General features: G+C 67.6%; 108 protein-coding genes (1 of these 108 cut by a window edge). 48 read left to right on the top strand and 60 right to left on the bottom strand.

The annotated features are described in order from the left end of the window. Nucleotides 1-8 precede the first annotated feature (8 nt). Entirely contained in the window at nucleotides 9-1373 is a 1365-nt protein-coding gene (locus tag VDQ18_RS00810) for a short-chain fatty acid transporter (RefSeq protein WP_323019138.1), read from the bottom strand. Between the two features lie 364 nt (nucleotides 1374-1737). Between VDQ18_RS00810 and VDQ18_RS00805 the strand changes: the two genes are divergently transcribed. The 5 genes from VDQ18_RS00805 to VDQ18_RS00785 are packed head-to-tail and all read left to right on the top strand — an operon-like array spanning nucleotide 1738 to nucleotide 6916. Further along, a complete protein-coding gene (locus VDQ18_RS00805; protein WP_323019137.1) occupies nucleotides 1738-3681 on the top strand; it encodes an acetoacetate--CoA ligase in 1944 nt (647 codons plus the stop codon). Beyond that, a complete protein-coding gene (locus VDQ18_RS00800; RefSeq protein WP_323019136.1) occupies nucleotides 3678-4823 on the top strand; it encodes a thiolase family protein in 1146 nt (381 codons plus the stop codon). The genes VDQ18_RS00805 and VDQ18_RS00800 overlap by 4 nt, the downstream gene beginning before the upstream one ends. Next, nucleotides 4820-5224 (top strand): Zn-ribbon domain-containing OB-fold protein, encoded by a 405-nt coding sequence (locus VDQ18_RS00795; protein WP_323019135.1) that lies wholly within the window; start codon nucleotides 4820-4822, stop codon nucleotides 5222-5224. The genes VDQ18_RS00800 and VDQ18_RS00795 overlap by 4 nt, the downstream gene beginning before the upstream one ends. Before the next feature lie 23 nt (nucleotides 5225-5247). Next, nucleotides 5248-5694, top strand: a complete 447-nt coding sequence (locus tag VDQ18_RS00790; RefSeq protein WP_323019134.1) for a MaoC family dehydratase — start codon at nucleotides 5248-5250, stop codon at nucleotides 5692-5694. A gap of 1 nt (nucleotide 5695) precedes the next feature. Beyond that, the gene (locus VDQ18_RS00785; RefSeq protein WP_323019133.1) at nucleotides 5696-6916 is read left to right on the top strand and encodes an MFS transporter; all 1221 of its coding nucleotides are present in this window, start codon (nucleotides 5696-5698) and stop codon (nucleotides 6914-6916) included. A gap of 21 nt (nucleotides 6917-6937) precedes the next feature. On the opposite strand, the gene VDQ18_RS00780 is transcribed toward VDQ18_RS00785, so the two are convergent. Next, nucleotides 6938-7684: a hypothetical protein gene (locus VDQ18_RS00780; RefSeq protein ID WP_323019132.1), complete on the bottom strand. Its 747-nt coding sequence runs from the start codon at nucleotides 7682-7684 to the stop codon at nucleotides 6938-6940. 121 nt (nucleotides 7685-7805) lie between these two features. Beyond that, the gene (locus VDQ18_RS00775; RefSeq protein WP_323019131.1) at nucleotides 7806-8297 is read right to left on the bottom strand and encodes a hypothetical protein; all 492 of its coding nucleotides are present in this window, start codon (nucleotides 8295-8297) and stop codon (nucleotides 7806-7808) included. Between the two features lie 274 nt (nucleotides 8298-8571). On the opposite strand from VDQ18_RS00775, the gene VDQ18_RS00770 reads away from it, so the two are divergent. Further along, nucleotides 8572-10794 (top strand): sensor histidine kinase, encoded by a 2223-nt coding sequence (locus VDQ18_RS00770; protein ID WP_323019130.1) that lies wholly within the window; start codon nucleotides 8572-8574, stop codon nucleotides 10792-10794. Next, nucleotides 10794-11447 carry a response regulator transcription factor gene (locus VDQ18_RS00765; protein WP_323019129.1) on the top strand — a complete coding sequence of 218 codons (654 nt, stop codon included), beginning with the start codon at nucleotides 10794-10796 and terminating at the stop codon, nucleotides 11445-11447. The genes VDQ18_RS00770 and VDQ18_RS00765 overlap by 1 nt, the downstream gene beginning before the upstream one ends. A gap of 223 nt (nucleotides 11448-11670) precedes the next feature. Here VDQ18_RS00765 and VDQ18_RS00760 read toward each other — a convergent pair whose 3' ends face one another. Next, nucleotides 11671-12528, bottom strand: coding sequence for a sugar phosphate isomerase/epimerase family protein (locus VDQ18_RS00760; RefSeq protein ID WP_323019128.1), 858 nt, complete (start codon nucleotides 12526-12528; stop codon nucleotides 11671-11673). A gap of 120 nt (nucleotides 12529-12648) precedes the next feature. On the opposite strand from VDQ18_RS00760, the gene VDQ18_RS00755 reads away from it, so the two are divergent. After that, entirely contained in the window at nucleotides 12649-13320 is a 672-nt protein-coding gene (locus tag VDQ18_RS00755; RefSeq protein ID WP_323019127.1) for a TetR family transcriptional regulator, read from the top strand. A gap of 5 nt (nucleotides 13321-13325) precedes the next feature. Here VDQ18_RS00755 and VDQ18_RS00750 read toward each other — a convergent pair whose 3' ends face one another. From VDQ18_RS00750 to dctP, 4 genes are all read right to left on the bottom strand, one after another. Continuing rightward, on the bottom strand, nucleotides 13326-14117 hold the full coding sequence (locus VDQ18_RS00750; RefSeq protein ID WP_323019126.1) for a shikimate dehydrogenase family protein: 792 nt from the start codon (nucleotides 14115-14117) through the stop codon (nucleotides 13326-13328). After that, entirely contained in the window at nucleotides 14114-15421 is a 1308-nt protein-coding gene (locus tag VDQ18_RS00745) for a TRAP transporter large permease (RefSeq protein ID WP_323019125.1), read from the bottom strand. Before VDQ18_RS00745 ends, VDQ18_RS00750 begins: the two co-directional genes overlap by 4 nt. Next, nucleotides 15418-15924, bottom strand: a complete 507-nt coding sequence (locus tag VDQ18_RS00740; RefSeq protein ID WP_323019124.1) for a TRAP transporter small permease — start codon at nucleotides 15922-15924, stop codon at nucleotides 15418-15420. The genes VDQ18_RS00745 and VDQ18_RS00740 overlap by 4 nt, the downstream gene beginning before the upstream one ends. Nucleotides 15925-15987: 63 nt before the next feature. Beyond that, nucleotides 15988-17007 (bottom strand): TRAP transporter substrate-binding protein DctP, encoded by a 1020-nt coding sequence (gene dctP, locus VDQ18_RS00735; RefSeq protein WP_323019123.1) that lies wholly within the window; start codon nucleotides 17005-17007, stop codon nucleotides 15988-15990. A gap of 314 nt (nucleotides 17008-17321) precedes the next feature. On the opposite strand from dctP, the gene VDQ18_RS00730 reads away from it, so the two are divergent. The 5 genes from VDQ18_RS00730 to VDQ18_RS00710 all read left to right on the top strand — a co-directional run bounded on the left by VDQ18_RS00730 (nucleotide 17322) and on the right by VDQ18_RS00710 (nucleotide 23247). Beyond that, nucleotides 17322-17498 carry a hypothetical protein gene (locus VDQ18_RS00730; protein ID WP_323019122.1) on the top strand — a complete coding sequence of 59 codons (177 nt, stop codon included), beginning with the start codon at nucleotides 17322-17324 and terminating at the stop codon, nucleotides 17496-17498. Next, nucleotides 17485-17988: a hypothetical protein gene (locus VDQ18_RS00725; RefSeq protein WP_323019121.1), complete on the top strand. Its 504-nt coding sequence runs from the start codon at nucleotides 17485-17487 to the stop codon at nucleotides 17986-17988. The genes VDQ18_RS00730 and VDQ18_RS00725 overlap by 14 nt, the downstream gene beginning before the upstream one ends. Nucleotides 17989-18384: 396 nt before the next feature. Further along, nucleotides 18385-20721 (top strand): TonB-dependent hemoglobin/transferrin/lactoferrin family receptor, encoded by a 2337-nt coding sequence (locus VDQ18_RS00720; protein WP_323019120.1) that lies wholly within the window; start codon nucleotides 18385-18387, stop codon nucleotides 20719-20721. After that, nucleotides 20705-22435: an ABC transporter ATP-binding protein/permease gene (locus VDQ18_RS00715; RefSeq protein ID WP_323019119.1), complete on the top strand. Its 1731-nt coding sequence runs from the start codon at nucleotides 20705-20707 to the stop codon at nucleotides 22433-22435. The genes VDQ18_RS00720 and VDQ18_RS00715 overlap by 17 nt, the downstream gene beginning before the upstream one ends. Next, nucleotides 22432-23247, top strand: coding sequence for a ChaN family lipoprotein (locus VDQ18_RS00710; RefSeq protein ID WP_323019118.1), 816 nt, complete (start codon nucleotides 22432-22434; stop codon nucleotides 23245-23247). Before VDQ18_RS00715 ends, VDQ18_RS00710 begins: the two co-directional genes overlap by 4 nt. A 34-nt stretch (nucleotides 23248-23281) precedes the next feature. Here VDQ18_RS00710 and VDQ18_RS00705 read toward each other — a convergent pair whose 3' ends face one another. Beyond that, nucleotides 23282-23866: a TetR/AcrR family transcriptional regulator gene (locus tag VDQ18_RS00705; protein ID WP_323019117.1), complete on the bottom strand. Its 585-nt coding sequence runs from the start codon at nucleotides 23864-23866 to the stop codon at nucleotides 23282-23284. Nucleotides 23867-24002: 136 nt separating this feature from the next. On the opposite strand from VDQ18_RS00705, the gene VDQ18_RS00700 reads away from it, so the two are divergent. Genes VDQ18_RS00700 through VDQ18_RS00685 form a run of 4 tightly spaced genes read left to right on the top strand, consistent with a single transcriptional unit; the run spans nucleotide 24003 to nucleotide 27905 of the window. Beyond that, nucleotides 24003-25316 carry a flavin-containing monooxygenase gene (locus tag VDQ18_RS00700; RefSeq protein ID WP_323019116.1) on the top strand — a complete coding sequence of 438 codons (1314 nt, stop codon included), beginning with the start codon at nucleotides 24003-24005 and terminating at the stop codon, nucleotides 25314-25316. Continuing rightward, nucleotides 25316-26212 (top strand): bile acid:sodium symporter family protein, encoded by an 897-nt coding sequence (locus VDQ18_RS00695; RefSeq protein WP_323019115.1) that lies wholly within the window; start codon nucleotides 25316-25318, stop codon nucleotides 26210-26212. The genes VDQ18_RS00700 and VDQ18_RS00695 overlap by 1 nt, the downstream gene beginning before the upstream one ends. Continuing rightward, nucleotides 26209-27138 (top strand): SDR family oxidoreductase, encoded by a 930-nt coding sequence (locus tag VDQ18_RS00690; RefSeq protein ID WP_323019114.1) that lies wholly within the window; start codon nucleotides 26209-26211, stop codon nucleotides 27136-27138. Before VDQ18_RS00695 ends, VDQ18_RS00690 begins: the two co-directional genes overlap by 4 nt. Beyond that, entirely contained in the window at nucleotides 27135-27905 is a 771-nt protein-coding gene (locus VDQ18_RS00685; protein WP_323019113.1) for an SDR family NAD(P)-dependent oxidoreductase, read from the top strand. The genes VDQ18_RS00690 and VDQ18_RS00685 overlap by 4 nt, the downstream gene beginning before the upstream one ends. Before the next feature lie 39 nt (nucleotides 27906-27944). Here VDQ18_RS00685 and VDQ18_RS00680 read toward each other — a convergent pair whose 3' ends face one another. From VDQ18_RS00680 to VDQ18_RS00650, 7 genes are read right to left on the bottom strand one after another with little or no spacing between them, the layout of a single operon-like run. Further along, on the bottom strand, nucleotides 27945-28688 hold the full coding sequence (locus VDQ18_RS00680; protein ID WP_323019112.1) for an enoyl-CoA hydratase/isomerase family protein: 744 nt from the start codon (nucleotides 28686-28688) through the stop codon (nucleotides 27945-27947). Next, a complete protein-coding gene (locus VDQ18_RS00675) occupies nucleotides 28685-29866 on the bottom strand; it encodes a MalY/PatB family protein (protein ID WP_323019111.1) in 1182 nt (393 codons plus the stop codon). The genes VDQ18_RS00680 and VDQ18_RS00675 overlap by 4 nt, the downstream gene beginning before the upstream one ends. Further along, the gene (locus tag VDQ18_RS00670; RefSeq protein WP_323019110.1) at nucleotides 29863-31293 is read right to left on the bottom strand and encodes a CoA transferase; all 1431 of its coding nucleotides are present in this window, start codon (nucleotides 31291-31293) and stop codon (nucleotides 29863-29865) included. Before VDQ18_RS00670 ends, VDQ18_RS00675 begins: the two co-directional genes overlap by 4 nt. Nucleotides 31294-31304: 11 nt before the next feature. Continuing rightward, entirely contained in the window at nucleotides 31305-32033 is a 729-nt protein-coding gene (locus VDQ18_RS00665) for an amino acid ABC transporter ATP-binding protein (RefSeq protein ID WP_323019109.1), read from the bottom strand. Next, on the bottom strand, nucleotides 32030-32734 hold the full coding sequence (locus tag VDQ18_RS00660; protein WP_323019108.1) for an amino acid ABC transporter permease: 705 nt from the start codon (nucleotides 32732-32734) through the stop codon (nucleotides 32030-32032). The genes VDQ18_RS00665 and VDQ18_RS00660 overlap by 4 nt, the downstream gene beginning before the upstream one ends. Continuing rightward, a complete protein-coding gene (locus VDQ18_RS00655) occupies nucleotides 32731-33426 on the bottom strand; it encodes an amino acid ABC transporter permease (RefSeq protein ID WP_323019107.1) in 696 nt (231 codons plus the stop codon). Before VDQ18_RS00655 ends, VDQ18_RS00660 begins: the two co-directional genes overlap by 4 nt. 12 nt (nucleotides 33427-33438) lie before the next feature. Continuing rightward, complete coding sequence (locus tag VDQ18_RS00650; protein WP_323019106.1) at nucleotides 33439-34257, bottom strand: transporter substrate-binding domain-containing protein; 819 nt, start codon at nucleotides 34255-34257, stop codon at nucleotides 33439-33441. Nucleotides 34258-34451: 194 nt separating this feature from the next. Here VDQ18_RS00650 and VDQ18_RS00645 point away from each other — a divergent pair, with 194 nt between their 5' ends. Then, on the top strand, nucleotides 34452-35342 hold the full coding sequence (locus tag VDQ18_RS00645; protein ID WP_323019105.1) for a LysR family transcriptional regulator: 891 nt from the start codon (nucleotides 34452-34454) through the stop codon (nucleotides 35340-35342). Nucleotides 35343-35384: 42 nt separating this feature from the next. Here the strand turns inward: VDQ18_RS00645 and VDQ18_RS00640 are convergent, their stop codons facing one another. From VDQ18_RS00640 to VDQ18_RS00620, 5 genes are read right to left on the bottom strand one after another with little or no spacing between them, the layout of a single operon-like run. Continuing rightward, the gene (locus tag VDQ18_RS00640; RefSeq protein WP_323019104.1) at nucleotides 35385-37157 is read right to left on the bottom strand and encodes an ABC transporter ATP-binding protein; all 1773 of its coding nucleotides are present in this window, start codon (nucleotides 37155-37157) and stop codon (nucleotides 35385-35387) included. Continuing rightward, nucleotides 37150-38229 (bottom strand): ATP-binding protein, encoded by a 1080-nt coding sequence (locus VDQ18_RS00635; RefSeq protein WP_323019103.1) that lies wholly within the window; start codon nucleotides 38227-38229, stop codon nucleotides 37150-37152. The genes VDQ18_RS00640 and VDQ18_RS00635 overlap by 8 nt, the downstream gene beginning before the upstream one ends. Then, entirely contained in the window at nucleotides 38219-38917 is a 699-nt protein-coding gene (locus VDQ18_RS00630) for a response regulator (RefSeq protein ID WP_323019102.1), read from the bottom strand. Before VDQ18_RS00630 ends, VDQ18_RS00635 begins: the two co-directional genes overlap by 11 nt. Further along, nucleotides 38914-42024 (bottom strand): multidrug efflux RND transporter permease subunit, encoded by a 3111-nt coding sequence (locus tag VDQ18_RS00625; RefSeq protein WP_323019101.1) that lies wholly within the window; start codon nucleotides 42022-42024, stop codon nucleotides 38914-38916. Before VDQ18_RS00625 ends, VDQ18_RS00630 begins: the two co-directional genes overlap by 4 nt. Nucleotides 42025-42036: 12 nt before the next feature. After that, nucleotides 42037-43197 (bottom strand): efflux RND transporter periplasmic adaptor subunit, encoded by a 1161-nt coding sequence (locus tag VDQ18_RS00620; RefSeq protein ID WP_323019100.1) that lies wholly within the window; start codon nucleotides 43195-43197, stop codon nucleotides 42037-42039. A gap of 201 nt (nucleotides 43198-43398) precedes the next feature. Between VDQ18_RS00620 and VDQ18_RS00615 the strand changes: the two genes are divergently transcribed. Next, complete coding sequence (locus VDQ18_RS00615; RefSeq protein ID WP_323019099.1) at nucleotides 43399-43794, top strand: VOC family protein; 396 nt, start codon at nucleotides 43399-43401, stop codon at nucleotides 43792-43794. Nucleotide 43795: 1 nt separating this feature from the next. Beyond that, nucleotides 43796-44116: a DUF1801 domain-containing protein gene (locus tag VDQ18_RS00610; RefSeq protein ID WP_323019098.1), complete on the top strand. Its 321-nt coding sequence runs from the start codon at nucleotides 43796-43798 to the stop codon at nucleotides 44114-44116. Here VDQ18_RS00610 and VDQ18_RS00605 read toward each other — a convergent pair. The 6 genes from VDQ18_RS00605 to VDQ18_RS00580 form a co-directional block, all read right to left on the bottom strand. Beyond that, entirely contained in the window at nucleotides 44111-44755 is a 645-nt protein-coding gene (locus tag VDQ18_RS00605) for a helix-turn-helix domain-containing protein (protein WP_323019097.1), read from the bottom strand. The two genes, VDQ18_RS00610 and VDQ18_RS00605, sit on opposite strands and share 6 nt — an antisense overlap. A gap of 86 nt (nucleotides 44756-44841) precedes the next feature. Next, on the bottom strand, nucleotides 44842-46104 hold the full coding sequence (locus tag VDQ18_RS00600) for a TRAP transporter large permease (RefSeq protein WP_323019096.1): 1263 nt from the start codon (nucleotides 46102-46104) through the stop codon (nucleotides 44842-44844). Then, nucleotides 46105-46677, bottom strand: coding sequence for a TRAP transporter small permease (locus tag VDQ18_RS00595; RefSeq protein ID WP_323019095.1), 573 nt, complete (start codon nucleotides 46675-46677; stop codon nucleotides 46105-46107). Nucleotides 46678-46784: 107 nt separating this feature from the next. After that, the gene (locus VDQ18_RS00590; RefSeq protein WP_323019094.1) at nucleotides 46785-47780 is read right to left on the bottom strand and encodes a TRAP transporter substrate-binding protein; all 996 of its coding nucleotides are present in this window, start codon (nucleotides 47778-47780) and stop codon (nucleotides 46785-46787) included. Nucleotides 47781-47836: 56 nt separating this feature from the next. After that, entirely contained in the window at nucleotides 47837-48808 is a 972-nt protein-coding gene (locus tag VDQ18_RS00585) for a PDR/VanB family oxidoreductase (protein ID WP_323019093.1), read from the bottom strand. A gap of 16 nt (nucleotides 48809-48824) precedes the next feature. Beyond that, nucleotides 48825-49880, bottom strand: a complete 1056-nt coding sequence (locus VDQ18_RS00580; RefSeq protein WP_323019092.1) for an aromatic ring-hydroxylating dioxygenase subunit alpha — start codon at nucleotides 49878-49880, stop codon at nucleotides 48825-48827. 187 nt (nucleotides 49881-50067) lie between these two features. Here VDQ18_RS00580 and VDQ18_RS00575 point away from each other — a divergent pair, with 187 nt between their 5' ends. The 7 genes from VDQ18_RS00575 to VDQ18_RS00545 all read left to right on the top strand — a co-directional run bounded on the left by VDQ18_RS00575 (nucleotide 50068) and on the right by VDQ18_RS00545 (nucleotide 57197). Next, nucleotides 50068-50526: a MarR family winged helix-turn-helix transcriptional regulator gene (locus VDQ18_RS00575; RefSeq protein ID WP_323019091.1), complete on the top strand. Its 459-nt coding sequence runs from the start codon at nucleotides 50068-50070 to the stop codon at nucleotides 50524-50526. A gap of 167 nt (nucleotides 50527-50693) precedes the next feature. Next, the gene (locus VDQ18_RS00570) at nucleotides 50694-51422 is read left to right on the top strand and encodes a TetR/AcrR family transcriptional regulator C-terminal domain-containing protein (protein ID WP_323019090.1); all 729 of its coding nucleotides are present in this window, start codon (nucleotides 50694-50696) and stop codon (nucleotides 51420-51422) included. A 194-nt stretch (nucleotides 51423-51616) separates the two neighbouring features. Beyond that, nucleotides 51617-52987 (top strand): aspartate aminotransferase family protein, encoded by a 1371-nt coding sequence (locus VDQ18_RS00565; RefSeq protein ID WP_323019089.1) that lies wholly within the window; start codon nucleotides 51617-51619, stop codon nucleotides 52985-52987. Nucleotides 52988-53069: 82 nt separating this feature from the next. Beyond that, nucleotides 53070-54077 carry a TRAP transporter substrate-binding protein gene (locus VDQ18_RS00560; RefSeq protein ID WP_323019088.1) on the top strand — a complete coding sequence of 336 codons (1008 nt, stop codon included), beginning with the start codon at nucleotides 53070-53072 and terminating at the stop codon, nucleotides 54075-54077. Next, nucleotides 54077-54541 carry a TRAP transporter small permease gene (locus VDQ18_RS00555; RefSeq protein WP_323019087.1) on the top strand — a complete coding sequence of 155 codons (465 nt, stop codon included), beginning with the start codon at nucleotides 54077-54079 and terminating at the stop codon, nucleotides 54539-54541. Before VDQ18_RS00560 ends, VDQ18_RS00555 begins: the two co-directional genes overlap by 1 nt. A gap of 54 nt (nucleotides 54542-54595) precedes the next feature. Beyond that, complete coding sequence (locus tag VDQ18_RS00550) at nucleotides 54596-55888, top strand: TRAP transporter large permease subunit (protein WP_323019086.1); 1293 nt, start codon at nucleotides 54596-54598, stop codon at nucleotides 55886-55888. 16 nt (nucleotides 55889-55904) lie between these two features. After that, nucleotides 55905-57197: an amidohydrolase gene (locus VDQ18_RS00545; RefSeq protein ID WP_323019085.1), complete on the top strand. Its 1293-nt coding sequence runs from the start codon at nucleotides 55905-55907 to the stop codon at nucleotides 57195-57197. Nucleotides 57198-57210: 13 nt separating this feature from the next. On the opposite strand, the gene VDQ18_RS00540 is transcribed toward VDQ18_RS00545, so the two are convergent. From VDQ18_RS00540 to VDQ18_RS00510, 7 genes are read right to left on the bottom strand one after another with little or no spacing between them, the layout of a single operon-like run. Further along, nucleotides 57211-58257: a hypothetical protein gene (locus VDQ18_RS00540; RefSeq protein WP_323019084.1), complete on the bottom strand. Its 1047-nt coding sequence runs from the start codon at nucleotides 58255-58257 to the stop codon at nucleotides 57211-57213. Further along, a complete protein-coding gene (locus VDQ18_RS00535) occupies nucleotides 58254-59171 on the bottom strand; it encodes a CobW family GTP-binding protein (protein WP_323019083.1) in 918 nt (305 codons plus the stop codon). The genes VDQ18_RS00540 and VDQ18_RS00535 overlap by 4 nt, the downstream gene beginning before the upstream one ends. Continuing rightward, nucleotides 59168-60679: an amidohydrolase family protein gene (locus VDQ18_RS00530; RefSeq protein ID WP_323019082.1), complete on the bottom strand. Its 1512-nt coding sequence runs from the start codon at nucleotides 60677-60679 to the stop codon at nucleotides 59168-59170. The genes VDQ18_RS00535 and VDQ18_RS00530 overlap by 4 nt, the downstream gene beginning before the upstream one ends. Next, entirely contained in the window at nucleotides 60676-61977 is a 1302-nt protein-coding gene (locus VDQ18_RS00525) for an aspartate aminotransferase family protein (RefSeq protein WP_323019081.1), read from the bottom strand. Before VDQ18_RS00525 ends, VDQ18_RS00530 begins: the two co-directional genes overlap by 4 nt. A 17-nt stretch (nucleotides 61978-61994) precedes the next feature. Next, nucleotides 61995-63230, bottom strand: a complete 1236-nt coding sequence (locus VDQ18_RS00520) for an FAD-dependent oxidoreductase (protein ID WP_323019080.1) — start codon at nucleotides 63228-63230, stop codon at nucleotides 61995-61997. Nucleotides 63231-63274: 44 nt separating this feature from the next. Continuing rightward, complete coding sequence (locus VDQ18_RS00515) at nucleotides 63275-63619, bottom strand: RidA family protein (RefSeq protein ID WP_323019079.1); 345 nt, start codon at nucleotides 63617-63619, stop codon at nucleotides 63275-63277. A 31-nt stretch (nucleotides 63620-63650) separates the two neighbouring features. Continuing rightward, nucleotides 63651-64397, bottom strand: a complete 747-nt coding sequence (locus tag VDQ18_RS00510) for a TetR/AcrR family transcriptional regulator (RefSeq protein ID WP_107751238.1) — start codon at nucleotides 64395-64397, stop codon at nucleotides 63651-63653. A gap of 167 nt (nucleotides 64398-64564) precedes the next feature. Here VDQ18_RS00510 and VDQ18_RS00505 point away from each other — a divergent pair, with 167 nt between their 5' ends. Genes VDQ18_RS00505 through VDQ18_RS00495 form a run of 3 tightly spaced genes read left to right on the top strand, consistent with a single transcriptional unit; the run spans nucleotide 64565 to nucleotide 67427 of the window. Beyond that, complete coding sequence (locus tag VDQ18_RS00505; RefSeq protein WP_323019078.1) at nucleotides 64565-65851, top strand: TRAP transporter large permease; 1287 nt, start codon at nucleotides 64565-64567, stop codon at nucleotides 65849-65851. Nucleotides 65852-65861: 10 nt separating this feature from the next. Next, nucleotides 65862-66428 carry a TRAP transporter small permease gene (locus VDQ18_RS00500; protein WP_323019077.1) on the top strand — a complete coding sequence of 189 codons (567 nt, stop codon included), beginning with the start codon at nucleotides 65862-65864 and terminating at the stop codon, nucleotides 66426-66428. A 3-nt stretch (nucleotides 66429-66431) separates the two neighbouring features. Continuing rightward, nucleotides 66432-67427: a TRAP transporter substrate-binding protein gene (locus VDQ18_RS00495; RefSeq protein WP_323019076.1), complete on the top strand. Its 996-nt coding sequence runs from the start codon at nucleotides 66432-66434 to the stop codon at nucleotides 67425-67427. 76 nt (nucleotides 67428-67503) lie between these two features. On the opposite strand, the gene VDQ18_RS00490 is transcribed toward VDQ18_RS00495, so the two are convergent. Further along, nucleotides 67504-69009, bottom strand: a complete 1506-nt coding sequence (locus tag VDQ18_RS00490; protein WP_323019075.1) for an amidase — start codon at nucleotides 69007-69009, stop codon at nucleotides 67504-67506. Nucleotides 69010-69246: 237 nt separating this feature from the next. Here VDQ18_RS00490 and VDQ18_RS00485 point away from each other — a divergent pair, with 237 nt between their 5' ends. Further along, a complete protein-coding gene (locus VDQ18_RS00485) occupies nucleotides 69247-69918 on the top strand; it encodes a GntR family transcriptional regulator (RefSeq protein ID WP_323019074.1) in 672 nt (223 codons plus the stop codon). Nucleotides 69919-69950: 32 nt separating this feature from the next. On the opposite strand, the gene VDQ18_RS00480 is transcribed toward VDQ18_RS00485, so the two are convergent. The 3 genes from VDQ18_RS00480 to VDQ18_RS00470 all read right to left on the bottom strand — a co-directional run bounded on the left by VDQ18_RS00480 (nucleotide 69951) and on the right by VDQ18_RS00470 (nucleotide 73930). After that, the gene (locus VDQ18_RS00480) at nucleotides 69951-71846 is read right to left on the bottom strand and encodes a TRAP transporter fused permease subunit (protein WP_323019073.1); all 1896 of its coding nucleotides are present in this window, start codon (nucleotides 71844-71846) and stop codon (nucleotides 69951-69953) included. A gap of 83 nt (nucleotides 71847-71929) precedes the next feature. Continuing rightward, nucleotides 71930-72931, bottom strand: coding sequence for a TAXI family TRAP transporter solute-binding subunit (locus VDQ18_RS00475; protein WP_323019072.1), 1002 nt, complete (start codon nucleotides 72929-72931; stop codon nucleotides 71930-71932). Nucleotides 72932-72988: 57 nt separating this feature from the next. Further along, complete coding sequence (locus VDQ18_RS00470) at nucleotides 72989-73930, bottom strand: dihydrodipicolinate synthase family protein (RefSeq protein WP_323019071.1); 942 nt, start codon at nucleotides 73928-73930, stop codon at nucleotides 72989-72991. A 195-nt stretch (nucleotides 73931-74125) separates the two neighbouring features. Between VDQ18_RS00470 and VDQ18_RS00465 the strand changes: the two genes are divergently transcribed. The 8 genes from VDQ18_RS00465 to VDQ18_RS00430 all read left to right on the top strand — a co-directional run bounded on the left by VDQ18_RS00465 (nucleotide 74126) and on the right by VDQ18_RS00430 (nucleotide 83264). Then, nucleotides 74126-75148 carry a LacI family DNA-binding transcriptional regulator gene (locus VDQ18_RS00465; protein ID WP_323019070.1) on the top strand — a complete coding sequence of 341 codons (1023 nt, stop codon included), beginning with the start codon at nucleotides 74126-74128 and terminating at the stop codon, nucleotides 75146-75148. A 332-nt stretch (nucleotides 75149-75480) separates the two neighbouring features. Further along, complete coding sequence (locus VDQ18_RS00460; RefSeq protein WP_323019069.1) at nucleotides 75481-76161, top strand: GntR family transcriptional regulator; 681 nt, start codon at nucleotides 75481-75483, stop codon at nucleotides 76159-76161. A gap of 50 nt (nucleotides 76162-76211) precedes the next feature. Then, a complete protein-coding gene (locus tag VDQ18_RS00455) occupies nucleotides 76212-77750 on the top strand; it encodes a gamma-glutamyltransferase family protein (RefSeq protein ID WP_323019243.1) in 1539 nt (512 codons plus the stop codon). A 1-nt stretch (nucleotide 77751) separates the two neighbouring features. Further along, a complete protein-coding gene (locus VDQ18_RS00450; RefSeq protein ID WP_323019068.1) occupies nucleotides 77752-78264 on the top strand; it encodes a TRAP transporter small permease subunit in 513 nt (170 codons plus the stop codon). Beyond that, nucleotides 78261-79817, top strand: coding sequence for a TRAP transporter large permease (locus tag VDQ18_RS00445; RefSeq protein WP_323019067.1), 1557 nt, complete (start codon nucleotides 78261-78263; stop codon nucleotides 79815-79817). The genes VDQ18_RS00450 and VDQ18_RS00445 overlap by 4 nt, the downstream gene beginning before the upstream one ends. Nucleotides 79818-79846: 29 nt before the next feature. Then, nucleotides 79847-80926, top strand: coding sequence for a TRAP transporter substrate-binding protein (locus VDQ18_RS00440; RefSeq protein ID WP_323019066.1), 1080 nt, complete (start codon nucleotides 79847-79849; stop codon nucleotides 80924-80926). A gap of 54 nt (nucleotides 80927-80980) precedes the next feature. After that, complete coding sequence (locus tag VDQ18_RS00435) at nucleotides 80981-81802, top strand: sulfite exporter TauE/SafE family protein (protein WP_323019065.1); 822 nt, start codon at nucleotides 80981-80983, stop codon at nucleotides 81800-81802. Nucleotides 81803-81821: 19 nt separating this feature from the next. Further along, entirely contained in the window at nucleotides 81822-83264 is a 1443-nt protein-coding gene (locus VDQ18_RS00430) for an amidase (RefSeq protein WP_323019064.1), read from the top strand. A 182-nt stretch (nucleotides 83265-83446) separates the two neighbouring features. On the opposite strand, the gene VDQ18_RS00425 is transcribed toward VDQ18_RS00430, so the two are convergent. From VDQ18_RS00425 to VDQ18_RS00370, 12 genes are all read right to left on the bottom strand, one after another. Next, nucleotides 83447-84379 (bottom strand): 3-keto-5-aminohexanoate cleavage protein, encoded by a 933-nt coding sequence (locus VDQ18_RS00425; RefSeq protein ID WP_323019063.1) that lies wholly within the window; start codon nucleotides 84377-84379, stop codon nucleotides 83447-83449. 1 nt (nucleotide 84380) lies between these two features. Beyond that, complete coding sequence (locus tag VDQ18_RS00420) at nucleotides 84381-85409, bottom strand: branched-chain amino acid ABC transporter permease (protein ID WP_323019062.1); 1029 nt, start codon at nucleotides 85407-85409, stop codon at nucleotides 84381-84383. Beyond that, complete coding sequence (locus tag VDQ18_RS00415; RefSeq protein ID WP_323019061.1) at nucleotides 85406-86269, bottom strand: branched-chain amino acid ABC transporter permease; 864 nt, start codon at nucleotides 86267-86269, stop codon at nucleotides 85406-85408. The genes VDQ18_RS00420 and VDQ18_RS00415 overlap by 4 nt, the downstream gene beginning before the upstream one ends. Nucleotides 86270-86272: 3 nt before the next feature. Next, a complete protein-coding gene (locus tag VDQ18_RS00410) occupies nucleotides 86273-86977 on the bottom strand; it encodes an ABC transporter ATP-binding protein (protein WP_323019060.1) in 705 nt (234 codons plus the stop codon). Then, on the bottom strand, nucleotides 86970-87698 hold the full coding sequence (locus VDQ18_RS00405) for an ABC transporter ATP-binding protein (protein ID WP_323019059.1): 729 nt from the start codon (nucleotides 87696-87698) through the stop codon (nucleotides 86970-86972). Before VDQ18_RS00405 ends, VDQ18_RS00410 begins: the two co-directional genes overlap by 8 nt. Nucleotides 87699-87749: 51 nt before the next feature. Next, nucleotides 87750-89018: an ABC transporter substrate-binding protein gene (locus VDQ18_RS00400; protein ID WP_323019058.1), complete on the bottom strand. Its 1269-nt coding sequence runs from the start codon at nucleotides 89016-89018 to the stop codon at nucleotides 87750-87752. 28 nt (nucleotides 89019-89046) lie between these two features. Continuing rightward, the gene (locus VDQ18_RS00395) at nucleotides 89047-89709 is read right to left on the bottom strand and encodes a DAPG hydrolase family protein (RefSeq protein WP_323019057.1); all 663 of its coding nucleotides are present in this window, start codon (nucleotides 89707-89709) and stop codon (nucleotides 89047-89049) included. A 12-nt stretch (nucleotides 89710-89721) separates the two neighbouring features. Further along, nucleotides 89722-90972, bottom strand: coding sequence for an ABC transporter substrate-binding protein (locus VDQ18_RS00390; protein ID WP_323019056.1), 1251 nt, complete (start codon nucleotides 90970-90972; stop codon nucleotides 89722-89724). 35 nt (nucleotides 90973-91007) lie between these two features. Next, the gene (locus tag VDQ18_RS00385) at nucleotides 91008-91934 is read right to left on the bottom strand and encodes a 3-hydroxyacyl-CoA dehydrogenase family protein (RefSeq protein ID WP_323019055.1); all 927 of its coding nucleotides are present in this window, start codon (nucleotides 91932-91934) and stop codon (nucleotides 91008-91010) included. 3 nt (nucleotides 91935-91937) lie between these two features. Further along, on the bottom strand, nucleotides 91938-92732 hold the full coding sequence (locus tag VDQ18_RS00380) for an SDR family NAD(P)-dependent oxidoreductase (RefSeq protein WP_323019054.1): 795 nt from the start codon (nucleotides 92730-92732) through the stop codon (nucleotides 91938-91940). Nucleotides 92733-92736: 4 nt separating this feature from the next. Next, a complete protein-coding gene (locus VDQ18_RS00375; RefSeq protein WP_323019053.1) occupies nucleotides 92737-93090 on the bottom strand; it encodes a cupin domain-containing protein in 354 nt (117 codons plus the stop codon). Nucleotides 93091-93155: 65 nt separating this feature from the next. Then, entirely contained in the window at nucleotides 93156-93992 is an 837-nt protein-coding gene (locus VDQ18_RS00370) for a cyclase family protein (protein WP_323019052.1), read from the bottom strand. A 180-nt stretch (nucleotides 93993-94172) separates the two neighbouring features. On the opposite strand from VDQ18_RS00370, the gene VDQ18_RS00365 reads away from it, so the two are divergent. The 9 genes from VDQ18_RS00365 to VDQ18_RS00325 all read left to right on the top strand — a co-directional run bounded on the left by VDQ18_RS00365 (nucleotide 94173) and on the right by VDQ18_RS00325 (nucleotide 102643). Then, the gene (locus VDQ18_RS00365; RefSeq protein ID WP_323019051.1) at nucleotides 94173-94928 is read left to right on the top strand and encodes an IclR family transcriptional regulator; all 756 of its coding nucleotides are present in this window, start codon (nucleotides 94173-94175) and stop codon (nucleotides 94926-94928) included. A gap of 151 nt (nucleotides 94929-95079) precedes the next feature. After that, entirely contained in the window at nucleotides 95080-95547 is a 468-nt protein-coding gene (locus tag VDQ18_RS00360; RefSeq protein ID WP_323019050.1) for an Rrf2 family transcriptional regulator, read from the top strand. Between the two features lie 432 nt (nucleotides 95548-95979). After that, entirely contained in the window at nucleotides 95980-97035 is a 1056-nt protein-coding gene (locus tag VDQ18_RS00355; protein WP_323019049.1) for a sulfate ABC transporter substrate-binding protein, read from the top strand. A 3-nt stretch (nucleotides 97036-97038) separates the two neighbouring features. Beyond that, complete coding sequence (cysT, locus tag VDQ18_RS00350; RefSeq protein ID WP_323019048.1) at nucleotides 97039-97890, top strand: sulfate ABC transporter permease subunit CysT; 852 nt, start codon at nucleotides 97039-97041, stop codon at nucleotides 97888-97890. A gap of 11 nt (nucleotides 97891-97901) precedes the next feature. Beyond that, nucleotides 97902-98780 (top strand): sulfate ABC transporter permease subunit CysW, encoded by an 879-nt coding sequence (gene cysW, locus VDQ18_RS00345; RefSeq protein ID WP_323019047.1) that lies wholly within the window; start codon nucleotides 97902-97904, stop codon nucleotides 98778-98780. Between the two features lie 11 nt (nucleotides 98781-98791). Continuing rightward, on the top strand, nucleotides 98792-99511 hold the full coding sequence (locus tag VDQ18_RS00340; RefSeq protein ID WP_323019046.1) for a sulfate/molybdate ABC transporter ATP-binding protein: 720 nt from the start codon (nucleotides 98792-98794) through the stop codon (nucleotides 99509-99511). A gap of 244 nt (nucleotides 99512-99755) precedes the next feature. Further along, on the top strand, nucleotides 99756-100259 hold the full coding sequence (locus VDQ18_RS00335) for an Lrp/AsnC family transcriptional regulator (protein WP_323019045.1): 504 nt from the start codon (nucleotides 99756-99758) through the stop codon (nucleotides 100257-100259). A 182-nt stretch (nucleotides 100260-100441) separates the two neighbouring features. Then, the gene (locus tag VDQ18_RS00330; protein ID WP_323019044.1) at nucleotides 100442-101020 is read left to right on the top strand and encodes an alpha/beta hydrolase; all 579 of its coding nucleotides are present in this window, start codon (nucleotides 100442-100444) and stop codon (nucleotides 101018-101020) included. Nucleotides 101021-101926: 906 nt separating this feature from the next. Next, nucleotides 101927-102643 (top strand): hypothetical protein, encoded by a 717-nt coding sequence (locus VDQ18_RS00325; protein ID WP_323019043.1) that lies wholly within the window; start codon nucleotides 101927-101929, stop codon nucleotides 102641-102643. 120 nt (nucleotides 102644-102763) lie between these two features. On the opposite strand, the gene VDQ18_RS00320 is transcribed toward VDQ18_RS00325, so the two are convergent. The 10 genes in view from VDQ18_RS00320 to VDQ18_RS00275 are tightly spaced (at most 10 nt apart) and all read right to left on the bottom strand, a layout consistent with a single transcriptional unit that may run on beyond the window. Then, a complete protein-coding gene (locus tag VDQ18_RS00320; RefSeq protein WP_323019042.1) occupies nucleotides 102764-103360 on the bottom strand; it encodes a pentapeptide repeat-containing protein in 597 nt (198 codons plus the stop codon). Beyond that, complete coding sequence (locus VDQ18_RS00315; RefSeq protein ID WP_323019041.1) at nucleotides 103357-103803, bottom strand: flavodoxin domain-containing protein; 447 nt, start codon at nucleotides 103801-103803, stop codon at nucleotides 103357-103359. The genes VDQ18_RS00320 and VDQ18_RS00315 overlap by 4 nt, the downstream gene beginning before the upstream one ends. Beyond that, complete coding sequence (locus VDQ18_RS00310) at nucleotides 103803-104987, bottom strand: FAD-dependent oxidoreductase (protein WP_323019040.1); 1185 nt, start codon at nucleotides 104985-104987, stop codon at nucleotides 103803-103805. The genes VDQ18_RS00315 and VDQ18_RS00310 overlap by 1 nt, the downstream gene beginning before the upstream one ends. 1 nt (nucleotide 104988) lies before the next feature. Further along, nucleotides 104989-106479 (bottom strand): aldehyde dehydrogenase, encoded by a 1491-nt coding sequence (locus VDQ18_RS00305; RefSeq protein ID WP_323019039.1) that lies wholly within the window; start codon nucleotides 106477-106479, stop codon nucleotides 104989-104991. Further along, nucleotides 106476-107267: an aspartate dehydrogenase gene (locus VDQ18_RS00300; protein ID WP_323019038.1), complete on the bottom strand. Its 792-nt coding sequence runs from the start codon at nucleotides 107265-107267 to the stop codon at nucleotides 106476-106478. The genes VDQ18_RS00305 and VDQ18_RS00300 overlap by 4 nt, the downstream gene beginning before the upstream one ends. A gap of 4 nt (nucleotides 107268-107271) precedes the next feature. Continuing rightward, nucleotides 107272-108945: a thiamine pyrophosphate-binding protein gene (locus tag VDQ18_RS00295; RefSeq protein WP_323019037.1), complete on the bottom strand. Its 1674-nt coding sequence runs from the start codon at nucleotides 108943-108945 to the stop codon at nucleotides 107272-107274. 10 nt (nucleotides 108946-108955) lie between these two features. Further along, nucleotides 108956-109744, bottom strand: coding sequence for an SDR family oxidoreductase (locus VDQ18_RS00290; RefSeq protein ID WP_323019036.1), 789 nt, complete (start codon nucleotides 109742-109744; stop codon nucleotides 108956-108958). A 1-nt stretch (nucleotide 109745) separates the two neighbouring features. Further along, entirely contained in the window at nucleotides 109746-110660 is a 915-nt protein-coding gene (locus VDQ18_RS00285; RefSeq protein ID WP_323019035.1) for a VOC family protein, read from the bottom strand. Next, nucleotides 110657-111466, bottom strand: coding sequence for an alpha/beta hydrolase (locus tag VDQ18_RS00280; RefSeq protein WP_323019034.1), 810 nt, complete (start codon nucleotides 111464-111466; stop codon nucleotides 110657-110659). Before VDQ18_RS00280 ends, VDQ18_RS00285 begins: the two co-directional genes overlap by 4 nt. Then, nucleotides 111463-111504: the end of an SDR family oxidoreductase gene (locus VDQ18_RS00275; RefSeq protein ID WP_323019033.1), read on the bottom strand. It continues 711 nt past the right edge of the window; 42 of the gene's 753 nt are visible here — the last part of the coding sequence; its start codon lies off the right edge, out of view — the gene reads right to left on this strand; it ends in the stop codon at nucleotides 111463-111465. The genes VDQ18_RS00280 and VDQ18_RS00275 overlap by 4 nt, the downstream gene beginning before the upstream one ends.

Below are 111504 nucleotides of genomic sequence, written 5' to 3'. Positions count from 1 at the left end.
CGCAGGGCCTAGAGAATGAGCGGCAGAAGCGTCACGCCCGCGCCGAAGATGACGAGACCGAAGATCATCATCACGGCGGTATAGCCCAGGATGTCGCCGGCGCGCAGCTTGGTCACGCCCAGCAGCGGCAGCATCCACATCGGCTGCAAGCCGTTGGTCAGCTGGTCGCCATAGCCGAAGGCGATGATGGTCTGGCCCATGTCGGCGCCGATGTTGCGCGCGGCCTCGATCAGGACCGGCCCCTGCACCGCCCATTGGCCGCCGGCCGAGGGCACGAAGAGGTTAACGATGGCCGAGCTGAGCATGGCGAAGAAGGGGAAGGTGAACTCGGTCGAAATCGACACCAGCCCGGCGGCGAAGATGGTAATCAGGCCCGAGCCCGACATGATCCCCATGATCCCGGCGTAGAACGGGAATTGCAGCGCCACCTGACCGCAGGCGCCGATCGCCTTGTCCACCGCCTGCACATAGGCAATCGGCGTGCCATGCGCGGCCATCCCGGCCAGCAGCAGGATGAAGTTCACCATGTTGAGGTTGAGGTCGAAGCCGTTGGTCATGAAATGCCAGACGACATAGCCCAGGCCCACCACGACCACCGCCCAGCTCATCAGATAGGAGCGTTCCATCCGCGCGGCGACGGTGCGGTCGCGTGCGTCGGTCAGGCTGGCGTCCCCGGCCAGCGCGTTCTCGGCCGCCGGGGTCGGCGGTTCGGGATCGACGGTGAGGCGCTCATGCTCCGGCGGCTGCATCGCGGCATAGACGAAAGGGATCACCAGCAGAAAGATCAGCAGCGTCACCAGATTGTAGCCGGTCAGGATCGTGTTCTCGAGGCCGATCAGCCCGATCTCGTCGACCAGGAAGTGCCCGGGCGTGTTGACCAGCAGCGGTGCCGAGGCCGAGAGGCCGCAGTTGAAGACGATGAGCCCGGAAAAGCCCGCGGCGGCGGCCAGCGGGTAATGGACGCGGATCCCGCGCTCCAGGCAGTTCTGGCTGATCTTGCGGGCCGAGATGGCGCCGATGATCAGCCCCAGCCCCCAGCTGACCGCGCCGAAGATCACCGCCAGCGCGGTGATCATGACAATGGCCTGGGTGGCGGTCTTGGGAATCCGGGCAACGCGGTCGATGGCGCGTTCGACCGGCGGCGAGGAGGCCAGCACATAGCCGAAGAGCAGGATGACCGTCATCTGCATGGCGAAGGACAACAGGTTCCAGAAGCCGCCGTACCACATGCCCACCACTTCGGCCGGGCCGGTCGGGGTCAGGGTGATGGCGAGCACGGCGGTGAGGCCGGTCAGGACGATGGCGAAGATGAATGGATTGGGGATGAAGGCGCGCGTGAATGACGAGCACGCGACCCCGAGTCGGTATAGCATGATGGTTCCTCCCTTGGACCCCACGGACCTTGTGGACCGAACGGTCTGACGCACGATACGCGCGGTTTTCCGCCTGCGTCAATTTAAACTGATCGGTCCGGCGTGGTTTCTGGTCTTGTTTCTTGTTGCTTTTGCGGAGATGGCCGTGGATGAGAAGCTATGGGGCGTGGAACGGCCTGACTGAGATGACTTGAAATAAGAAGTTGTAAGTCAATGGATTAGACGGTGGCTCTGTCAGCGCATCTTGCCCCAAGTCCTTCCGAACTGGCGCTGGCCGAAATTTTTTGCTTGCAGAGACGAGTCTGGACCGACTAGTCCATAGTCATCAGGTTGGGAGCCTCGATAGTCTCGGGAGGGGGATGAAATGGACAGATCGGTACTCTGGCGGCCGGATGCTGCGGCCTTGCAGGAAACCGCCCTGGCGCGCTTTGCGCAGGAGAACGGATTCGGGGTCGCCGAGTATGAGGCGCTGCATGGTTGGAGCATCGCCGATCCCGCCGCCTTCTGGTCGCGCCTGTGGGATTTCGCCGGTATCAAGGGCGAAAAGGGCGGCATTGCCCTGCAGCGCGACCCCGCCGCCTGGATGACCGGCGCGCGCTTCTTTCCCGAAGCCCGGCTCAACATGGCCGAGAACCTGCTGGCCCGTGCCGACGCCGCGCAGGCGGTGATCGAGCTGGACGAATCGGGTAACCGCCGGGCGCTCTCGGCCGAGGCGCTGAGGGCCGAGGTGGCGCGGGTCGCCCGCGGCCTGCGTGAGGCCGGCGTGATGAAGGGCGACCGGGTGGCGGCGATCCTGCCCAACCGGATCGACTGCCTGGTCACGCTGCTGGCCTCGCTCGCCATCGGGGCGGTCTGGACCTCGTGCTCGCCGGATTTCGGCGCGGCGGCGATCCTCGACCGGATCGGGCAGGTCCAGCCGAAGGTCCTGTTCGCGCAGACCCGCGTGACCTATGGCGGCAAGAGCGTCGACCTCGGCCACCGGATCGCCGAGATCGCCGGTCAGATCCCCGAGCTGGGCGCGCTGGTGCTGGTCGGTCCCGGGGCCGCGCCGATGGACCGCCCGACGATCCGCTGGGAGGATTTCGGCAGCGCGGGTCCCCTTGAGTTCGAGCCGCTCGCCTTCGACGATCCCTGCTATATCCTCTATACCTCGGGCACGACCGGGGCACCCAAGGCCATCGTCCACCGCACCGGCGGCGTGCTGCTGCAGAAGGTGAAAGAGCATCTGCTGCACGGCGATGTGCGGCCCGGTGACCGCTTCCTGTGGTACACGAACACCGCCTGGATGATGTACCATTGGGTCGTCGCCAGCATGGGCTGCGGTGCGACGCTGGTGCTTTATGACGGGGCGCCGATCCTCAAGCGCGAGGGCCGCTACGATTGCGGCCCGCTCTGGCGCGCGGTCGAGGCCGAGCGGATCACTCATCTCGGCATCAGCCCGAAATACCTGTCCACGCTGATGGAGGAGGGCTATCGCCCGGGCGACGCGCAGGACCTGTCGTCGCTGCGCTGGCTGATGTCGGCGGGCAGCCCGGTCTCGCCCGATCAATACGACTGGATCTATGACGCAGTCGGGCGGCATCCTGGCTTCGCCTCGATCTCGGGCGGGACCGAGATCATGGGCTGCTTCCTGCTGGGCTCGCCGCTGCATCCGGTCAAGCGCGGGCAGCTGACGGTCAAGGCCCTCGGCATGGCGGTCAATGTTCTGGACGAGCGCGGCGCGCCGGTGCGCGGCCGCCCGGGCGAGCTGGTCTGCACCGAGCCCTTCCCCTCGATGCCCGCGACCTTCTGGGGCGAAGGCGGCGCGGCGCGCTACCGCAAGAGCTATTTCGCCGACCGGCCCGAGATCTGGACCCATGGCGACCATGCGACGATGAACATCGACGGCACCGCGGTGATCCATGGCCGCTCGGATTGCACGCTGAACCCGGGTGGGGTGCGGATCGGCACGGCCGATATCTACAACGTCTGCCAGAAATTCCCCGAACTGACCGATGCGCTGGTCTTCGGCCGCGCCGTGCCGGGGGATGAGGAAATCGTCCTCTGCGTCAAGCTGGCCGAGACGGCGGACCTGACGCCCGATCTGGCGAAGGCGATCCGCTCGCGCGTCCGCGCCGAATGTTCGCCCCGCCATGTGCCGGGCGCGATCTATGCGGTGGCCGACATCCCGATGACGGTGAACGGCAAGCGGGTCGAGGGCGCCGCGCGCTCGGTCGTCGCCGGGCAGGTGGTGGCCAATCTCGCCTCGCTCGCCAATGCGGAATGCCTCGCGGAATACGCAGCACTCTCGGAAAGGGCCGCGCTATGAGGCCGCATGCCGCACTGATCGGCGTGGGCTCGCTGGCCCCGCAACGACGGACCGAGGGCGCCTCGACCCTTGGCATGCTGGCCCGTGCCGCCAAGGCGGCGCTGGACGATGCCGGGCTGGAGAAATCGGCGATCGACGGGCTGCTGGTCGGCCCGCAGGTCGGCGAGACGCCGCAGCACGTGCCGGCGACCGTGGCCGAATATCTGGGCCTGCAACCGGTCATGGGCAATGTCGTCGATCTGGGCGGGGCCTCGGGTCCCGGGATGATCTGGCGGGCGGCGGCGGCGATTCAGGCGGGGATGTGCGAGACGGTGCTCTGCGTCATCGGCAACCACCGCAACCCTGAGGCACCGCGCAGCCCCAACCGCAATCCGATCCGCGAATTCGACGTGCCCTTCGGGGCCTCGGGCGCGAATATCTCCTATGCGCTGCTGAAACAGGCGCATATGGCGCGCTATGGCAGCACGGACGAGGATTTCGCCCTGATCGCCCATTGGGCGCGGGCCAATGCCCAGCGGATGCCGGGGGCGATCTTTCACGGCCAGCCCGCGAGTGTCGAGCAGGTTCTGGCCTCGCCCATGGTGGCGAGCCCGCTGCACCTGTTCGAGATCGTCATGCCGGTCGCCGGGGCCGAGGCGGTGATCGTCACCTCCGCCGCCCGGGCGAAGGGCCGGCGCGCGGCCTATCTGCTGGGCGCGGGCGAGAAGATCACCCACCGCGCCGTCAGCCAGGCACCGGATCTGACCTCGGGGCCGCTGAAACCGTCGATGGCGCGGGCTTTCGCGCAATCGGGGCTGAGCGTCGAACGGATGTCGCTGCTCTCGCTCTATGATTGCTACACGATCATGGTGGCGACGACGCTGGAAGACAGCGGGATCTGCCCGCCCGGTCAGTTCGGCGCCTTCATGCGGGCGCATGAATTCGGGCCCGAGGGGGATTGGCCGCTGAACACCCATGGCGGGCAATTGGGCTATGGCCAGCCGGATCTGGCGGGCGGCATGACCCATGTGACCGAGGCCGTCCGGCAGCTGCGTGGCAGCGCCGAGGGGCGGCAGATCCCGAACGCCGAATTCGCGCTGGTCACGGGCAACGGGGCCACCATGTCCGAAGCCGTGGCGCTTGTCCTGGGAGCCGAGCCATGACCGACCTCTCCACCCTCAAGGTCCCCGGACCGACGGCGATTGCGCTGACGCAGCCCTTCTGGGACGCGGCGGCCGAGGGGCGGCTGGTGATCCCGCATTGCCGTGCCTGCGATCAATCCTTCTTCTACCCGCGCGAGATCTGCCCGCATTGCTGGGCCGATGCCTGGGACTGGCGGCAGGCCAGCGGGCAGGGCCGGCTGACGAGCTTCAGCAGGGTCTGGAAACCCGGCCATCCCGGCTGGGCCCCCGCCGCGCCCTATGCCGTGGGGCTGGTCGCGCTGGCCGAGGGGCCGGTGATGCTGAGCCATATCCTGAGCCCTGAGCCCGCGGTCGGCATGGCCCTGACGCTGGCCCCCACCGACATTGGCGGACGGGTCCTGCCCGCCTTCCGCCCCGCCTGAAACTGACTGCCAAGGAGCACGCTATGACCACGAAAAACGGCTGGACCGGCACGATCAACGGAATGCCCCGGGTGGGACAGGCGGCCGAGCGCAGCCGCACCACCTCGATGGCGGATATCGAGGCTTTCACTGCGATGACCGGCGACCGCAACCCGGTGCATTACGACGAGGCGCTGGCCCGCAAGACCGCCTTCGGCAAGCTGATCGTGCAGGGCGGTGTGACCACCGGCATCGTCAACGCCGTGGTGGCCGAGGATCTGCCGGGGCCGGGGACGGTGTTCCTGAACACCAACCTCAACTTCCGCAAGGCCGTGGGCGTCGGCGAGACGATCACCGGCCGGGTCGAGGTGCTGACGGTGCGCGAGGACAAGCCGCTTTGCACGCTCAAGGTCAGCGTCACCGACAGCACCGGCGCAATCTGCGTCGAGGGCGAGGCGACGACCTTCACCATGCCGCTCGAAGGGCTCTGAGATGATCCCCGTCCCGCAGGCCGAGGGCCGCTGGCGCATGCTGGCCGTGCTCTGTCTGGGGGTGGCGGGGGTGCTGGCGACCTGGTTCTCGGCCACGGCGATCCTGCCGGAACTGGTCACGCTCTGGGATCTGGACGCCGCGCGGACGTCGTGGCTGACCAATGCGGTACAGCTGGGGTTCGTCGTGGGGGCCATCGGCGCCTCGCTGGTCAATCTGCCCGATATCGTGCCGATGCCCCGGCTGATGTCGGTGTCGGCGGGGTTGGCGGCGATGGCGAATGCGGCGCTGCTGGTGGTCGGGCCGGACGGCGCGATCCTGGCGCGTTTCGTGACCGGCGTGGCGCTGGCCGGGGTCTATCCGCCCGCCATGAAGCTGATGGCGACATGGTTCGTGCGGGGGCGGGGGCTGGCCTTGGGCCTTCTGATCGGCGCGCTGACGCTGGGTTCCTCGATGCCGCATCTGGTGCGCGCGCTGGCCGAGGGGATCGACTGGCGGCTGGTGGTCTGGGTCACCTCGGGCACGGCGCTGGCTGCGGCGCTGGTGTTCGCCACCGTGGTACGCGAAGGACCCTCGCCCTTCGGCCGCGCCACCTTCGACCCCCGGCAATCGCTCAGCGTCTTCACCAACCGGCCGCTGTTTCTGGCGAACCTCGGCTATTTCGGCCATATGTGGGAACTCTATGCCCTCTGGGCCTGGATCCTCGCCTTCGCCGCCGCGGCCGAGGTCGGGATGCAGCCCTTTCCCTTCGGCTCGGCCTCGATGCTCAGCTTCGTTGTCGTGGCCTCGGGCGCGGTCGGCTGCCTGTTGGGCGGCTGGCTGTCGGACCGGATCGGGCGCTGCCTGACCTGCGCCGGGATGATGCTGATCTCGGGCGGCTGCGCGGCGATGATCGGCTTCTTCTTCGACGGCCCGCCGCTGGTGCTGGCGCTGATCGCGCTGCTGTGGGGCATCACGGTGATCGGCGACAGCGCGCAGTTCTCGGCCGCGGTCACCGAACTGGCCGAGGGCGCCTTTGTCGGCACGGCGCTGGCCTTGCAGATGGGTCTGGGCTTCGGCCTGACCGTGGTGGCGATCTGGGCGCTGCCGCATTTCGCCGAGTGGATCGGCGGCTGGCGATGGGCCTTCCTGTTCCTGGTGCCGGGACCGCTGATCGGCGCCGGGGCCATGCTGGCCCTGCGCCGATTGCCCGAGGCGACGCGGCTGGCCCAGGGCGCGCGCTGAGCCTCGCGCGCCCCTTGCCGGTCACTTCCGCGGCGGGGCGCGGTCGATCAGGCGCAGCGTCGGCGCCATGGCGTCGGCCGCCTGTGCGGTGGCGGAGGAGGCATCCAGCCACTGGCACAGCTGACCCGCCGCCGTCTCCTGGCAGGGGCCGTTGGCCATCAGCCATTGATGCGGGTTGAGATGCAGCGAAGCCCCGCCGGGCCCGTGGAAATCGACCCGCGGGAAATCCAGCGGATGGGCGCCCACGGTGGCGCTGGTCCAGGTGGGGGGTTCCATCCACCAGCCCTGCCGCAGGGTCACCGCCAGCCCGTCCACGGCAACCGGGCACACGGCTGTCGCGCAGGCTGACCCGGCGTCGAAGGTGGTCTGAGTCTGGGGCTCGGGCTCGGCCGTCACGGGCAGGGTGATGTCCGCCATCTGCCCGGGCGCCAGCGTCACGATGGCCGAGAAGGTCACCTCGCCCGGCACATGGGCGGTGATGCGCCAGCGCCCGGGTTCGAACTCGCCGCGGATGGTCGGGCCGGTCTCCATCGGTGCCCAGGCCTCTGGGCTCATCGCGGGATCAAGCGGCACGCCCTCCCACGAGACCGGCAGGTTGGGCACGCCGGGGGGCAGCCGGAAGGTGGCGCTGGCTGCTGGCTGGTACTGCGCGGGATAGAGGCTGACGCCCGCAGGCGCCACGCCGCGGAGCGGCTCGGCCGCGGCGGAGAGGGGCAGCAAGGCGGCCAGCATCAGACCGGTGGCCATGGGGGCAAGGGATCGGGTCATGAAAAATTCCTTCCGTCTCAAAAAAAAACGCTCGCCGGGGGCGGGGGCGTGACGAAGGAATAGGCGTTTCGCGCGGTGCCTGTCTTGACACCTGCGTGATCGGGGTGGGTGTGGCAGCCCGTCAGACGCCCTCGCTTTCGGCGCGGGCGAGCGTCAGGACCATGACCTGACCGGCCTGATCGTCCTGCTCGCGGGCCAGCGCCCGGCGCAGATGGGGCAGGGCGGCGCGCCGGTCCAGCGCGTCAAGTGCCATGGCGACATGGATCCGGGTACGCCATTCGGGGCTTTTCAACCCGGCGGCCACGGCCTCGAAATGGCAACCGGGCACCCGGCAGAGGACGCCGTGCAGCAGGTCCTGCACCCGGAGGAGTTCGTTCAGCGCGGTGCGGTCCCAATCCTGCACGGCGCGCCGTTCCTGGGCGAGGTCATCGAGCCAGGCGATGGCCGCCGCGATCTCTTCCTCGCCGCATTGCGCACCGATGGCGGCGACCCGCGCCTCGGGCACCCGGCTCAGGGGTTTGAGGTCGCGCAGAGCCCGGTGAACCAGCGCGGCAAGGGCAGAGACGGGTTGCGGGATCGGGTCCGCGGCCTGGTGGTGCATCTGTTGGATCATGCTCTGGCCCCCCGTCGACCCTCTGATACGCGCTCTTGGCACCCGGTGATGTGCCGTACGGGGCGCGAGACTACGCCTCCAGCGCGCCCGCGCACCCCCCCGTTCAGGGGGGCTGAGGACTTGGGATCTGGTGCGGAGGCCGGACATATGGTCCAGTTCCCGGGTGCCAGACCGAACCGGCGCCCCCCTGTTCAGGGGGGCCACGGCGGGCCGGACGGCACCTAGATGTCGAGGGATGATGACGGCGATGCAAGACCGGCGCTCTGACCGAAGGATGCCGACCCCGGGCAGGCCTGCGGCACTGTCGCGTCGGCTGGCACCCAGTCTGGCCCTCTTTGCTGCTGTCGCGCTGAGCGTCCTTTTCGCCGGGGTGATGCTGGGCCTCGCGACCAGCCGTCCCTGGTTGGGCCTGTCGCTGAGCCCTGTCCCGCCGGTCGCCAAGGCTGGCGAGGACGGCGCGCTCTGGCTGACAGCGGCCGAAGGCCCGGCGGCACGGGCAGGCGTTCCATCCACCGCGGCCCGGGTGTTGAGCATCGCCGGTGCCGGAGGCGCTGTCACCCTGACCGGGGCCGACCTGATCGAGGAGCCCGACGCGCTGCCAAGCTACGCCGCCATGACTGAATATTTCGCGCGTCAGGACCGGATCGCGGCGCTGATGCACGAACCTGTCGAACTCGGGCTGGCCGAACCCGGTGAGGACGAAGCCGAGGCCGCAGCACCCCCGACCCCTTACCGGATCACGCCCGAGGCGCGGCGCCCCCTGACCAGCCTGCCCGTCGCCTTCTGGATGCAGATCGGCGTCGGTCTGGCAGGGTTCTGGATCGGCGTCTGGATCTGGGCGCTGCGCCGGGGCGATTGGGCGGCGCGGTTCCTGGCACTCGCGGGGGCGGGGCTGATGATCTCGGCCTTTCCCGCCGCGGTCTATTCGACGCGGGAGCTGGCGCTGCCCGATCCGCTGTTCCGGGCCCTGTCGTCGCTGAACGCCACCGGTTCGCTGACCTTCGGCGTCGGCATGATCGGCCTCTTCCTGATCTATCCGCGCCGTCTGGTCCGGGATCGGTTTCTGCTGTTGCCGGCGCTCGTGCTGGGCCTGTGGCGGTTGGCCGATGCCCTGGAATGGGCGCAGGGACCTGCCTTGGGCCGGCATCTGGCGATCCTGACCGCGATGCTGGTCATCGTCGCTCTGGTCGGCCTGCAATTCCGCGCCACCAAGGGAGATCCGCGCGACCGGGCCGCGCTGACCTGGCTGGGCCTGGCGGTGATCGTCGGCGCGGGAACCTTCGTGGCGACGGTGATCCTGCCGGTTGCCTTCGGTGTCGACGCCTTGCTGTCGCAGGGACAGGCCTTCCTGTTCTTCCTGCTGATCTATGGCGGGGTGGCGCTGGGGGTCGCCCGCTACCGGCTGTTCCAGCTTGATGACTGGGCATTCCGGATCCTTTTCTACGTGGTGGGCGTGCTGCTGCTGCTGGTGCTTGACGCCCTGCTGATCGTCACCGTCATCGACGAACGCGCCCCGGCCTTTGCCCTGTCGCTGCTGGTGGTCGGGCTCGTCTGGCTGCCGTTGCGGGACATGCTGGCCCGGCTGGTGCTGCGGCGGACCGATCCCGTGCAGGGCGCGCTGTTCCGGCAGGTGATGGACGTGGCGCTGACCCCGCCCGGCCGCGACCAGCGCGCGCGCTGGGGCGCGCTGCTGGAGGGGCTCTTCCATCCCCTCACCCTGACCCCGCAGGAGGAAGCCGCGCAATCGGCCATCACCGACGAGGGGGTCGGTCTGGTGGTGGGCGGTGCGGGCGGTCTGCCCGGCTACCGGCTGGAATACGCGGGGCAGGGCCGCAAGCTTTTCGCGCCCGCCGATGTGGCGCTGGCCGACGAATTGCGGGCGATGCTGACCAACGCGCTAGAAAGCCGCGCGGCCTATGAAAAGGGCGTGGCCGAGGAACGGCTGCGCATCGCCCGCGATATCCACGACAATATCGGTGTCCAGCTGATGGGCGCGCTGCACAGCCACGAGGCCCGTCGCAAGGACCAGCTGATCCGCGAAACGCTGACTGACCTTCGGGATATCGTGAACAATGCCAGCAACCCGGATCTGTCCTTCGAGGAATTGCTGGCCGATCTGCGCGCGCAGATCTCCGAGCATGTCTTCGCCGCCGGGGTGCGGATGGACTGGCGGGCCGAAGGGGGCGATGCGGTGATCCTGCCGCTGGCCAAGGCCCATACCCTGCGCTCGGTGGTGCGCGAGGCGGTGCAGAACGCGCTGAAACATGCCGAACCCGGGCTGGTTCGCATCGTCATCCGGCTGGGCGCGGACATGATCGACGTCAGGGTCGAGGACGACGGCAAGGGGTTCGACGTGGCAACCGAGCATCGCGGCAACGGGCTGGAGAATATGCGCGCCCGGGTCACCAGCCTGGGCGGGCATTTCTCGCTGGTCAGCGGCGCGGCGGGCACGCGGATCGAGGCGCAATTTCCCTATGAAGCCGGGCGGGTGCGGTGATGACACGGGTGTTGATCGTCGAGGATCTGAGCGAGACGCGCCGCTGGCTGGCCGAGATCGTCACCACCGCCTTTCCCGGCTGCGAGATCCACGAGGCCGCCAGCATGCGCGCGGGCATCGGCCAGGTGGCGGCGCGGGATTTCGACGTGGCGTTGATCGACCTCGGCCTGCCGGATGGCTCGGGCCTCGATGTCCTGCGCAACCTGCGCCTTCTGCGGCCGCAGACGATCTGCGTCGTGACCACGGTGATGGGGGACGATGCTTCGATCGTCGGGGCGCTCTCGGCCGGGGCGCAGGGGTATCTGCTGAAGGAGCAACCGCAGGACCTGCTGACCCGGCAACTGCGGCAGACGGCCGAGGGGATCCCGGCGCTGTCGCCCTCGGTGGCGCGGCGGATCATGGAGCATTTCCGCCGCACCGGCCCTGCCGCGCCCGACGACGACCTGACCGCGCGTGAGCGCGAGGTGCTGGGCCTGATCGGCCGTGGCCTGCGCAATGGCGAGGTGGCGGCGCAGCTGTCCATCGCCGAGACCACGGTCGCGGGCTATATCAAGTCGATCTACCGCAAACTGGGCATCTCCTCGCGCGCCGAAGCCTCGTGGCACGCCGCCCGACTGGGGCTGAGCGACGATCTGACGGGGAACCGTCGGTAATTGGTGGCTTTGGCCGGTGATGCTGCGGGGCAGGCGCCCAAGCGAGGACGTCGCGCCGGCGGTTGCATCGGAGGAGGCTGAGCCGAGGGAATACCATGCTTGCCTCCGTCCCGAACGCCGCGCCCCTCAGCCGCGCGCGCCCCCGCCGGGGAGAAGCGTGAGCGCCGGTTCCCCCGACCCGCCGAAGGCCCAGGCCTAAGGGTCTTCGGCACCGCGCCTTCCCTCACCCCATCCCCGCCAGCGCCCTCCTCAGATAGGCCAGCGACTGCGCCACCGCCTCCTCCTCCGTGCCATTCCCGGGGGCGAGGTAGTCGATCTCGACCGCGAGGATGCCGCGATAGCCTGCCTTGCGCAGCTCCTCCAGGATCAGGGGCATCTTCAGCAGCCCCTCGCCGACCGGGACCGAGGGCCAGAAGGCGATGGTCTGCGGGTCGCCGCCCATCGCCCGGACATCCTTGATATGCGTGGCGCGGGCGTAGGGGGCGAGTTTGCGGGCGACCACGTGCGGGTCTTCATACAGGCGCAGGTTGTTGGCGGTGTCGAAGCACAGGCCGAGGTGGTCGGAGCCGATGCTCTCGATCAGGTCGATCACCTCATCGGCGTAAAGGTCGATGTGGTTTTCCAGCGCCAGGGTTATGCCGAGCGCCCTTGCCTCGGCCTCGAAACGGGCGAGGAGCGGCAGCAGCGCCTCGCGCTGGTCGGCCCAGGTGCCGAAGCGCGTACCCCGTCCGCCGGTGCAGATCCGCATGACGCGCGCGCCCACGGCGGCCGCGTCCTGAAGGCTGGCGATCCCCTCCGCCAGCGCCTCGGGTGCCTGACCGGAGTGCAGGCCGCGCGGATGGCCCCAGGCCCAGACCCTGTCGATCCCGCCCTGATCGAGGCGGGCGGCCAGCGCCCGGGTCAGATCGCGGTCGCCGACCGGCAGGAAGCAGCTTTCGAGCGAGACCGCCTCGGCCTCCAGCTGCCGGGCTTTGTCGAGGAAGTCCCAGACGCTCCAGCGGGCTGCGGGCAGCGCCTCAAGCCCGGGATAGGCTTCGCCGAAATAGCGGTGGAAGGAATAGGAATCGATACCGAGTTTCAAGGGAATTGCCCCGATTTCAACGATGTGGAATGTTCGGATTGCTCAGGCGGCGCTTGCAGAATATACTGGTTCGTATATTTTGATCGGCGCCACGACCGGCCCGCCAGGATGGACAATGTGATGTCGGAAGCCGCCGCGACCGCGAAGAAGAACGCGCGCGCCAAGCGCAAGAACGACCCCGAAGCGGTGCGGCAGGACCTGTTGCAGGTCGCGATCCAGGAATTCGCCGAGCATGGCCTGGCCGGGGCGCGCGTCGATCGCATCGCCGCCAACAGCCGCGCCAGCAAGATGATGCTGTACTACTACTTCGACAACAAGGAAGGGCTCTACATCGCGGCGCTGGAGCAGAGCTACATCCAGATCCGCGAGGCCGAGCGCGACCTCGATGTCGACAACCTGCCGCCGCTCGAGGCGCTGCGCAGCTTCATCCGCTTCACCTTCGAGCGCCACCAGAAGAACCCGGAATACGTCCGCCTCGTGGTGAACGAGAATCTCGCCTTTGGCGAGCACATCCGCAAATCCGAGAAACTGCGCAACCTCAATGCCTTCGCCATGGAGAAGGTCAAGTCGATCTTCGCCCGGGGGGTGGCCGATGGCACGCTGCGGCCCGGCATCGACCCCACGCATTTCTTCATGACGGTGGGTGCGCTCAGCTTCTACCAGGTGTCGAACAAATACACCTTCGCCTCGGTGTTCGAGGTCGACATGGACACCCAGGCCGCGCTGGACGAGCGGCTGCACCAGATCACCGAGCTTCTGGTGCACGGGGTTAGCCGGCGGCCGGAAGACTGACATCCTCACGGCCCCGGCGCCTCGTCCACGAAGTCGAGGATGGTGCGCAGCTGGGCCTGATACATCGCATGACCATCGACGGTGAGGAGCCCCGCGGCCCGTCCCATACCGATCATCATGCTGGTGCCCCGGGGCGTGGTCACGTCCGCAAGGCAGCGCGCCCCCAGGATCTCGGCCTCGGTGGCGGGCAGGGGATCCTGCGGGTCGAGGCCGAGGGGCGTCGCATTCACCACCAGATCGGGGGTGCCAGCGGGATCCAGCGGCGGGAAATGCTGGCGCAGCAGTCGGGTCAGGTCGGCGGCGCGCTGGGGGTCGGTGTCGCGGACCCTGAGCCCCGCCACCCCCGCCGCTGCCAGCGACAGTGCGATGGGCTTGCCGACGCCCCCTGCGCCGACCAGCAGAACACGGGCGCCGCGCAGGTCGAAGCCCGCGGCGCGGATCGCCTGCACCATCGCCTCGCCGTCGAAATTGTCACCGTACCAGCCACCGTCCGGCAGGCGCCGCAGCACATTGACGGCGCCGCAGCGACGGGCGGCGTCGCTCAGCTCGCGGGCGATCTCCCGCGCCTCGATTTTGTGGGGCACGGTGACGATCAGCCCGCCGAGGTTCTCGACCGGCCAGAGCGCACGGGCGAGCGTTCCCAGCGCACCAGGCGGCACAGAGAGCGGCAGGACCGTGGCATCCTGGCCCCGCTCGGCGAAGAGCCGGGTCATGGCGGTGGGCGATTTCGCCTGCACGGTCGGCTGGCCGATCAGGAAGTGCACGCGGGTGGCGCCGGTGGGGAAGGCGGCGTTCATCGCATCGCTCCGACCAGACCCATGGCGACCTGCGGGAAGGCGATGACCAGCCCCAGCACCACCAGCATGGAGACGATGAAGGGAAGGACGCCGATGACGATGTCGGTCATCTTCCCGGCCTCGGCCCCATAGAGCCTGTGGCGCACCCCCTGCAGCACGAAGAGGTTCATGCCGATGGGCGGGGTGATCAGTCCCAGCTCGATCAGGATGACGACGATGATCCCGAACCACACCAGGTCGATGCCCTGCGCCTGCAACAGCGGCAGGAAGATCGGCACCACGGCCACGACGATCGGCAGCCCGTCCATGACCATGCCCAGCAGGATGAAGACCACGCAGATCACCAGAATAAGCTCGGTGCTGCTGAGCCCGAAGGACAGGATGGATTGCGACAATGCCCGCGGCACGCCGATGAACGACAGGACGAATTGCAGAAGGAAGGCTGCGTTCACCACGAAGAGGATCATGCCCGTGGTCATCGCCGTGCTGAGCAGCGCCTCTTTCAGCATCGGCCAGCTTAACCGGCGCTTGGCCAGCGCCACGACCAGCGCCCCGGTCGCGCCATAGGCGGCGGCCTCGGTCGCGGTGGCGACGCCCAGATAGATCGTGCCGATCACCAGCCCGATCAGCAGGGCGATGGGAATGATGTTGACGAGGCCCGCCAGCTTCTCGCGCAGGGAATAGCGCTGGATCGCCTGCTCGCCCCGGGGGCCGAACAGCGACAGGATCAGGATCGCGGCGATGAAGCCGACCATCATCAGGATCCCCGGCACGATCCCGGCGATATAGAGATCGCCGATCGAGACCTGCGCCACGAGGCCGTAGACGATCATGATCAGCGAGGGCGGGATCAGGATCCCCAGCGTGCCCCCGGCGGCGATCGAGCCCAAGGTGATCCGCTCGTTGTAGCCGTGCTGCTTCATGGTCGGCAGCGCGACGGCGCCGATGGTGGTGGCCGTGGCGAGCGACGAGCCCGAGACGGCGGCAAAGACACCGCTGGCGAGGATGTTGCTGTGCAAAAGACCCCCGGGCAGGCGGCCGACCAGCCGCGACAGCGCGGCGTAAAGGTCGTCGGTCAGACCGCTGCGCAGCAGCAGCTCGCCCATCAGCACGAAGAGCGGCACGACGGTCATCGTCACGCTGGAATTGGTGGTCCAGGGGATCTGGCCGAAGAAATCCCAGACCGGGCCGATATAGATCAGACCGGCGATCAGGGCCGTCAGGCCGAGCGCGGTGCCGACATGCAGGCTCGCGGCAAAGCCGAGGCCCAGCAGCAGCAGGATCAGAAGGACGGGACCGATCATGCGGTTTCCTCCGGGCTCGGGGCGACCAGCGCCAGGGCGAGAGCAGCCAGGCCGTAGAGCACCAGCGCGCTGTAGCCGATCGCGGTGACGCCCTGCGGCCAGGCCAGGCGGAGCGTCACCAGCGATTGCGGCACATAGGCGCCGATGGACCAGCTTTCGAACGTGACGAGCCAGGCCCGCCAGCAGAGCACGCCGGAAAAGACGGTGGTGGTCAGCAGCGCGAGGAAGGCGGAGAGCCGGGTCATGCGTCGCCCGTAGAGGCTTTGCAGCACGTCGATGCGGACATGCGCCCCACCGGCGAGGGCCTGAGCCAGGCTCCAGGTCGCGCCGAAGGCCATGACGAAGGCGGCGAGCGTGTCGGTGATGCCGCTGAACGGCCCGCCCAGCTTGCGGCTGGTCACGTCGAGGGTGGTGAAGATGGCCAGCAGCAGGAAAGCCAGCCCGCTGGCGATGGCCATGCCCTCGCTCAGTCGGCGGAGCGCGCGTTCGGTCGCCTGGATCATGATATGCCTTGGTTCGGGGTGACAGCGGGGGGCGACGAGCTGGCCGCCGCCCCGCCTGGCGGATCAGTCGATGGTCACACCGCTGATCGGACCGATGACAGAGTTGAAGGCGGCGACGGCGTCCGGGCCGACGCGCGAGCTCCACATCGGCACCACATGCTCGCGCGCGGCGGCGGCGAGTTCGGGTTGCCATTCGGCCGGGGCCGGGATGGTCAGCGACATGCCATGGTCGCGCGCGGCATTCAGGCCGACCTGGTTGTTGGCGTCACCCAGGCGCCAGCCCTCGTCCGTCAGGTCCTGCGACAGGCCGTCGACGATCTCTTTCAGGTCGTCCGGCAGTGCGTTGTAGCTGCGCTGACCGACGATCACATAGGCGCCGAACGGGGCGAGGTTGATGTCGGTCAGCGCCGGGGTCACTTCCCACAGCTGCAGGGCCGAGATCTGGTCCGAGCCGGTCAGCAGCCCGTCCATCACCCCGCGTTGCAGCGCCGAATAGACCTCGGAGATCGGCATCGAGATCGGCTCGGCGCCGAATGCCTCGACATAGGCGGCGAGACCCGGCGAATAGACCCGGATCTTCTGCCCGCGCAGATCCGAGAGCGAGGCCAGCGGCTCGCGGGTAAACAGATAGGCCGAATTCCAGGCGAAATTCGCCAGCACCTTGCCGCCGATCTGCGGCTCGAGCGGGCGAACCACGTCATTCATCCAGGCGCTCAGCAGCTCCTTGCCATTGGCAAAGCTGCTGGCAAGGCCGGGGATCTCGGTCGCTTCGAGGATCGGCAGGTCGCTGGCAACGTAGCTGACATTTGCCTCGGCGATATCGACGAGCCCGGTGCGCAGCACGCGGAGCACCTCGGTCCCGGTCAGGCCGAGTTCCTGCACCGTGGTCAGTTCCAGCCGGATACGCCCGCCGGTGCGCTGGTCCAGCTGCTCGGCCAGCCAGGCCCATTTGCGATAGCTTTCGCCGTTGGTGTGCATGGCCATCGCCTTCCAGGTGATGACCTCCTGCGCACGGGCGCGGGCGCCGCTGAGGCCGAGCCCAGCGGTGCCGGCGGCAAGCTGCATGAAAGTGCGACGATCCATGATGTCCCTCCTGAGGTTCGCGACAGCCCCTCCCGGCTGCGTGGGCTTTTTTATACTAACTAGTATGTTTGTAAAGTGCCGCCGTTGGGGCCACCGGGAAAAACCTCAGCCCAGCTTGGACTGGACGGGCTCCTTTCCTTGATCCGGAGGGCTGCATCGCCGGGAGCGAGGCAAGGCAAGCAGACCGTAACCCGGCCCGCCAGGAAGGGGATTTACAAATCCGACTATTTTGATAAGAATTAAACAGCCCCAGCGACGCGCCCCTTTCGGCGGCGCACGCCCGGCCGCCCTCGTCCCGCAGAACGGAGCTGACAGTGCGTCTCGATCCCCCGCCCTCCCTCTACCGCGACCTCCTCGCTGCCGGCATGGCTGCGCCCGAAAGGATCGCGACCGATCCCTGGTATCTCGAACGCCTCGCCGACCGCGCCGAAGCCGAGGAACGCCGGACCTTCCCGCGTGCGCCGAAAGGGATCCGCCATGGGCGCGCCTGAGCGGCACCCCCTCCGGGCCGATCCGGTCCGCCGCCCCGGTCGGCCCGAGGAATGGCGGCTCGACGATCTGGGCCTGACTCCGTTTCAGCATCTGACGCTGCGACTCTGCCGCTGGCATTTCCACGCCTTCAACGCCCCTGAATCGCAGGGTTGGCTGAGGGCGTTGCAGCTTGCGACCGGCGAGGTCGGTGCGGTGCAGGCGGGCGCGCTTTGCTATGACGTGGTGGCGCTGGTCGAGGCCCTGAGGGCGGTCCGCCGCTCGACCTTCCGCTTCAACCCCGAGGCCTGCGCCGGCTGCCGGTGCTGGGCAACCGCGGACGAACGTCGCCTGCTGGCGCTTCTGGGCGCGGTGGCCCGGGGGCAGGAGGGGCGGGCGCAGACTGAGGCGCAACTCCTGTCGGACGGCACCCCGAACCCCGACCTTGTTGCGACCGCGCGCCGTTATTCGACGCGACACGGCATGGGCCTGTCGGCGCAGCCGCTGGCCTGACCCTCCCTCAGCGACCCGCTCTTGCAGGCGGATCCGCTCTTGCCGCGCCAGCCTCCCCTGGCGCGGTCTTTTCTATAGATATTCCAGTAGCTTCCCTCAGTGATGCGCATTCGCCACAGCATCGGCGCGATCAAGGCGGGAAAGCGATATCTGCCTTGCATAATATGACAAAAATTGTCAGGAATCCGCCATCCAGCGACCCCCCGTGACACCGAAGCGTGACGCGGGAAGACGTCGGCCAGATCCCCCGAACAACCTCGTGACCGTCCCGCCCTGCCAAGGCGCGGGCTCGGGCGCTTGTTGCACGGGTCGCGCCCCTCCGGCGCGAACCCCGCCATGCCAGCATCCTGCCAGCACCGAGATGCCGCCGTCCGGCGGCCCGATGGAGTGATCGCGATGCGATATGAAATGACCGCCCCGGGGCGGATGATGGCGCGTGCCGGAACGCAGGCCGCGCTCTGGCTGTGCCTGCCCGGCGCCCTGCTGGCGCAGGTCCCCGAAGACACCCAGGCCTTGCGCGACGAAAGCGCGCAAACCGCCAGCCAAAGCGAGGCGCCGACCGACCCGGCGCCGGGCCTCTTCGAGATGCTGGGCCGCATCACCTATTTCACCGGCCGCCTGCCGCGCCCGGTGCTGGAAGTTCCCGCCAGCGTCACGGTGGTCGATGGCCAGGACCTGCAGGATCAGGCCGTCACCGACATGCAGCAGCTGACCCGCTATGTGCCGGGCCTCTCGGTCAACCGGCAGATCAACGCGGCCCAACCCTTCAACGATTTCGACGGGTTCAGCATGCGCGGCGTCGGCGGCAACCGGGTGCTGATGCTGGTCGACGGCTCGCGCGTGGCCGAGCGGATCACCGACGGCACCCGCGACTACCTCGATTTCTCGTTCGTCCGGCAGGCCGAGGTCGTGGGGGGCCCGGCCTCGGTGGTCTGGGGCGCCGACGCCCTGGGCGGCGTGGTGGCGCTGCGCACCGTCACGCCCGACGACATCCTGCAAGGGCGCGAGCGCGGCGCCGAATTGCGCTCCAGCTACGACAGTTTCACCAACACCTATACGGTGACCGGCACTTTCGCACAGCAGCTGTCCGAGCGGCTGTCGATGCTGATCGGCTATTCGCATCTCAGGGCAAACGAGCCCCGGCTCAGCAATGCCGCGCCGAATGGCGGGCTTTACAGCGACATTCACGGCGGTTGTCCGCGCGATCTGGCGGCCGGGGCCACGCCCTGCAATGAATTCGATCCGACCGATATCGAGATGCATCACGGCCTGGTGCGGTTTGACTTCCGGCCCAACGACGAACACCGCTTCGGCTTCACCGCCGACCTCATGCGGCGCGTGACCGCGCTCGATTTCAACCAGAACCTTGGCAATACCAGCTCGGCCAGCACCTATGTGATGTCGGACCATCGGGTGCAGACCATCTCGCGCCAGCGCTTCGCCCTCGAGCATGAATGGACCCCCGGCGGCGGCTTCCTCGATCAGCTGACCACGACGCTGGCCTTTGTGCCGCACAGCTACGAGCGCACCGGCGAGCGGCGTTCCATCACCGGCGGCGAGACCTCGGTGCAATACGACACGCTCAACCTTTACGAAGATTTCTTCGAACTGGACATTCAGGGCGTCCGGCGCTTCGCGGTCGGCGGGGCACAGCACGAGCTGACCTTCGGCTTCGACGGCGACCACACGACGACCGATTACCAGCGCCTCACGCGGGTGGTGAACCTGACCACCGGCTCGGATGTGACGACCCGGGCGGGCGGCTTCAATTTCGCCAACGCCACGACCCGGCGGGCCGATCTCTACCTTCAGGACCGCATCACATGGGCCGATGGCCGGTTCGAGCTGACCCCGGGCCTGCGCTATGCGACCTATGTGATCGACCCGCGGCCCGATCCCGATTATGTCGTCGTGCCGGGTTCCGAACCCCAGCGTCGGCAGGATCAGGCGCTGTTGGGCAGCCTTGGCGCGCGCTGGCGGGTCAACAACCAGTGGACCATCTGGGGCAATGTCGGGCAGGGCTTCAAGATGCCGACCGCCGAACAGCTCTATACCTCGCTGGATGGCAACGGCTTCGACCTGATCCCGGCCCCGAACCTGCGGCCCGAGTTCGTCACCAGCCTTGAAATCGGCGCGCGCGGTGAATTCGCCGATGGCTATGTCTCGGTCAGCGCCTATCGGGCCAATTACACCGACTTCATCCAGAGCTTCTACAACCCGCCCGGGACCGACGATTACACCTATCGCAACATCGAGGAGCGCGAGGTCTGGGGCATCGAACTGGCAGGCGAATACCAGATCACCCCTGACCTGACCCTCACCGGTTCGCTGGCCTGGCAACGCGGGCGCCAGCGCGTCGATCCCGCCTCGGCCGAGACCGCGGCCAATCTGCGTCCCCTGCGCGGCGTGGTGGGGCTGAGCTGGGAAGTGCCCAACTCGCGGCTCACTCTCGACGCCTATTCGCGCTTCGCCAGCGGCGTCCGGGAAACGGCAAGCGCGGATGGCTTCCGTCCGGCGGGCTATGCCCTTCTCGACCTCTATGCCCGCTATGCGCTGACCGATCAGGCCGCGATCACCTTCGGCATCACCAACCTCTTCGACACCGCCTATTACGAGGATTCCGCGATCGGCGCGACGACCAACCCCTCGCTCGCCGTGGCCCGGCAGAACCCGCTGGATCTGCGCATGGGCGCGGGGCGTGTGTTCACGCTGGCGCTTGAGACGCGGTTCTGAGCGGATGCGGGTGATCCTCAACCGGATGGGGCGGCTGGCCTGGCTGGCCGCCTCGGGGCCCGGTGCCTGGAAAGGCCTGTGGCTCTTTGCCCTGATCCTGACGCTGGAGTTCGTCGGCGTCTGGCTCAGTGTCCAGATGATCAACTGGTCGCGCGCGTTCTACGACGCGCTCGAACAACTCGACGCGGCCGAGGCACTGCGGCAGATCGGTGTCTTCGGCCTCATCGTCGCCGTCCTGTCGGCCAGCACGCTTTCGGGCGCCTGGCTGCGCAAATGGTTGCAGATCGGCTGGCGCCAGCGCCTGACCGACCGGGCGCTGACCCTCTGGCTGGACGGCGGCGCCTATTGGCACCTGCGGCCCGGCCTCAGCCCGCAGCCGGTCGAGAATCCGGACCAGCGCATCGCCCAGGATTGCGCGCAATTCATCAGCTACCTGCTGGAATTCACCCTGGACCTGATCACCCGGGTGGTGTCGCTGATCACCTATCTGGCGGTCCTCTGGTCGCTGTCCAACTTCCCGCTGTCGTTGGGCTTTCTGGGGATCGAGGCTGAAATTCCGCGCTATATGGTCTGGGCCTCGTTCCTGTATGTCTTCGGTTCCAGCCTGATCACCCATTGGCTGGGCCGACCGATCAAGCGGCTGGCCTATGACCAGGAACGCTACGAGGCCGACTTCCGCCACGCGCTGGTGCAGGTGCGCGACGGGGCCGATCAGATTGCCCAGGCCGGGGGCGAGCGGGCCGAACGGCGACGTCTCGACCGGCGTTTCGACAGCCTGCGGGCCAATTGGAAGCGGCTCATCGGGCAGGAGTTCATCCTGGGCCTCTTCGTCACCCCCTATTACCGGACGGTGCTGCGCATTCCGACCTTCCTGGCCCTCCCGGCGTATTTCGGCGGGGCGGTGACGCTGGGCGGGCTGATGCAGCTGGCCTCGGCCTTTTCGAACGTCACGACGACGCTGAGCTGGTTCATCTTCGATTACTCGAAGCTCGCGCGGTTCGTTGCCGTTTCCGAGCGGCTCGAGGGGTTGTTCAGCGCGGCATCGGCGCCGCAGCCAGCGCCTGATGTTCCCCGCGCCCTGGAGGTGACTTCGGGCGGAGACGGGCTGCTGCGTCTGCGCGACCTGCGCCTCTATACGCCCAGCGGGCAGGCGCTGGATCCGGTGCCGGACACGACGATCCGGCCGGGGCAGCGGGTATGGATCCATGGCGCCTCGGGCCGGGGCAAGACGACGCTGCTGTCGGCGCTGCGCGGTGTCTGGCCCTATGGCACGGGCCGCGTGAGCCTGCCCGAGGCGCCGATCCTGGCCCTGCCGCAGCAACCGCTGGCCTTTGCCGAGGGGCTGTTGCCGACGCTGACCTATCCCCATGATCCGGCCAGCTTCGACTCCGCCCTGCTGGAAGGCATTCTGCGCAAGGTGGGGCTTGAGCGCCGCATCGGCGGGCCGGACGGTCCCGAGGCATTGCAGGGCCTGTCGATGGGCGAGCGTCAACGGCTGGCGCTGGCACGGGTCCTGCTGCTCAAACCCGCCTGGGTGCTGCTGGACGAGGCGACGAGCGCCCTCGATCCGGCGTCCGAAGCCCGGCTTCTGGCGCTCTTGCGCAACGATCTGCCGCGCAGCACGATCCTGTGCGTGGCGCATCGCGTACCGGCCGGGCTGGACCACGATTCCGAACTCTGGATCGGACCTGACGACGAAAGGATGACCGCATGATCCCCGAACCCGGCCAATGGCTGCGCCCCGATACCGGCGACACACCTTCCCATCCCGCCTTGATGGCCGAGATGGCCGCGGCACCCGTTGTCCTGCTGGGCGAACGCCATGACCGCGCCGACAACCACCGCTGGCAGATGCAGGTCGCGGCCGGGCTGCTGGCCCATCGCGAAAGGCTGGTCCTGGGGTTCGAGATGTTCCCCGCCCGGCTGGACCCGGTGCTGGCCGACTGGGTGGCGGGCAGACTGGACGAGGCCGCGTTCCTCGAGCGTGCCGAATGGGGCACGGTCTGGGGCTTTCCGCCCGAACTCTACCTGCCGCTCTTCCATTTCTGCCGCCTGCACCGCGTGCCGATGATCGGCCTCAACTGCCGTCGCGATCTGGTGCGCGAGGTCGGCGCAGGCGGCTGGGACAGCGTCCCCGAGGAGGCACGCGAGGGCGTGACCCCCGCGGCGCCTGCCAGTCCCGCCTATCGCCGCTACCTGTTCGAGGTGACCGGCGGCCCGCGCCCCGACCGCGCCGCCAAGGACCCCGACGATCCCGCCTTCGATCGTTTCGTGCGCGCCCAGCAGACATGGGACCGCGCTTTCGCCTGCCGCATCGCCGATGCGCGGGCGCGCGATCCCGGGGCGCTGGTCGTCGGCATCATCGGCCGCGGGCATCTGGAATACCGGGGCGGCACCCCGGCGCAGCTGGCCGATCTGGGCATCCCGGAGGCCCGCGTCCTGCTGCCGTGGGAGGGCGCCCGCCCGGTCCCGGCGGGGATCGGCTGCGCGGTCTTCGGCTTGCAGGAAGCCGCGGGTCAGGCCTGACCCGAGGCCGTTGCGGCCTGATGGTCGGCCCGGGCTAGCGGGCGGTGCCCGCTTCCAGCCCCGCCGCGCAGAAACGCACCAGATGGTCGATCTGCGCGGCCTCTGCTGCCCGCCCGTCGCCCAGCGTGCCGATCCGCTCCTGCGAGGTCAGCAGCGCCAGCATGGCTGAGACGGAGAAGACGAAGCCTTCGGCGAGGCTTTGCTCGGTGGCGCCGGGTAGCAGCGCGCGGATCTCGGCCAGAAAGACCCGCGCCGTGGGGTCGAAGAACCGGGCCGAGAGCGCCCGCCAGCGGTCATCGGCTGAGACGAAAGCCACCAGCCGCGCGTAATGACGCCAGCGCGGGTCCTGCCGCGAGAGGTCGAAGAACGGCCGCATGAAGGCGCCCAGCACCGCGGTCAGATCCGCCGCCCCCATGGCCTGCGCCCGGGCCAGCGCGTCCAGCCGGGCCCCTGACAGCGCCTCGGCCCGGCGCGCCACCACCTGCTGGAACAAGACCTCCTTGCCGCCGCCGTGGTGATGGATCGTGCCGAGCGGCTCGCCCGATTCCGCCACGATGTCGCGAATCGTCGCCCCGTCGAATCCCCGGATCGCAAACACCGCCTCGGCCGCGTCCAGCACCCGTTCGCGGGTCTCTAGCGAGCGCTTGGAGGGCGCTCTTTGTCGTGTTTTCTCAGAGGGTTGAGCAATAGGCATAAGTTTAACTTGCCTTATTTCGAACATCTGTTCAAGTTAATCTTGTACGTGGGAGGACGTCATGAGTATTGCGCGCGGGAGGCTCGCCCTGATCGGGGCGGGGCCGATGGGGCTGGCGGCGGCCAAGCTGCTCAAGGAACACGGGCTGGACTTTCAGGGGTTCGAGCTGAACGGCGGCGTCGGCGGGCTTTGGGATATCGAGGGCCCGCGCTCGACCATGTACGAGACGGCGCATCTGATCTCGTCCAAGACGATGACCGAATTCACCGATTTCCCGATGCGGGCCGAGGTGGCCGATTACCCCTCGCACCGGGAGATGAAGCGCTATTTCCAGGATTTCGCGGCGCATTTCGACCTGCTGCCGCATTACCGCTTCGGGGCGGAGGTCCTGCGGACCGAACCCCTCGGCGGCCCGGGTGAGGGTTGGCGGATCACCTGGCGCGATGACAGCGGCGAGCATGCCGAGGACTTCGCGGGTCTTCTGATCGCCAATGGCACGCTCAGCACCCCGAACATGCCGACCTTCAAGGGGCAGTTTGACGGCGAGTTAATCCATTCCTCGCACTACAAATCCGCGGGGCAATTCGACGACAAGCGCGTGCTGATCGTCGGTGCCGGCAATTCCGGCTGCGACATCGCGGTCGATGCGATCCACCACGGCGTGGCCTGCGATCTGTCGATGCGGCGGGGCTATTATTTCGTGCCGAAATACGTCTTCGGCAAACCGGCCGACACGCTGGGCGGCGCGGTGAAACTGCCGATGCCGATCAAGCGGGTGATCGACGGGACGATCCTGAAATGGTTCGTCGGCGACCCGCAGCGCTATGGCTTCCCCAAGCCCGATTACAAGCTCTACGAAAGCCATCCGGTCGTGAATTCACTGGTCCTTTACCACGCGGGCCACGGCGATCTGCGCATCCGGCCGGATATCGAGCGGCTGGACGGCAGGACCGTGCATTTCAAGGATGGCAGTCAGAGCGAGTATGACCTGATCCTCGCCGCAACCGGCTACAAACTCGATTATCCCTTCATCGACAAGGCGCTGCTGAACTGGCGGGGCGATGCGCCGCATCTTTACCTCAACTGCCTGCACCCCGGACGCGACGACCTCTTTGTCCTCGGCATGGTCGAGGCCTCGGGCCTTGGCTGGCAGGGGCGCCACGAACAGGCCGAGATGGTGGTGCGCTACATCAAGGGCCTGCGCGAGGGCACGCCGGAGGCCGAGGCGCTGAAGAAGACCAAGGAACAGGGGTTCGAGCGGGCCACCGGCGGCGTCAAGTACATCGACCTGCCGCGCATGGCCTATTACGTCAACAAGGCGACCTATCGCAAAGCCGTCACTGGCTGGGTCCGCCGCATGGCCGGGGCAAAGTGATGATCGACGACGCGGTACTCGATTTCTCGGCGGGCTCGCTGACGCTTCTGAACGCGATCCTCGCGGTAGTCATGTTCTCCATCGCCATCGACCTGAAACTCTCGGATTTCAGGGTTCTGGCCCGGTCGCCGAAACCGGTGCTGGTGGGCCTCGCCTCGCAATTCCTGCTGTTGCCGGCGCTCACCTATCTGCTGGTGATCGTGGCCCAGCCGCGCCCCTCGGTGGCACTGGGGCTGATGCTGGTCGCGGCTTGCCCCGGCGGCAATATCTCGAATTTCATCACCCACCGGGCGGGGGGCAATGCGGCACTCTCGGTCTCGATGACCGCCATCGCCACGGTCGGTGCGATCCTGCTGACGCCCTTGAACATCGCGTTCTGGGGCAGCCTCTATGCGCCGACGGCCGAGATCCTGCGCGCCACTTCCATTGATCCCGTCAGCATCGCCGTGACCGTCGGCCTGATGCTGGTGCTGCCGCTGGTGCTGGGGATCCTGCTGAACGCCCGGCGCCCAGATCTGACGCGACGGCTCAGGCGGCCGCTGCAATGGCTGTCGATGGGCATTTTCCTGGCCTTCATCGCTATCGCCCTGGCCAGCAACTGGGGGCTGTTCCTGACCTTCGGCACCTCCATCGCCGGGCTGGTCATCATGCATAACGCGCTGGGACTGGGCGGCGGCTATGTGCTGGCGACGCTGGCGGGGCTCTCGGCCTACGACCGCCGCGCGGTGACGATCGAGACGGGGATCCAGAATTCGGGCCTGGGCCTTGTGCTGATCTTCAGCTTCTTCGGGGGATTGGGCGGTATGGCCATCGTCGCAGGCTTCTGGGGGGTGTGGCACGCGATATCCGGCCTGGCGCTGGCCAGTCTCATGCGCCGGACCGAGGCTGCGCGATGACCCGCATCCTGATCACCGGCGCCGCCGGGATGGTCGGGCGCTCGCTGGTCCGGGCGCTGGTGTCGGACGACGTGCTTGCCACCGATCTTGCCCCGGGCGCGCTGGCCGACACCACCCGCTTTCGCCGCATGGACGTGACCGGCACCGACCCCGACCGGATCATTGCCGAGGAGCAGCCCGAGGTCGTCGTCCACCTCGCCTCCATCGTCACGCCCCCGCCGGGGATGAGCCGCGAGACGGCCGAGGCGGTCGATGTCACCGGCACCCGCAACGTGCTGGACGCCTGCCTGCGCCATGGCGTGCGGCGGCTGGTGGTGACGAGTTCCGGCGCCGCCTATGGCTATCATGCCGACAACCCGGTGCCCGTGACCGAGGAGGCACCCTGCCGCGGCAATCCCGAATTCGCCTATGCCGACCACAAGCGCCGGGTTGAGGAGATGCTCGCCGACGCCCGCCGCGACGCGCCGCAGCTGGAGCAGGTGGTGCTGAGGGTCGGGACCGTGCTGGGGCAGGGGACGGACAACCAGATCACCGCGCTGTTCCACCGCAGGCGGCTTCTGGCGGTGCAGGGCAGCGCGTCGCCCTTCGTCTTCATCTGGACCGAGGATCTGGCCCGCATCGTCCAGCGCGCCGCAACCGAGGGTCCGCCCGGCATCTACAACGTGGCGGGCGACGGTTGGATGACGGTGGACGATCTGGCGCGTGCCCTCGGCAAGCCGGTGCTCAGGCTGCCCGCCTGGGCGCTGAAGGCGGCGCTGGCCGTGGCGCGTCCGCTGGGCCTGTCACGCTATGGACCCGAGCAGGTGCGCTTCCTGCAATACCGCCCGGTTCTGTCCAACGAGCGGCTGAAATCCGTCTTCGGCTATACCCCGGCGCTTTCCTCGGCCGAGGTCTTCGCGCTCTGGCAACGGGAGGCCGGGCTGTGAAGACAGCGGTGATCTCGGGCGGGAACGGCGGGCTGGGTCGTGCGCTGGCCGCGGGGTTGGAAGCGCAGGGCTGGCACACAGTCCTGATGGATCGCAACACCGCGGGGCTACAGGCGACGGCCAGCCGCACCCCGGTCCCGGTGGACCTGACCGATACCGCCGCACTGCAACGGGCGGCGGCGCAGGTCATCGCGACGCGGCCCTCCATCGACCTCGTGATCTACAACGCGGGCGTTTCGCAGATCGGCCCCTTCGCAGAGAGTGACCCCGCCAGCCACCGGAAGGTCTTCGAGATCAACTATTTCGCCGCTGTCGAGATGGCGCGGGCCTTCCTGCTGCCCTTGCGGCAAAGCCGGGGCACCCATCTGGCGATTTCCTCGGTCGCGGGCTTCGCGCCCTTGCATCACCGCACGGCCTATGCGGGCTCGAAACACGCGCTGCAGGGGTTCTTCGCCTCGCTGAGGTCCGAGGAAGCCGCGCATGGCGTCCGCTGCCAGATCGCCGCGCCGAGTTTCGTCGCCACCAACATCGGGCAGGCCGAGCAGGGCGGGGACGGAATCGTGCGGCCGGGCTCGGCGCCCGATGGCATCGACTACATGACGCCCGAGGACGCGGCGGCGGTGATCCTGAAGGGGCTGGCCCGGGGGCGCGATTTCATTCCGGTCGGCCGGGTCGCGGCGCTGGCGGCGCTGGTGATGCGCGCCTCGCCCGGCCTTTACCAGCGCCTCATGCGCCGCAAGATCGCGACGGGCCGGACCGACGGCTGAAGGCCCTTCGTGGTCTCCATGCCCGTCCGGTTCGCCCCGTCAGCGGCGGGTGAAATCCGGGCGGCGCTTCTCGCGGAAGGCGCGCAACCCTTCCTCGGCGTCTGGGCCCTGCATCATCGCCTCCTCGCGCAGCCGCACCGCGTAATGCTGCTGAGACGGCGTCTCGCCCAGCACGTCGAGCGTCAGGCGCTTGAGGTTGCCGACCACATCCGCCGAATTCGCCGCCAGGGCCCGGGCCATCGCCCTGCCCGCCTCCAGCTGCCCGCCGGGGGGCACCAGGTCGTTGACGAAGCCGATGTCATAGGCCCGCCGGGCCGGGATCGGCCGACCCAGCAGCAAAAGCTCCATCGCCATCCGAGGTGGCAGGCGGTTGGTCGCGGCACTGACTGCGGCCAGCGAGAAGCCGAGTTTCGCCTCGGGGAAATGGAACTCGGTATCCTCGGCCGCGACGCAGAGGTCGCACATCGCCGACAGCATGAAGCCGAGCCCGATCACCTTGCCCCCCAGCGCCGCGACGATCGGCTTGTCGGTGCGAAAGCCGATCTCGGGCAGGGCGCGCCAGGCTTCGGTCGGCGGATCGTGCAGATCGGCCCCGGCGCAGAAGATCCCGGCCGAGGTCGAGGTCAGCACCGCAGCCCGCGCAGGCCCCCGGGCGAAGCGCTGAAAGGCTGCGTCGAGTTCGGCAGCCATGCGGCTGTCGATGGCGTTGCGCTTGGCGGGACGGTCGAGGGCGATGACGGCGATGCCGTCTTCCTCGTCGTAGCGGATCAGGGGCTCGGTCATCGTCCCTCCGTCAGGGCGCGGGTCAGGCGGGCGCAGAGGTCATCCATCAGCGCGGGCGTGGTCGCATAATTGAACCGCACATAGCCGTCCCAGCCCGGCCCGCACTGCGCGCCGTCGTTTACCCCGACCCGCGCCCGCTCCAGCAGGAAGCGCGCAGGGCCGCCCGGCAGATCGGCGGCGCGGGCATCGACCCAGAGGAAATAGGTAGACTCCGGCAGGAAGCAGCGCAGGCGCGGCTCGGCCTGGATCAGCGCCTCGGCCAGTTGCTGCCGCTGGCCACCAAGCCGCTCCATCAGCGCCGCCAGCCAATCGTCGCATTCCTCCCAGGCGGCAAGCGTCGCCTCCATGGCACCAACGCTGGGCAGGCCCAGCAGAACCTCGGGCACCCGCGCCTTGAAACGGGCCATCAAGTCGGCCGAACCGAAATGCATGATCCCGCAGCGCAGGCCGGGCGTGTTGAAGCTCTTGGTCGCGGAATAGAGGGTGACGATCCGCGCCGCCGCCTCGGGGAACATCTGCGCCAGCGGCTGATGGGCGTGGGGGGCGAAGACCAGATCGGCATGGATCTCGTCCGAGATGATGACCATGTCTTCGGCTTCGGCCAGCCGGATATAGGGCGCCAGTTCCTCCCGCGTGAAGACCCGGCCGGTGGGGTTGTGGGGATGGCAGAGCAGCAGCACCCGGGGCTTCAGGCCCCGCGCGGCCAGGGTCGCGGCGGGGTCGGGATCGGCACGCGGGCCGTCGGGCGCGTCACGCATCGGCACGTCGTGCAGAGCCCGCTGCCCCTGATCCAGCGCAATCAGGAAGGCCGGGTAGCAGGGCGTCTGGATCAGGATCCCCTCGCCCGGGTCGCTATAGGCCGTCAGGCAGGCCGCGATCGCCTGTAACAGATCGACGCAAAGCTGGGTGTCGCCGGGCTCCACCGCCCAGCCGAAGCGCTGCGCCATGCGGCGGGCGAAGCTGGCGGCGACATCGGCCATCGGCCCGACCGGGCCGCGCATCGGATAGCCGGTCCGCTCCGCTTCCAGCAGCGCCGCCAGCCGGGCGCGGATCGGGGCGGCGAGGTGGTAATCCATCTCGGCAATGCCCATGCCCAGCACATCGGGGGCGAAGGTCGACCATTTGGCGTTGTGCTTGTCCTTCAACGCCTCAAGGCTCATCGGCGCGAGGGGACTCATGCCTCGACACCCCGGTCCAGCCAGCGGGCGTCATGGCGCCCGGGAGGGCAGGGGGCCAGCGCCCAATCGCCCGGCGTGGCCGAGAAATGCGCAAAGGGCGCGAGGTGACGCAGAAGGCCGAAGGGGCTGTCGCGCTCGATCGACGGCGGCAGGCCCGCCGCGGTGGGGAAGGGCGCACCCGGGGTGCGGCCGGGGCCGGAAAGCGATTGCGACCACATGGTGACACGGGCCAGCGAGACATGGACGCGGTAGCTGCCCCCCTCGCGCGCCCGGCGCATCAGGGCGGCCAGCGTTCCGGTCGCGCCCAGATAGGCGGCGAGGTAATCGGCCAGAAGGCCCGTGGGCACGTAGCGCGGCTTGCCGCCCTGGCCTTCCTCCAGCGCGACGCCGGTCACCGATTGCGCCAGTTGCTCGAAGCCCTTGCGCCCGGCCCAGGGTCCGGTCCGCCCCCAGCTGTCGACGCTGACATGGACGAGGCCCGGATGCCCTGCCGGCAGCGCGGCGGCGAGGTCCTCGGCGCCGAGGCCGAAGCCCTCCATCGCGCCGGGCCGCCAGGATTGCACGAAGACATCGCCCGAGAGCGCCAGCCGCCGCATCCGCTCCAGATCGCCGGGGCGGTTGAAGTCGAGATAGGCGGCCCGCTTGCCCCAGCCGGTTTCCAGCAGGAACGCCTGCGGATCGGCATGGGCGGGGGCGCTGATCCTCAGGCAATCGACGCCCTGCTCGGCCAGTGTCCGGGTCAGGATCGGCCCGGCGATGACATGGGTGAAATCGAGGACACGCAGCCCGGCCAGCGGCCGTTCTGCGGCGGGCAGGGGCTGCGGCGCGCCGTCAGCGATCTTCTCGACCGTGACGAGGGGTGCCGCGGCCAGCGCCTGCCCCTGGGGATGCGCCTGCCATTCGGCCCGGCTGCGGACCATGGTCCCGGCGAGATTGGCGGCGGCAAAGGCCTCTTCCCAGTCCAGCGCGTCGCGCTTGGCGACGGCTCGGGCGATGGCCTCGGGCGTGTTGGCGCAATCGAGGACGGCGAGCGCCCCGTCGCGCAGCCCGGGATAGGTGCCCATCGGGTGGAACCAGCGTCCGTCCCGCGCCTGATAGAAGGTGCTGAGCGGTGCGGCGGCGCCAGACGCCATTGTCATGTCCTGGCCATAGCAGGACTGGAAAAGCCCGCAGCAAAGCGCATAGACCGCTGCGTTTCGGTCAAGGCTCACCGCCTGCGCCGGACCGCCCCGCAGCGCGCCGAATTCCGCCGTGGCGATGGCCTGCGCCATCACCGCGGTGCGCGCGGCCAGGGCCAGGGCGAGATCAGTATCCAAGGGAGGTTCCTCGCCGGTATATCCGGCGCGGGTGGTCAGCTCGGCCAGCGGCAGGCCAAGCGGGTCCAGCACGTCCGCAAGCGCGGCGCGTTCGGTTTGGCTCAGGGGCATGTCGGGGCCTTTCAGTGTCCGAGGATGTCTTGCAGGAAGGCGCGCGCCCGCGCGCTTTCGGGGGCCGTGAAGAATTGCGCGGGGGTCGTGTCCTCGACGATGGCGCCTTCGGCCATGAATATGATCCGGCTGGCCACATCGCGGGCGAAGCCCATCTCATGCGTGACGCAGAGCATGGTCATGCCATCCTGCGCCAGTTCGCGAATGACGGCCAGAACCTCGCCCACCATCTCGGGGTCGAGGGCCGAGGTCGGTTCGTCAAACAGCAGCACCGGCGGCTCCATCGCCAGCGCCCGGGCGATGGCGATGCGCTGCTGCTGCCCGCCCGAGAGCGTGTCGGTGTGGACGTCGCGCTTGTCACGCAGTCCCACCCGGTCGAGGAGCTGCATCGCCTTGGCCTCGGCCGCTTCCCGGCTCAGGCCTTTCAGCTTGCGGGGCGCCAGCGTGATGTTGTCGATCACCGACAGATGCGGAAACAGGTTGAACTGCTGGAAGACGAAGCCGATCCCCTGCCGCAGCGCGCGGATCTCGCTGGTTCTGGGGTCGATGGTCTTGCCGTCGACGGTGATGGTGCCCTTGTCGATGCTCTCCAGCCCGTTGATCGTGCGCAAGAGCGTGGTCTTGCCGGATCCCGAGGGGCCGCAGAGCACCAGCACCTCGCCGGTCTGAACCGTCAGGCTGATGTCCTTGAGAACGTGCAGCCGGTCGAAATGCTTGTCGAGATGGGAAATGGTGATCATGAGGCGGGTTCCAAAGCGATTTTCGCCGTGCGGCGGCCGCGCCGTTCCAGACGGCGGCCCAGCAGCAGAAGCGGATAGCAGAGGGCGAAATAGGCGAGCGCCAGCAGCGCATAGGCCTGGATCGCCTGACCGGGCAGGTTGTTGGCGAGATCGAGGAAGGTCTGCGTGGCCTCGGTGGCGCCGATGGCGGCCCCCAGCGCGGTTTCCTTGATCAGGAGCGACAGCTGGCTGACCAGGCTGGGCAGCATGTTGCGCAAGGCCTGCGGCAGGATGACGAAGCGCATGGTCTGCACCCGGCCGAAGCCCAGCGACATCGCCGCCTCGGTCTGGCCGCGGGGCAGGGCGTCGATGCCCGCCACGACGATCTTCGAGATATAGGCGCCGTTGAACAGGACCAGCGTGATCAGCATGGTGATCGCGGGCGGGAAGGATACGCCAAGCGCCGCGGGCAGCAGGAAATAGACCCAGAGCACGTGCAGGAGCAGCGGCACCGAGCGGATGTAGAAGATGATCAGCTCGGCCAGCGCCCGCACCGGCTTCAACCGGCTGCGCAGCGGAACGGCCATCAGCAAGCCAACGGGCATCGCCAGCACCAGCCCGCTCACCGCCAGCACCACGGTCAGCGCCAGACCACCCAGCGGCGTATGCGGGAAGCCGCCGATCAGCAGTTGCAGCCAGTATTCCTGAAGGATCTCGATCATGCCTGCGCTCCCCGGGATTTGACCGCGGTGCGGCTGTAGGCGCGGCTGGCCAGCGTCAGCACGGTGCAGATCGCCAGATAGACGAGTGTCGCCGAGGCATAGGGCAGAAAGGGCTCATAGGTGATGTCCTGGATGCGCTGCGCCTGGTAGACCAGCTCGGGCACGCCGATCATCAGCGCGATCGAGGTGTTCTTGGTGATGGTCATCGCCTGACCCAGCAGCGGCGGGACCGAGATGCGGAAGGCCTGCGGCAGGATCACGTAGCGGAAGGTCTCGAGGCTGGAGAAACCCAGCGACAGCGAGGCTTCGGTCTGGCCCTTGGGGATCGACCGCAGGCCCGAGCGCAGATCCTCGGAAATGAAGGCGCCCGCGTAGATCGAGATGGCGATAGCGGCGCAGATGAAGTTCACGTCCCGGGCGTAGAGCCACATCCGCGGCCCGTCGGGCAGCAGTTCGGGCGCGCCGAAATACCAGAAGATCACATGCACCAGCAGCGGCACCGAGCGGATGGCATCGACCAGCAGGCCCACGGCCTGCCGGACGATCCAGAAGGGCGACAGCCGGATCAGCGTCAGCAAGACGCCGATCACGAAGCCCGCCGCCAGCGTGACCCCGCTCAATTGCAGGGTGACGGTCAATCCCTTGAGCAACAGCTCTCCGTATCGACCGCTCAGAAACTCGATCAGGGTCACGCGGCGGGGTCCTTACTCGGCGGGCTGGTTGTCGGTGTTGATGGTGAAGCTGCGCTCCATCTGCATCGGCGTCGCGGCACCGAAGAAGCGGTCGAAGCTGGCCACGGCGCTGCCATCGGCCTCCATGCCCAGAAGCGCCTCATTCACCGCCGCGCGCAGCGCCGGTTCGTCCTTGCGCAGGCCGACACCCAGCCAGTCGTCGGTCAGGAAGCCGTCGAGCAGGTGGTATTCACCCGGCGCGCCGCTCATCTGGCCCAGAAGCGTGCTTTCATCGCCGGCCATCGCCTGCACCATGCCCCGCTGCAACGCCAGGAAGGTATTGGCAGGGTTCGGGAAGCCCACGGTGGTGGCGTCGCGGTAGCGCTCGGCGACGATCATCGAGGCCATGCCGCTTTCCGGCACGGCGATGCGGCGGCCGTCCAGCTGGTCCAGCGCCGTGATCTCGCTGCTGTTCGGAACGGCGACGCGGACGCCGGTGCGGAAATAGGGGATCGAGAAATCGACCTGCTGCGCCCGTTCGGGCGTGATGGTCAGCGCCGCGGTGGCGATGTCGATGCGACCCGCAGTCAGGTCGGGGATGCGCGAGGCGCCGGTGACATAGCGCAGTTCGGGCGTCACGCCGATATGGGCGGCGATGGCGTTGCAGACATCGACGTCGAAGCCCACGGGCGTGCGCTCGTTGCCGTTCTCCAGGAACGAGAAGGGCACGTAGTTGGACGGCACGCCGCAGACCAGCACCCCGGCGGCGCGGATATCGTCAAGCTGGTCGGCCTGGGCGGCACCAGCCACGGCAAGGCAGGCGCCTGCCAGCAGGATCGTGCGCAAAGTCATGGTCTTCTCTCCCTTGGATGAGGTGGAAATTCAAAAGAATTTCCTTGTCCTTGCGGCCGTGGATCGCCGCGAAATCACGCTCCGAACATTCAGCTTTGGACTGAAGACCACAAGAAAATTCTCGTTGCGCATTATCAAGTCTGAGCTTAGCAATGATGGATCGGAACAGCGCCGGTATGCCGCGCGGGAGCGCCATGTTCAACCTCACCCTCCGCCAGCTGCGCGCCATTCATACCATCAACGATTGCGGCAGTTTCGCCGCCGCGGCGCGCGGGCTGAACGTCTCGGCCGCGGCGCTGAGCGCGATGATGCGCGAGGCCGAGGCCGCGATCGGCTTTCGCCTCTTCGAACGGACGACCCGCTCGCTGCGCCTGACCGATACGGGGGCCGAGTTCCTGCCCCATGTGCAGCGCATCCTGGCCGAACTCGAACGGGCCGACGCCTTCATCCAGCGCCAGCGCGAGGGCGAAAGCGCCACCCTGCGCATCGCCGCCACGCAATTCCTGTCCTGCGCCGTGCTGCCGCCGCTGCTCTATGCCTTCCGCAACGCCGTGCCCGAGGCCCGGATCCAGATGATCGACAGTGCCATCGACGACGTGATCGAGACCGTGCGCTCGGGCAAGGCCGATCTCGGGGTCTATCTGGACGTGGACAGCGACGAGGGGCTGGAGGCCGTGCCGCTTTTCCGCTCGCCGCTCTGCGTGGTGCTGGGGCAGACCCATCCCTTGGCCGATCAGCCCAGTATCACCTGGTCGCAGCTGGCCGGGCACAACATCATCTATGTCGGCCGCGAGCAGAACCTGCGCCAGAATCTGGCCGAGGCGCAGGTCGATCTGGACATTCTTCCCCACCAGCAGGTCGCGCATGGCACCAGCGCGCTGACCCTCATCGCCGCGGGCGAGGGGATCGCGGTCATGACGCGCTATGTGCAGCCGATGCTGCCGATCTATGGCCTGCGGATGGTGCCGCTGGTCGAGCCGTCTCTGGACCGGCAGGTCATGATCATCCACCGCCGCAAGCCGCATCTGTCGCGCCTGTCGCGGAAGTTCGTGGCCTTCGCGCAGGCGACGCGGCTGGGGGATTGAGCGGGGCTGCAAGGGCATTGGCCCAGATCGGCCCGCCCGGTGTCAGCTGCCCGCCAGGAGCCCGGCATAGACACCGCCCGCCGCGGCCAGGGTCTTGTGGGTCCCGGTCTCGACCACCCGGCCGTTTTGCATGACCACGATCAGGTCGGCGTCGCGGATGGTCGAGAGGCGGTGCGCGATGGTGATCGTCGTGCGGCCCTTCGACAGCGCGTCCAAAGCCTGCGACATGGCCCGTTCGGTCTGGGTATCGAGGGCGCTTGTCGCCTCGTCCAGCAGCAGGATCGGCGGATCGCGCAGCAGCGTGCGGGCCAGCGCCAGCCGCTGCTTTTCGCCACCCGAGAAGCGGGAACCGCCTTCGCCGACCAATGTGTCATAGCCCTCGGGCAGGGCGGCGATGTGGTCGTGGATCTGCGCCACCTTGGCGGCGGCGATGATCTCGGCGTCAGTCGCCTCCGGGCGGGCGAAGCGCAGGTTCTCGGCCACGGAGGCGTGCAGCAGATAGGGCTCCTGCGACACCACTCCCAGCATCTGTGACAGCGTCTCGAAGCTCAGGTCGCGCAGGTCGACGCCGTCAAAGCGGATCGCGCCCGCCTCCACATCGTAAAGCCGTGCCAGAAGGTAGCCGAGCGTCGTCTTGCCCGAGCCGGTCGGGCCGACGATGGCGACATGGCTACCGGCCGGGATCGGCAGGCTTACGTCCTGCACCGCGGGTCCGCGCCCGTCGGCATAGGAAAAGCTGACGTGGTCCAAGACCACCGCGCCGCGCATCCGCGACCTCTCGATGATGACCGGATCCGCGCGTTCGGTGATCTCGACGGGTTTGTCGAGATATTCGAAGACGCGGGCAAAGAGGGCGCGGGTCTTGCGCGTCTCTCGCCCGACCTCGAGCAATTGCTCGAAGGGCCACAGAAGTTGCTCCTGCAAGGCGATCATCGCCACCAGCGTGCCGATGCTGGCTGGGCTGCCGGTCTGCATCAACAGGCCGCCCACCAGCAGGGTCAGCGCGGGCAGGGTGGCCAGCGCGAACCCGATCAGCGACCATTGCCATTCGCCTGCCGTGTGCGAGCGGACCTCGAGCCCGGCCAGATCGCGCGAGATGCGGGCGAAGCGCTGCGTGAGCCAGGGACCGCGCCCCATGGTGCGGGCCAGAATGATCCCAGGCGCCGAGAGCGTCTCGTGCACCGCGGCGGACATATCGGCTGCGCGCGCCTGCTGCTCATAGGTCAGCGCCTCGCGCAGCCGGGCGACCCGGGCGCTGATCAAGACAGTCACCGGCACGATCACGAGGACGAAGGCTGCCAGCCGCCAATCCAGAAGCACGATCGCCACCGCCGTCATCACCACCGTGCTGAGCGAGCGCCCCAGCTCGTTCGCGGTCTCGGTCATCAGGGATTGCAGCCCGGCGATGTCGCCCGCGATCCGCGCCTGCACCTCGCCGGTACGGGTGCCGGTGAAGAAGCGCAGCGACAGCGTCTGCAGATGCGCATAGAGCCGGACCCGCAGGTCATGCAGGATCGCCTGCCCGATGCGGGCGCTCTGGACGATCTGCAGTGCGCCGATCCCGGCCGAGGCCAGCGCCGCCAGGATCATGCCCCCCGCCAGCCAGACCAGCAGCGAGAGATCCTGTTGCGGCAGGGCGACGTCGATGATTGCGCGCAGCAGGAACGGCCCGGCAAGCCCGATGGCCGAGGCCAGGATCATCAGCGCCACCACCGCCGCGATCCGCGCGCGATAGGGCGTGAAAAGCCGCAGGATGCGCCGCACCGAGACGTGCCGGGCGGCGAGGTCGTCATAGCTGTCGGGCGCGTCAGTCATCGGCTTTTTCCGCGGCAGGAGGTTTTTTGGGCAGGCGGATTTCGACGCTCAGACCCGGTTCCGCATCCGGCAGGATCCGCGCCTCGCCGCCATGGGCGCGGGCGATGGCGCGGACGATGGGCAGGCCCAGGCCCGACCCGCCAAGGCTGCGCCCGCGCGAGGCCTCGGCCCGCCAGAACCTGTCGAAGGCGCGGGCCTGATCCTCGGGGGGCAGGCCCGGCCCGGTGTCGGTGCAGCGAAAGACGACCTCGTCGCCGTCCTCGGCGGTTTCGACATGGACCCGGCTCTGCGGCGCATAGCGGCGGCAGTTCTCCAGGATCGCGACGATGGCCTGCCGCAGTCGCGTCCGGTCCCCCACCATCCGCGCGGGGGCCAGCGCTCGGTCGAGCGTGATCCCGGCGGTTGCGAGTTCCGTTTCCAGCCCGGTGAGCGCGACGCCGACCTCACCGGCCAGATCGAAGGCGCTGTAGGTCAGGTCCAGCTTGCCCGCGTTGCTCAGGGCAAGCGTTCGCAATTCCTCGACCAGATCCGAGAGGTGATCGACATGCTCGATCAGCCGCTCGTAAAGCGGCGGTGTCGGCTCGAAGACGCCGTCCGACAGGCCTTGCAGACGCCCCCGCAGGATGGTCAGCGGCGTGCGCAATTCATGCGCAATGGCCGAGTTGGAATAGGCCAGTTCAGCCTCGGCGCGTTCCAGCCGCTCGGCCATGGTGTTGAAATCCGCCAGCAGATCCGCGGCTTCGCGGAAGCTGCCGGGGGGCAGGGCGGCGCGGGCCGAAAAATCGCCGCTGGCGATCTGCCGCGCCGCACCCGCAACCGACGTCAGGGGCGCGACGATGCGCCGGGCCAGCCGCCAGCCGATGACCGAGGCGGTCAGCAGGCCGAAGCCCAGCAGCACCAGCACCATCACGGTGTCGGCGGGCTGCCAGAGGGCATAGACCTCAGGGTCGGGATAGAGCCATTCGTAGATGAACAGGAAATAGGCCATCAGCCCCAGATAGACGATCAGCCCTGCAATCAGCGTCAGCGCGACTATCGTCCGGGAGATGCGGGCGTTGAGGTTAGCGGCCATGGAGAGCCTCCAGCCGGTAGCCGATCCCGCGCACCCCTTCGAGCAGGCCATCCGCCCCTGCGGCCGCCAGCTTGCGGCGCAGGTTGCTGACATGGCTGTCCACGGTGCGGTCCAGCGCCGAGCCTTCGGGCAGGCAGGCATCGACCAGATCGCCCCGGGTGAACGCTCGTCCCGGGAAACGCGCCATATGCGCCAGCACCCGGTATTCCGTGGGCGTCAGGTCCAGCGCCACCGGCCCGGCCTCGCTGTCGATCACCGCGCGATAGGCCTGCGGATCGACCGTCAGCGGCCCCACGCGCAGCAGATGGTCGGGGCTGCGCCCCCGCGTGCGGCGCAGGACCGCCCGGGCGCGGGCCACCACCTCATGCGGGTTGAAGGGTTTGACCACGTAATCATCGGCCCCGATCCGCAGCGCCTGCAGCTTGTCCAGATCCTCGGCCAGGGCGGTGACCATGATGACCGGCGTGTCGCCCCGGCGACGGATCGCGGCCAGCACCTCGTAGCCGTCCTGCCCGGGCAGCTTGATGTCCAGCACCACCAGATCGGGGCGCAGGCGCTGGTGATGGGCCAGCCCCGTGGTGCCGTCACGCGCGCTGATCACCCGGAACCCCTCGCGGGCGAAATAGGTCTCGAGGATCTCGGCGATCTCGGGCTCGTCTTCGATGATCAGGATCAGGGCGTCGGTCATGGCGCGGTCTTTCGTCTTTGGTCTTGCTTTGCCCCCCCGGTCAGGCGGCTGACAGTCACATAAAGCACCGGCACGAAGAAAACGGCCAGCACCGTGGCCGAGACCATGCCGCCGAAGACGCCGGTGCCGATGGCGTTCTGGATTTCCGAGGCGGCGCCCCGCGCCAGCATCAGCGGCACCACGCCGAGGATGAAGGCGAGCGACGTCATGAGGATCGGCCGCAGCCTGAGGCGCGCGGCCTGCAAGATGGCCCGCTGCATCCCCATCCCCTCGGCCCGCAGGTGGCGGGCGTATTCGATCATGAGGATCGCGTTCTTTGCGGAAAGGCCGATGATGGTGACAAGGCCCACCTTGAAGAACACGTCGTTGTCGGCCCCCCGCAGCAGCACCGCGCTGACCGCGCCGAGGACCCCCAGCGGCACCACCAGCATCACCGCGACCGGGATAGACCAGCTTTCATAGAGCGCGGCCAGCACCAGGAACACGACCAGCATCGAGGCCGCCAGCAGCATCGGCGCCTGATTGGCCGATTGCCGCTCCTGCAGCGATTGCCCGGTCCATTCCACGGCGAAGCCCTGCGGCAACGATTGCGCCAGCCGCTCCATCTCGGCCATGGCCGCGCCGCTGGAGACCCCGCTCGCCGCTTCGCCCGAGATACGGGCGGCCGGATAGCCGTTGTAGCGGCTCAGCTGCAGCGGCGTGCTCTGCCAGACCGGGGTCACCACTTCCGACAGCGGCACCATGGCGCCATCGGCATTGCGCAGCTCCAGCCGCAGCACGTCCTCGGCATGCATCCGGAACGGGGCATCGACCTGGACGATGACCTGCTGCATCCGCCCCTGGTTGGGGAAGTCGTTGACATAGGTCGAGCCGATGGCGGCCGCGATGGTCTCGGTGATCGCGTCGAACCGCAGGCCCAGGGTCTGGGCCTTTTCCCGGTCGATCTGCAGGGCGATGCTCATGCCATCGGGCAGACCCTCGCTCATGACCCCGCTCAGGAGCGGGCTTTGCGAGGCCAGCGCGATCAGCTGCTCCTCGGCCGCGCGGAGCGCCGCGGGACCGGCATTGGCGCGGTCTTCCAGCCGCAGCGAGAAGCCCGAGGTCGAGCCCAGCGATTCGATGGCCGGGGGTTTCATGATCATGGCCATCCCTTCGGGAATGTCCGCCATCGCTGCCTCGGCCGCGGCGATTTCCTCGTCCACGGTGGTCTGGCGGGTGTCCCAGTCGAGCATGCTGGTGAAGGCCTGCGCCGCGTTCGGACCCGAGCCCGAAAAGCCGAAGCCCAGGATCACCGTGTTCTCGCTGATATCGGGACGGGTCGCGGTATGGGCCTCGTAGGCGGCGATCACGGCGCGGGTGCGTTCGGCGGTGGCCCCGGCGGGCAGTTCGAACATGGCCATGAAACTGCCCTGATCCTCTTCGGGGACGAACGAGGTCGGGATTCGTGCATAGCCCACGGCCAGCACCGCGATCAGGGCGACATAGAGGACCAGCATCCGCCCGCCGCGGCGCAGGGTGACGCCTACCCAGCCGGTGTAGCGCCGGGTCAGCGCGTCGAATCGGCGGTTGAACCAGCCGAAGAAGCCGCGTGCCTCGCCATGCCCGGTGACGGGTTTCAGGAGCGTGGCGCAAAGCGCGGGGGTCAGCGTCAGCGCGAGGAAAGCCGAGAACAGGATCGACACCGCCATCGACAGCGTGAACTGCCGATAGATGGCCCCGACCGATCCGCTGGCCAGCCCCATCGGGATGAACACAGCCGCCAGCACCAGCGTGATACCGACAATGGCGCCGGAAATCTCGCGCATCGCCTGTTGCGTCGCCTCGCGGGGCGACAGGCCCTGCCGTGCCATGATCCGCTCGACTGTCTCGACCACGACGATGGCGTCATCGACGATGATGCCGATCGCCAGCACCATGCCGAACATCGTCAGCACGTTGATCGAAAAGCCCGCGACCCACATCACCGCAAAGGTTCCCAGCAGGGCGATAGGCGCGACAATCGTCGGGATCAGCGTATAGCGCAGCTTTTGCAGGAACAGCAGAATCACCAGGAAGACCAGCCCCATCGCCTCGAACAGGGTCTGGATCACCTTGGTGATCGACACTTTCACGAAAGGCGCGGTGTTGTACGAGATCGAAACCTCCATATCCGAGGGCATCGACAGGCGCAGTTCGGCGAGCCGGGCCTCGATGGCGGCGGAGGTGCGGACGGCATTGGCGCCCGGGGACATCTGGACCGCCGCGGCGGCCGCTGCCTGACCGTTGCTGCTGACGCTGAAGGCCGTGGTCTGCGCGGCAAGTTCCAGCCGGGCGACATCGCCCAGCACCAGGCGCCCGCCGGCGCTGTCCGCCCGCAGCGGGATCGCGGCGAAAGCCTCGGGCGTGGTCAGCTGGCCCTGGATCGTCAGCGGGGTCGAGATGCGGGTGCCCGGAACGGTCGGCTCGTCGCCGACCCGTCCGGGCGCGGCCTGCAGGTTCTCGCGCGCGATGGCCTCGGTGACATCGGCCATGGTCAGCCCATAGGCCGAGAGCCGGGCGGGATCGACCCAGACCCGCATCGCCCGTTCGGAGCCGAAGCTCTGCACGCGCCCGACACCGGGGATGCGCTTGAGTTCTTCCGCGAGGTTGCGCGACAGGTATTCGCCAAGGCTCAGCTCATCCGTCGCGCCCGACCGCGAGCGCAGCGTGATGACCATGAGGAACCCGGATTCCGCCGCCTCGACCGAGACGCCGGCCCGGCGGACCGACGCAGGCAGCAGGGCCTCGGCGTTCTTCAGCCGGTTCTGCACCTCGACCTGGGCCATCTCGACATTGGTGCCGGGCATGAAGGTGACCGAGACATTGGCCCCGCCGGTCGAATCGACGCTGGATTCGTAATAGAGAACGTTCCGCACGCTGGAGAGTTCGCGCTCGATCGGGCGGATCACGCTGTCGCTGACGGTTTGCGCATCGGCCCCGGCATAGGTGGTGAAGATGCTCACGCTGGGCGGCGCCACATCGGGGAAGCGGGCGACCGGCAGGCGCGGAATGGCAACGATCCCGGCCAACGCGATGAAGATGGCGATGACCCAGGCGAAGACCGGGCGCAGGATGAAGAACTGGGGCATTGGATCCGCTTCTCAGAGCTGGGGATCGGAGGGGAGGACGTCGTCCGTCCGGGTGCTGACCGACACCGTCGTCCCTTCGGGCACGCGGTGTTGCCCGCGGATTGCCACGACCTCGCCCGCTGTCACGCCCGAGGCGATGATGACGCGGTTGCCGACCCGCTCGCCGAGGCTCACGTCACGGCGCGTGGCCTCGCCCTGGGGCGAGACGATGACAAGCTGGGCGCCGCCACCCGACGTGCGCAGGACCGCCTCCTCGGGCACCAGAAGTGCGTCGGGGAGAACCCCGCGCGGCAATCTGGCGCGGACGAACATGCCGGGCAGCAGGGTCAGTTCGGGATTGTCGGCCTCGATCCGCAGGCTGACATAGCCGGTTCCCGGGTCGACGATCACGTCCGAGGATCGGATAACGCCCGTCAGCGGCGCGGCGCCGTGCCGGTCCACCAGCAGCTGGACCGGGCCCAGCCCGTCCTCGGCGGCGATCAGCACCGCGTCCAGCACATCCGCCGGCAGACGGAGGTCGACGAAGACCTTGTCGAGGTCCTGTACGACCGCCAGCGCCCTGTCGCCGCCCGGCGCCGCCAGCCCGCCGATATCGGCCAGCCCGGCGCTGACATAGCCCCCGATCGGGCTGCGCAGCGTGGCGAAGTCCAGCTCCAGCCGCTTGCGGGTCACCGCGGCGCGGGCTTCGGCAACGCCGGCGCTGGCCAGCAACAGATCGTTATGCGCCGTATCGTTGCGCTCACGGCTGATGGCATTCTCGGCCAGCAGGGCATCGGCGCGCTCGGCATTGCGCCGTGCATGGGCCTCGGAGGCTTCGGCCCGGGCAAGCGCGGCTTCGGCCAGGGCAAGGTCGGCCTCCAGCGGCGCCGGGTCGATGCGGAACAGCACATCCCCGGCCGCGACGCGGCTGCCTTCCCCGACCAGCCTTTCGCGGATCAGGCCACTGATCTGCGGCCGGATCTCGACCCGCCGGAAGGCGACAACCCGGCCGGAATAGTCACTTTCAAGGATGATCCGCTCGGGCTGCAGTGTTGCCACGGTCAGATGGACCGCCGCCTCTGCCTCGACCTCCTGCGCCACGGCCTCCTGCGGTTGGCTGGCCAGACGGAAAACGGCGAGCGATCCTGCCACCAGGGCAAGGACCAGAAGGATCGAGAGGCTGCGGCGTGCCATATTGCTACCCATGAGTTTCACAGGGTCAGCATGTGGCCCCCTCGGATGGACGAATGGCTCAGGTTTTGTGGAGATTATGTGGAGGTCACCGAAAACGCGCCGCGGATCCGTGCCTGACCCCTGAAAATGTCGTCATTCTTCAAGACCCCGGGGGACGTTTGGGCCGATATGGCGGCGGAACACCTCTGCAGGAGCCGAACCTTGAAATTCCGATACACGATCCTCTATGTCGATGACGTCCCCGGCACGGTCGATTTCTTCCAGCGCGCCTTTGGCCTGCCGCTCGGCATGCTGCACGAGGGGGGCGATTACGCCGAACTGGCGACCGGCGAGACCAGGCTCGCTTTTTCCTCGACCGCGCTCATGCGGCAACTGGACAAGAACCCGGCTGCGCCCTCGATCAACGCTCCGACCTTCGAGATCGCCTTCGAGGTGGCCGATGTCGCGGGGGCGCTTGCCCGGGCCCTCGATGCCGGGGCGTCGCTGGTGCAGGACCTGCGGCACGAGCCCTGGGGCCAGACCACGTCCTATGTCAGCGATCCGAACGGCTATCTGATCGAGATCTGCTCACCCGTTCAGGCCCCGGACGAAAGCTGAGATGGAGGCGTCGGACAAGGCCCGGATGCTCGATGCGCTGCGCACGATCATCACCTCGCTGTGCCCGGATGCCGCTTTTCTGGAGAAATACGGCGGCGTGGTTGTCGAGCGGGTGGCAGGCGGGCCAGAGGGTCATTTCTGTGGGATCTTCGCCTATGCACGGTATGTCTCGCTCGAGTTCTCGCAAGGGGCGCGCCTCGATGATCCTCGTGGCCTGCTGGAAGGGTCCGGCAAGCAGCGGCGGCACCTGAAACTGCGATCCGTTGCGGATATCGAGGCCAAGGCCTGCCGGACCTTTCTGGAACAGGCCGCCCGTCTATAGCCCGGCGGGTTCGGGCCAGTTGCCCAGCCCGGGCGCCAGGATCTGCTCGAGCCGGGAGGGATTGGCGCGCAACCGGGCGGGGCTCTGGCCGAACCACCGGACGAAGTCCCGGGTCATATGCGCCTGATCGCTGTAGTCGAAGGCAAAGGCGATCTCGATCAGGGGCAGGGCGCCCGGAAGGGCCTGGGCCGCGCGTCGGGCGCGGCCCAGTTGCCGCCAGAAATCGGGGCTGGGCAGGGACAGGCCTGCGAACCGCCGCTGAAAGGTGCGCAGAGTGACCCCGCTTTGCCGCGCGATCCCGGCCACGGTTGCCGCTGGACGGCCGATCGCGCCGATCGCCTCGCTCAGGTCGGGATCGCGCCGGAGCTCGGAACTGAGGATCTCGGCCACGGGCGCCTCCTCCGCCTGCAGCGCGGCAAGGGCCGCAGGGGACAGGATGCTGCCGGGGGAAAGCCGGTAGCCGGTCAGGCTGGTCCCGGCGGCCAGTTCGACGCTGCGCGGGGCGTTGTCCCAGCCGGTGTAGAGGACTTCCGCCGGGGCGTCGCCACGCGCGGCAACGATGATGTCCCGGCAGCCATCCGGCAGGACAGACGCGCCCTCGGGGTCTGTCGTCCTGTGTTCCCACCGCAGATACAGCACTGTCGAGACCCTTCATTGCCCATTGCCGGACAGGTTTCACAAATGGCGCGCCCTGTCCAACCGCGGTTTCCTTCCCCAGAGGCAGGTCAGCGGATCAGCACGGTCGACAGGACCGGCAGGAAGCACAGCACCAGCAGCAGGGCCACCGACACGGCGATATAGGGCAGCACGGCGCGAAACAGGGGGATCGGCCGCACCCCGGATATCCCCGACGCTACGTAAAGCGCCGCCCCCACCGGCGGGGTCAGCAGGCCCACCACCAGCGTCAGGGTGACGACGATGCCCAGATGCACCGGGTCGAGTCCATAGACCCCGGTGGCAATGGGCAGCAGGATCGGCACGGTGATGATCAGCGCGGCGATGCCGTCGATCAGCGTCCCCAGCACCAGAAGCGCCAGCATGATGATCAGCAGGAAGACGTATTTATTGTCGGTGAGGCCGGTCAGCAGCTCGGCCAGCCGCGCGGGCATGCGGCCATAGATGATGACCCAGCCGAACACCGCCGAGGCGGCGACGATGGCCAGCACCATCGCCGTGTTGCGGCCCGCGCGTTCCAGCACCGCGGGCAAGCGGCGCAGGTCGAGTTCGCGATAGACGAAGGCGCCGATCAGGATCGCCACCAGCGCGGCCGAGGCCGCCGCCTCGGTCGGCGAGCCGAAACCGCCGACGATGGTCGCGACAATGGCCAGGGGCACCAGCAGCGCGGGCAGGGCGCGCACCACGACCTTTAGCGCTTCGGCGCGGGCATAGGCCTCGGACCGGGGATAGTTGCGCCGGAAGCCGATCACCCCCGCCAGCACCAGAAAGGATGCGGCCATGATGAGGCCCGGCACCAGCCCCGAGATCAGCATATCGGCGACCGGCACTTGCGCCAGCACGGCGAAGATGATCAGCGGCATTGACGGCGGGATGATCGGCCCCAGCAGGCCGCCTGCGCAGGTCATGGCCGCGGCATCGGCCTTGGGATAGCCCGCGCGCTCCATCTCGGGGACCATGATGCGGGTCATGACCGCCGTCTGGGCGATGGCCGAGCCGATGATGGCGGCCATCATGGCATTGGCCAGGATGTTGACATAGGCCAGCCCGCCCCGCACCGACCCCACCAGCACCCGGCTCAGCGCAATGAGCCGCGTGGTGATGCCGCATTCGTTCATCAATTCACCGGCGATGATGAACAAGGGGATGGCGAGCAGGCTGAAATTGCCGAGCCCGCCGCTCAGCTGCACCAACAGGTTGTCGAACAGCGCCGCGTGGCCGCTGCCGCCGATATAGACCATGCTGCTGAGCACGAGCACGGCAAAGACCGGCACCCCGAGGATCATGAGTGCGAGGAAGATCAGGACGGTCATTCACGCCTCCTGCGGGAGGAGGGCGGCATCCTGCGGATCGAGCAGCCGGGCCAGCGCGTGGATCCCCCCGAAGGCGAAGAACGGCACCGGCGCCAGCCAGATCCAGGCCTTGGCGATCCCCAGCGTGTTGGTGGGTTCGAGCCAGGTGAAATTCCCGGTCTCGATGGCGCGGGGCAGGGGGTCGCGCCAGTTGGTCAGCAGGCCGGGCAGGTCGAACATCCGCCAGGCGAGGACCAGCAGCAGCGCCGACAACCCCAGCAGCACCAGATCCGACGCCATCCGCAGCCAGCGGGCGGCCCGGGGCGACACCATGTCGGCCAGCAGGGTCACGCCCGGGTGCTGGCCGGTGCGGATCAGCATGGACTGGCCGACGAAGGCCGCCAGGGTCATCAGCGCGATCAGCGCCTCGGCCGCCCAATAGAGCGAGCGGCCGCCGATGGTCAGGCCGATGTTGACCAGCGTTAGGATCAGGATCGCGGCCATTAGCGCCTGCAACAGGCGCCGTTCAAGCGCGAAGAGGCCGCGCGAGACCCGGGTGACCGGATGCGGGCGGGTCGGGGACAGGGGGGGCATGGAAAGGCTCCGCGGGCTGGGCGGCGCCGTCCTCGAGGGAAGCGCGCCGCTGGCAGGGAAGGGGCGGGCCCGGTCGCGCCGGATCCGCCCGTGGCCGGGGGCAGGGATCAGTCGGCGAAGCGCGCGGCCTCGGCGCGCAGCGCGGCGATGTCGCCGATGCCCTGGCCGAAGCTTTCGTCCCAGGCGGCCTGAAGGTCGGCGTAATCCGAGGGCGCTACCTCGACGATGGTCAGCGTCCCCTCGGCGGCGAGCCGCTGGAAATGCGCGCGCGAGACCTCTTCCGCGGCCAGTGTCGCCTCGATCACGCCCCGGGCATAAGCGGCGCCGTGCTCGTCCAGCAGCGTGCGGTCCTCGTCCGAAAGACGCTGCCAGGTACGGGCCGAAACGATGACCACCGCCGGGAACATGCCCTGGTTCGACATCAACAGCGTGCGCGCGTGATCGGCGATGTTGAGCACGCGGAAGATGTCGAGATTGGTCTCCAGCGCGTCGACCTGTCCGTTGGCGAAGGCGTCGTAGATCGCCGGCAGCGGCAGGGGCGTGGGGGCCGAACCGATCAGCTGGTTGAAGGCCAGGATCGCCGGGGATGCGGTGATCCGCACGCGGCGGCCTCGCAGGTCGGCGGGCGATTGCGCGTCGAAGCTGGTCATGACCTGCGTGACCCCGGCCATGCCATAGCCCAGCCCATGCACGCCGACGCGGCTGTCGAGCAGCGCCATCAGCCTGCGCGGCGTCTCGCCCTCGGTCAGGAAGCGGCCCGCCTGTTCGTTCGAGGCGACGAGCCCGGGCGCCAGCAGCAGATTCATCTCCGGCACCCGGTTGGCCAGTTCCGAGACGGTGATCAGCATCATGTCCAGCGTGCCCGATTGCACCTGCCGCAGCATGTCGGCCTCGGTGCCCAGCTGGCCGGAATGGAAGACCTCGGTCTCGATCCGGCCCTCGGTCGCCTCGGTCAGCCCCTCGGCGAAGCGGATCGTCTCCAGCGTCCAGGCCTGTTGCGGCGGCGTTACCACGCCGATGCGCAGGGTCTCGGCCCAGCCCGCGCCCGCCATCAGGACGCCGAGGCCTGCGGCCAAGGCGGCCGACAATCTGGTCGTTTTCATCGTGTTCTCCTCCCAAAAGAACGATGCATGATTTCCCTGCGGGCGACGCTTTGCCGTCAGACCGAAGGGCCGTGCGAAATGGAATCGATGCGGATCTGCGCCGTGCCGCCCCTGAGGCGGGACACGCAGGCACAGAGGGCGCCCTTGCGCCCCTGCTCGCCGAGGAACACGTCGCGGTGGTCGACTTCGCCGTCGATTTCCTCGATCTCGACCTTGCACAGGCCGCATTCGCCGCGGCGGCAGTCGTACATCACCGGCTGGCCCGCCATCAGCAGCGCGTCGAGCAGCGACTGGTCGCGGCGCACCGCCACCTCGGTGCCGGTTTCGACCACGCGCACGGTGAAGGGCACGGAATCGGTGGCGCCGGAATTGGCGAAACTCTCATAGCGCAGTCTGGCAGGGGCGCGGCCCGCGGCAGCCCAGGCGGATTTGACGGCGGCCATCATCGGATAGGGGCCGCACAGGTAGAGTTCGGTCTCGGGGCCGAGCCCGTCAACGAAGGTGGGAGCGTCCAGCAGGCCCTGGGCGCTGTCGTCGTGCAGGGCGAAGGCGGCGCCGAACTCGGCCTGCATCTGCGCAATCCAGGGGGCGCTGGCCCGGTCGCGGACGCAATAGCGCAGGGTGAAATCGCGCCCCGCCTCCTTCAGCGCCCGGGCCTGGGCGAGGATCGGCGTGATGCCGATCCCGCCCGCCAGGAACGCATGCCTGGGCGCGGCGAAGGACAGCGGGAAATCGTTGCGCGCGGCCGAGATCGTGATCCGGTCGCCCGGGCGCAGCCGCCCCATGGCGCGCGAGCCGCCGCGGCTGTCGGGCAGCAGCTTGACGGCAATGCGCAGGCTGCGGTCGGGGCCGATCGCGACATGCGAATAGGACCGGACCTGCACGCCGCCCTCAAGCGGCAGATGCACGTCGATATGACCGCCGGGTTCGAAAACGATCCCCTCGCCATGCGGCAGAAGGTCGATCTGGGCAACGTCCGGGCAGGGGCGATCGGTGGCGACAATCGTCGCCTCAAGCAGTGCAGACATGGGAAACTCCGGGTGCTCAGCCGACGGCGCGCAGCGACTGGCGCCGGGCGTCTTCCTCGTCGAGCATCTGCTGGTTGATGCGGCGCGCCCACATCGCGCCCGCGTCGATGTTGAGGTTGTAGAAGGTCTTGTCGGGATAGGCCTCCATCGCCCGCTGCTGCTGGGCGAGGATCTCCTCGTCCTGGCGGAACACGTGGCGGACCCCGTCGCGATGGGCGTTGGTCGTGCTCTGGTTCGTCGTGTCGAAATTGCGCACGAAGGCCCAGAAGTAATGACAGGTGCTGTCGGTCTCGGGGGTGATGGTGTTGATGACCCAGGCGTTGCGCCCCTGCGAACGGTCGCCCCCGGGCGCGCCGGTGCCGGTGGGGGCGACGCCGACGTCGATCTGGATCGTGCTGGGCGCGGTGAAATGGATGATCTGCCAGCGGTCGACCTTCGGCACCCCGGGCAGCTGCGCGGCCCAGAAATTGGCCGGGATCGAGTCGATCATCCAGCGCGTGACCGTCGCCTTGCGGTCCCCGTGCGAGACGTCGAAGGGCGCTTCCGCCACCGCCTCGTTGCCGATGGAGCCCGCATGCACGAAGGTCTCGTGCGTGAGGTCCATCAGGTTGTCCAGCACCAGCTGGAAATTGCACTGCGCATGGATATGGGTGCCGTCGCCTGCCCAGTCGGGATGGTCGAGGCGGCCCATGTCCGGGATCAGCGCCGGATCGGCCAGCTTGGGATCGCCGGGCCAGATCCAGATCAGGCGGTGCCGTTCCTCGACCGGGAAGGCGCGGACGCTGGCCGAGGGGTTGATCGTGTCCTGCGAGGGCATGTGCACGCAGCGCCCGCCGGGCTCGTATTTCAGCCCGTGATACGGGCAGACCACCGTGTCGCCGTCGAGCTGGCCTTTCGACAGGGGCACCAGCCGGTGCCAGCAGACATCGGCCAGCGCCGCCACCTTGCCCGCCTGGGTGCGGTAGAAAACGATGTCATGGCCGCAGACCTTGCGATGCGACAGCTTGCGCCCGGCCTCGTCCTGCCAGGCAAGGGCATACCAGGCGTCTTGCGGAAACGGGGTATTCAGCATCGGCAATCCTCCCTTTGCGATAGGTATAACGTGAACATATATTATGTACACGGTCAATATACTTTCGCTGCGGAAAGCGAGGGCTGTCGGGTGTGCGGCGGGGAGGGCGATATGGCTGGACAGGATTCGAGGGAATCCGTAGTCAGCGGAGACGGATCGTCGGTGAGCCATCCTGGAGGAGAAGGGCGTGTACAGTAATCTCTATGACCTTCCCGGTCACCGGATCCGACGGGTCAACCAGATCATCGTCGCGCGCTTCACCGAACGGTGCCAGGCGACGGGCATCACCCCGGTGCAATACGCGGCGATGATGGCGATCCGGCATGAGGGCGCGAATGACGCGACGCAGATCTCGGCGATGATCGGCTTCGACCGGGCGACGCTGGGCAGTGTGCTGGACCGGCTGGAAAAGCGCGGCCTGATCGTGCGCGGGGGCCATCCGACCGACAGGCGGGTCAAGGTGATTTCGCTGACGCCCGCCGGAAACCTGGCGCTGGACGAGGTGCATCCGCTGGTGCTGGCCAGCCAGGGCGATTTCATGTCGCTGCTCGACCCGGAGGAGCAGCAGCAACTGATGACGCTCCTGGACAAGATCATCCGGAAATCCGAGCATTACTCGGGCCCTGCGGGGGATGCTGACGCCTAGGGCCCGGCTTTCGCCACCGCCCGGACCCACCTGCCGGGGCGCGCAAATACCTCCGCAAACGCGCTCTCGGTGCCGTGCCGGGTTGTGACCGGACGGCAGGGGGTGATACCGATGCCTGCGGTCCGGCTCCCGGTCGGATCGGGCGAGGGCAGCGAAAGGCGTTGGACATGGCGAAATCTCCGGCGACCAGTCCGCGGAGCCGCGACAAGGGGCAGAAAGCCGCGCCCGAGCTGTCCAAGACCCAGATCGTAGAGACCGCGCTGCGGCTGATCGACGAGGAGGGCTTGCAGGGTTTCTCGGTCCGCAGCGTCGCCAAGGCCCTCGGCTGCTATCCCACGGCGATCTACTGGTACACGCCAAGCCGCCATTTCCTGATCGCCGAGATCGTCACAATCATCCTGCGCGACGTCGTCCCCACCGCCGATCTGGGGTGGCAGGACTGGCTGCGTGCGCTCTTCACCCGCTACCGGACCGCTATCGCCCGTCACCCCAACGCCGCCCCGCTGATCGGCGTGAACCTCGTCTCGAACGCCTCGGTCGATGTCGATCTGCTGGAGGGGTTGCTGACCAAGCTTCACGAGGCGGGGTTCCGGGACGAGGGCCTGATCGACGCCTATAACGCGGTTGTGGGGGCCATGGTCGGCTTCACCACGCAGGAATTTGCCATGGAGCCGCCCGATGCCGACGACCTTCAGGGCTATCTGACCGGCTTTCCCGCCAAGATCGACGCCGCACGCCATCCGATGCTTGCGCGGATGGCGGGGCCGATGATGGGTCGGTCCTTCATCCTGCGCTGGCAGAACGGCGCAACCCGGCCGATGGACGGCGCCTTCGCGCTTTATGTCGATGCTTTCGTTGCGGGGCTCGAAGTCCTCCTCCGTCGCGCTGAGCGCTGAAATTCCCGGATTTGCACCGGGTTTCCCACCCGGTCCGCCCTAAGCCGCCGCTCCTCAGGGGGGCAGCGATCGGGATTTCTTGTCCGCCGTACAATAATTCTTGTACGGCGGACAATGATCATTGTACGGTGAACAAGAGAGGTGATTCCAGCGCGCCTGCCGCGCCCCGCCGCAAGAGACAGAAGGACCATGCCATGACCGCCACCGAGAGCCCCTTTTCCGAACGCGGCGGCCCGATCCAGGTCTTCTATGCGCCGCTCGATGCGCCGCGGCGGCCGATGATCTCGCATGCCGAGGGGATCTACATGTGGGACACCGCCGGCAAGCGCTATCTCGATGCGACCTCGGGCCCGGTTGTCAGCAACATCGGCCATGGCAACAAGAAGGTGCTGGCGGCGATGGCGGATCAGGCGGGCAAGGTCTGCTACGCCTCGCGCGCTCTCTTCGAGAACGAGGCGAATATCGCGCTGGCCGAGCGCGTGGCCGGGCTGGCCGGGCCAGGGTTCGAACGGGTCTTCGTGGTCTCGGGCGGGTCCGAGGCGACCGAGGCCGCCATCAAGCTGGCGCGGCAATACGCCGTGGCGAAGGGCGAGGCCGGGCGCTGGAAGGTGCTGGCCCGCAATCCGGGCTACCATGGCGCGACGCTGGGCGCCGCCGCCGTCACCGGCGATCCCGAGACGGATGCCGTCTTCGAGCCGGTGATGCGGATCATGCCCCGCGTCCCCGCCCCCTTTGGCTATCGTACGCCGGGCAATATCGATGCCGACACCCATGCCAGCGACTGCGCGCAGGCGCTGGAGGCGGCGATCCTGGAGGAAGGCCCCGACTCGGTGCTGGCCTTCATCATGGAGCCGGTGGGGGGCCTTGCCACCGGCGCGCTGGTGGCGCCCGATCATTATTACACCGCCGTGCGCGAGATCTGCTCGCGCCATGGCGTCCTTCTGATCTTTGACGAGGTGATGAGCGGCGCGGGTCGCACCGGTCGTTTCCTCGCGGCCGAACACTGGCCCGACGCGCGCCCCGACATGGTGACGCTGGCCAAGGGCGTGGCCGCTGGCTACACGCCGCTCGGCATGGTGCTGGCCTCGCGCGAGATGGTGCAGACGGTGGTTGACGCGGGCGGCTTCATGCATGGCCACACCTACAGCGCCAATCCCTTGTCCTGCGCCATTGGCGATGCGGTGCTGCGCGAGGTCATGGAGAACGACCTGATCGGCAATGCCGCGCGGATGGGCGCCCTTCTGGGTGAGCGGCTGCAGGCGCTGGCCGCGCAATCGGGCATCGTCGGCGACGTGCGGGGCCTCGGCATGCTGCGCGCCATCGAGATCGTCGCCGACAAGACGACCAAGTCCCCGTTCCCGCCGTCGCGGAAGACCATCGCCCGCATCGTGCAGATCGGGCTTGAAAAGGGGCTGCTGCTCTATTCTCGCAGCACGGCGGGCGGGCGCTATGGCGAATGGCTGATGATCACGCCGCCGCTGACCCTGACCGAGCCGCAGCTCGACGAGATGATGGCGCTCCTGACCGAGGTCCTGAGCACCTTCGAGGCCGAGGCACGCGGCTGAGCAAGCACCGCGTGCCACCCAAAGGACGCCCGGACAACGGGCGCCACCCCCTGACCGACACCCACCAACAAGGGATGATCCCATGACCAAGCCTCTTTCGTTCCGGTCCCTCGCCGCGGCGGGCGCGATCCTGTCCTGCGCCGCCCCGGCGATGGCCGACTCGCTGCGCTTTTCGCATTTCCTGCCGCCGGGCCATTACTTCGACAACGACGTCCGCGCCTGGGGCGAGGCGCTGGCCGAAGCCTCGGGCGGAGAGCTGACGCTGCAGGTCTTCCCCGCCGGCCAGATGGGCGCGCCCGCCGATCACTACGCCATGGCCCGTGACGGGATCGTCGATGCGGCCTGGGTCAATTTCGGCTATACGCCCGGCGCCTTCCCGATCGCCGACCTGATCGACCTGCCCTATTCGCTCGAGGTCGACCGCGCCGTCGCCTCGACCGCCGTGCACAATTGGTACAGCGCCTATGCCGCGCAAGAGATGCCGGACGTGCATTTCTGCCTGGCCCATGTCGGCGCCCCGGGCGCGCTGCATTCGGCCGGTCCGATCGCGCTGCCTTCGGATGTCGCAGGTCTGCAGGTCCGTCCGGCCAGCGCCGCCATGGCGCGCTTCATCGCCGATCTGGGCGGCTCGGCGGTGCAGGTGCCCGCGACCGAGGCCCGGCAGGCCATCGAGCGCGGCATCGCCAATGCGATCACCTTCCCCTGGGGCTCGATCGACTTCTTCGGCATCTCGGACGCCGTGCCCTATCACATCGCCAACACGCTCTATTTCGTCGGCGCGGGCATCGTCATCAACAAGGCCCGCTACGAAAGCCTCTCGCCCGAGATGCGGGCGGCGCTGGACAGCGTCTGCACCCCGGAATGGGCGGTCAACGTCGGCGCGAGCTGGGTCGAGTTCGAGGAGGCCGGCCGTCAGGTCCTGGCCGACATGGGCCACACGATCCACGAGCTGACGCCCGAGGAACTGGCCGCCTGGCACGAAGCCGCGCAGCCTTCCTATGACCGCTGGGCGGCGGCGATGAATGCGGCGGGGCTCGATCCCGTGGCGATCCGCGCCGAGCTCGACGCGGCGGTCGCGGCGGCGCAGTGATGGATCGCTTCCTGCGTGCGGTCGAGGTCGCGGCCAGCCTCATGCTGGGGGTGGTCACGCTGATCACCTTCGTCAATGTGGTGCTGCGCTACGGCTTCAACAGTGCGCTCATGGACAGCTTCGACCTGACCCGCATGGCGCAGGGTCTGGCGCTGGCCTGGGGCATCGCGGTGGCCACCTACCGCCGCGAGCACATCACCATCGACGGGCTCTGGGGCCTGCTGGGTCCACGCGGCCAGCGGATGATGGACGCGGTCGCGCGTCTGATCACCGCGCTCTTCCTGCTGGGCCTGACGCTGGCCATGGCACAGCGCGCGGCGCGCAACATGGCGGGCAACCTGTCCACGGCTGAACTCGGCCTGCCGATCTGGGGCTTCCATGCGGTGATGACGCTGGGCATCGCGCTGGCGGGTGCCGCCGCCCTTCTGGGCCTCTGGTCGCTGCGCAAGCGGCCGCTGGCCTGACGCCTTCCGCCGCCCCGACCCCGGGGCGGCGCTTCGCTTTCTCAAGGAACGATGATGTCGCAGACCGAGATCGCCCTTTCCGGCTTCGCCCTGCTGGTGGTGCTCCTGCTGATCCGGGTGCCGGTCGGCGTGGCCATGGCGATTGCCGGGGTCGCCGGGTTCGCGCTGGTGGTGGGGATCGACCCCGCGATCAGCATGCTGAGCCAGGTCGCCTTCAACTCGCTGACCGCCTATGAATTCTCGATCATCCCGATGTTCATCCTGATGGGCACCTTCGCCGCCCGCAGCGACCTCAGCCTGGAGATGTTCCGCGCGAGCCAGGCCTGGCTGGGACGCTTCCGCGGCGGGATGGCCTATTCGGCGCTGGTCGCCTCGGCCGGCTTCGCCGCCGTCAACGGCTCCTCCATGGCGACCGCTGCGACGATGACCCGCGTCGCCCTGCCCGAGATGGAGCGCAACGGCTACGACAGCGGGCTGGCGGCGGGGGTGATCGCCGCGGGCGGGACGCTGGGCATCATGATCCCGCCCTCGGCCGTCTTTGCGCTTTACGGCTTCATCACCCAGCAGGACGTGGCCGACCTGTTCATGGCGGGGATCCTGCCGGGGCTGCTGGGGCTGGCGCTCTATGCCTCGGTGATCGTGCTCTACACCCTCGTGCGCCCGGCCAGCCTGCCCGAGGCCGAGGGCAGCAGCTGGGGCCAGAAACTGCGCGCGCTGCGCAGCGTCTGGGCCATTGCGCTGCTGTTCGCGCTGATCATCGGCGGCATCTATGGCGGGATCTTCACCGTGACCGAGGCCGCCGGGATCGGGGCCTTCGGGGCCTGGCTGATTGGGGTGCTGCGCGGGCGACTGGGGCTGCGCAGCACCCTCGCCTGTCTGGCCGAGGCGCTGGCGATGAGCGCCGCGATCTTCACCCTGGTGATCGGTGCCCTGACCTTCGGCTATTTCCTGACCGTGACCGGCACCACCACCGCGCTGATCGGCTGGCTGGCCAATCAACCCGTCGGCCCCTACGGCGTGCTGACGCTGATCCTGCTGGGCTATCTGATCCTGGGCGCGGTGATGGACGAACTCGCCATCACCCTGCTCACGCTGCCCATCGTCTTCCCGGTCATCGTCTCGCTAGGCTTCGATCCGATCTGGTTCGGGGTCATCTTCGTGATGACCGTCACCCTTGGCGTGAACACCCCGCCCATCGGCATGAATGTCTTCGTCATCAATTCGATGGCCCGCCACATCGGGCTGGGGCGGATCTACCGCGCCGTCATGCCCTTTGTCGGCGTGGATCTGCTGCGCCTGTTGCTGCTGGTGCTGTTCCCCGCCATCTCTCTCTGGCTCGTTTCCTGACATCCGAGGTTTCGCCATGTCGCAGTCCCTTCCCGAAACGCTGACCGAGCGCCTCGACCGCCGCGCCGACGAGATCTTCGAGCGGATGATCGCCTGGCGGCGGGACTTCCACGCCAATCCCGAGCTGGGGAACCAGGAAGTCCGCACCGCGGGCATCGTCGCCGACCACCTCGAACGGCTGGGCTTCGACGAGGTGCGGCGCAATCTCGGCGGCAGCACGGGGGTGATCGGCATCCTCAAGGGCGGCCAGCCCGGTCCCTGCGTGGCGCTCCGCGCCGACATGGACGCGCTGCCGGTGGCCGAGGCGACGGGGCTCGACTTCGCCTCGGTCAAGACGGGGGTCTGGGGTGGCGAGACGGTGCCGATCATGCATGCCTGCGGCCATGATGCGCATACCGCGGTGCAGATGGCCGTGGCCGAGATTCTGGCCGCCGAGCGCGACGCGCTGAGGGGCAGCGTGATGCTGGTCTTCCAGCCCGCCGAGGAAGGCCCGGCGCCGGATTGGCAGGGGCTGTCGGGCGCCGCGCGGCTGGTGGCGGACGGCGAATTCGACGACCAACGGCCCGACGCCTTCTTCTGTTTCCACGTCCTGCAGGACGAACGCCCGGGCACGGCGGGCGAGATCCGCGTGCATGAGGGCGACGGCACCTATGCGATGAACCTGATGCGGATCAGGATCAAGGGGCGGGGCGGTCATGGCGCTTTCCCCTGGCGCACCGTCGATCCGCTGCTGATCGGGGCGCAGATCCTGACCGCCCTGCAGGCGATCCCGGCCAAGAATGTCAACGTCAACGAGAATGACGTCACCCTGTCGATCGGCATCTTCAAGGGCGGCACCAAATTCAACGTGATCCCCGAAACCGCCGAGATGGAAGGCGCGCTGCGCTTCACCGATCCCACCACCGGCGCCTATCTGGAGAGCCGGGTCGAGGCCGTGTGCCGCGGCATCGCCGAGGCCGCGGGTGGCCATGCCGAGGTCGATTGGTACATGCGCGTGCCGCTGGTGCGCAACGATCCGGCGCTGGTGCGGCGGATGCGGCCCTCGCTCGACCGCGCGGCCCCGGTGGACAAGCCCGTGATCGAAGTCGAGAACTGCTTCCTGGACGATGTGTCGAACTTCGCGGCCATCGCGCCGCTCATGTTCTTCACCGTGGGCGTGGGCCTGGACGAGGCCGATGCCGCGCGGTCGGGCTTCCACCACGAGCCGACGTTCCGGGTCAACGAGGCCGGGCTGAAGACCGCCCTCAAGGCGATGCTCAACCTCACCTTCGATTACGCCGAGGCGTCGCTGAAGAATGACGCCGGCTGAAGCCGCGTTGCGATCAGACCAGGGCCAGCAACCGGGCCGGGTTGTCGATCAGGATGCGGTCGACCTCGGCCTGGTCGAAGCCCCGGCGCAGCATGAGCGGCACGACATTGGCAAAGATGTGCTGGAAGCCATGGCCGCCGAAGCGTTCGAGCCGCCCCTTGGTGCAGACGTCATGGCTGATCAGGATCTGATCCAGATGCCCGCGGTCCGCCAGTTTGCGCAGCCAGCGGATGCGGGTCGCGTCATTGGGCAGGTCGATGTCGGGATTGGGCCAGTAATAGCTCGTCTCCCAGCCGAAGAGGTCGTATTCCAGCACCGCGCCGGTATCGGCCAGGCGAAAGAGCGTGTCCTCGTCAAAGATGGTCCGGTCGATATGGCTGAGGATCAGACGGTCCATCCGGCCGCCGCGCGCCGCGACGAAATCCGCGACTTCCTGCGGCTGGTCGGCGTCGCGCCCGGGGTGGACATTGAGCGCGGCACCCGTCGCCTGTTGTGCCACGATGGCGGCTTCCATCACCTTCTTCTCGCGGTCCGTCCAGGGTGACTGGCAGCCGATCTCGCCGATGATCCCCGCCTTGACGTCGGTGCCCCAGGCGCCGACCAGCACCTGATCGGTGATCTGGGCGGTGAGCTGATCGACACTCATCTCGGCGGTTTCGGGCAGCTGGTATTGCTCGACATAGTGACCGGCGCCCATGACGATGGGCATGCCGGTTTCCTCGGCCATCCGGCGCAGCAGCAGGGGACGCGGCCCCAGCCCGCCCACGGTCAGATCGACCACCGCGCCGCCGCCCGCCCGCGCCATTTCCTCGATCTCGTCCCGGACCACGGCAAAATCGTCGATGCGGTAATTGTCGGTGAAATGCCCCTGGCCATAGCGCGCGCGGAAGCAGTTGCAGAGATCGACGGCCGCGTCGGTCACGCCCTCGGGCAGGGTGTCGCCCCGGAAGGCGGGCGGATTGAGGTCGATGAAGAGATGCTCATGCATCAGGGTCGCGCCCAGCGTTGCGGGCTCGATCAGGCCGGTGACGCTTTGCACCTTGCCGCGGCGGTCGGTCATGCCTCTCTCCTTTCCACGAGATCTGAAAGCCGGGCCCGGGCGGCCTCGGGGTCGAAGGCGGCGCGGTCGCCGATCAGGACCAGCCGGCAACCCGGGTCCTGCCCGGCAGCGGGTTCGAACGTCGCCCGGCGGCCCACCATCTGAAAGAGCACCGGCGCCCCCGGCCGTTCCACCAGCGAGACGAAACCCTTGGCCCGGTAGAGCGCGGGGGCGAGCGTTTCCATCAGCCGCTGGAAGCCGGTGAAGGGCAGGGACCCCTCGCTGCCCCATTCCAGCGCGACAAAGCGCGCGGAGTCCTGGATCGGCGCACCCTCGACGGGCGCCGGGGCCTTGCCCTGACCCGTGAAAAGCAGATCCACCGGCAGGTCGTCGCGCGCGTCGAAGCTGCGCACCCGGAATTCTGTGCCGAGCCGCAGCATCAGCGGCGAAAGGTCGGCATCCCCCGCCTTGCCCAGGATCGCGAAGTCGGACCCCCTCAGTTGCGCCCGCCAGACCGGATCGTCAAAGCGCGCCGGTGTCTCGGCCAGATCCTCGACATCGACGATGCAGAGCGTGCAATCGAGCCGCACATCCGCCCAGAGGACCGGATCCGACAGGGTCTGCACGATGCCGCGCGGGTCCGAGACGCCCGAGGCCTCGATCACGATGGCCTCGGGCTCGTGCCCCAGCACCTGCTTCAGCGCGCGCAACAGATCGCCTTGCAGGCTGCAACAGATACAGCCGTTTTCAAGGCCGATCACCGTATCGACCTGCCCTTCGATCATCGCCACATCGATGTTGATCGCCCCGAAATCGTTGACGATGGCGGCGATGCGGCGCTGGCCGCTGCTGAGCAGGCGGTTGATGAAGGTGGTCTTGCCTGCCCCCAGAAAGCCCGTGACGACCAGGACGGGGACGGGCGCGCTGTCGGTCATTGCTGCAGACCCCGGCCGAGGATCGCGCGCCCTGGCGCGACGCTTTCGATCAGCGCGCCGTCGCGGATGACCGCGGTGCCGTTGACGATCACGTGTCGCATCCCCTCGGCCGGGCGGTTCATGGCCCGGAAGGTCGCGCGATCGCGCAGGCCAGCAAGGTCGAAGACCACGAGATCGGCGTCACAGCCGGTCTGTATGCGGCCCTTGCGCTGCATGGCGGGCGCGGCGCCTTCGATCACCCGGGTCGGGATCAGCGTGCATTTGGCCAGCGCCTCCATCAGGTCGATCTTGCCACGCTCGCGCACGTAATCGCCGATGAACCGGGTGAAGGTGCCCGACGAGCGCGGATGCGACACCGCCTTTTCCGGCAGCGGCCAGGCGTCGCCCTCGTAGAGCGAACCGTCCGGCATGACCCAGGGCAGCGCGTCCGAGGCGATGGCGCCGCCGGGATAGAGCACCGACACGTCGAGAAGCCGCTGATGGCCCGCGTCATTCTCGGTATCGAGGAAATGCCACAGGATGATGTCACCAGAATCCCGCTCGGCCGCGGCGCGGATCGCCTCGGCATCGGCGAAACGCTCGCCGGTCCGCAGCAGTTCGACGCGGTCATAGGGCGATCCGGTGCGGCCGATGAAATCGGGCTGCTGCAGGAAGCCCGCGCTGACCACGGTCGAGCCGGTGCCATAGGGATAGGCCTCGACCGTGATCGGTAGACCCTGGGCCTGGGCGCGTAGCAGCACCTGGACCGCGCGTTCGATATCCAGCAGCGACGTCGAATTCAGGTGGCAGACATGCATGTGCGCGCCGGTCGCGCCCGCCAGACCGATGATCTGCACATAGCTGTCCACCGAACTCGCCGGGTCGATGTTCGAGGCATTGGCGATATGGGTGAAGGTCACGCTGCCCGTCTCGGCCGCCAGATCGCAGACCAGCGTGAGTTCCTTGATGCCGGCGCCCGGCGCGTAACCGTTGGGAATGCCGATGCCGATGGCGCCCTCGTCCATCGCCTCGCGCAGCCGCGCGACGATCCGCTCGGCCTGGGCGTCGCTGGCGGCATCGACCGACCAGCGGCGGTCGTTCGCGCCCTGTCCCATGCCGATCATGGACGAGACGGTGGCGTCCGGCGGCAGGCCGATCATCACCTCCTGCCGGGCGAAGAGCCAGGCGGCCGAAGTGCCGTAATTGCACAGCCGCCGCCGCTCTGCCTGCGCCGCGTACCAGCCCGCGACCGGCAGCGCGCCGACCTCGAGCTCAAGCGCCGTGGTCACGCCATCGAAAGCCTGCATCCGGTCGGCGGCCAGCGACTGGCCATGCGCGTGGATGTCGACGAAACCCGGGGCGACGATCAGGCCTGTTGCGTCAATCTCTTCCGTGCCCGGGGCCAGGCCGTCGCCGATGGCGGCGATCTGGCCGCCACGCAGGCCGACATCGGTGATCCGGTCATGACCGGTTTCCGGGTCGATGACCCGCCCGCCGCGGATGACGCAATCGAAGGCGGCGGCGCTCACAATCCGACGCCTTGTTCCAGCGCGGCCATGAATCCCGCCAGCTCGGCCTCTCCGACAGGGAAGGACAGCGCCATGAGGCCCCGCGCCGCGAAGTAATAGCCCCGCTCCTGCATCGTCAGATGCAAGAGCGCGAGCAGCTTCTGATCCACCTCGCGGCCCATCCCGCTGTCGGGGTGGATGTTCATGATCGCCCCCATGCCGCTGATGCGGAACGGCAGGCCGCGCGCGACGAAGAGCTCTGCCAGGGCGGCGCGCAGGGTCTCGCCGCGGGTGTAGAGCGCGTCCAGAGCCTCGGCCGTCAGATAGGTGTCGATCGCCGCCACCCCGGCCGCCATGGTCAGGCTGTTGTTGTTGAAGGTGCCCGCATGGGGCAGGGCACCCGGGCGCGAGGGGTCGAAATGATCCATGATCTCGGCCCGGCCGCCGAAGGCGCCGAAGGCCAGACCGCCGCCGAAGAATTTGCCGACCGTGGTCATGTCGGGGGTGATGCCGAGCCGCCCCTGCGCACCGCCAAGGCCCATGCGCGCCGTCTGCACCTCGTCGAAGATCAGGAAGGCGCCGTGCCGGGTTGTCAGGTCGCGCAGCGCCTGCAGGAAGGCCGGGTCACCCGGAATGCAGCCGCCCGCGCCTAGCATCGGCTCGACCAGCACGCAGGCGATCTGCTCGCCGCGGGCCTGGAACTCGGCCTCGGCAGCGCCGATGTCGTTATAGGGCAGGCAGGCGTAGTCGAAGGGCACGTTGACCGGCGAGCCACCGCCCGCGAAGGTCATGAACCCGCCGTGGTAGCCGCCGGTGAAGACGACGACCTTGTCGCGCCCGGTCACGCGCCGGGCAGCGGTCACGGCCATGAGATTGGCCTCGGTGCCGGAATTGGCAAAGCGCACCCGGTCCATGGAGGGAAAGCGCGCGCAGAGGCGTTCGGCCAGCGCGACCTCGTAGGGCGTGTGCGACGACAGGTTGATGCCGCGCGCATGGGCGTCGGCCAGCGCCCGGGCCAGCACAGGCGAGGAATGGCCGAAGATGCCCGCGGTGAATTCGCCCAGAAGATCAACGTAGTCGTGGCCGTCCACGTCCCGGATGCGGCATCCCTCGCCGCTTTCGATGCAGAGCGGGAAGGGGTCGGACCAGAGCGACGAGCGGGTGTTGCCGCCGGGAAGCACCTGCCGCGCGCGCTGAAGCGCCGCGGCGCTGCCGGGGTTGCGCGCGACATAGGCGGCGCGGGCGGAGGCATAGGCGGCGTCGACGCGGGCCGGGTCAAGCCCGTTCATCGGCGTCCGGGAGACGTGAGGCTGTGTCATCTGACGATCCTTTACCTTCAGGCAAGCTGCGTGGCCGGGGCCAGCGCGTCGTGGAGCGGGGTTGTGGCGCCAGTCATGACCTCGGTCAGCAGCGCGGCGGTGGTCGGACCCAGGGTGAATCCCTGGTGGCCATGGCCGAAATTGACCCAGAGCCCATTCTGGCCCGGCACGGGGCCCACCATCGGCAGCATGCCGGGCAGGCAGGGGCGGGTTCCGAACCAGGGAGGGGTTCCGGTCCGCGGACCCAGTTCGATCAGGTCGCCGACCTGCCGTTCGGCACGGGTCAGCTGCCGGGGATTGGCGGGCGCGTCCTGGGCCACCAGCGCGGCGCCGGTGGTCATCCGCAGCCCGTCGCGCATGGCCGAAAACACGACGCCATTGCCGGTGTCGAGGAACGGGCGGCGCGGCTTAAGGGGCGCGTCGTAATGGGCGTGATAGCCGCGCTTGAGCACCATCGGCACGCGCAGCCCGAAGCGGCGCAGCGCGGCGCCGGTCCAGGGCCCGAGGCAGAGGACGGTCTGCGCCACCTCGATGGGGCCATCGGGTCCCGTCAGCCTCCAGCCCGAGCCATTCGCCGCAAGGGTGCCCGCATCGGCAAGAACGACACGCCCGCCCCGCCGCTGGAAGAGATCGGCATAGGCCCGGGTGAGCGCTCCGGGATCGGACGCGCTCCAGCTGCCGGTGTAATGCACGACCCCGGCCGGGGTCGATCTGAGCGCAGGTTCCTCGCGGCGCCAGTCCTCGCCGCCAAGGATGCGGGACGTGACGCCATAGGTGTCGGCCAGCCGCGTGGCATTCGCGGCCTCGGCCTCGAAGGCGGCAGAGTTGCGGAACACCAGCGCCAGCCCCTCGCGGCTGATCAGGTTCTCGCTCCCCGAGGCTTGGATCAGCGGCGCGTGATCGACGGTCGCGCGGCTGGTGAGCTGCGCGTAGAGCGCGGCGGTCTTTGCGTGGCGCGCGGGGGCCGAGGCCCGCCAGTAGCGCCAGAGGGCCGGCGCCATGCTTGTCAGCCCCGCGGGCGACCAGACCAGATCGTTCGACAGGCCCAGCCCATAGCGCAGCAACTGGCCCGGCGCGCGGGGCATGGCATAGGGTTCGGCGGCCTCGACCTGGATCACCCCGGCGTTGCCGAAGCTGGTCTCGCGCCCCGGCGCAGTCCGGTCGGCCAGCGTGACCGCATGGCCCTGCGCCTGCAGCGCCAACGCGGTGGCGACCCCCACCATCCCGGCGCCAAGCACCAATATCTCGGACATGATGTGTCCTTTCGACGTGACCGCCGCGCCCGGGGCGCGCTGGGTCAGGCTTCGGCGATGACGGTGATTTCGACCTTGGCGTCGATCATCAGATCGGTACGGACGGTCGTCCGAACGGGCAGAGGATCGGAGAAGGCACCGCCGTAGACCGCGTTGAACTCGGCGAAATCGGCAGCATCGGTCAGGTAGCAGGTGCAGGACACGACATTGGCAAGGCCCAGGCCCTCGGCTTCCAGCGTCGCCTTGATCCGGTTCAGGCAATTGCGGGTCTGTGCCGCGATCCCGGCCGGCAGGCTGCCGTCAGCCTCGAAGCCCAGTTCCCCCGAGAGGTACACGGTCGAGCCGATGCGGCGAACCTTGGAGAAGGGCAGTTTGGGAAGCTGAGTCATGGGGGACCTTTCAGTTCAGGGTTGGGTCGGTTCAGGGGTTGGGGGATTGCCTCGGCGCGCGCGCCGAGAGGCCTTCGATCAGCAGATCGAGCAGAAAGTCAAAGCTGCTGGCGTAGGAGACGTGTTTGCCGTTCTCCCAGCGCAGAACGAAGATCCGGTTCATGAAATCGGGCAATACAGCATGGGTGAAGGGGAAGCGGTCGGCGTCGATCTCGGCCACGCGCCGGGCAAAGAGGGCCTCCCATTCGTTGGCCTTGTCATCGGGGGCCGGTGCGAATTCCATCGTCACGAAGCCGCAGAGGCCGCCGATCAGCGCGTTGAACGCATCGCGCAGGGCGGAACCGCGATAACCCGCGTCATGCAGCGCGGTCAGCACCGCCTCGACCAGGGCGAGGTTGGCGACGCCGTTCGATTTCAGCTGCGCCCCGAGCAGGGGGGCGACATTGGCGTGGTCGCTGACGGCATCGCGGTAGGACAGGAACACCGTCCGCAGCCGGTCCTGCCAGGGCTTGTCGCGTGGCAGGCTCTGGCTGACCGCGGCGGTGAAACGCGCGGCGATCTCGCCGAACAGGTCCTCCTTGGTGCCGCCAACGTGCCAGTAGATGTTGTTCGGCGACACACCCAGCGCCCGCGCCAGCTCACGCATCGAGAAGGCATGCAGGCCCTTCTCGTCGATCTGCGCGATGGCGACATCGACGATCCGCTCCTTGGTCAGTCCGACCGAGGCCGCGCGGCCGCGTAGCCTGCCATTCTTACTCTGTGCTGTTGCGTCGCTCATCTCCACCCCGATGCACAATTAATGGGCATTTTCGAATTATTTCTTGCCAAGGGGCGCTTTCTCCATTCAGTTATAGAACACTGTGCAATTGAAAGATCAACAGAACTCGACACCCGCCGGCGCGATTTTTTCCTCAGCGCCGCCCAAGCAAAACGATAGGGAGCCAAGTGGCCGCACTTCCGATCCTTCTTTTGTCGACCGCCCTCCTTTTCGGAGGCGCGGTACTGGCGCATCTGATCGGGGCCGCTTCGGTCCTGTCCTTCTTCGCTGCTGACAGGGCGCGGTTCCTGGCCGCGGCGCCCCAGCGCATCATCGCCCATATCGATCTCTTCTCGATCATGTCGATGCCGCTCTTCATCCTTGCGGGCGAGATCATGAACCGTGCCGGCGTGACGCGGGCGCTGATCGACCTGGCGATGGCGCTCATGGCGCGGCTCAAAGGGGGGCTTGGGCATGTGAACATCCTGACGTCCGTCTTTTTTGCGGGCATTTCGGGTTCCGCCATGGCCGATGCCGCCTCGGTATCAAACACGCTGGTCCCGGCCATGCGCAAGGCGGGCTATACCTCCAGCTATGCCGGTGCCATCACCGCGGCCTCGTCGGTGATCGGCCCGATCATCCCGCCCTCGATCATCATGATCTTCTACGGCGCGCTGATGAACACCTCGGTCGCGGCGCTCTTCATTGCCGGAATCGTGCCGGGGCTGGTCATGGCCGCGGCGCTGTTCGGCGCGAACGCCTGGATGGCGCATCGCCACAACCACCCCTCGGGCGAGCGGGTGCCGCCGCGCGAGATCCTGCGCCGTTTCATCTATGCCCTGCCGGCCACGGTCATTCCGGTCATCATCCTGTCCGGCATTGTCTTTGGCATCATGACCCCGACCGAGGCGGCGGGCGTCGCGGTCTGCTGCGCCATCCTCGCAGGTGTGATCTATGGCCAGATGTCGGTCCGCAAGCTGATCGAAAGCCTTGAGCGCACCGCGGTCCTGTCGGGCTCGATCTTCATCCTGCTGTCGGCGGTGGCGATCTTCGGCTATCTCGCCGGGCTCGAACAGATCCCGTCGCGGCTTGCCGAACAGCTGATCGGGCTGGGCTTTGACGGCTGGAAATATCTGCTGCTGCTGAATCTGGTGTTCCTGGTTGCGGGCATGTTCCTTGAGGTGCCGGTGGCTCTGGCGCTGCTGGTGCCGCTGCTGGTGCCCACCGGGATCGAGATGGGCGCGGACCCGGTGCATCTGGGCATCGTCATCGTCGTCAACCTGACGCTGGGGATCGTCACTCCGCCCTTCGGCGCCGCCCTGCTGGTCGTCTCGGCGGTGTCGGGCACGCCCTATTGGTCGATTGCCCGGGCGGCGGCCCCCTTCCTGCTCGTGCAGCTGGGCGTGCTGATGCTGCTGACCTTCGTGCCCGAGATAAGCCTGTTCCTGCCGCGCCTCTCCGGCTTCGTGAATTGAGGGTCCGACCATGAACGCGTTGCTCACCTCAGATTCCCTCCTCGCCCGTCTGGCCGACCGCGTCTACGCCGTGTCCGAGGCGCTCAACTGGCTGGCCCGGCGGGCCGCGGGCCTCTTCTTCCTGGGCATGCTGGCGACCATGATGCTGCAGGTCGTGGCCCGCTATGCCTTTGCCGCGCCGCCCTTCTGGACCGAGGAGCTGGCCCGCTGGCTCATGGTCTGGGGCGGGCTGCTGGGGGCCTCTTGCGCCTTCCATACCCATGCCGATCCGGCGATGGTGCACCCGCCCGCTGGCGTCGCCTGGCGTCTCAAGCTGCAGGCGGTCTCGCGCTTCATCGCCTCCTGGCTCTTCTTCCTGCCGGTGCTGTGGTTCACCTACCCGTTCTTCCTGCGCCAGATCGGCCGTACCTCGGAAGGGCTGGAAGTCTCGACCGCCTGGATGGCCGCAGCGCTGCCGGTCGCCCTGATCCTGATCCTGTTCCATGGCGTCGCGGGATTGGGCGCCCTGGTGTCGCCCCGCGTGCTCGCCCGCGAAACCGACTACGCCACCCAATTCTCTTCTAACACCACGGAGTAACGCATGACCCTTGCCTTCCGCCCCCTCTCCGCCGCCGCGCTGGCCCTTGTCCTGGCCGCCCCGGTTCACGCTCAATCCGTCTCCATCGCGCTCGACTCCACCCCGGACCGCGAGACGCAGGGCAGCTATCGCTACGTCGACACCCTGGTCTCGACCCTGCGCGACATGGGCTGGGACACCGAACTCTTCCCCCGTGACGCGATCGGCGGCGAGGACGAGCGTCTTGACCAGATCCGGGCCGGGATCCTCGACATGTCGATGTCGAACTATGCTGTGACCTATCAGTTCGTGCCCGAAATGCGGGTCATGCAGCTGCCCTACACCTTCGCCAACTCGCGCCACGTCTTCGATTTCTTCACCGAAAGCGACTACCTCGACAGCGTGAACGAGCAGCTGGCGGCCGAAGGCATGCACGTGCTGGCTATCGTGCCCACGGGCGGCATGCTGGGCATCTTCAACAACCAGAAAGAAGTCCGCTCGGTCGCCGACATGCAGGGCCTGCGGATGCGCGCGCTCGACGCCAACCAGCTCGAGATGTTCCGCATGATGGGCGCCGACGGCGTGGTGATCCCCTTCTCGGAAGTGCCGAACGCGCTGCAGACCGGCATCGCCAACGGCTATGTCAACGCGTCGGTGGTGCCGCTGGCCTTCGGTCAGGGTGATCTGTTCACCAACTTCACCGATGCCCGCGTCATCATCTCGGCCCGCGTCGCGCTGGCTTCGACCGCCTGGTGGGAGGCGCTCTCGGACGAGCAACGCGCTCAGGTCGAGGAAGCCTCGCTCACCGCGCTGCAGGACGTCTTCGAGTGGGTCGATGTCACGCAGGAGCAATCGCTGGAGGCGCTCGATGCCGCCGGGATCGCCGTCTACCGGCCGACCGACGAAGAGCTTGCCACCTTCCGCGAGGCGACTGCCGATATGGCCGACCTGCTGGAGGGCGTGGACGCCGCCCGGATCGCGGAACTCCGCGCCATGGTCGCCGAACATCAGCCGGAATAATCCCGGCCGCATCCCGGAACGAGGAAGGGCGCCGTCAACCGGCGCCCTTTTTTCATGGTCGGGGCAGGGGGGGGCGTCAGAAGCTCAGGAACCCCGGGGCTTCTGACAGCGGCCGCGCCGCCTTGAGGGCGGCGAGATCGGGGGCTTTGGGCGCAAGATCCGGGATCGCGGCGACAATCGCCTCGATCTCGGCCGCGACCGCCAGCACCGCGCGGTCGGCATTGCGCCGCCCGACGATCTGCAGGCCGAAGGGCATGCCGTTGGCATCGAACCCGCAAGGCACGGTGATCGACGGATGGCCGGCCAGGGTCGAGGCATAGGCCAGCGCCAGCCAGTGATAATAGCTTTGCGTCGCCACACCGTCGATCTCGGCCGGGTAGAGCTCATGCCAGTCGCGCGGGCTGACCGTGACGGCCGGCGACAGGATCACGTCCCAGTCCTGGAACCAGGCCTGCCAGCGGTGGTAATAGGCAGTCTGGGCAGTGAAGGCGGCGGCGAAATCGTCAGCGCCATAGCCGCGCCCCTCGATCACGTTGTCCCGCACGTTGGGGCCGATCTTGTCGGGGTGATTGTCAAACCGCGCGCCATGGGTCGAAACGAACAGCAGCCCGCGCAGCACGGCGAAGATGCGGTCCGCACCCGAGCAATCGGGCGAGGCCTCGTCAACCCGGCCCATGAAGGGTGCGAGCGCCGCCAGGACCTTGCGGAACTGGTCGCGCACGATGCCTTCGGTCGGTGTGAAACCGAAATCCTCGGTCGTAGCGATGCGCAGGCCGGTCAGGTCGACCGGCGGCAGGTCCGCGAAGCCGCTGGGGTCCCAGGCAGTGCGCCCGCCGACCACGGCGGTGAAGGGATCGCGGCCGTCGGGGCGCGAGATGACCGACAGCATGAGCCCCGCGTCGGCCACCGTGCGCGCCATCGGACCCGCGCTCGACAGCGGCACCAGCCCGATGCCGCGGGTATCGCCCGGCACCACGCCGGGGCTGGGGCGGAAGCCCACCACGCCGCAATAGGCCGCGGGGTTCCGCAGCGAGCCGCCGGTGTCCGAGCCGGTGGCGAGGGGCGCATAGCCGCAGGCCAGCGCCACGGCCGAGCCGCCCGAGGATCCGGCGCAGCTGCGGGTCAGGTCATAGGGATTGGCGGTCGCGCCATAGACGCGGTTGCGGGTGTTGCCGCCCGCGCTCCATTCGGGATTGTTGGTCTTGCCCATCGGGATCGCCCCAGCGCCGCGCATGGCTGCGACCAGGGCATCGTCCTTGGTGGCGATGTTGTTCACGAACAATTCCGACCCGAAGGTGGTGGGCAGGCCCTTCACATCGAGCATGTCCTTCACGCCGAAGGGCAGGCCGTGCAGCGGCCCCAGCGCCTCGCTCCGCGCCTGCGCCTCGTCAGCGGCGCGCGCCGCGGCCTGCAATCCGTCGAAATCGCGCGCGACCAGCGCGTTGACCGCGTGATCCACGTCCTGCACCCGCGCGATGCAGGCGTCGGCCAGTTCCCGTGCGCTCAGCGTCTTGCGCGCGATGGCCCGGCGGGCCTCGGTCGCCGAAAGATCGGCGGGATTGCTGGCGTCTGGTTTCTTCATCTGTCGCTCCATGACTTCGCCTCAGGGAGGCGGGCGCACCCTTGCGCCAGGCGGCATCGGAACCTCGGGTGACGTTTCGACCGCGATCCGGCTCCGGGCGGCCTGTCCACGGGCCATGGGACCGGTATCCGCTGGCGAAGGCGAACAAGGACTTCTAGCAAGAATTGCACTCTATGCAAGCGATATTGTATACAATAATCTGGGCAGCGGTGCGCGTTTTTCAGGCAGGAAGTAAAGATGGTGCGCGATCACGTCGACCATATCGAGACGACGCTCCAGGACGCCATCCTCGACGGGCGCTACGCCGATGGCGAGCGGCTGGACGAGACGCGGCTGGCGGAACACTTCGGCGTCTCGCGCACGCCGGTGCGGGAGGCTCTGCGTCGGCTTGCCGCCACCGGGCTTGCTCGCCAGCATGCCAATCGGGGGACCTTTGTCCGGCAACCCGGGCCTCTCGACCTGTACGAGATGTTCCAGGTCATGGCTCGGCTCGAAGCCTTCTGTGCCGAATTGGCCTGCGCCCGGGTCGCGCCGTCTGCCATCGCTGCCCTGCGCGCGCTGAACGACGCCTGTGCCGCCGCGGCGGCACAGGGGGATGTAGACCGCTACTATGGCGCGAACGAGGCTTTCCATCAGCGGATCTACATGGAAAGTGGCAACGACTTTCTGGCCGAGACCTGTCAGGCCCTGCAAAAGCGGCTGCGGCCCTACCGGCGGACGCAGCTGCGGACGCCGGGTCGGCTGGCGCAATCGCTGGCGGAACACGCGCAGGTCATTGATGCCATCGAGGCGCGTCAGCCCCGGAAGGCCAGCGCGCTGTTGCGGGATCATGTGTCCGTGCAGGGCGAGCGGTTCCACCGGCTGATGAGCCATTGGCGCGCACGGGAGGGAAGCGGCGCTTCCAGCTGAGGGGCGGACCGCAGTCCGCTCCTCAACCGGGCTTACAGGGCGATGGCGCGCTCCTGGGCGATGCCGCGGCGGGCCAGAACATAGACGCAGACCACCATCGCCCAGCCGCAGCCAAAGCCCAGGGCCCAAGGCAACGATCCGGTCGGCGCGATCACGGCGACCAGCCCCGCGGCGCCGATGACCAGGCGTGCCAGTGGCCCGAGCGACCGCCCGCACCAGCCGGCAAAGGCGATGGCCCAAAGCGTGGTCGAGGCCAGCATGGCGGCAGCGCCGGCGGCGATCTCCAGTGCCGTGCCTTCGCCCAGGATCGCCGGGTCGAAGACGAAGCTGAACGGAACGAAGAAGGCGACGAGGCTGAGGCCGAAGGCAGACCAGCTGGTCTTCATCACCGGTGCGTCGCCCACCGCGGCGGCAGCGAAGGACGCGAGCGCGACCGGCGGCGTCACCATCGACAGGACGCAATAGTAGAAGATGAAGAAATGCGCGGCCAGTGGATCGACGCCCAGGTTCTGAATGGCCGGTACGAACAGCACTGCGCCGATGATATAGGCCGCGACCGTGGGCAGGCCCATGCCCATGATGATGCAACCGACCATGGCCAGGGCCAGCGACAGGAAGATCGACCCCTCGGCCAGCGTGACCAGCGAGCCCGCAAACTTGAGCGCCAGGTTCGATTGCACGGCGACCGCGATCACCAGCCCGATGGAGGCGATGGGCACCGCGACTTCGGCCGCCTGCCGCGGCGCCTCGCGCAGGCCCTGGATCAGCGTCGGCCAGCCGATCCAGGTATTGCGGCGCAGGAACGGCACCACGAAGCAGCTGACCGAGGCGATGACGGCGGAATAGGCCGCCGAATAGCCCCAGACCAGGGCGCCGATCAGGATCAGCGGCGGCAGCAGCAGGTGCAGGCGTGGCAGGATCGGATCGACCGCGGCGACCTCGGCCGCGGTCATCGCCCGCACATTGTCGCGCCGCGCCGTCAGATCGACGACCAGCAGCAGCGCCAGATAGAAGGCGAGGGCGGGTATCAGCCCCGCCAGCGCGATCCGGGCATAGGGGACGTTCAGCATCTCGGCCATGATGAAGGCGGCGACACCCATGATCGGCGGCATGAGCTGCCCGCCGGTCGAGGCGATGGCCTCGATCCCTGCGGCGCGATGCGCGGGGACGCCCGTACGTTTCATCAGCGGGATCGTCAGGACACCGGTGGAGACGACATTGGCCACCGCCGAACCCGAGATCGACCCCATCAGCGAGGACGAGAGGACCGCGGCCTTGGCCGTGCCGCCGGTGGCGCGGCCCGCCACGCGGATCGCCAGGTCGATGAACAGCTGCCCGCCGCCCGCCGCCGCGTAGAAGGCGCCGAAGAGAATGAAATAGAAGATGAAATTGACCGAGGTCGATGTGGTGATCCCCAGGACGCCCGCGGTGGTCATGGTCGAGATCTCGATCGCGGCATCAAGGCCGAAGCCACGGAACGACAGCCACCCGGGCAGCAGGTTGCCCCAGAAGGCATAGGCGATGAAGGCGGCCAGCACGCCCACCAGGATCATGCCGACCGCGCGGCGGGCACCTTCCAAGAGCAGCGCCACCAGCACCACCCCGGCCCAGAGATCGCGGTCGAAAACCGGCGAGACATTCTCCATCCGCGTCGTCAGCCGCTGGAACTCCACGAGGTAATAGGCGCCGACGCCCAAGGTGGCGAGGATCAGCAGCGCGTCGATTGCGCGCCGGGCCCAGAGCGGCAGGGCCGGGGCGTCGAGGGGCTTGGTGAGAAACAGCAGGACCAGGGCAAAGGTCAGGTGGACCGGGCGCTCGAAAAGCGGCTGTTGCGGGGTGAGCAGGATCCAGGCCTGAAAGGCCACGAAGGCCACGCCGATCAGGAAAGTCGGCGACAAAAGGGTTTGGCGAAGCGCGGGGACGGGCATCGGGGTCTCCTCCTCGGGACCGGGATGATGGGACAGTCGGGGGCGTCGCGGGCCGGCGCAGGACGGCCGGCCCGGAGGCTGGATTACTGGATCCAGCCGCGTTCGCGGTAATACCGCTCGGCACCCGGATGCAGCGGGATGCCGATCGCCTCGGGGCGCCAGGCGTTTTCGGGCACGAAGGCGCGCCAGGCGGCATGCGCTTCTCCCATCGCCGCCGCATTCTCGATCACGGTGCGGGTGATCTGATAGGCGGTGTCGTCAGAGACCGAGGCATTGGCAATCAGCACCGTGCCGAGATTGGCGCCGACGGTCGGCGTTTCCTGCCCCTCGAACCAGGGGCCGAAGGTCCCGGCGCCAAGGCCGTTGGCACTGAGCACGTCCATCGCCGCCTGCGGAATGTCGATGAAGCGCATGCCCGCGGTGAGCGTCACCTCGGTGATCGTCGGATGGCCGCGGACGATGGTGTCGATATAGAGATCGGCGTCGCCGTTCCGCAGGATGTCGGGGATCTGCGGCGTGTCCACCTGCACGATATCCCCGCCGTTGGCGCGGATTTCCTCGGCGCTGGTGCCGAGGGCCTGCAGGATCATCTCGGCCGCCGGAACGGCGCTGGAGCCGGCCGGTTTCAGCAGGATGCGGACCGGCTGGTCCGAGGCGAGGATCTGGGCCAGATCGGTGGTGCCGCGGGCGTCCAGAAAGGCCTGCCGCGCCATGACGCCGATGTAGACATCGTTGAGGCCACCCACCAGGGCGCGGATGTCGGGGGCCGAGGCGCCTTCGTAGACCGGGGCGCCTTCCATGGCCCAGACCGCGGTGGCGGTGTTCGACAGGGCGATCTCGGCCCGGCCCGCCTGCACGACCATCGGGTTGGCAACCCCGCCGCCGCGGGCCACGACCTCGACAGTATTGGCGCCGAGAATGGGCTCGATCATCTGCTCGAGGGTCGCGGCGAAGACATACCACGAGGTTCCCTCGCGCATGGCGCCGATGCGGATCTCCTGTGCCGGCGCCACGGTGGCGGTGACGGCCAGTGCCGCCACGCCGAAGGCCGCTCTGCGCAGGCCTTTCGTGATGGTTTGAAACATGGTCTCTCCTCCCAGTTCAAAATTGTATGCCCCCGCGACCGGCGCGGGGGCAATGTCTCATTCGGCGGCGAGAAGGTTCTCCACCTGACCGATGCCCGCGGCGTCGAAAGCGGCGAAGATCTCGGCCTCGGCAGCGGCGCCGAGGTTCTTCAGCGGCTCGCGGATCGTCGCGTGATCCAGCACGCCGCGCTTCACCAGGCCCAGCTTCAGCGCCACGGTGCCCTCCATATGCGAGCCGCGGTGATAGACGGCGCGGGTCACGGGCAGCAGCCGCTCGAAGATGGCGCGGGCCGTCGGGTAATCCTGCGCCTTGCCGGCCTTGATCAGGTCGATCAGCAGTTCGGGGGCGATGTTGCCGTAACCGACCAGCAGGCCGTCCACGTCGAACATGGTCGGCAGCAGCCATTCGTCGTGGCACGACAGGATCTGCAGATCGGGCTGCGCGGCCTTCAGCTGCGGGATCTCGACATACCAGCGCTTCATGTTGCGCACGCCGTTCTTGGTGGCGACGACGCCCGGCTGCGCGGCGATTTCCAGCTGGGTGTCCAGATCATAGCTGGCCTTGGTGGCGTCGGGGTACTGGAACAAGATTTCCTGCAGGCCCGAGGCCTCCCAAATCGCCTTGTAGCGGTCCTGCGGCGCGCCCTTCTGGAAGCCGAAGCGCAGCCAGCCGTGGTTGGGATAGACCAAGGCGCCAGTGGCACCCGCATCCTTGCACTTGCGCGCCTCCTCGGCGGCGACCTTGGTGCCTTCGCCGGTGATGCCGGCGATGATCGGGATATCGACCGCATCGGCATAGGCACGGATCATGTCCAGGCGCTCGCCTTCGGTCAGGAAGGTGCCTTCGCCCGCGTGACCCAGGATCACCAGCGAGGTGACGTCCTTGAACGAGGCCAGCCATTTGGCAATGCGCACATTCGCCTCGAAATCGATATCGCCGTTCTTCTTGAAGGCGGTGACAGGGGCAGGGCTGAGGCCGCGCAGGTTCATCGGGGTCATGAGTCTCTCCTGAGTAAGTATCGTGAGCGGGAACGTTCCCATTCGGGGCCAGGTTTTTTGCTTGCTGCGGGGTGGCTGGTGTGTAAGAACGATATCGGGAACGTTCCCATCTAGGGCCCGCGACCCGCATGCGTCAACCAAAAAAATGACAGTGCCGCACCGGGAAGCTACAAGGACTGAGGACAGGAGGGCGCCGTGGCCAACGACCAAGCAGACAGAAAGACGACCGGCCGGGTGACGATCCTCGACGTGGCGGCCGTTGCAGGCGTATCGAAATCCACAGTGTCGCGGATCCTCGACGAACGCCTGCCGCGGGCCAGCAATTCAACGGCGGATCGGGTCCGCCAGGTTGCGGCCGAACTGGGCTACGTCCGCGACGTCAGCGCCGCCAATCTTCGCCGTGGCACCTCTCTGACGCTGGGCATGATCGTGCCGCGCCTGACCGACACGGTGATGGCGATGCTCTATGAGAGCTTCGCCCGTGCCTGTGCGCGCCGGGGCCGGTTCGCCATCGTCGCCACCACAGATGACCGGCCCGAAGCGGTGCGCGCTGCGGCCGATTCGCTTTTTAACCGCGGGGTCGACGGGCTGGTGCTGGCCACGACGCGCACCGATGACGATTTCGCCTCCGAGCTTAGCGATCGCGGAATCCCTTTCGTGCTGGCCTTGCGCGGCGACGGGCATTCCGCTGCTTCCCTGGGTGACGACGATCTGGGCGGGTGGCTGGCCACGCGGCACCTGATCGATCTGGGGCATCGGCAGATCGCCCTGATCGCGGGGCCTGAACACGCCTCGAACGCGCTTGGCCGCGTGCAGGGCTATCACCGGGCGATGGCTGAGGCCGGGCTGCCTGTCGATCCCTCCTGGGTCGCGCCCTCCGCGTTCAGCATCGAGGGCGGGGCGGAAGCGGTGCAGAGCATCCTGAAACTCGACCCGCGCCCGACGGCGATTTTCGCGGTGAACGACAACACCGCCATTGGCGCGATGTCGGTCATTCAGCGCGCCGGACTGAGCATCCCCAGCGACATCTCGCTGGTCGGCTACAACGACATCCCGCTCGTCTCGCATCTGTCGACGCCGCTGACCACGGTCCGCGTCCCCTTCGACCAGATCGCCGCCGGGGCGCTGGAGTTGCTGCTCGCCGGCAGCACCAACGAACAGCGCATCGCCACGCCGACCCTGATCCCGCGGGCGACGAGCGCGGCTCTGGGGCGGTAGCGGCGGCCGGAGGGCTTTCGACGGCCAGCGTCCCGCGGGCGTTACCCCTCCGTCGAGGAGGTAAGCCGCGATTTGGCGTGACCTTCCGAATCTCGGGGAGGGGAGCGCGGCGCGGCGCAACAGCTCCATCTCAATTGCAATGATATCGGGACGCTCACCGGGGCGTCGGGCCGGGTTTTCCGGCTGAACAGGCTGTGATCACACCAAGGTTTTCGGAGAAAGTTCTTAAAAGACAAGTGCTTGCCAAACTGCATCGCAAACATCAAAACTGTATGCAATTTTTCTTTACAGAATGCAAAATGCTGGTCTAGCGTATCGGGACAGGAGAAATCATGCCTCATACACTGCGCCAGAAGATCGCCGACCTTGTTCTGAACGGGGAGCTGAAGCCGGGCGACCGCCTCGATGAACTGTCCCTTGCCGACCGTTTCGGCGTGTCCCGGACCCCGATACGCGAGGCCATCAGACAGCTTGGCGCCTCCGGCCTGATCGAGATCCGCCCCCGCCGTTCGGCCGTGGTGCGCAGCTTTGACCGGGCCGAGTTGAGCGAAGCCTTCGAGGCGATGGGCGAGATCGAGGCGCTTTGTGCCTCCCTCGCCGCCGTCCGCATGAACGAGGCCGAGCGGCTCAAACTGCGCGCTCTCATGGCGGCGTCGCAGGATGTCAGTGCCCGCAATGACCGGCCCGCGGCGCTGGAGATGGATTTCGAGTTTCATGGCCATCTGCACGATGGCGCCCGCAACCGGATGCTCAAGACAGTGGCAGAGGAAACGCGGCTCAGGATCACGCCCTACAGTGCCGCGCTCTACATGATGGAGGGCTACAATGCCGATCTCCAGCGTCCGCATTCGCAGCATGCGGCCATCGCCGACGCCGTTCTTGCCGGCAATGGCGAGGGCGCCGCGCGGCTGATGCGCGAGCACATCGCGCAATCGCTGATCTCGCTCCAGCAATTCTTCGCCGACACGCAATCGCGGTCGGATGCTCCCAAAGTGAAAGGCGACGCCAGGTGACACATTCGTTTCAAGGGCCGGGGCGCGCGCCGATGTATGCCACCGAGGCCATGTGCGCGACCTCGCATCCCGCCGCCGCCCGTGTCGCGCTCGACATTCTGGGCCAGGGCGGGAATGCCGTCGACGCGGCCGTGGCCGGGGCCGTGGTGCTGGGCTTTTGCGAGCCGGCGATGTGCGGGCTGGGCGGCGATGTCTTCGCCCTCATCCACGATGCGAAGACCGGGGCAAGCCGGGGGCTCAACGGCACCGGTCGGGCGCCCGCCGCGCTGAACGCCGCCGATCTGCGGGCGCAGGGACTGATGGCGGTCGGACTCGATTCGGTGCATGCCGTGACCGTGCCCGGGGCGGTCGACGCCTTCGACCGTCTGATCGCGACCGAGGGACGGCTGGATCTGGCGACGGTCCTGGCGCCCGCCATCACGGTGGCCGAGCGCGGCGTTCCCACCCATCGCCGCACCGCCATCGACGGCGCGACTTTCGCCGGGCGGCTGAAGGGCGCGGGGCGGACTCACTTTCTGCGCGAGGAGCGCAGTCTCCGCGAGGGCGAGATCTTTGCCGCACCGGGCCAGGCCGAGGCGCTGCGCCTGATTGCCCGCGAGGGTGCGCGCGCCTTCTACGAAGGCCCGGTGATGGAGGACATCCTTGCCACGCTGCGCGCAGAAGGCGGCTTGCATACGGCTGAGGATTTCGCCCGCACCGCGGCCACGCCAGTCACGCCGATCCGCCGCGCCTATCGCGGGCATGATCTGGTGGAACTGCCGCCGAACGGGCAGGGGGCCACCGCGCTTTTGCTGGCCGGGCTGCTGGAGAGGTTCGACGTCGCCCGCCTCGAGCCGAACGGCGCCGAGCGCGTGCACCTTGAGGCGGAAGCGACGCGGTTGGCCTACAGCGCCCGCAACCGCTTCATCGGCGATCCGGGGGAGGGGGAACTCACCCTCGACGGGATGCTGTCCGACGCCGCCATCGACGAGATCGCGGCCCATATCGACCCCAGACGCGCGGGCAAGACGCTGCCGCCCCGCTTCGAGGCGCTGCACAAGGACACGGTCTATATCACCGTAGTCGATGCCGAAGGTCTTTGCGTCTCGTTGATCTACTCGCTGTTCTGGCCTTACGGGTCGGGCTTCGCGTCACAGCGTTACGGCATCCCCCTCCATAACCGCGGCGCCGGGTTCACGCTGGTCGAGGGCCATGTGAACGAGCTGATCGGGGGCAAGCGGCCGCTGCACACGCTGCTGCCCGGCCTGCTGGAAGTCCCCGGCGATTATGCAATGCCCTTCGGCGTGATGGGCGGGGCCTATCAGGCGACGGGTCATGCCCATTTCGTCTCGAACCTCGTCGATTACGGGATGGATGTGCAGGCCGCCATCGACGCGCCGCGCAGCTTCCTCGACATCGCCTCCGGCAAACTGGAACTCGAAAGCACCTTTGACGAGGCGGTCGCGGCAAGGCTGGTCGAGATGGGCCATGACGTGACCCGCGCGCGGGTCGGCATGGGCGGGGCCCAGGCCATCCGCCGGGACGCCGCAACGGGGCTTCTGACCGGCGGCAGCGATCCGCGCAAAGACGGTCTGGCCCTGGGGATCTGACATGACCGCGCAGCCCCGCAGAACCAAGTTGAAAGTCAGCTTTTCCGGGGTGCTGCGCGGGGTCGCCGCCCTCGCCGTCGTCGCCCTCCTGATGGCGCAGATCGTGATCGTTGCCCTGCGCTACGTCTTTTCCGCGGGCGCGCCCTGGGCGACGGACCTCCTGACATATCTCTTTTTCTTCATCGTCTCGCTGCCGCTGGTCGGGGTGATCCTGCACAACGAAAGCGTCCGCGTGGATGTGTTCAGCGGCCGCTTCCCGCCGCGCCTGAACCGGGTCATCGACCGGATCGCCCTGCTGGGGCTTCTGTTCCCGGCGATGGCCTGGGCCGCGTGGAACGCGGTGCCGATGGTGAGGACCTCGTGGCGGGTTCTGGAAGGTTCGCCCACGCTGGGCGGCCTGCCGGGCCTGTTCCTGCTCAAGACAGTGACAGCCCTGGTCTTCGCGGCACTCGCACTGGTCGCGTTGATCGTCGGCCTGCGGCCGCGCCTTTACGGAAAGGGTGACGAGACATGAGCGATGCGCTCCTTGCCCTTCTGGGCGTGCTGCTGCTCGGCGGCATCCTGTCCGGTGCGCCCGTTGGCTTCGTCTTGCTGGGTGTGCCGACGCTGGTGGCGCTCCTGGGCGCGTCGCTCGGCGTCTTCGACCTCGGCTTTCTCTCGGCCTTCCCCTCGCGGGCCTTCGGCATCCTGACCAACGACGTCTTCCTCTCGGTGCCGCTGTTCGTGCTGATGGGCGGGCTCATGGAGCGATCCAACATCGCCAAGCGCATGATGCTGACGGCGGGGGCGCTGTTCGGAAAGCGCGAAGGCGGCATGGCCTATGCGGTCGTGATCGTCGGGGCCTTGCTTGCAGCCTCGACCGGCGTGATCGGCGCCACGATCTTCATGCTGGGCCTGATCGCGATGCCCGCCATGCTGCAGGCGGGGTATTCGAAATCGCTGGCTTCGGGCGTGATCTGCGCCTCGGGTTCGCTGGGGCAGATCATCCCGCCGTCGATCTTGCTGATCCTGCTGACCGATCAGGTGTCCTCCGCCTATCAGGCCGGACGGCGCTCGGCCGGGGAATGGGCGGTGCAGCCGGTATCGGTCGGCGATCTCTTCGCGGGCGCCTTCATTCCGGGCCTGATGCTGGTCGGGCTTTACCTCCTCTATATCGTCGCCACCTCGCTGCGCCGACCCGAAAGCTGCCCGCCGGTGATTCCGCGCGACGAGCAGGGCAACCAGACCCGTCCCGACCTTGCCGAAGTAACCTATTCACTGGTGATGCCTCTCCTGCTGATCCTGATCGTGCTGGGCTCCATCCTGGGCGGGATCGCCACCGCAACGGAAAGCGCGGCGCTTGGCGCGGCCGGGGCGCTGGTCATGACCGCGATGGACCGCGCAGCGGTGCCACGCTGGCGGTGGGCGCTCATGGGGGCGGTCCTGCCCGCCGCACTGGCCCTAGTGCTGGTCAAGGCCATGGGCGGCGCGCAGGCCTCGCCGATGGCCGGTGTGATCGGCACGCTGGCGCTGGTGGCGCTGTGCCTTGGTACGCTTGCCGCGCTGGGGCAGGAGATCCGCCGCGGCGGCCTGTGGGACGTGACCCTGAGCACCGCCAGCATGGTGTCCATGCTGACGCTGATCGTGCTGGGGGCGACCATGCTGTCGCTCGTCTTCCGGGGCCTGCACGGCGAAGCCATGGTCGAGGAATTCCTGCACGGGCTGCCCGGCGGCAGCATGACGGCGGTGCTGGTCGTCATGGCCATCATCTTCGCCCTGGGCTTCGTCATCGAATATGTCGAGATCATCTTCATTGTCGTGCCCATTGCTGGTCCGCCGCTGATGGCCGCGGGCGTCGACCCGGTGTGGTTCGCCATCCTCATCAGCCTGAACCTGCAGATCAGCTTTCTCACGCCGCCCTTCGGCTACGCGCTTTTCTATTTCCGCCGCGTCGCGCCACCGGCCGTGCAAACCATCGACATCTACAAGGGGATCGTGCCGTTCATCCTCTTGCAGATGGTCGCGCTGACCATCGTCTTCCTGGTCCCTGACCTCGCGACATGGCTGCCCAGCGTCATCTACCAGTGAACGGCCCGACCAACAGGGATCATACCATAATGAAAAGAAGAGCTTTCCTCACGACTGCCGCCGTAGCTCCCGCGGCCCTCGCCGCGCCCAGTATCGCCCGCGCGCAGGCACAGCATAACTGGAAACTCGTGACCTCGGTGCCGCGCGGGCTGCCCGGTCCCGGCATGTCCGCCCAACGCTGGGCCAACCGCATCAACCAGATCTCGGAGGGGGCGATCAATGTTCAGGTGTTCGGTGCGGGCGAACTGGTCGCGCCCTTCGCCACGCAGGAGGCGGTGGAAAGCGGCACGGCTGAAGCCTATCACGGCTCGGGCACCTGGTTTTCCGGCCGCGACATCGCGCACGCCTTCTTCACCGCCGCCCCCTTCGGCCTGACCTATGACGAGATGCACGCCTGGATGTACTTCGGCGGCGGGCAGGAGCTGCTGGACGAGTTCACCAACGACCGCGGCCTGAAGATCTTCATCGGCGGCGGCTCGGGCCTGCAGACCGCCGGTTGGTTCAAGCGGGAAATCACCTCGCTGGACGATCTCAGGGGGCTGAACTTCCGTGCCGCCGGGCTTTACGGCGAAGTGCTGCGCAAACTGGGGGTCAACCCGACCTCGATCCCGCCGGGCGACATCTTCGCCGCGCTGCAGGCGGGCACGCTGGACGGGGCCGAATGGGTGGGGCCGTCCAATGACCTGGCGTTCGGCCTGCAGAACGTGGCGGGCTACATGTACGCCCCCTCGCCGGTCGAGGTCTACGGCGGTATCGAATTCGGCATCGGCATGGAGGCCTGGCAGGCGCTGACCGACAGCCAGCGGCTGATGGTCGAGACGGTGACCGAGGCCGAAGCCAACAAATCCTCCGCCGACACGTTCCACGCCAATCTCGCGGCCTATGAGGTGCTGCGGTCGAATCCCAACCTGACCATCGGCGATTTCCCCGACGATGTCTGGGCCGGAATCGAGACGGCCTGTAGCGAGGTGATCGAAGAGGTGAAGGAGACGAGCGATTTCCACCGTCGCTTTGTCGAGGCCTATTACAGCTATGTGCGGCAGGCGACCACCTACAAGCAATACTACGACACCGGCTTCATGGTGCGGCGTCAGAACTTCTTCCTGTGACGCATGGGACGGACCCGTCCATGGGCGGGTCCGTCCCCGTTGAAGGCACCGCTCATGACCCTGGACCCCACGCTTCTTGTCTGGCTGTTCCTGCTGTTGCTGGTGATCGGCGCCCTGGCTGGCCTGCTCGCGGGCCTTCTGGGCGTCGGCGGCGGCATCGTGCTGGTGCCTGCCTTCCACTATGGCTTCACGCTTCTGAGGTTCGAAAGCGATGCGCTGATGCAGATCTGCATCGCCACCTCGCTGGCGACAATCGTCGTCACCTCTGCCCGGTCGCTTCATGCCCATGACAAGCGCGGCGCCGTCGATTGGGCCATCCTGAAAAGCTGGGCGCCGGGCATCGTGATCGGCGCGGCCATCGCCGTCGTCGTGGCGGCGCAGCTGGGCTCCGGCACCCTGCAGGCCATCTTCGGCGGGTTGGCCCGGATCGTCGGTCTTTACATGACCTTCGGGCGTTCAAGCTGGCAGATCGCTCCTCAGATGCCGGGCGGCATGGGGCGGGCCGCCGCCTCGCCCCTGATCGGCTTCCTGTCCGTGCTCATGGGGATCGGCGGGGGATCCTTCGGCGTACCCTTCATGACCCTGCACGGTGTCCCCATTCACCGGGCAGTGGCGACGGCGGCCGGCTTTGGCCTTTTGATCGCGGTGCCCTCGGTGATCGGCTTTGCCTTGCTGTCGGTTCCCGTCCACCCGCCCCTGACGCTGGGCGCCATCAATATCCCGACGTTTCTCGTCATCGTCTCGATGACGCTCCTGACCGCGCCCCTCGGCGCGCGGCTGGCCCATGCGACGCGGCCCGTCCTGCTGAAACGGGTTTTCGGCGCGTTCCTGATCCTCGTCGCGCTCAACATGCTGCGGCGCGCGCTGGGATATTGATACCGATGAGGCAGAGGCAATGACCGACTCCACCAGCTATACCGGCCCCGACCTCTGCGCCCTGAGCGCGGTGGCGGTGGTGGACCTGCTCCGCCGTGGCGACGTCTCGCCCGACGAACTGATCGCCGCGGCCGAGACGCGGCACGCGCAAACCGACCCGGCGATCAACGCGATGCCGACCGTCTGTTTCGACCGAGCCCGCGCAAAGGCGACGGTGCTGGAGGGGCCGGACGATGAGCGCGGCGCGCTCTGGGGGCTTCCCCTGGGGATCAAGGACCTGACCGCCGTGCAGGGCGTCCGCACCACATGGGGCACGGCAGCGCTTGCCGGGTACGTGCCCGGGGCGTCGGACCCGCTGGTCGAGCTGATCGAGCGGCGCGGCGGTCTCGTCATCGGCAAGACCAACACGCCGGAATTCGGGGCCGGGGCCAATACGTTCAATGCCATCTTCGGCGCGACCCGCAACCCGCATGACACGCGCCTCAATCCGGCGGGCTCGTCGGGCGGCGCTGCCGCCGGGCTCGCGGTGGGCCAGACCTGGCTGAGCCACGGGTCCGACCACGGGGGCAGCCTGCGCACCCCGGCGGCCTACTGCGGTGTCGTCGGCCTGCGTCCCAGCCCCGGCCTTGTGGCGGGCGGGCCGGCGCAGGCGGGCTATATCACCGAGGGGGTGCAGGGCCCCATGGCGCGCTCGGTGACGGATCTTGCCCTGTTCCTCGACACGATGACCGGGTTTGATCCGCGTTATCCGTTGTCCTACCCGGCCGATCCAGTCCCCTATCGCGAGGCTGTCACCCGCGCCGAACCGGGCAAGCTGCGCATCGGCTACATGCCAGACCTGTCGGGCGAAAGCGCCGTCGATCCCGAGATGCGCACGCATATCGACCAGGCCATGATCCGCATGGCGGCGGCCGGAGCGTCGGTTGTGCCGGTGACGCCGGACCTGTCCGGAATGCGCCGAGCCTATTACGTGCAGCGGGGGCTGCTGTGGGCCACGCTCATGCGCGACATCGACCCTGCGATCCGGGCGGAGTTCAAGCCGACCCTCGAAGGCAACGTTCAGGACGGGCTCGCCCTGACCATCGACGATATCGTCGATGCACAGCTGATCCGCTCACGCCTCTACGACGCGGTGCAGGCGGTCTTCGCCGATGTCGACGTCCTGGCTTGCCCGGTCGTGGGGGCGATGCCGCACCCGGTCGAGGAAGAATGGGTGCGCCGGATCGACGGGAAACAGCTGACGTTCTACATGGACTGGCTCGATTGCGGTTTCCTTGCCACCGCGCTGGGACTGCCCGCCTTGTCGGTGCCGGTCGGCCGCAACGCAGCGGGGCTCCCGGTGGGGCTGCAACTGATCGGCAAGCCACGGGGCGAAGCGGGTTTGCTTGCGGCGGCGCGCGGGGTCGAGATGGTTTTCGGCGGCCCGCTGCCGGTGGTCGACCCGGTCGTGCGCCACCGATAGCAGCGCCGCGCCGCGGGGATCCGCGCTTGCGCTCTCATGATACATAACACCGATTATCGGACTATCGCCGCCTTTGCGGTTCATGCCCTCCCTGCCGGGGATCCGGGTCGCTTTGCCGCCCTCGATCCCCAAGAGGCCATCTACACTCCTCGCAGGATGGCATGCGACGCGCAGCGCGCTGTTCAGAACTCGACCCGATCCCCGCCCTTCAGGTCCAGGATCGCCCGCGCCTCGTCGGGCGTGGCGACGTCATGTCCCAGATCCTCGATGATCCGCCGGACCTTTGCCACCTGCTGGGCGTTCGACTCCGCCAGCTCCCCGCGCGAGATGAACAGGCTGTCCTCCAGCCCGACACGCACATGGCCGCCCATCTGGCTGGCCGTCACAGCCAGCGGGATCTGCGCCGCGCCCGCCGCCAGCACCGACCAGCGGTACTGATCGCCAAACAGCTTGTCGGCTGTGCGCTTGAGGAACACGAGGTTCTCAACATCCGCGCCGATGCCGCCCAGGATCCCCAGTACGAATTGCAGGAAGATCGGCGCCTTGAAGTGCCCCTGATCCATCATGAACTTCAGATTGTACAGGTGGCCAACGTCATAGATTTCGTGCTCGAACTTGACGCCATGCGGGGCCAGTGTCTCGGCCGCTTCCTTGATATCCTTGAAGGTGTTGCGGAAGATGTTGCCCTCGGAGCCCGCGACATAGGACTCTTCCCAGGCGAATTTCCATTCCTTGTAGCGGGCCGCAAGACCGTGGAAGCTGAAGTTCAGCGACCCCATGTTCATCGAGCACATCTCGGGCGAGAAGGTCTTGGCGGGCGCGATGCGCTCCTGGATTGTCGCGGTCAGCGAGCCGCCGGTCGAGATGTTCACCACCGCATCTGTCGCCTGTTTGATGCGCTGAAGGAAAGGCGCGAAGTCGTCCGGATTGATCGAGGGCGCCCCGGTTTCGGGGTTGCGCGCATGCAGATGCAGGATCGAGGCCCCCGCCTCGGCCGCCGCGATCGCCTGGTCGGCGATCTGATCGTAGGTATAGGGCAGCGCGTCCGACATGGTGGGCGTGTGGATCGCGCCGGTGACGGCGCAGGTGATGATGGTCTTGGGTTTGCGGGCCATGTCAGGCCTCCTTCTTGGCAAGGCCGCTCACGCGTCGGCTGAGCGGGAAGAGTTCAAGGCCCCAGCGGTCGCGCAGGAATCCCCAGAGGCCGCGGGGAGCGAACAGCATGATGACGATGGCAACGACGCCGAGCGCGATCAAGTAGAGCGTGCCGAGATCGGCCAGCGTCTCGCGCAGGGCGAAGAACACCAGCGTGCCGAGGATCGGGCCCTCCAGCGTGCCGATCCCGCCGATCACGACGATGAAGATGACGAAAGCGGTCCAATCGTTGGCGCTGAAAGCGGCATCGGGCGAGATGCGCAGTTTCTGCAGGAAGATCAGCGCGCCGATCAGCGCCGTCAGGCCCGAGACGAGGACATAGACGGTGAACTTGGTGCGCCAGATGTCGATGCCCAGCGACCGTGCGGCCAGCTCGTTGTCGCGGATCGCCGTCAGCGCCACCCCTTGGCGGGAGCGCAACAGCCAGACCACCGCGCCGATCACCAGCACCACGGCACCGAGCGCCAGCCACCAGGCCACGGCCTCGCGCGCGTCGCGGCCATCAGCCAAGGAACGGACGATGTCGGGCGACAGCGAGGTGCCCGAGCCGCCGCCGAGCGAGGAGACCTGTGCGAAGGACAGCCGGAAGACCTCGGCCACGACCCAGGTGCCGATGGCGAAATAGGCGCCCCTGAGGCGGAAGATCAGCACCGCGACCGGGGCCGAGATCACAAAGCCCGCCAGCACCACCAGAGGCAGCGCGGTATAGGGATGCAGCCCCGCCAGCATGGTCAGCGCGAAGAACAGATAGCCACCGAAGCCGACATAGGCCTGCTGGCCGACCGACACGAGGCCGGCATAGCCCGCAAGCAGGTTCCACAGCACGGCGAGCGACATGTAGAGCGCGATCTCGCCCATCAGCCGCAGGTCGGCCCTGCCCGCCCACCAGGGCGCGGCGATCAGCAGCAACATGATCGGCACCAGCAGGATCAGCCAGGCGGTCGAGAGGCGGGTGCGGCGTGTGACGGTCAGGGTCGGGCGCAGGGTCATCCGTCGATCCTCGGGAACAGGCCGCGCGGACGCAGGGCCAGAATGATCAGGAAGACGATATGCCCGGCGAGGATCTGATAGCCCGGGTCGATCTTGGCGCCCAGGGTCTGGGCGACGCCGAGGATCACCCCGCCCGCCAATGTGCCCCAGAGGTTGCCGAGGCCGCCGATGATCACCGCCTCGAAGCCGAAGATCAGCCGCGCCCCGCCCGCCGCCGGGTCAAAGGCCGTGCGGATGCCGAGGAACACGCCGGCCAGCGCCGTGACCGCCAGCGACAGTGCCATGGCCAGTCCGAAGATATGCGCGCGGTTGAGGCCCATCAGCTGCGCCACGTCCTGCCGGTCCGAGGTCGCCCTGAACGCCCGGCCCAAAGCCGTGCGGTAGAACATCCATTGTAGCGCGGCGATCACCACGACGGCGGTGACGAAGACCAGAACCGGCATCACGCCGACCGCGACCGGACCAAGGTTCACCGAGGCGGTCTCGATGGCCCCCGCCTGCAGGTTCTGCGGATCGGCGGAATAACCCATCAGCAGCACGTTCTGCAGGATCACCGACAGGCCGAAGGTGACCAAGAGCGGCGGCAGCAAATCCTCGCCCATCGTGCGGTTCAGGATGAGCCGCTGCAGCGCGTAGCCAATGAGCGCCATGCTCGGCACCACCAGCAGCAGGGCGACCAGCGGGTTCAGCCCCAGACTGACCCCGAAGCTGAGCGCAATATAGGCCGAGAGCACGATCAGATCGCCATGCGCGATGTTGACGAGGCGCATCACCCCGAAGATCAGGGACAGCCCCGCCGCGAACAGGGCGTAGAGCCCGCCCAGCAGCGTCCCCTGGATGATGGCGTTGAGCCAATCCATGCGTCAGACTCCGAAATAGGCGCGGGTGATCTCCTCGCGCGGGACGGATTGCGACTGGCCTTCCAGCGAGACCCGGCCCTCCTGCAGGCAATAGACCCGCTGCGAGACCGAGAGCGCCTTGGCGATGTCCTGCTCGACGATCACCGCCGTCAGCCCCTCGCCGACGATGCCCGGCAGAGCCTCGTAGATCTGGCGGATGATGACCGGGGCGAGGCCGAGGCTGATCTCGTCCATCAGCACCAGCTCGGGGTTCGACATCAGCGCACGGCCGATAGCGACCATCTGCTGCTGGCCGCCCGACAGCGAGGTCGATTGCTGGTGGCGGCGCTCCTTGAGGATCGGGAACAGGTCATAGACGCGCTGCAGGCTCCACGGCCCCTTGCGGCCCAGCTGTCCGCCGATGATCAGGTTTTCCTCCACGCTGAGCGAGGGGAACAGAAGCCGCCCCTCCGGCACCAGCGCGATCCCCAGCGCAGCGACCTGATCGGCGCGCAGCGCACCGATCCCCTGCCCCTTCCAGCGGATCGCCTCGGGCGCATTGCGCAGGAGCCCGGCGATGGAGCGCAGCATGGTCGTCTTGCCCGCGCCATTCGCGCCGATCACCGCCACGACCTCGCCGGGTTCGACACTCAGGTTCACGCCATAGAGCGCCTGAAAGTCCCCGTAATGCGCGTTCAGCGCCTGAAGGGCCAGGAGGGCGTCAGGCATCGGCTTCGATCCCCAGATAGATTTCCTTGACCTCACGCGATTGCATGATCGCGTTCGGCTCGCCCTCGGCGATCTTGCGGCCGAAATCGATGACCATCAGCCGGCTGACCACGGCCAGAAGCGCGTGGACGACATGCTCGATCCAGACGATCGACACGCCGGTCGCATGCACGTCGCGGATGGTCTGGATCAGCGACTGGCATTCGTGTTCCGTGAGGCCGCCGGCGATTTCATCGAGCAGGATCACGCGCGGTTTTGCGCAGAGCGCACGGCTCAGCTCCAGCCGCTTGCGTTCCAGAAGCGTCAGCCCGCCCGCCTGCGCGTTCGACTTGGCGACGAGCCCGGTGCGATCGAGTACATCGAGGCACAGGGCCTCGGCGGCGCGACCGGAAAGACTCGCGCCCTGCGTCGCCGCGACATAGGCGTTCTCGAACACCGTCATATGCGCGAAGGGCTGCGGCACCTGAAAGCTGCGGGCGATCCCAGCGCGGCACCGCTTCGCCGCCGACCAGCCGGTGATGTCCTGCCCGTCCAGACGGATGGACCCCGCATCCGCCGACAAGGTGCCGGTCACGAGGTTGAACATCGAGGTCTTGCCGGCGCCGTTCGGACCCAGCACCCCCAACGCCTCGCCGGGGGCAAGCGACCACGTTTGGTCGTCCGCCACAACGACGGCGCCGAAAGCCTTCTTCACGCCCTGAAGTTCAAGGATCGGAGGCATGGTCTCTCCCGCAGGTTCGGGGCCGTCGCCAGTCGACGGCCCCCCTCACGTTCACGCTAGCAGCATCAGCTCGCCGGTCGTGGGGATATTCGGCGCGGTGGCGTTGGCGATGATCTTCAGGTCGATGCCGTCGCCCTCGCGCTGCCACTGGCCGGCGACCAAAGGGGTCTTGGTGACATTCGGCACCGGCCCGTTCGCCCAGTTCACCGGGCCGACGATGGTGTTCATGTTGGTGGCGGCGATGGCGGCGATGATCGCCTCGCTGTCCTCCAGATCCTCGGCGCGGCCGATGACATCGGCTACCACCTCGAACAGCGCATGCTTGAAGCCGATGGGCTGGGTCCAGGGACGGCCGGTCGCCTGCGTGTATCCGCCCGCCAGATCGCCCGCCGAGGCACCGGTCAGCGACGACGAAAACGGATGGGACGGTGACCACCAGACCTCGGACGAGAGCCCGATGCCGCGGTCGCCAAGCCCCTGGATGACCGAGGGGAACAAGAGCGCCTTGCCGATGGTGACGATCTTCGGGTTGAAGCCCTGCTGTGCGGCCTGGCTCCAGAAGGTGCCGAAATCGGGCGGGATCATGTTGCCGGTGACGATCTCGCAACCCGCTTCCTTGAAGGCGTTGATGTAGTTCGAGAAATCGTCGGTCATCGGCTGATAGCGACCGGGATCGACCAGATCGTATCCCGCGGCGGCCAAGGGCGTCGGCAGGCCCCGCTGCGGATCGCCCCAGGCGTTGCCGTCGGCGTCGTTCGGGAAGAGGCCGCCCACTTTCTTCGCCACGCCCGAGCCATCCCACATGGCGAGGAAGGCGCCGATCACGTCCTCGAGGCCCCAGAAGAAATGGTAGGTGCTGGCGAAACCCTGCGCCGGATTGCCGCCGCGACCGAAGAAATACGGCTGCCACGGGCAGTCGGTGGTGATGCAGGGCACCTCGTTGATCTCGGCCTGATCCGAGACCGGGTTGACCGTGTCGGGGGTCGAGGCGGCGACGATGATGTCGACCTCGTCGGACAGGATCAGCTCGCTGGCGACTTCCGCCGCGCGGTTCGGGTTCGACTGGCTGTCCTTCGAGATGACCTCGATCTGCCAGGTGCGCCCGTTGTTGTCGATGCCAGCCCCAAAACGCTGGGTGATCGCCTGCAGGATATAGTCGTCGGCTTCGGCGAAACCTGCCAGCGGGCCGGTGCGGGGGCTCACATGGCCCACCTTGATCGTGGGCGTCTGCGCATAGGCGCGGGTCGCCCGCAGGATCGCCGGCGCCGCCAGCAGCGCCGAGGTCCCGGTCAGAAAGTGCCGTCTGTTCAGGGTCTTCATCGTCTCGCCCTCCCCAGTTCGAGAATGTTCAGAAGCGCGCGTCCTGCGTGACCTGCCGGTAGAGAACCGGCAGGAGGTCGGCCAGATAGCCCATCTCCTCGATGGCATGGCGGTGCAGGCGGGTGCAGAAATCGTCGGTCAGCGCCTCCCGCCGGATTGTCTGCACCACCTCGTCCGGCAGTTTGGTCGTCAGATCCTGATGATGCACATCGCCCATCCAGAACCGCGTGCGCATCTCGCAACCATAATCGGTGTTGCGCACAAAATGCGTCATGTGCCCCAGGTTGACCGGCCGCTCCAGACTGCCTGGCCGTGCGCAAACCGCGTGGCCATCGACCTGATCATAGCGGGCCGGATCGAAGACCTCGTGCGGGTCGCGGAAATGGATGCGCAGCTTGTGAACCTCACCGCCGCCGCCCAGCGTCTCGTGCACCAGATGCTTGGCGCCATAATAGTTACCGCCGTTGCCCCGGTCTTCCCAGTCGCTGAAGATATGGTCGACGGGGTGCCAGAGCTTGTACTGGTCGGTGCCCCCCAGCCAGCCGAACCACCAATGCACCATCTTAGCGCGGCAATGCGGCATCCGGGTCAGCGCGGCAATGGTCACCGAGCCGTCGTCGTAGCGGATGATCCCCGATTCCAGCGGCAGATAGCCGGGCTTCAGTATCTCGTTGCGGTCTTCAAAGCGCATGGCGAGCTTCCCTCACATCACTTCCATCGGCCGGGTGACGGGCACCGGCAGATCCGTCGGATTGGCGGCGATCTCGATGGTCCACCCATCGGCACCGTGGTGCCATTGCCCGCCCATCATCGCAGACTTTGCCACGTTCGCGATGGTCGAGGCATTCCAGTCCGCGATGCCCAGCGTCGTCTCGCAGCGCGTTTCCCGGATCGCGGCAATGACGCTCGCTGCATCTTCGGGGTCCGAAGCACGCTTCAGCACATCGACGGCAAGGTCCAGCAGCGCATGTTTCATGCCGAGGGTCTGAACCCAGGGACGGTCCGTCGCCGCCTGCCAGGCCTCGGCGATCTGTGCTGCGCTCTGCCCGGTCGAGGCCGAGGTGAAGGGGAAGGCCGGGTGCCAGCCCAATTCGCACGACAGCCCCTCGCCACTGTCACCGGCGGCCTCGAGGATATTGGGTAAAAGCAGGCTCTTGCCGATGGTCGTGACCTTGGGCTGCAGCCCCTGCTGATGCGACTGTGTCCAGTAGGTCAGGAACTCCGGCGGGATCATCGTGCCCATGACGATGTCGACTCCGGCCGACTGGAACTGACCGATGATGGTGCTGAAATCGTCGGTCATGGGCGTGTAGCGGCCGGGATCGATGACGTCGTAGCCCGCCTGATTCAGTGCGGGCGGGAAACCGAATTGTGCGTCCCCCCAGGCGTTGCCATCGGCATCATTCGCCAGCAGCAGACCGACCTTGCGGTTTGTCTCGACCCCGTCCCAGAGCTTCAGATAGGCGGCAATCACGTCCTCAAGGCCGAAGGCGAACAGATAGGTCATCTCGAACCCCTGCTCCGGGTTCGATCCCCGTCCCATCACGAAGGGCTGCCACGGGCAGGCGGTTGACAGGCTCGGTACGCCATTGAGTTCACATTGATCGGCCACCGGGTTCACGGTGTCGGGCCCGCCTGCCGACAGGATCAGCGAAACCTCGTCGCGCAGGATCAGCTCGGAGGCGACTTCGGCCGCCCGGTTGGCCGAGGATTGGCTGTCCTTGACGATGATCTCGATCGGACGGCCATTGGCACCCTGCGCCAGCACCTCGGCGAATTGCGCCAGAACGATATCGTCGGGCTCGGCGAAGAAGGCCAGCGGGCCGGTCGTCGGTGTCACCAGCCCCACGCGGATCGGCGCATCCGCGGCCCGCAGGACGGTCGGCAGCAGTGCCGGAACGGCCAGCGCCGCGCCGGTGGTTCCCAGGAATGTCCTGCGGTTCAGTCGTCCCATGTCTCGTCCTCCCCAGTCCGATGTGTCGAAAAGCGTCAGTCGTCCAAAATCGTGGCCAGTTTCCTCAGATGCGTGGTGACCCGGTTGCGGACCGTGGCTGCCTGTTCGGGCGTCCATTTTCGGAACCCCGCGCCTGATTTCATGCCGAGCTTGCCGTCGACGACCAGCTGCCTGAGATACGGCGAGGGGCCCGGACGGTTCTCGATATCGGCCAGAACCGTTTCGTGGATGGCGAGCGTCAGGTCGGTGCCCACCAGGTCGGCATTTTCCAGCGGACCCAGCACCGACAGCCTGCGCCCGAAGCAGGATTTCACCACGGTATCGACGGATTCCGCGTCGCAGATCCCGCGCTCGACAAGGCTCACCGCCTCGCGCCAGAGCGCATGTTGCAAGCGGTTGCCGATGAAGCCCGGCACGTCCTTGTCGACGCGCACCGGGGTTTTCCCGGCCTCGGCCAGCAGCGCCATCATCGTGGCCATGGCGGGCTCGGCGGTCCATCCGGTGCGGATGACCTCGACCAGCGGAATCATGTGCGGCGGGTTCCACCAATGGGTCCCCAGCGCGCGGTCTCTATGCGTCAGGCCCTGCATGATCTCGGTGATCGGCATGACCGAGGTATTCGATGCCAGAATGCAGTCGCGAGGTGCAAGGGCCTCGATCTCGGCGAAGATCGACTGCTTCAGCGCCATCTTCTCGGGCGCGGCCTCGAACACCGCATGGGCCTGCGCCACGGTCGAGGCGAGCGTGTCCTGCACCTCGATCCGCGACAGGGCGGCGGCGATCGTGGCCTCGTCATGACCCATGAGGGTCATCGACTCGCGCACGCGGGCGGGCAAGGCGGCCCGCGCCTCGGCCATGGGATCGGTGATGGCGACGCGCAGCCCCGCGCGCGCCATGACCAGAGCGATGCCATGGCCCATGAGCCCCGCGCCGATCACCCCGATGAGACGGTCCTGCGTCATGGATCAGCCCGCCGTGTAGCCGCCGTCGGCATAGAGGATATGCCCGGTGTAGAAATCCGACGCCTTCGACGACAGGAACAACAGCGGCCCCGCCAGATCCTCGGGCTCGCCCAGACGCCCCTTCGGCACGCGGGCCAGGAACCCGCCGCGCACGGCCTTGGCGTTGTCATCCTCGCCGAACAGCCACGCCGTCAAGGGCGAGCGGAACACGGTCGGTGCGATGGCGTTCACGGTGATCCCGGTCGGGCCCAATTCGCAGCCCAAGGCCTTGGTGATGCCGTCGACCGCCGCTTTCGACGCGCAGTAAGCGGTGTAGCCCGCCGGGTGGCCCAGAAGCCCGCGGGCCGAGGACACCAGCACGATCTTGCCGCCCGTCCCCTGCGCCTTCATCTGCTTCGTCGCAGCGCGGGCCATGAGCCAGCTCTGCGTGACATTCGCGTCCATCACCGACAGGAAAGTGTCGGGCGTCATCTCGTCGATCTTGGCGACCTTGTTCATGCCGGACGCCACGACCAGGATATCGCAGGACCCGAAGGCCTCGACCGCCGAGGCGATCAGCCCCTCGCAGGCGGCTTCAGTGTCGGGCCGCACATTCGCCTCATGCACCGCGGCACCGCTCGCGCGGCATTCCTCGGCGATCTCGGCCAGCGCGGCGGCATTGCCCGCGGCCAGCACCAGACGGCAGCCGGCGCCGGCCAGCACACGGGCCGCGACCATTCCGAAGGCACCCGAGGCCCCGGTGATCACCGCGACCTTGCCCTTCACGTCGAACATCGACAGGGGATTCATCAGGCTCATGGCCTCACTCGCTTTTCGGCTTCGGCAGATAGGGGATGACGACCAGCATCTTGCAGACGTGGTTCGAGCGGTTCTCGATGCGGCGCAGCTGGCCCGGCGGGATGGTGCAGCTGTCCAACGCTCGCAGGACCTCGGTCCGGCCGTCCCAATCGAGAGTCATTTCGCCCTCGAGCACGACATAGACCTTCTCGAAGGGCGTCGAATCCGGCCCCGCGCCGCCGCCCGGCAGGAACTGGCTGTAGCCGATCCACTGGTTGGTCGGCCCGCCTGCCTCGAAACCCTGCAACCGCAGGCCAGACACCCCCCAGTGATTGGGTGCATCATAAGGTTCGGCGTCCTGAAAGCGCTTGATCAGCATCGGCCAGACCTCCCCTTCCGGCTGTGTTTCATTCTGCGGAAAAAATACGCCCCCGGGGTCCCAGGTCAGATCGCGTCTCCGCGCTCGATGCGGAAGTTCTGGCTCTTGTCGACCATCGCCACAAGGCGGACGATGCACCCGTCACCGCGATCCCAGTTCCACGGGAAGAAGGCGAAGGTGCAGCGTTTGCCGGTCACCGCGTCCAGATCGCCGCCGACATTCTCGATGCCCATGATACCGTTCTTGAACAGGATGTTGTGCACCGGCTCCCATTCCGGGAAGGCATCTTTCCAGTCCACGCCGCCGGACCATTCCTTGTATTCCTCGGCGAGGTGCGGCAGCAGCGGGCCGTTGCGCTGCGGGCCGATCGCGGTCGCCAGCGGGTGGTCGTTGGCCTGCGTGTCGTGACCGACAACCTTGACGCCCTTCTCCACCATCCACTCGCCCGCCGATTTCACGAAGCCCGGGCAATAGGCGAAGTAATCGCCGTCCTCGTAGTGCTTGTGCCAGCCGGTGTTGATGATCAGCACGTCGCCCTTGCGGATCGACTTGCCGCAGGCCGCTTCCAGATCGTCATAGGTGATCGGCTCCCATTTCTTCTTGGGCATCGACACGACGATCCCCGAACCGAAGAAATGCGGCAGCGGCACCTCGTCGATGAAGGGCGTGCCCTGCACCACATGGGCCGGTGCGTCGATATGAGTCGTCGCATGCATGGTCGTCGTGATACGCTGCGACAACACCCCCGACTTCGCCATGTAGTGGATACGCTCGATCTTCGTATCTTCGAAATACGGCCAGTTCGGGTTCTGGAACCCGAAGCGGTGGCTCAGGTTGTAGAACTCCAGACCCATGCTGTTGTCGAGGTTCCCCTCGAATTCGATGCCGCGGACCTTGACCATCTCGGCTCCTCCCTCCCGATGCGTCTTGCCGGTATTGCACCGTAATATGGTGCGTTCGGTTCGTTATACGGTACACATGCGAGTCCCGATGCGTCAACAAAATTTTGGAACACCTGTACCGCATTGCAGAACATGCCTTTTCTGCTGTAGTGCTGAGTGGGCGAGTCTGGAGGAGCAGCCATGAGTGACAGCGATCAGGGACGGTCGGGCATCCAGGTTATCGCCCGCGCGGCGGCCATCCTGCGCGTGTTGCGCGACAACACCGAGGGAATGAGCCTGGGCCAGATTGCCGACCGGGTAGAGCTGCCCCGTTCGACGGTACAGCGCATTGTCGGTGCCCTTCAGGCCGAACGTCTGGTGATCGCCACCTCTTCGGGTGGCTCGATCCGACTGGGCCCCGAGATTACCGCCCTGTCAGAGGCGACGCGTTACAACGTTGTCGAGGAATGCCGGTTGCACCTGTCAGAACTCTCGCGCCGGCTAGGCGAGACGGCAGATCTGTCGGTATTGCGGGGCGCCGGGATGATCTTCCTTGACCAGGTGCCTGGGACGCACCGCCTGCGCACCATTTCCGCCGTCGGCGATGTCTTCCCACTGACAACAACCGCCAATGGCCGCGCCGCGCTGGCCCTCCTGCCGGAGGCCGAGGCCCGCAGCCTGGTCGAGGCGGAGTGGAAACGCGCGCATCAGCCGGGCGACTGGCCGGCCTTCGCGCGGATGCTCGCCGATATCCGCAGCCAAGGCATCGCCGAAGACGCCGATGAACATACGATCGGCATTTCCGCACTGGGCGGCGCCTTCCGCGACCGCAATGGCGAGATCCACGCTATTTCGGTCCCTGTCCCCACGCCGCGCTTTCGGGCGATGCGCGGGACCGTCGAGGCTGAGCTACGCGAAACACTCGACCGCGTGCGCCAGCACTTCAGCGGACGTTAGCAGCTGCCTGAGCGTTTCTGGCCTGATCCGGGGGAACTGGACCGTCAGGCGCCCGAGGCAGGTGTCCTGCAACCCAGCCGTTCCGCGAAATCACGACCGATTTCTGCGTGATTTTTATTGAGCCGGGATTTCGGGTGTCGTATCGACAGATATGATCACGCAGAAGATGAAATACGGGCTTAAGGCGCTGATGGTTCTGGCCGCTGAACGGGCGAGCGAGGGTCGTGCCCTGCGGATCGAGGAGATTGCGACACGCTCGGGAACGCCAAAGCGGTTTCTGGAGCATATCCTGCTGGAAATCCGCAACGCGGGTTTCATCGCGTCAGTGCGCGGCCGACATGGCGGCTACGCGCTGATCAAGGAGCCGCGCGAGGTGCCGTTGAGCGAGTTGATGCGGCTGATCGACGGGCCGATCGCCCCCCTGCCCTGCCTGTCGCGCCGCGCCTACCAGAAATGCGAGGATTGCCCGGACGAGGAAAGCTGCAGGCTTCGACAGGTCTTCGGTCAGGTGTTCTGGTCCTATCTTCTGCTGATCGAATCTCTGACCCTGGCGGATCTGGTCGATCGGCCTGAGTCCCCCGGTGGGACCGCGGCCGCGGCGTTGCAGCTCGGGGTCTGAGCGCCCTGCGCGGGGTGAAGCCTGGCAGGGGCCCGTGGCAAGAGAACAATCTTCCAAAATCACGACAGATTTAGCCGTAATTATTTCGTTGCTAATCACGATTATCCCTGTCGTTATTATGGTCATGAAGAGCCCAGCTTCCCACCTACCGGAGGATTAGATGATCGCATGCAGCCGTTTCCCGACCGCCAAGACAATGGGGGTCGAAGGCAAGATCACCCGGATGGACCCCGCAATAGCCCCCGGCGCGCTGGCAGTACTCGTTCCCTCTGCTGGAGCCGCGCGAAACGCCCCCCGCCGGAAGGCGGCCGCTTCGCTTCGGCTGCGGGTTCTCCACCGCTCGGACCGGGGGGCATGATGACCCATATCCCCCGCCTTTCGTTTCACACGATCCCTGCCCCTCTTCGCCTTGTGACACAGGAAACCCGACCGATGACCTTCGATTCCGACATCCTGCCTTCCGCCCGTGCCATCAGCCCCACGGGGCGTGACGCGTGGACAAGTCTTGCCGCGGCGACAGTGCTCGGCCTTGCCGCACTGGTCGGCTTTGCACAGGGCGCACCGGCACAGGCCCTGCTGAACGTGAGCTACGACCCGACGCGCGAGCTTTACCGTGAATACAACGCCTGGTTCGCCGATTGGTGGGTCGAGCAAGGCCACCCGCGGCCAGAGATCCAGACTTCGCACGGCGGATCGGGTGCCCAGGCCCGCGCGGTGATCGACGGGCTGGGCGCGCAGGTGGTGACGCTGGCCCTTGCCAGCGACATCGACGCCATCGCCGCGCGGACCGACAGGATCCGGGTGGACTGGCAGCAGGCGCTGCCGCAGAATTCCTCGCCCTACACGTCGACAATCGTGTTCCTGGTGCGCGAGGGTAACCCCGAGAATATCCAAGACTGGGACGACCTTATCCGCGATGGGATCGAGGTCATCACGCCCAACCCCAAGACCAGCGGCGGCGCCCGCTGGAACTACTTGGCCGCCTGGGGCTATGCACAAGAGAACGGGCTCGACCCGCGCGCCTTCGTCGGTGCCCTCTATCGCAACGTACCCGTGCTGGACACGGGCGCCCGGGGCGCCACCACGACCTTCGTGCAACGGGGCCTGGGCGACGTGCTGCTCGCTTGGGAGAACGAGGCCTATCTGGCGCTGGCCGAATTGGGCGAGAATCAGTTCGACATCGTCGTCCCGTCGATCTCTGTTCTGGCCGAGCCGCCGGTGGCGCTGGTCCCGGGCAATATCACGGATGACGCGACGCGGGCGCTCGCCTCGGCCTATCTGGAGCAGCTCTATTCCTCGGAGGGACAGGCCATCGCGCTCAGAAACTTCTACCGCGCCTGGGATACCTCGGCCGCGGCACCCGAGGATGTCGCCCGCTTTCCTGAGGTAAACCGCCTCTCGATCGACTATTTCGGCGGCTGGGCGGTCGCGCAGCCCGAACACTTCGCCGATGGCGGCGTTTTCGACCAGATCTACACGGCGCCCTGAACCATGGCGACGCGGTCCTTCACCCTCAAGGCGCCCGCCCCGATGCCGGGGTGGGGGCTGTCCTTCGGGATCCTGCTGTCGATGCTGTCAATCATCGTGCTGATCCCGATGGGCGTGCTGCTCTGGCGCGGATTCGTCAGCTTCGGCGCGGCCGAGATCTGGGCCGTGGTCAACCGCCCCCGGGTCTGGGCGGCCCTGGCATTGAGCTTTCGCGCGGCGCTTGTCGCGGCACTGTTCAACCTGGTGTTCGGGGTCCTGCTGGCCTGGGTTCTCGTGCGCTACCGCTTCCCGGGCAAACGGCTCATCGACGCGGCGGTCGACCTGCCCTTCGCGCTGCCCACCGCCGTCGCAGGCATCGCGCTGACAGCGCTCTACGCCCCGAACGGCGCGTTCGGCTCGGTGATCGGACAGGCCTTCGGCATTCGCGTGGCCTATACCGAGCTCGGGATCTGGATCGCGCTGATCTTCGTCGGGCTGCCCTTCGTTGTGCGCACCGTGCAGCCGGTGATCGAGGAGATCGACCGCGAGACCGAGGAAGCCAGCGCAACTCTGGGCGCCAGCCGATTGCGCACCCTGACGCATGTGGTCCTGCCAATGCTGGCCCCCGCCGCGATGACGGGCTTTGCCCTCGCCCTGGCCCGGTCGGTGGGGGAATACGGATCGGTCATCTTCATCGCCGGCAACCTGCCGAACGTGACCGAAATCGCGCCACTGCTCATCGTCATCCGGCTGGAGGAATTCGACTATGACGGCGCGGTCGCCATCGCCATCGCCATGCTGGCCATCTCCTTCACACTGCTGCTGGCCATTAATCTGATCCAGATCTGGAGCCGTCGTCGCATGGGCGCGGTGTGAAAGGGGAACCCATGACCCATACATTGCCTCTCGCAGCCCGTACCCGCCGCCTTCGATCGACCACCACCGAACCCCCGGTGGTCAAGGGGGCGCTGATCGCGATCTGCCTTGCGGTGCTGAGCGTTCTGCTCTTCGCGCCCCTGATCTCGGTCTTCGACGAGGCATTGCGACGCGGATGGGCCTTCGCCCTGGCGTCCCTGGCGGAACCCGACGCCCAGGCGGCGATCCGGCTGACGCTGACCGTGGCCGCCCTCGTCGTGCCGCTGAATGCGGTCTTCGGAATCGCCGCCGCCTGGGCCATCACCAAGTTCGACTGGCGTGGCAAGGCCTGGGTTATCACGCTGATCGACCTGCCCTTCTCGATCTCGCCCGTCGTTGCTGGCCTCTTGTTCGTGCTGATGTTCGGCGCGAACTCGGCCCTTGGCGCCTGGCTGGTAGCCAGCGGCTTTCCCGTCGTCTTTGCCGTGCCGGGGATCGTGCTGGCGACGCTGTTCATCACCTTCCCCTTCGTCGCCCGCGAATTGATCCCGGTCATGCTGGAACAGGGCCGCGCGGAGGAAGAGGCCGCGCTGACCCTCGGGGCGTCGGGGTTGCGGGTCTTCCTGACCGTGACGCTGCCCAACATCCGCTGGGCGCTGCTCTATGGCGTCCTGCTCTGCAATGCCCGGGCGATGGGTGAGTTCGGCGCGGTCGCGGTCGTCTCGGGCAAGATCCGCGGCCAGACCACCACGATGCCGCTGATGATCGAGATGTTCTACAACGAATACCTCTCGGTCGCGGCCTTCACGATGGCGAGCGTTCTGGCGCTCCTGGCTTTCGTCACGCTTGTCCTGAAATCGGCCCTGGAATGGCGCTATGCCGATCAGTTGACCGCCACCCACCGCCACTGATGGAGACCCCCATGAACATCGAGATCGAGGCAATCTCCAAGGACTTCGGAACCTCAGCGGCGCTGCAGCCCGTATCGCTGTCGATCCCTTCGGGCTCGCTTGTCGCCCTGTTGGGTCCGTCCGGATCGGGCAAGACGACGCTTCTGCGCATCCTCGGGGGGCTCGAGTTTCCGTCGGCGGGACGCGTGCTGTTCGACGGCAAGGACGCCACGGGGCTCACAGTGCAGGAGCGCCGCGCGGGTTTCGTGTTTCAGTCCTACGCGCTGTTCCGGCATATGAGCGTGTTTGACAACATCGCCTACGGCCTGCGCGCCCGGCCCCGCAAGACGCGACCGGCGGCTCCTGAAATCTCCCGGCGCGTCACGACGCTGCTGGACCTGATCAAGCTGCCCGACATCGGCGCGCGCTATCCCAGCCAGCTGTCGGGCGGCCAGCGGCAGCGTGTCGCGCTGGCCCGTGCCCTGGCCATCGAACCGCGAATGCTGCTGCTCGACGAGCCCTTCGGGGCGCTGGACGCCAAGGTGCGCAAGGAGTTGCGGCAGGGCCTGCGCGACATCCACGACACCACCGGTCTGACCACGATCTTCGTCACCCATGATCAGGACGAGGCGATGGAGCTGGCCGATCTGATCGTGGTGATGTCCATGGGCCGCATCGAGCAGATTGGCAGACCCGCCGAAATCCGCAGCAAGCCCGCCAGCGATTTCGTCCGGCGGTTTCTGGAAGTGTGAGCGGACTTGCGGGGCGGGCGACCATGGCACGATCTGTGGACCCGCGGGGCGCTGCGTCTGACGACGGCCCCGTGTCGGGGGGCCCGTCCCGCCCCCGCCGCCCGGTCGGGCATTCCGGGTTGTCGCGCCACGCCGGACCCTGGCTTGCCGAGCCGCGCCCCACTCCCGGCTGCGCGCCCGGCCCGTAACAATCCTCGGCGGCAAGCTGGCGCCGAGTTGGCGCACCCCGCTCTGGAGGAGCACGATGACACTTTCAAACGCTGACCGCACCCCCCCAGTCCCTTTCGATCGTATCGACCGCAAGATCCTGTTTGAGCTGATGCGCGACGCGACCCTGCCGGTTGCGCAATTGGCTGAAAGGGTCGGCCTGTCGCAGACACCATGCTGGAAGCGGGTGCAGAAACTCGAGGCGGCAGGTGTCATCACCGGTCGCGTCGCCCTGGTCGACCCCGCCGCCATTGGCCTTGGCCTCGCCGTCTTCGTCGAGATCGAAGCAACCGACCATACGCCTGAATGGCGGGCAGCCTTCGCCGGCGTGGTGGCGGATTATCCCGCCATACAGGAAGTGCATCGGATGGCAGGCGAGGTGGACTATCTGCTCAAGGTCGTGGTCAGCGGCATGGCGGCCTATGACGCCTTCTATCTCGATCTGACACATCGCCTGCCCTGCCGTAACGTGACCTCCAAATTCTCCATGGAACGCATGAAGGCCACGACCTCTCTGCCCATCGACACAGAAACCGCGTGACTGCGGGAGATCCGACCAGACATGCGGAAGCATCATCGCGCTCCAGGCGGTGACACCAGAACGGCCCTGCCCCCCGGGCGGGGCCGAAGGCGTCTGGAGACTCAGGTTCTATCTGGAAGACCAATTTTGGAATTCCAATACACGATAATCTTGCTAGATTATTAGTTGAAAGGACTGCCGCCATGATCCGCACCTTGCTCATTCCCGGCCTCGACGGCTCGCCCGCACCGCACTGGCAGCATTGGTGGCAGGCCACGGACCCGACCGCCAAGATCGTCGAGCAGATCTCGTGGTCGACTCCCACGCCCGAGGCCTGGGTGACCGAGATCGCCGGCGCCACGATGATCCACCCCGATACCGTGTTGGTCGGCCATTCGCTGGGTGCCATCGCCATCGTCCGGCTGCTGGCCAGCTGGCCGCAGGTGCGCATCGCCGGCGCCCTGCTTGTCGCACCCGCCGAGCCGCAGATCAGCCCGCGCACTGCCGCCTTCGGCCGTATCCCCGAACGCCCCCTGCGAGTGCCGGTCGTCGTCGCCGCCAGCACGAACGATCCCTGGATGCCCCAGGCCCGCGCCCGGCAACTGGCCCGTGTCTGGCGGGGCGACTTCGTCGATATGGGCGAGGCCGGGCATATCAACGTCGAGGCCGGTTTCGGCCCCTGGCCTGAAGGCAAGGCGCTGCGCCACCTGCTGTGGCACGGGGCGCGAATCGCCGATGTCCAGCCGTTCCACAACCTGAGACACCGCAGGACTCCCGCATGAAACGCTTCGCCTTCCTCAACACGCTCCGCCGCGGCTTCCCGTTGGTGGTGAGCGGCATGCTCTATCTCTGGCTCCTCGCTTTCGTCCTGTTTTCGTAGCGCTACCCGCCGCACCAGACCTGCTGATTTCCACCCAGACGCGACCCATGCGTCGTTACTTTCATTAGGTCCAAGCGATGTAGCCCGGCACCCACCGGCACGACTTACGGGTGTTCGGCGGCGTGCCCGGGCTCAGACTCAATGATCGTGAGACCGGCCCGAGAGGGATCCGAGGCCCGGCTGAGCGAAGACTGCCGTGGATCGTCTCGGTCGACCCATGAAAGTCGGGTGAACCGCTGCTTTCCTGCCGTGACAAACCGCTCCGTCAGCCTGGGGGTTTACCCGGATCCGCAGGCTGCGGGGGCTGTGCGAGTACCCTTGCTCAAGGGTTCGGCGGCACCATGACGACCAGCCCCTCCAGCTCGGGCGTAACCTCGATCTGGCAACTGAGCCGTCTTTCTCAAGTGCTGCTGCCGTTCAATCCATCCGGCCATGATGTTGGCCTTGATCGGCACGAAGAAGGGGGTGACCCCCCCAATGTCGACCTGCATGTTCAGCGCGTCTGGTATCGGGCTGTCGGTCTTGCCGGGGGTGGTTCTGCAGCGCGACGCAAGGCGCCCCCACGTCGCGCATGCGGATCTGCGCTGAAACGCCCGTCCCGCCATTGCCCCGGGCCTGGCGATGAGGCACAAGACCGCTCATGAGTTACGATCATGACAGCCTTTACAGCGCGGTGCTCTTTCCGCTGCTGATCGGGACCACGGCACGCCATGTGTCCGGGTTGCCCGTACGCTGATCGTCGGGCAACCCCAAACCATTCCCTTGCAACTGACCACGCTGGCACCCTGACGGGGCCGAGGGATATGTCATGACTCTCTGGACCGAACTGGCCCGCGCCTCGACCGAGGCGGGCGACGACATCATCTTGCGACACCGCGATGATATCTACGAAATCCGTTTCAACGGCATCGAACTGATGTCGAACATCATGTGGCGCTCCGAAGCGGTGCTGTCCGAGCGCAGCCTGCGAAGGCTCGAGGACATGCGTCACCCACGCGTGCTGATCGGTGGGCTCGGCATGGGGTTCACCCTGCGGGCCGCGCTCGACGTCACGGGGCCCGGCGCGCAGGTCACCGTATGCGAGTTGATCCCTGCGATTGCCGACTGGAACCGCGGCATTCTGGCGCCGCTGGCCGATCATCCGCTGAGCGATCCGCGCGTCGATCTGCGGGTCATGGATGTCATGGACCTTCTGAACAACAGCGAAGCCGGTTTCGACGTCGTCCTGATGGATACCGACAACGGTCCGGATTTCCTGGTGCGCGGTGACAACCAGCGGCTTTATGAACGCAACGGCCTGAACGCAGTGCGCGACGCGCTGCGGCCAGGTGGAATCGCCGCCTTCTGGTCGGCCGAGATCTCGGATCCCTTCGAGGACCGGCTCAGCGAACAGGGCTGGGACTGGCAGCGCGAGGACATTCAACTCCCCGGCGGCCGGGTGGATGCCTTCCACCATATCTATCTGGCTCGGCAGGCAGCCGTCGCGCCTGCCTCGGCCCGGCTGGCTGTGGCTGGTCGTCCATAGCGCATCCGCTCGTTCGGTTCCGGCGGGGCGGCCGTCAAGGCCCATGTCGGACCGAACTCGCCGGCGGCGCGAAAAGACCAGGTTCCGCCCGGCACCGCTGGCCCGACACCCTGCGCCGGGTCAGCGGTAGGTATAACCAAAGGACAGCCCGAAAGCGGTGTCATCGACTGGTGCGTTCCCTTGGCGGGCCGCCCGCAGCCAGAGGCGACCGTGCACCTGAGTGTCGGCAAGATCCGCCTCGGCCGGGAAATCCGCCGCCTGCGCCCAGAGCCCGCCGAGGAATTCGGAGCCGGCAAGGCTCAGTCCCGCGGCGAAGCGGGTTTCGGCCAGATCGAGGTTGCCATAGCAGGTGAGGCGGCTGAGGTCGGCCTCGCCGTCGAAGCGGCAGGCGCGGAAGGTGGCGGTGCCGCGGAATTCGGCGCCCGACAGGGTCGCGTCCTCGAAGCAGGCGGCGTCAAAGCGCGCGTCATTGGCGAAGAGCGCGCCGGACAGGTCCACCGGCCCCTCGAAATGCGCATCGTGAAACCAGCTGAGGCCGTCGAAGCGCACGCCGGGCGCCTTGAGGCCGCCCCGGAAGGTGGCGCCACGGAAGTCCACCCCGCAAAGCGACAGGCCGGTCAGGTCCAGCGCCCCCTCGACCGTGACACCGGCCAGGTCCTCGGCCTCGCCATGGCGCCAGGGTCGGGTCAGGCGCTCTCGGATCTCGGCGGGGGTCATGCGTCGACCGTGGTCAGGATCTCGTCGATCCAGGGCAGCGCCAGATCGTCGGCCATATCCGCGCCCGAGGCGTCATGCGTGACCCGCTCGCCCACCCGCTCGGCGCCGGCGCCGGTCAGGATCTCTTCCAGCCGCTTGCCGCCGAAGTTGAACGTTTCGGGATATTCGCTGTCACCCATCCCGAAGATGGCGAAACGGATCCCCGACAGGTTCGGTGCGGCCCTGTCCATCGCCGTGGCAAAGGGCTGGGCCGAGGCAGGCAGCTCGCCATCGCCATAGGTCGAGGTGACGACGACGTAGAAGGTCTCGCGGTCGAAATCGGCGGGGTCGAAATCCGACAGGTTGGTGACGCTGGTGTCGTGGTCAGACAGGTGCGAGGCGATATCCTCGGCCAGCATCTCGGCATTGCCGGTCTCGGTGCCATAAAGAACGGCGATCTGCATCAGCTCTCTCCGGTCTGGTGCGCGATGCTCCGCATCTGCGCGATCGTGGGAATCTTGCGGCGAACGCGCCCGTCGGGGCACTCCGCGCGCTCGGCGGCGTCGATACGCTGCCACTGGTGGTAATGCACGGCCCCGGGGACGAGGGCCATCAGGCCGTCGCGTCCGGTCTTGCCCGGGGCCACGGCGGCGAGGTCGGCGGCGATGCGGGCGGCGACACCCTGCGCATCGGCGCGGTTTTCCGGGATCGTGCCGCGCGGGCCGCGTTTCAGCCAGCCGGTGGCATAAAGGCCCGGGGCGATGAACCCGTCTTCCTGCGCGCCGGGCGTGTCGCCCTCAAACCCGATGGCGGTCAGCACTGTGTCGCAGGGCAGCACCATCCGCGCATCGCCCTGACGGAAGCGCGCGCCGGTGACATGGGTCGCACCTTCGATCTCCTCTGGCGTCCAGCCGAAATGGAAATGGATCTCGCGCGTGGCAGCCTCGGGCGCGTGGCCCGCAAGATGCTGCAACGCCTCGACGATCTTGCCCTCGCCGCTCAGGCCGTGGACATGGATAGCGGCCTGTTCCAGCCGTCCGAGTTCGCGGATCATCACCGGGTCGAACTTGGCGGCATCCGAGGGCGAACGGCCCACCACGTCGATCCGCCTTGCGTTTCCGCATTGCTGCGCAGCGGCCTCCGACAGGTCCGAGCCATGAAATTCCCCCGCGCCCTTGGCCAGTAGCCGCACGAGGTCCACCGCGACATTGCCATTGCCGACGATCACCACACGCTCGCCGATCGTCACGGGCTCCGCCTCGGGATGATCGTTCAGCGCCCGCGTCACCGCGCCCGAGCCCAGGACGCCGGGCAGGTCGTCGCCCTTGACCCCGAGCCGCCGGTCGGCCGAGAGCCCCGTGGCCAGCACCACCGCGTCATAAAGACCCTGCAGCGCCTCCAGCGTCACTGTTTTCCCTAGCCGCACATCGCCGCAGAAGCCCACGCCTTGCCGCTCGAAAAGCCGCTCAAACTGGCGGATCACAGCTTTGGTGCCCTGATGGTCCGGCGCAACGCCGTAGCGGATCAAGCCGTAAGGCACGGGCAGCGCGTCCAGAATGTCGATGCGCGCCTCGGGCAGCAGTTTCGCCAGTGCCTGCGCGGTGAAACAGCCCGAGGGGCCGGCGCCGATGATCGCGATCTGGTGCATGTCAGGCCTCCTGCAGGCGCGCCCAGGGGTGCGGGCGGCCGGTCAGATCGACGTAGAGCGACTTCTGCGCCTGATAGGCGCGGATGCCCTCACGGCCCTTTTCGCGGCCGGTGCCGGCATCCTTCTCGCCGCCGAAGGGGGTGGAGATGGAGAATTGCTTGTAGGTGTTGATCCAGACCGTGCCCGTGGTGATGGCGCGACCGATCCGGTAAGCCCTTGGGAAGTCGCGGGTCCAGATGCCGCAGGCGAGGCCGTAATCGTTGTCGTTGCCCATGGCGATGACCTCGTCTTCGCTGTCGAAGGGCATGACCACCAGCACCGGGCCGAAGACCTCCTCACGGCAGATGCGGTCGGTGTTCGTCACGCCCGACAGGATCGTCGGCAGGTAATAGGCGCCGTTGTCATAGATCCCGCCCTCGGGCGCGTGGCCGCCGCAGAGCACCGTCGCGCCCTCGGCCACCGCGCGCGAGACATGCTCTGCGACAGCGGCGCGGTGGTCGGGATGCACCAGCGGCGCGACCTGCGTGGCCGGGTCCATCGGGTCACCGACGACGAGCGCCTTCGTCGCGGCGACCAGACGGGGGACAAACTGGTCGTAGATCGCGCGCTCGACGAACAGCCGAGATCCCGCGATGCAGCTTTGCCCCGAGGACGAGAACATGCCGAACAGGATGCCCGCGATGGCGAGCTCCGGGTCGGTATCCTTGAAGACGATGGTGGGCGACTTGCCGCCCAGTTCCAGCGAGACGGGCATCAGCTTTTCTGCCGCCTGTTTCACCAAGGTCCGGCCTGTCGAGGTGCCGCCGGTGAAGCTGACGCGCTTGATCGCCGGGTGCTCGACCAGCAGATTGCCGATCTCGCGGCCCGCGCCGGGCAGGACGCTGAACAGGCCCTTGGGCAAGCCCGCCTCCTCGACGATCCGCGCCAGTTCCAGGGACACGAGGGGCGACCAGCTGGCGGGTTTCAGCAGCACCGCATTGCCCGCGGCCAAGGCCGGCGCGACCTTCTGCGCGTCGGAGGCGATGGGCGAGTTCCACGGGGTGATCGCGGCGACCAATCCGAGGGGTTCGTGCACCGACATTGTCAGGTAGTCGCCGCGCGGTGTGGTCAGGTCGTCGTCCAAGGTCTCCAGCGCGGCGGCGAAATAGCGGAAGGTCGCGGCGGCCGAGGCCACCAGCGCCCCCGTCTCGCGCAGGGTCTTGCCGGTGTCACGGGTCTGGATAAAGGCGATGCGGGCGGCATTGGCCTCGATCCCGTCGGCGATCCGGGCAAGATAGCGCGCGCGTTCGTGCGGCTTCAGCCCGCGCCACGCCGGATCGGCTTGCGCCGTCAGCGCGCGGGCGATGGCACGCTCGCCATCCGCCCGGCTCGCGCCCTTCAGGATGCGGTTGACCGAGCCGTCGGCGGGATAGATCGAGGTGATCTCGGCCCCCGTCCCAATCTCCCATTCGCCACCGATGAACAGGCGCCCGTCGGGCAGGTCGTAACTCATATCGCCACCTCGGACATGCGGTTCATCACCTCGCGGGCCACGGAATAGACGGTGGCAAGCGAGGTCTTGGGGTTGTCGGGCGAGGGCTTGCCTTCGATGCGCATGGCGTAATCCGCAGCGCCCGAGGTGACCCGGTATTCGTGAATGTTCTGGCTGACCGTAGGATCCGCGACCATCTCGACGCGGGTCTCCTCGAACCCCAGCCCGGCCAAAGCCAAGGTCGCCGCGACATTGGCGTTCTTGGGATAGGCCAGCGCGGCCTCGCGGGCATTGCCTGTGAAGAACGTCGCGGGTTCGGTCAGCGCGGGCAGGTCCAGCAGACCCTCCGCCGGGGTGCCCTTCCACGCGAGCGGGGGCTTGCGCGAGACATAGGTCACGCTGTCGATGCCCGAAGGTTTCAGCGCCGCCAGCAGATCGACCCCGCCAATCGCGCCCGCGGGCAGGACAACGCGAGTGCCGCCCTTGCGCGCGGCCTCGGTGACGGCGCTGTGCAGGTCGGCATCGGCCAGCGCGCCGATGGAGACGACGACACATTCCACGCCCGACAGCAGGGCCGGCACGATGGTTTCCACCACCGCCGAATGGCCCGCGCATTCGACGATCAGGTCCGGCCCGGCCGCGATCAGCGCAGCGGCTTCGGTCACCACCTCGGCGCCCGAAGCGCGCGCGGCCTCGGCCTGCGGGGCGCGCACCAGCAGCGTCACACGCTCAGGCATCCTGCCCTCGCGCGCCAGCACGTCCAGCAGCGCGCGGGTGATGTTTCCGTAGCCGATCACTCCCAGATGCATGGCGTCAGACCTTGTTGCCGGCGGCACCGGCGGGCGGTCCCGAGAAGGTCTCGCCGAAGGGACCGATGGCGATCATGTCGACCTCGATGAGGCGGGGGCCGTCCGCAGCCAGCGCTTCGTCCAGCGTGGCGCCGAAGGCCTCCACATCGTCGACCCGGACATGCGGCAGACCGATGGAGGCGCAATGCGCGGCGAAATCGGGGGTCTGCAGCGCCGAGTAATGATACCGGCTGTCGTATTGGGCGGTCTGGATGTTCTTGATCACGCCATAGGCCTGGTCGTTCATCAGCACATAGACAATCGGCGCACGCTCCTGCACGGCGGTGATCATCTCGGCGATACCCAGCTGCGTGCCACCGTCCCCGATGAGCGTGATCGCCTTCGGCCCGTCCGAGGCCAGCGCCGCGCCCACGCCCATCGCCACGCCCTGACCGATGCCACCGCCGAGCGCGTGCACGCCATGGCGGGGGTCGGCGAAGGTCACATAGCGGTTGCCGAAGGTCGAGTTCGAGATCGTCACGTCGCGCACCCAGGGATGACGGCCCTTGGCGACCCGTTCGACCAGCGCATCCGCAACCACCTGATAGGGCCCCATCTGCGCCCTCAGCCGACCCTCGGCAGTCGCCCGGGCGGTGGCGACGTCAAAGGCGAGTTGCGGATCGACGTCCAGCTTGGCCGGAAGCAGCGCCAGCAGGCGGCGCAGCGTGTCGGTAGCGTCGCCGTGCACGAACAATTCCACCGGATAGTTGCGCCCGCCCTGACTGGCCTCGGCATCAATCTGGGCCAGCGGCCGGGGCAGACGCATGGCGTTGTTCAGCGTCTCGTTGCCGCGCAGGCGCGAGCCCACGACCAGCATGAAATCGCTGCTGGCATAGAGCGCCTGCGCCTCGGGCGTCATGTTGTAAGCGCCGAGATTGGCGGGGTTCTCCTCGCTGACCACGGCCCGGCCGTTGGTCGAGCTGACGACCGCGACGCCGCGCTTCACCAGTTCGGCAGCCTCGGCCTGCGCGCCGCGCGCGCCGCCGCCCAGCCAGAGCATCGGCCGTTTCGCCTCGCGCAGCATCTCGGCCAGCGCCTCGATGGCGCGGTCCGAGGCGCGGGGGCTCTGCGCCTGGGGTGCAATGATGCGGGTCGGAGCCACCGTGGCCGAGCGCTGCACGTCGATCGGGATCTCCAACGCGACGGGACCGGTCGGCGCGCTGATCGCGGCCGAGACGGCGGCGGTCAGAGTGCCGATGGCGCTTTCCGCGCTCCAGAGGCGGAAATAGGCCTTGGAAATGCCCTTCAGCATCTCGGGCTGGCGCGGCACGTCATGGATCGGCGCGCGGTCGCGGTCGGCAAAGCCGAGGTCCACGGTCGAGGTGATGTGCAAAAGTGGCGTGCCGGCGGTCAGGGCCTCGACCTGGGCGCCCGCCGCATTGCCCGCAGCAGTCCCGGTTGAGGTCAGGACAACGCCCATCTGCCCGGACACGCGGGCCCATGCATCGGCCATGTTCATGGCCCCGGCTTCGCCCCGGGCGGGGACGAAGCGGATGCGTCCCTGACGCGCGACCGCGTCGAGGATCGGCATGTTGTGGATCGAGATCACACCGAAAATCGTGGTGACGCCGATTTCCGCCAGATAGCGGGCAATGAATTCGCCGACGGTCTCAGACTGGGCGATGGGGTCGTGTTTCATGGCGGGCACCTCAGATATGGCGGGACAGGCCGCCCGAGACGTCGAGCTGGGCACCGGTGATGTAGCTGGCGGCCCGGGAGCCGAGGAAGGCGATGGCAGCGGCGGCTTCGGCCGCGTCGCCGAGGCGACCCAGTGGGATGCCCTTGTCGCGGGCGAGATTGGCGTACCATTCCTCGCGGCTGACCGATTGGTCCGGGCGCTCGGCGAAGCGGCGGCTCCATTGGCCCGAGCCGATGAGCCCCAGCAGCACGGAATTGACGCGCACTGCCGGCGCCAGCTCGATACTGAGTGATTTCAGCAGGTTCTGCACACCGGCGCGGGCCGAAGCGGTGCAGACCATGTGTTTTTCCGGCTGATAGGCCAGCAGGGAATTGACCGCGACAATGGCGCCTTTCGAGGCAACCAGCATCGGCTGGAAGGCGCGGATCGGGTGGATCTGGCTGAAGAGCTTCAGCTCGTATTCCGCCCGCCAATCGTCGTCCGTGGTATTGGCGAAGGTGCTGACCCGGCCCTGGCCTGCGTTGTTGACCAGAAGGTCCACCTTGCCGAAGCGCGCCTCGACCTCGGCCGCGAAGGCGTTGACGGCCTCGGGCTCCAGCACCGAAAAGGCCTTCCACAGGATCCGGCTAGCGCCGAAGTCGCGGGCCAGTACGGCGGCCACGTCGTTGAGGCGGCTCTCGCCCCGCGCACAGAAGGCGACCGAGCCGCCCTGCTCCAGCAACAGCCGCACCGTGGCCAGCCCGATACCGGACGAGCCGCCGGTGACGACCGCGACCTGTTTGTCGTAGGGAAGGCTCATCTCATTTCTCCCTCAGCTCGGGGAAACCGGGATCGGGGCGGCCCTGCATCACCGCGCGTTGGGCGGCGGTCGGCGCACCGGCGGTCATCCATTGGTCCATCTTCTCAGGCACGTCGCGCGGCCAGACCTGCGCTTCGTGGGTCTCCTCGTCGATCTGCTGCACCTCGGCGGTGAACTCGATGACGAAGCCCGAGGGCGAGACGTAGTAGGCGAAAGGATTGTCGCCGGGCCCATGACGCCCCGGCCCCCAGGTCGGCACCACGCCCACCTGTTTCATCCGGCCGATCGAGCGCATGAATTCGTTGATCGAGGGCAGTTCGAAGGCGACGTGGTTGACGGATGGGTAATGACCCCGCACCAGCGCGATGGAATGGTGGTCCGAGGCGCAGCGCAGGAAGACCATCTGGTCGGCGGAATAGTCCGAGACCCGGAAGCCCAGCGTCTTGCAGTACCAGTCGGCCACGCCATCCATGTCGCCCGAGTTCAGCACCACATGGCTGACCTTGCGCGGCTTGGCGAAGGCCTCGACCGGCTCCTGCGCCGCGGCATCGGCGCGAAACCGCAGGCGGCGGTTGTCGGGGTCCAGGACTTCGAACCCGTAACCGCCTGCGAAATCCTCGAAGTCGGCTGGGGCGCCGAGGACGGCCTCGCCCTGTCTGACCAGCCATTGATGCAGCGCGTCCGTGGCCGCGCGGTCGGGCATGGCGAAATGGATGTATTCGATGCCGTAGGTATCGCTGTCCTTCAGGCCGTAGATGAAGGGTTCGGACCCGGTGCCGCGCAGATAGACCTCTCCGTCACCCTCATGGGCAAGGCTCAGGCCCCAGTTGTCGATGTAGAATTTCTTGGTGGCGGCAATACCGGGGGCGCGCATCACGAGGCCGCGCAGGCTGCCGACACGGACGGGATCGGTCATGGGGTAACTCCTTTGGCGGCGTGATCGAGGATGGCTTCGGCGAGGGCGGCGGGTGCCTGCTGATGGAGAGCATGTCCCGCGCCGGGAATGAGGGTCAGCGCGCCGCGATGGGCGTCGGGGAGTGCGGCATGGGCCGCGTTTGATTGCTCGGGCGGGGTCACGACATCCTCGGCCCCGACGACGACGACGGTGGGGACAGCGAGCGCGGCGCAATCAGCGGACAGGTTCCCCGAAGCGAGCATCCGCACCGCTTGCGCGTAGCCGGGCAGTTTGATCTTCGCCATGGCGGCGTTGACCTTAGCCACCAGATCCGGATGGGTCTCAGGCTGGAACACCAGCCGGGGCGCACGGGTGCGCGCGAATTCCGAGGCGCCGAGGCGCTGGAGATCGTCGAGGCGCGCGGCCTGTTTCTCGGGCAGATGACCCGGGGCCGCACCGTCGCCCTGCGCGCAGGAAGCGAGGGTCAGGGTCGCGACCCGGTCGGGGTGGTCCTTGGCGAAGGCCGCGCCGATCAGGGTGCCGAGAGAATGGCCGAGGAGATGGACGCGGTCCAAGCCGCGCGCATCGAGAAACGCCTTCAGCGCGGCCGCGTAGTCGCGGGCAGTCGGCCAGTCGATGGGCAGGGCCTCGGTCGGCCCATAGCCGGGTGCTTCCCATGCGATCATGCGCCAGCCGGGCAGCGCGGCAGCGAGCGGGTCGAAAGCGCGTGCCTCGGAGCCGATGCCATGCAGCGCGACAAGGACGGGGCCGTCACCCGGATGCTCGCGCCAGCCGAACCCGGCGGCGATATGGTCGCGCGCGCTCATGTGACGAAGACGTAGCCGTTATTCACCGGCAGGGTCTG

This window comes from Pararhodobacter sp. (genome assembly GCF_034676075.1).
Taxonomy (GTDB): Bacteria; Pseudomonadota; Alphaproteobacteria; order Rhodobacterales; family Rhodobacteraceae; genus Pararhodobacter.
Note: the sequence above shows the minus strand (reverse complement) of the source record. Positions and strands in the feature narration are given on the sequence as shown.

Bases quoted from the DNA above. Each gene is read 5' to 3' on its own strand.
- VDQ18_RS00690 (WP_323019114.1), top strand. From the start codon at position 26,209: ATGACCCGCATCCTGATCACCGGCGCCGCCGGGATGGTCGGGCGCTCG.
- VDQ18_RS00490 (WP_323019075.1), bottom strand. From the start codon at position 69,009: ATGAAGAAACCAGACGCCAGCAATCCCGCCGATCTTTCGGCGACCGAG.
- VDQ18_RS00360 (WP_323019050.1), top strand. From the start codon at position 95,080: ATGATCACGCAGAAGATGAAATACGGGCTTAAGGCGCTGATGGTTCTG.
- VDQ18_RS00800 (WP_323019136.1), top strand. From the start codon at position 3,678: ATGAGGCCGCATGCCGCACTGATCGGCGTGGGCTCGCTGGCCCCGCAA.
- VDQ18_RS00545 (WP_323019085.1), top strand. From the start codon at position 55,905: ATGTCGCAGTCCCTTCCCGAAACGCTGACCGAGCGCCTCGACCGCCGC.
- VDQ18_RS00535 (WP_323019083.1), bottom strand. From the start codon at position 59,171: ATGACCGACAGCGCGCCCGTCCCCGTCCTGGTCGTCACGGGCTTTCTG.
- VDQ18_RS00670 (WP_323019110.1), bottom strand. From the start codon at position 31,293: ATGCCCCTGAGCCAAACCGAACGCGCCGCGCTTGCGGACGTGCTGGAC.
- dctP (WP_323019123.1), bottom strand. From the start codon at position 17,007: ATGGATCGTCGCACTTTCATGCAGCTTGCCGCCGGCACCGCTGGGCTC.
- VDQ18_RS00745 (WP_323019125.1), bottom strand. From the start codon at position 15,421: ATGATCGGTCCCGTCCTTCTGATCCTGCTGCTGCTGGGCCTCGGCTTT.
- VDQ18_RS00415 (WP_323019061.1), bottom strand. From the start codon at position 86,269: ATGGATTGGCTCAACGCCATCATCCAGGGGACGCTGCTGGGCGGGCTC.
- VDQ18_RS00430 (WP_323019064.1), top strand. From the start codon at position 81,822: ATGACCGACTCCACCAGCTATACCGGCCCCGACCTCTGCGCCCTGAGC.
- VDQ18_RS00700 (WP_323019116.1), top strand. From the start codon at position 24,003: ATGAGTATTGCGCGCGGGAGGCTCGCCCTGATCGGGGCGGGGCCGATG.
- VDQ18_RS00810 (WP_323019138.1), bottom strand. From the start codon at position 1,373: ATGCTATACCGACTCGGGGTCGCGTGCTCGTCATTCACGCGCGCCTTC.
- VDQ18_RS00335 (WP_323019045.1), top strand. From the start codon at position 99,756: ATGACACTTTCAAACGCTGACCGCACCCCCCCAGTCCCTTTCGATCGT.
- VDQ18_RS00395 (WP_323019057.1), bottom strand. From the start codon at position 89,709: ATGCGCTTTGAAGACCGCAACGAGATACTGAAGCCCGGCTATCTGCCG.
- VDQ18_RS00600 (WP_323019096.1), bottom strand. From the start codon at position 46,104: ATGACCGTCCTGATCTTCCTCGCACTCATGATCCTCGGGGTGCCGGTC.
- VDQ18_RS00660 (WP_323019108.1), bottom strand. From the start codon at position 32,734: ATGATCGAGATCCTTCAGGAATACTGGCTGCAACTGCTGATCGGCGGC.
- cysT (WP_323019048.1), top strand. From the start codon at position 97,039: ATGGCGACGCGGTCCTTCACCCTCAAGGCGCCCGCCCCGATGCCGGGG.
- VDQ18_RS00555 (WP_323019087.1), top strand. From the start codon at position 54,077: ATGGATCGCTTCCTGCGTGCGGTCGAGGTCGCGGCCAGCCTCATGCTG.
- VDQ18_RS00540 (WP_323019084.1), bottom strand. From the start codon at position 58,257: ATGACCGACCGCCGCGGCAAGGTGCAAAGCGTCACCGGCCTGATCGAG.
- VDQ18_RS00375 (WP_323019053.1), bottom strand. From the start codon at position 93,090: ATGCTGATCAAGCGCTTTCAGGACGCCGAACCTTATGATGCACCCAAT.
- VDQ18_RS00390 (WP_323019056.1), bottom strand. From the start codon at position 90,972: ATGGGACGACTGAACCGCAGGACATTCCTGGGAACCACCGGCGCGGCG.
- VDQ18_RS00750 (WP_323019126.1), bottom strand. From the start codon at position 14,117: ATGAACGCCGCCTTCCCCACCGGCGCCACCCGCGTGCACTTCCTGATC.
- VDQ18_RS00805 (WP_323019137.1), top strand. From the start codon at position 1,738: ATGGACAGATCGGTACTCTGGCGGCCGGATGCTGCGGCCTTGCAGGAA.
- VDQ18_RS00640 (WP_323019104.1), bottom strand. From the start codon at position 37,157: ATGACTGACGCGCCCGACAGCTATGACGACCTCGCCGCCCGGCACGTC.
- VDQ18_RS00355 (WP_323019049.1), top strand. From the start codon at position 95,980: ATGACCTTCGATTCCGACATCCTGCCTTCCGCCCGTGCCATCAGCCCC.
- VDQ18_RS00340 (WP_323019046.1), top strand. From the start codon at position 98,792: ATGAACATCGAGATCGAGGCAATCTCCAAGGACTTCGGAACCTCAGCG.
- VDQ18_RS00495 (WP_323019076.1), top strand. From the start codon at position 66,432: ATGACCCTTGCCTTCCGCCCCCTCTCCGCCGCCGCGCTGGCCCTTGTC.
- VDQ18_RS00460 (WP_323019069.1), top strand. From the start codon at position 75,481: ATGCCTCATACACTGCGCCAGAAGATCGCCGACCTTGTTCTGAACGGG.
- cysW (WP_323019047.1), top strand. From the start codon at position 97,902: ATGACCCATACATTGCCTCTCGCAGCCCGTACCCGCCGCCTTCGATCG.
- VDQ18_RS00285 (WP_323019035.1), bottom strand. From the start codon at position 110,660: ATGACCGATCCCGTCCGTGTCGGCAGCCTGCGCGGCCTCGTGATGCGC.
- VDQ18_RS00280 (WP_323019034.1), bottom strand. From the start codon at position 111,466: ATGAGCGCGCGCGACCATATCGCCGCCGGGTTCGGCTGGCGCGAGCAT.
- VDQ18_RS00595 (WP_323019095.1), bottom strand. From the start codon at position 46,677: ATGCCCCCCCTGTCCCCGACCCGCCCGCATCCGGTCACCCGGGTCTCG.
- VDQ18_RS00570 (WP_323019090.1), top strand. From the start codon at position 50,694: ATGGCGAAATCTCCGGCGACCAGTCCGCGGAGCCGCGACAAGGGGCAG.
- VDQ18_RS00455 (WP_323019243.1), top strand. From the start codon at position 76,212: ATGTGCGCGACCTCGCATCCCGCCGCCGCCCGTGTCGCGCTCGACATT.
- VDQ18_RS00435 (WP_323019065.1), top strand. From the start codon at position 80,981: ATGACCCTGGACCCCACGCTTCTTGTCTGGCTGTTCCTGCTGTTGCTG.
- VDQ18_RS00725 (WP_323019121.1), top strand. From the start codon at position 17,485: ATGGGCGCGCCTGAGCGGCACCCCCTCCGGGCCGATCCGGTCCGCCGC.
- VDQ18_RS00790 (WP_323019134.1), top strand. From the start codon at position 5,248: ATGACCACGAAAAACGGCTGGACCGGCACGATCAACGGAATGCCCCGG.
- VDQ18_RS00520 (WP_323019080.1), bottom strand. From the start codon at position 63,230: ATGTCCGAGATATTGGTGCTTGGCGCCGGGATGGTGGGGGTCGCCACC.
- VDQ18_RS00325 (WP_323019043.1), top strand. From the start codon at position 101,927: ATGACTCTCTGGACCGAACTGGCCCGCGCCTCGACCGAGGCGGGCGAC.
- VDQ18_RS00380 (WP_323019054.1), bottom strand. From the start codon at position 92,732: ATGAGCCTGATGAATCCCCTGTCGATGTTCGACGTGAAGGGCAAGGTC.
- VDQ18_RS00785 (WP_323019133.1), top strand. From the start codon at position 5,696: ATGATCCCCGTCCCGCAGGCCGAGGGCCGCTGGCGCATGCTGGCCGTG.
- VDQ18_RS00645 (WP_323019105.1), top strand. From the start codon at position 34,452: ATGTTCAACCTCACCCTCCGCCAGCTGCGCGCCATTCATACCATCAAC.
- VDQ18_RS00515 (WP_323019079.1), bottom strand. From the start codon at position 63,619: ATGACTCAGCTTCCCAAACTGCCCTTCTCCAAGGTTCGCCGCATCGGC.
- VDQ18_RS00510 (WP_107751238.1), bottom strand. From the start codon at position 64,397: ATGAGCGACGCAACAGCACAGAGTAAGAATGGCAGGCTACGCGGCCGC.
- VDQ18_RS00775 (WP_323019131.1), bottom strand. From the start codon at position 8,297: ATGATCCAACAGATGCACCACCAGGCCGCGGACCCGATCCCGCAACCC.
- VDQ18_RS00550 (WP_323019086.1), top strand. From the start codon at position 54,596: ATGTCGCAGACCGAGATCGCCCTTTCCGGCTTCGCCCTGCTGGTGGTG.
- VDQ18_RS00765 (WP_323019129.1), top strand. From the start codon at position 10,794: ATGACACGGGTGTTGATCGTCGAGGATCTGAGCGAGACGCGCCGCTGG.
- VDQ18_RS00710 (WP_323019118.1), top strand. From the start codon at position 22,432: ATGATCCCCGAACCCGGCCAATGGCTGCGCCCCGATACCGGCGACACA.
- VDQ18_RS00580 (WP_323019092.1), bottom strand. From the start codon at position 49,880: ATGCTGAATACCCCGTTTCCGCAAGACGCCTGGTATGCCCTTGCCTGG.
- VDQ18_RS00665 (WP_323019109.1), bottom strand. From the start codon at position 32,033: ATGATCACCATTTCCCATCTCGACAAGCATTTCGACCGGCTGCACGTT.
- VDQ18_RS00625 (WP_323019101.1), bottom strand. From the start codon at position 42,024: ATGCCCCAGTTCTTCATCCTGCGCCCGGTCTTCGCCTGGGTCATCGCC.
- VDQ18_RS00410 (WP_323019060.1), bottom strand. From the start codon at position 86,977: ATGCCTGACGCCCTCCTGGCCCTTCAGGCGCTGAACGCGCATTACGGG.
- VDQ18_RS00300 (WP_323019038.1), bottom strand. From the start codon at position 107,267: ATGCATCTGGGAGTGATCGGCTACGGAAACATCACCCGCGCGCTGCTG.
- VDQ18_RS00485 (WP_323019074.1), top strand. From the start codon at position 69,247: ATGGTGCGCGATCACGTCGACCATATCGAGACGACGCTCCAGGACGCC.
- VDQ18_RS00440 (WP_323019066.1), top strand. From the start codon at position 79,847: ATGAAAAGAAGAGCTTTCCTCACGACTGCCGCCGTAGCTCCCGCGGCC.
- VDQ18_RS00400 (WP_323019058.1), bottom strand. From the start codon at position 89,018: ATGAAGACCCTGAACAGACGGCACTTTCTGACCGGGACCTCGGCGCTG.
- VDQ18_RS00630 (WP_323019102.1), bottom strand. From the start codon at position 38,917: ATGACCGACGCCCTGATCCTGATCATCGAAGACGAGCCCGAGATCGCC.
- VDQ18_RS00450 (WP_323019068.1), top strand. From the start codon at position 77,752: ATGACCGCGCAGCCCCGCAGAACCAAGTTGAAAGTCAGCTTTTCCGGG.
- VDQ18_RS00370 (WP_323019052.1), bottom strand. From the start codon at position 93,992: ATGGTCAAGGTCCGCGGCATCGAATTCGAGGGGAACCTCGACAACAGC.
- VDQ18_RS00295 (WP_323019037.1), bottom strand. From the start codon at position 108,945: ATGAAACACGACCCCATCGCCCAGTCTGAGACCGTCGGCGAATTCATT.
- VDQ18_RS00320 (WP_323019042.1), bottom strand. From the start codon at position 103,360: ATGACCCCCGCCGAGATCCGAGAGCGCCTGACCCGACCCTGGCGCCAT.
- VDQ18_RS00695 (WP_323019115.1), top strand. From the start codon at position 25,316: ATGATCGACGACGCGGTACTCGATTTCTCGGCGGGCTCGCTGACGCTT.
- VDQ18_RS00290 (WP_323019036.1), bottom strand. From the start codon at position 109,744: ATGAGCCTTCCCTACGACAAACAGGTCGCGGTCGTCACCGGCGGCTCG.
- VDQ18_RS00635 (WP_323019103.1), bottom strand. From the start codon at position 38,229: ATGGCCGCTAACCTCAACGCCCGCATCTCCCGGACGATAGTCGCGCTG.
- VDQ18_RS00755 (WP_323019127.1), top strand. From the start codon at position 12,649: ATGTCGGAAGCCGCCGCGACCGCGAAGAAGAACGCGCGCGCCAAGCGC.
- VDQ18_RS00475 (WP_323019072.1), bottom strand. From the start codon at position 72,931: ATGTTTCAAACCATCACGAAAGGCCTGCGCAGAGCGGCCTTCGGCGTG.
- VDQ18_RS00650 (WP_323019106.1), bottom strand. From the start codon at position 34,257: ATGACTTTGCGCACGATCCTGCTGGCAGGCGCCTGCCTTGCCGTGGCT.
- VDQ18_RS00620 (WP_323019100.1), bottom strand. From the start codon at position 43,197: ATGGCACGCCGCAGCCTCTCGATCCTTCTGGTCCTTGCCCTGGTGGCA.
- VDQ18_RS00445 (WP_323019067.1), top strand. From the start codon at position 78,261: ATGAGCGATGCGCTCCTTGCCCTTCTGGGCGTGCTGCTGCTCGGCGGC.
- VDQ18_RS00405 (WP_323019059.1), bottom strand. From the start codon at position 87,698: ATGCCTCCGATCCTTGAACTTCAGGGCGTGAAGAAGGCTTTCGGCGCC.
- VDQ18_RS00385 (WP_323019055.1), bottom strand. From the start codon at position 91,934: ATGACGCAGGACCGTCTCATCGGGGTGATCGGCGCGGGGCTCATGGGC.
- VDQ18_RS00720 (WP_323019120.1), top strand. From the start codon at position 18,385: ATGCGATATGAAATGACCGCCCCGGGGCGGATGATGGCGCGTGCCGGA.
- VDQ18_RS00560 (WP_323019088.1), top strand. From the start codon at position 53,070: ATGACCAAGCCTCTTTCGTTCCGGTCCCTCGCCGCGGCGGGCGCGATC.
- VDQ18_RS00795 (WP_323019135.1), top strand. From the start codon at position 4,820: ATGACCGACCTCTCCACCCTCAAGGTCCCCGGACCGACGGCGATTGCG.
- VDQ18_RS00680 (WP_323019112.1), bottom strand. From the start codon at position 28,688: ATGACCGAGCCCCTGATCCGCTACGACGAGGAAGACGGCATCGCCGTC.
- VDQ18_RS00330 (WP_323019044.1), top strand. From the start codon at position 100,442: ATGATCCGCACCTTGCTCATTCCCGGCCTCGACGGCTCGCCCGCACCG.
- VDQ18_RS00315 (WP_323019041.1), bottom strand. From the start codon at position 103,803: ATGCAGATCGCCGTTCTTTATGGCACCGAGACCGGCAATGCCGAGATG.
- VDQ18_RS00480 (WP_323019073.1), bottom strand. From the start codon at position 71,846: ATGCCCGTCCCCGCGCTTCGCCAAACCCTTTTGTCGCCGACTTTCCTG.
- VDQ18_RS00525 (WP_323019081.1), bottom strand. From the start codon at position 61,977: ATGACACAGCCTCACGTCTCCCGGACGCCGATGAACGGGCTTGACCCG.
- VDQ18_RS00365 (WP_323019051.1), top strand. From the start codon at position 94,173: ATGAGTGACAGCGATCAGGGACGGTCGGGCATCCAGGTTATCGCCCGC.
- VDQ18_RS00770 (WP_323019130.1), top strand. From the start codon at position 8,572: ATGCCGACCCCGGGCAGGCCTGCGGCACTGTCGCGTCGGCTGGCACCC.
- VDQ18_RS00470 (WP_323019071.1), bottom strand. From the start codon at position 73,930: ATGACCCCGATGAACCTGCGCGGCCTCAGCCCTGCCCCTGTCACCGCC.
- VDQ18_RS00500 (WP_323019077.1), top strand. From the start codon at position 65,862: ATGAACGCGTTGCTCACCTCAGATTCCCTCCTCGCCCGTCTGGCCGAC.
- VDQ18_RS00565 (WP_323019089.1), top strand. From the start codon at position 51,617: ATGACCGCCACCGAGAGCCCCTTTTCCGAACGCGGCGGCCCGATCCAG.
- VDQ18_RS00590 (WP_323019094.1), bottom strand. From the start codon at position 47,780: ATGAAAACGACCAGATTGTCGGCCGCCTTGGCCGCAGGCCTCGGCGTC.
- VDQ18_RS00610 (WP_323019098.1), top strand. From the start codon at position 43,796: ATGGAGGCGTCGGACAAGGCCCGGATGCTCGATGCGCTGCGCACGATC.
- VDQ18_RS00420 (WP_323019062.1), bottom strand. From the start codon at position 85,409: ATGACCCTGCGCCCGACCCTGACCGTCACACGCCGCACCCGCCTCTCG.
- VDQ18_RS00585 (WP_323019093.1), bottom strand. From the start codon at position 48,808: ATGTCTGCACTGCTTGAGGCGACGATTGTCGCCACCGATCGCCCCTGC.
- VDQ18_RS00305 (WP_323019039.1), bottom strand. From the start codon at position 106,479: ATGAGTTACGACCTGCCCGACGGGCGCCTGTTCATCGGTGGCGAATGG.
- VDQ18_RS00425 (WP_323019063.1), bottom strand. From the start codon at position 84,379: ATGGCCCGCAAACCCAAGACCATCATCACCTGCGCCGTCACCGGCGCG.
- VDQ18_RS00675 (WP_323019111.1), bottom strand. From the start codon at position 29,866: ATGAGTCCCCTCGCGCCGATGAGCCTTGAGGCGTTGAAGGACAAGCAC.
- VDQ18_RS00780 (WP_323019132.1), bottom strand. From the start codon at position 7,684: ATGACCCGATCCCTTGCCCCCATGGCCACCGGTCTGATGCTGGCCGCC.
- VDQ18_RS00740 (WP_323019124.1), bottom strand. From the start codon at position 15,924: ATGATCCAGGCGACCGAACGCGCGCTCCGCCGACTGAGCGAGGGCATG.
- VDQ18_RS00310 (WP_323019040.1), bottom strand. From the start codon at position 104,987: ATGCACCAGATCGCGATCATCGGCGCCGGCCCCTCGGGCTGTTTCACC.